The sequence below is a fragment of the Pleomorphomonas oryzae DSM 16300 genome (assembly GCF_000422965.1).
Lineage (GTDB): Bacteria > Pseudomonadota > Alphaproteobacteria > Rhizobiales > Pleomorphomonadaceae > Pleomorphomonas > Pleomorphomonas oryzae.
Window position 1 is genome coordinate 119,915 of the sequence record NZ_AUHB01000010.1, and the last position, 109,556, is coordinate 229,470.

114 protein-coding genes and 1 other RNA gene are annotated in these 109,556 nt (G+C 64.2%); 62 read left to right on the forward strand and 53 right to left on the reverse strand.

What is annotated here, in order from left to right; genetic code table 11:
* Positions 1 to 1,179, forward strand: a 1,179-nt coding sequence (locus tag G522_RS30525) for a sugar ABC transporter ATP-binding protein (protein WP_245586683.1), incomplete at its 5' end; no start/stop codon positions are given.
* Complete coding sequence (gene mmsB, locus G522_RS0116800) at positions 1,179 to 2,375, forward strand: multiple monosaccharide ABC transporter permease (protein WP_026792037.1); 1,197 nt, start codon at positions 1,179 to 1,181, stop codon at positions 2,373 to 2,375. The genes G522_RS30525 and mmsB, both read left to right, overlap by 1 nt.
* A gap of 124 nt (positions 2,376 to 2,499) precedes the next feature.
* Here mmsB and G522_RS0116805 read toward each other — a convergent pair whose 3' ends face one another.
* Positions 2,500 to 2,736 carry a hypothetical protein gene (locus tag G522_RS0116805; RefSeq protein WP_026792038.1) on the reverse strand — a complete coding sequence of 79 codons (237 nt, stop codon included), beginning with the start codon at positions 2,734 to 2,736 and terminating at the stop codon, positions 2,500 to 2,502.
* A gap of 340 nt (positions 2,737 to 3,076) precedes the next feature.
* Here G522_RS0116805 and G522_RS0116810 point away from each other — a divergent pair, with 340 nt between their 5' ends.
* The 3 genes from G522_RS0116810 to G522_RS27325 all read left to right on the forward strand — a co-directional run bounded on the left by G522_RS0116810 (position 3,077) and on the right by G522_RS27325 (position 8,822).
* Positions 3,077 to 3,976: a LysR substrate-binding domain-containing protein gene (locus G522_RS0116810; RefSeq protein WP_026792039.1), complete on the forward strand. Its 900-nt coding sequence runs from the start codon at positions 3,077 to 3,079 to the stop codon at positions 3,974 to 3,976.
* Between the two features lie 176 nt (positions 3,977 to 4,152).
* Positions 4,153 to 8,193: a Pls/PosA family non-ribosomal peptide synthetase gene (locus G522_RS27320; RefSeq protein ID WP_156886970.1), complete on the forward strand. Its 4,041-nt coding sequence runs from the start codon at positions 4,153 to 4,155 to the stop codon at positions 8,191 to 8,193.
* Entirely contained in the window at positions 8,190 to 8,822 is a 633-nt protein-coding gene (locus tag G522_RS27325) for a 4'-phosphopantetheinyl transferase family protein (RefSeq protein ID WP_026792040.1), read from the forward strand. The genes G522_RS27320 and G522_RS27325 overlap by 4 nt, the downstream gene beginning before the upstream one ends.
* An 81-nt stretch (positions 8,823 to 8,903) precedes the next feature.
* Here the strand turns inward: G522_RS27325 and G522_RS0116825 are convergent, their stop codons facing one another.
* Entirely contained in the window at positions 8,904 to 9,245 is a 342-nt protein-coding gene (locus tag G522_RS0116825; protein WP_026792041.1) for a tRNA-binding protein, read from the reverse strand.
* A gap of 3 nt (positions 9,246 to 9,248) precedes the next feature.
* Entirely contained in the window at positions 9,249 to 10,070 is an 822-nt protein-coding gene (gene proC / locus G522_RS0116830) for a pyrroline-5-carboxylate reductase (RefSeq protein WP_026792042.1), read from the reverse strand.
* Between the two features lie 470 nt (positions 10,071 to 10,540).
* Here proC and G522_RS0116835 point away from each other — a divergent pair, with 470 nt between their 5' ends.
* Positions 10,541 to 11,149 (forward strand): outer membrane protein, encoded by a 609-nt coding sequence (locus tag G522_RS0116835; RefSeq protein ID WP_026792043.1) that lies wholly within the window; start codon positions 10,541 to 10,543, stop codon positions 11,147 to 11,149.
* 68 nt (positions 11,150 to 11,217) lie between these two features.
* On the opposite strand, the gene G522_RS27330 is transcribed toward G522_RS0116835, so the two are convergent.
* The gene (locus G522_RS27330; RefSeq protein ID WP_245586684.1) at positions 11,218 to 11,826 is read right to left on the reverse strand and encodes a glutathione S-transferase family protein; all 609 of its coding nucleotides are present in this window, start codon (positions 11,824 to 11,826) and stop codon (positions 11,218 to 11,220) included.
* A gap of 275 nt (positions 11,827 to 12,101) precedes the next feature.
* Between G522_RS27330 and G522_RS0116845 the strand changes: the two genes are divergently transcribed.
* The gene (locus G522_RS0116845) at positions 12,102 to 13,013 is read left to right on the forward strand and encodes an NADP-dependent oxidoreductase (protein WP_026792044.1); all 912 of its coding nucleotides are present in this window, start codon (positions 12,102 to 12,104) and stop codon (positions 13,011 to 13,013) included.
* Here G522_RS0116845 and G522_RS0116850 read toward each other — a convergent pair.
* The gene (locus G522_RS0116850; protein WP_026792045.1) at positions 12,982 to 14,016 is read right to left on the reverse strand and encodes a DUF1176 domain-containing protein; all 1,035 of its coding nucleotides are present in this window, start codon (positions 14,014 to 14,016) and stop codon (positions 12,982 to 12,984) included. The two genes, G522_RS0116845 and G522_RS0116850, sit on opposite strands and share 32 nt — an antisense overlap.
* 137 nt (positions 14,017 to 14,153) lie before the next feature.
* The gene (locus tag G522_RS0116855; RefSeq protein WP_026792046.1) at positions 14,154 to 15,182 is read right to left on the reverse strand and encodes a LacI family DNA-binding transcriptional regulator; all 1,029 of its coding nucleotides are present in this window, start codon (positions 15,180 to 15,182) and stop codon (positions 14,154 to 14,156) included.
* A gap of 483 nt (positions 15,183 to 15,665) precedes the next feature.
* On the opposite strand from G522_RS0116855, the gene G522_RS0116860 reads away from it, so the two are divergent.
* The 5 genes from G522_RS0116860 (at position 15,666) to G522_RS0116880 (ending at position 22,016) form a co-directional block, all read left to right on the forward strand.
* Complete coding sequence (locus G522_RS0116860; RefSeq protein ID WP_026792047.1) at positions 15,666 to 16,874, forward strand: ABC transporter substrate-binding protein; 1,209 nt, start codon at positions 15,666 to 15,668, stop codon at positions 16,872 to 16,874.
* Between the two features lie 115 nt (positions 16,875 to 16,989).
* Positions 16,990 to 17,898 (forward strand): carbohydrate ABC transporter permease, encoded by a 909-nt coding sequence (locus G522_RS0116865; RefSeq protein ID WP_036839743.1) that lies wholly within the window; start codon positions 16,990 to 16,992, stop codon positions 17,896 to 17,898.
* A 13-nt stretch (positions 17,899 to 17,911) separates the two neighbouring features.
* A complete protein-coding gene (locus G522_RS0116870; protein WP_026792049.1) occupies positions 17,912 to 18,724 on the forward strand; it encodes a carbohydrate ABC transporter permease in 813 nt (270 codons plus the stop codon).
* 17 nt (positions 18,725 to 18,741) lie between these two features.
* Positions 18,742 to 19,800 (forward strand): ABC transporter ATP-binding protein, encoded by a 1,059-nt coding sequence (locus G522_RS0116875; protein ID WP_051228736.1) that lies wholly within the window; start codon positions 18,742 to 18,744, stop codon positions 19,798 to 19,800.
* Positions 19,801 to 19,970: 170 nt separating this feature from the next.
* Positions 19,971 to 22,016, forward strand: a complete 2,046-nt coding sequence (locus tag G522_RS0116880) for a glycoside hydrolase family 31 protein (protein WP_036839746.1) — start codon at positions 19,971 to 19,973, stop codon at positions 22,014 to 22,016.
* Between the two features lie 20 nt (positions 22,017 to 22,036).
* Here the strand turns inward: G522_RS0116880 and G522_RS0116885 are convergent, their stop codons facing one another.
* From G522_RS0116885 to G522_RS27335, 3 genes are all read right to left on the reverse strand, one after another.
* Complete coding sequence (locus G522_RS0116885; RefSeq protein WP_036839824.1) at positions 22,037 to 22,936, reverse strand: DMT family transporter; 900 nt, start codon at positions 22,934 to 22,936, stop codon at positions 22,037 to 22,039.
* 133 nt (positions 22,937 to 23,069) lie between these two features.
* Positions 23,070 to 23,711: a ribonuclease T2 family protein gene (locus tag G522_RS0116890; protein ID WP_026792053.1), complete on the reverse strand. Its 642-nt coding sequence runs from the start codon at positions 23,709 to 23,711 to the stop codon at positions 23,070 to 23,072.
* Entirely contained in the window at positions 23,708 to 24,094 is a 387-nt protein-coding gene (locus G522_RS27335; protein WP_051228720.1) for a hypothetical protein, read from the reverse strand. Before G522_RS27335 ends, G522_RS0116890 begins: the two co-directional genes overlap by 4 nt.
* A gap of 205 nt (positions 24,095 to 24,299) precedes the next feature.
* On the opposite strand from G522_RS27335, the gene G522_RS0116900 reads away from it, so the two are divergent.
* Positions 24,300 to 24,722 carry a VOC family protein gene (locus G522_RS0116900; RefSeq protein ID WP_026792054.1) on the forward strand — a complete coding sequence of 141 codons (423 nt, stop codon included), beginning with the start codon at positions 24,300 to 24,302 and terminating at the stop codon, positions 24,720 to 24,722.
* A gap of 22 nt (positions 24,723 to 24,744) precedes the next feature.
* On the opposite strand, the gene G522_RS0116905 is transcribed toward G522_RS0116900, so the two are convergent.
* The 6 genes from G522_RS0116905 to G522_RS0116930 all read right to left on the reverse strand — a co-directional run bounded on the left by G522_RS0116905 (position 24,745) and on the right by G522_RS0116930 (position 33,845).
* The gene (locus tag G522_RS0116905) at positions 24,745 to 26,751 is read right to left on the reverse strand and encodes a bifunctional DedA family/phosphatase PAP2 family protein (protein ID WP_026792055.1); all 2,007 of its coding nucleotides are present in this window, start codon (positions 26,749 to 26,751) and stop codon (positions 24,745 to 24,747) included.
* A gap of 103 nt (positions 26,752 to 26,854) precedes the next feature.
* The gene (locus tag G522_RS0116910; RefSeq protein WP_026792056.1) at positions 26,855 to 27,940 is read right to left on the reverse strand and encodes an Acg family FMN-binding oxidoreductase; all 1,086 of its coding nucleotides are present in this window, start codon (positions 27,938 to 27,940) and stop codon (positions 26,855 to 26,857) included.
* Positions 27,941 to 28,316: 376 nt separating this feature from the next.
* Positions 28,317 to 30,407 (reverse strand): methyl-accepting chemotaxis protein, encoded by a 2,091-nt coding sequence (locus tag G522_RS0116915; RefSeq protein WP_026792057.1) that lies wholly within the window; start codon positions 30,405 to 30,407, stop codon positions 28,317 to 28,319.
* A 161-nt stretch (positions 30,408 to 30,568) separates the two neighbouring features.
* A complete protein-coding gene (locus tag G522_RS0116920; protein ID WP_026792058.1) occupies positions 30,569 to 31,393 on the reverse strand; it encodes a response regulator in 825 nt (274 codons plus the stop codon).
* A 12-nt stretch (positions 31,394 to 31,405) separates the two neighbouring features.
* Positions 31,406 to 32,518: an HD-GYP domain-containing protein gene (locus G522_RS29095; RefSeq protein WP_051228721.1), complete on the reverse strand. Its 1,113-nt coding sequence runs from the start codon at positions 32,516 to 32,518 to the stop codon at positions 31,406 to 31,408.
* Positions 32,519 to 32,993: 475 nt separating this feature from the next.
* On the reverse strand, positions 32,994 to 33,845 hold the full coding sequence (locus G522_RS0116930) for a 23S rRNA (adenine(2030)-N(6))-methyltransferase RlmJ (protein WP_026792059.1): 852 nt from the start codon (positions 33,843 to 33,845) through the stop codon (positions 32,994 to 32,996).
* Positions 33,846 to 34,042: 197 nt separating this feature from the next.
* Between G522_RS0116930 and G522_RS29665 the strand changes: the two genes are divergently transcribed.
* The 6 genes from G522_RS29665 to G522_RS0116965 all read left to right on the forward strand — a co-directional run bounded on the left by G522_RS29665 (position 34,043) and on the right by G522_RS0116965 (position 40,669).
* Entirely contained in the window at positions 34,043 to 34,771 is a 729-nt protein-coding gene (locus G522_RS29665) for an SH3 domain-containing protein (protein ID WP_169453546.1), read from the forward strand.
* A gap of 16 nt (positions 34,772 to 34,787) precedes the next feature.
* A complete protein-coding gene (locus tag G522_RS0116945; RefSeq protein WP_026792062.1) occupies positions 34,788 to 35,687 on the forward strand; it encodes an SH3 domain-containing protein in 900 nt (299 codons plus the stop codon).
* Positions 35,688 to 35,793: 106 nt separating this feature from the next.
* A complete protein-coding gene (gene uvrB / locus G522_RS0116950; RefSeq protein ID WP_026792063.1) occupies positions 35,794 to 38,505 on the forward strand; it encodes an excinuclease ABC subunit UvrB in 2,712 nt (903 codons plus the stop codon).
* Between the two features lie 201 nt (positions 38,506 to 38,706).
* The gene (locus G522_RS0116955; RefSeq protein WP_026792064.1) at positions 38,707 to 39,129 is read left to right on the forward strand and encodes a hypothetical protein; all 423 of its coding nucleotides are present in this window, start codon (positions 38,707 to 38,709) and stop codon (positions 39,127 to 39,129) included.
* Positions 39,130 to 39,186: 57 nt separating this feature from the next.
* Entirely contained in the window at positions 39,187 to 39,576 is a 390-nt protein-coding gene (locus G522_RS0116960) for a nuclear transport factor 2 family protein (RefSeq protein WP_026792065.1), read from the forward strand.
* A 193-nt stretch (positions 39,577 to 39,769) separates the two neighbouring features.
* Entirely contained in the window at positions 39,770 to 40,669 is a 900-nt protein-coding gene (locus tag G522_RS0116965) for an alpha/beta fold hydrolase (RefSeq protein ID WP_026792066.1), read from the forward strand.
* Between the two features lie 12 nt (positions 40,670 to 40,681).
* Here G522_RS0116965 and G522_RS0116970 read toward each other — a convergent pair whose 3' ends face one another.
* Entirely contained in the window at positions 40,682 to 41,536 is an 855-nt protein-coding gene (locus tag G522_RS0116970) for a DMT family transporter (RefSeq protein ID WP_026792067.1), read from the reverse strand.
* A gap of 240 nt (positions 41,537 to 41,776) precedes the next feature.
* Between G522_RS0116970 and G522_RS0116975 the strand changes: the two genes are divergently transcribed.
* Complete coding sequence (locus tag G522_RS0116975) at positions 41,777 to 42,397, forward strand: NAD(P)H-dependent oxidoreductase (protein WP_026792068.1); 621 nt, start codon at positions 41,777 to 41,779, stop codon at positions 42,395 to 42,397.
* Here G522_RS0116975 and G522_RS0116980 read toward each other — a convergent pair.
* Complete coding sequence (locus G522_RS0116980) at positions 42,387 to 43,676, reverse strand: MFS transporter (protein WP_026792069.1); 1,290 nt, start codon at positions 43,674 to 43,676, stop codon at positions 42,387 to 42,389. The genes G522_RS0116975 and G522_RS0116980 overlap by 11 nt on opposite strands.
* 243 nt (positions 43,677 to 43,919) lie before the next feature.
* Here G522_RS0116980 and G522_RS0116985 point away from each other — a divergent pair, with 243 nt between their 5' ends.
* The 3 genes from G522_RS0116985 to G522_RS0116995 all read left to right on the forward strand — a co-directional run bounded on the left by G522_RS0116985 (position 43,920) and on the right by G522_RS0116995 (position 45,519).
* Positions 43,920 to 44,792: a pirin family protein gene (locus G522_RS0116985; protein WP_026792070.1), complete on the forward strand. Its 873-nt coding sequence runs from the start codon at positions 43,920 to 43,922 to the stop codon at positions 44,790 to 44,792.
* Positions 44,793 to 44,899: 107 nt separating this feature from the next.
* Positions 44,900 to 45,112, forward strand: a complete 213-nt coding sequence (locus G522_RS0116990) for an AbrB/MazE/SpoVT family DNA-binding domain-containing protein (RefSeq protein WP_026792071.1) — start codon at positions 44,900 to 44,902, stop codon at positions 45,110 to 45,112.
* On the forward strand, positions 45,112 to 45,519 hold the full coding sequence (locus G522_RS0116995) for a type II toxin-antitoxin system VapC family toxin (RefSeq protein ID WP_026792072.1): 408 nt from the start codon (positions 45,112 to 45,114) through the stop codon (positions 45,517 to 45,519). The genes G522_RS0116990 and G522_RS0116995 overlap by 1 nt, the downstream gene beginning before the upstream one ends.
* Here the strand turns inward: G522_RS0116995 and G522_RS0117000 are convergent.
* Genes G522_RS0117000 through pgsA form a run of 3 tightly spaced genes read right to left on the reverse strand, consistent with a single transcriptional unit; the run spans position 45,516 to position 46,835 of the window.
* Entirely contained in the window at positions 45,516 to 45,998 is a 483-nt protein-coding gene (locus tag G522_RS0117000) for a molybdenum cofactor biosynthesis protein MoaE (protein WP_036839751.1), read from the reverse strand. The two genes, G522_RS0116995 and G522_RS0117000, sit on opposite strands and share 4 nt — an antisense overlap.
* Before the next feature lie 2 nt (positions 45,999 to 46,000).
* The gene (moaD, locus tag G522_RS0117005; RefSeq protein ID WP_026792074.1) at positions 46,001 to 46,252 is read right to left on the reverse strand and encodes a molybdopterin converting factor subunit 1; all 252 of its coding nucleotides are present in this window, start codon (positions 46,250 to 46,252) and stop codon (positions 46,001 to 46,003) included.
* A gap of 4 nt (positions 46,253 to 46,256) precedes the next feature.
* Positions 46,257 to 46,835 (reverse strand): CDP-diacylglycerol--glycerol-3-phosphate 3-phosphatidyltransferase, encoded by a 579-nt coding sequence (gene pgsA, locus G522_RS0117010; protein ID WP_026792075.1) that lies wholly within the window; start codon positions 46,833 to 46,835, stop codon positions 46,257 to 46,259.
* A 213-nt stretch (positions 46,836 to 47,048) separates the two neighbouring features.
* Between pgsA and G522_RS0117015 the strand changes: the two genes are divergently transcribed.
* The 3 genes from G522_RS0117015 (at position 47,049) to G522_RS0117025 (ending at position 48,746) form a co-directional block, all read left to right on the forward strand.
* Positions 47,049 to 47,393 carry a DMT family transporter gene (locus tag G522_RS0117015; protein WP_026792076.1) on the forward strand — a complete coding sequence of 115 codons (345 nt, stop codon included), beginning with the start codon at positions 47,049 to 47,051 and terminating at the stop codon, positions 47,391 to 47,393.
* A gap of 1 nt (position 47,394) precedes the next feature.
* On the forward strand, positions 47,395 to 47,961 hold the full coding sequence (locus tag G522_RS27345; RefSeq protein ID WP_036839753.1) for a TetR/AcrR family transcriptional regulator: 567 nt from the start codon (positions 47,395 to 47,397) through the stop codon (positions 47,959 to 47,961).
* Positions 47,962 to 48,068: 107 nt separating this feature from the next.
* Positions 48,069 to 48,746, forward strand: coding sequence for a DUF1345 domain-containing protein (locus tag G522_RS0117025; RefSeq protein ID WP_051228722.1), 678 nt, complete (start codon positions 48,069 to 48,071; stop codon positions 48,744 to 48,746).
* Between the two features lie 63 nt (positions 48,747 to 48,809).
* Here the strand turns inward: G522_RS0117025 and G522_RS0117030 are convergent, their stop codons facing one another.
* From G522_RS0117030 to G522_RS0117045, 4 genes are all read right to left on the reverse strand, one after another.
* Positions 48,810 to 49,247 (reverse strand): VOC family protein, encoded by a 438-nt coding sequence (locus G522_RS0117030; protein ID WP_026792078.1) that lies wholly within the window; start codon positions 49,245 to 49,247, stop codon positions 48,810 to 48,812.
* Positions 49,248 to 49,325: 78 nt separating this feature from the next.
* Positions 49,326 to 51,311: an excinuclease ABC subunit UvrC gene (uvrC, locus tag G522_RS0117035; protein ID WP_084633245.1), complete on the reverse strand. Its 1,986-nt coding sequence runs from the start codon at positions 51,309 to 51,311 to the stop codon at positions 49,326 to 49,328.
* A gap of 233 nt (positions 51,312 to 51,544) precedes the next feature.
* Positions 51,545 to 52,045 carry a type III secretion system chaperone family protein gene (locus tag G522_RS0117040; RefSeq protein ID WP_026792080.1) on the reverse strand — a complete coding sequence of 167 codons (501 nt, stop codon included), beginning with the start codon at positions 52,043 to 52,045 and terminating at the stop codon, positions 51,545 to 51,547.
* 251 nt (positions 52,046 to 52,296) lie between these two features.
* Entirely contained in the window at positions 52,297 to 52,584 is a 288-nt protein-coding gene (locus G522_RS0117045; protein WP_026792081.1) for an accessory factor UbiK family protein, read from the reverse strand.
* A 272-nt stretch (positions 52,585 to 52,856) separates the two neighbouring features.
* Here G522_RS0117045 and lgt point away from each other — a divergent pair, with 272 nt between their 5' ends.
* The 5 genes from lgt to G522_RS0117070 all read left to right on the forward strand — a co-directional run bounded on the left by lgt (position 52,857) and on the right by G522_RS0117070 (position 57,511).
* The gene (gene lgt, locus G522_RS0117050; protein WP_026792082.1) at positions 52,857 to 53,693 is read left to right on the forward strand and encodes a prolipoprotein diacylglyceryl transferase; all 837 of its coding nucleotides are present in this window, start codon (positions 52,857 to 52,859) and stop codon (positions 53,691 to 53,693) included.
* Positions 53,690 to 54,763, forward strand: coding sequence for a class I SAM-dependent methyltransferase (locus tag G522_RS0117055; protein WP_026792083.1), 1,074 nt, complete (start codon positions 53,690 to 53,692; stop codon positions 54,761 to 54,763). The genes lgt and G522_RS0117055 overlap by 4 nt, the downstream gene beginning before the upstream one ends.
* Positions 54,764 to 54,896: 133 nt before the next feature.
* A complete protein-coding gene (pgeF, locus tag G522_RS0117060; protein WP_026792084.1) occupies positions 54,897 to 55,667 on the forward strand; it encodes a peptidoglycan editing factor PgeF in 771 nt (256 codons plus the stop codon).
* A 122-nt stretch (positions 55,668 to 55,789) separates the two neighbouring features.
* Positions 55,790 to 56,413 carry a hypothetical protein gene (locus G522_RS27350; protein ID WP_156886972.1) on the forward strand — a complete coding sequence of 208 codons (624 nt, stop codon included), beginning with the start codon at positions 55,790 to 55,792 and terminating at the stop codon, positions 56,411 to 56,413.
* A gap of 165 nt (positions 56,414 to 56,578) precedes the next feature.
* On the forward strand, positions 56,579 to 57,511 hold the full coding sequence (locus tag G522_RS0117070; RefSeq protein WP_026792085.1) for a ribose-phosphate pyrophosphokinase: 933 nt from the start codon (positions 56,579 to 56,581) through the stop codon (positions 57,509 to 57,511).
* A gap of 87 nt (positions 57,512 to 57,598) precedes the next feature.
* Here G522_RS0117070 and G522_RS0117075 read toward each other — a convergent pair whose 3' ends face one another.
* Entirely contained in the window at positions 57,599 to 58,807 is a 1,209-nt protein-coding gene (locus G522_RS0117075; protein ID WP_026792086.1) for an AGE family epimerase/isomerase, read from the reverse strand.
* A 103-nt stretch (positions 58,808 to 58,910) separates the two neighbouring features.
* Positions 58,911 to 59,495: a hypothetical protein gene (locus G522_RS0117080; protein ID WP_156886973.1), complete on the reverse strand. Its 585-nt coding sequence runs from the start codon at positions 59,493 to 59,495 to the stop codon at positions 58,911 to 58,913.
* A gap of 224 nt (positions 59,496 to 59,719) precedes the next feature.
* On the opposite strand from G522_RS0117080, the gene G522_RS0117085 reads away from it, so the two are divergent.
* The 4 genes from G522_RS0117085 to G522_RS30095 all read left to right on the forward strand — a co-directional run bounded on the left by G522_RS0117085 (position 59,720) and on the right by G522_RS30095 (position 62,730).
* Positions 59,720 to 60,352 carry a 50S ribosomal protein L25/general stress protein Ctc gene (locus G522_RS0117085; protein ID WP_026792088.1) on the forward strand — a complete coding sequence of 211 codons (633 nt, stop codon included), beginning with the start codon at positions 59,720 to 59,722 and terminating at the stop codon, positions 60,350 to 60,352.
* A 75-nt stretch (positions 60,353 to 60,427) separates the two neighbouring features.
* Positions 60,428 to 61,132: an aminoacyl-tRNA hydrolase gene (gene pth, locus G522_RS0117090; RefSeq protein ID WP_026792089.1), complete on the forward strand. Its 705-nt coding sequence runs from the start codon at positions 60,428 to 60,430 to the stop codon at positions 61,130 to 61,132.
* A gap of 102 nt (positions 61,133 to 61,234) precedes the next feature.
* Positions 61,235 to 62,329, forward strand: a complete 1,095-nt coding sequence (gene ychF, locus G522_RS0117095) for a redox-regulated ATPase YchF (RefSeq protein ID WP_026792090.1) — start codon at positions 61,235 to 61,237, stop codon at positions 62,327 to 62,329.
* 227 nt (positions 62,330 to 62,556) lie between these two features.
* Positions 62,557 to 62,730: a hypothetical protein gene (locus tag G522_RS30095; RefSeq protein ID WP_156886974.1), complete on the forward strand. Its 174-nt coding sequence runs from the start codon at positions 62,557 to 62,559 to the stop codon at positions 62,728 to 62,730.
* A gap of 80 nt (positions 62,731 to 62,810) precedes the next feature.
* On the opposite strand, the gene fliJ is transcribed toward G522_RS30095, so the two are convergent.
* Together fliJ and fliI are read right to left on the reverse strand one after the other, a co-directional pair.
* A complete protein-coding gene (gene fliJ / locus G522_RS0117105) occupies positions 62,811 to 63,224 on the reverse strand; it encodes a flagellar export protein FliJ (RefSeq protein ID WP_026792091.1) in 414 nt (137 codons plus the stop codon).
* Positions 63,225 to 63,230: 6 nt separating this feature from the next.
* Complete coding sequence (fliI, locus tag G522_RS0117110) at positions 63,231 to 64,583, reverse strand: flagellar protein export ATPase FliI (RefSeq protein ID WP_036839757.1); 1,353 nt, start codon at positions 64,581 to 64,583, stop codon at positions 63,231 to 63,233.
* Between the two features lie 396 nt (positions 64,584 to 64,979).
* On the opposite strand from fliI, the gene ctrA reads away from it, so the two are divergent.
* Positions 64,980 to 65,675 carry a response regulator transcription factor CtrA gene (gene ctrA / locus G522_RS0117115; RefSeq protein WP_026792093.1) on the forward strand — a complete coding sequence of 232 codons (696 nt, stop codon included), beginning with the start codon at positions 64,980 to 64,982 and terminating at the stop codon, positions 65,673 to 65,675.
* A gap of 100 nt (positions 65,676 to 65,775) precedes the next feature.
* On the opposite strand, the gene cutA is transcribed toward ctrA, so the two are convergent.
* A complete protein-coding gene (gene cutA, locus G522_RS27355) occupies positions 65,776 to 66,150 on the reverse strand; it encodes a divalent-cation tolerance protein CutA (RefSeq protein ID WP_051228724.1) in 375 nt (124 codons plus the stop codon).
* A 210-nt stretch (positions 66,151 to 66,360) separates the two neighbouring features.
* Between cutA and G522_RS0117125 the strand changes: the two genes are divergently transcribed.
* Both G522_RS0117125 and G522_RS27360 read left to right on the forward strand, forming a co-directional pair.
* A complete protein-coding gene (locus tag G522_RS0117125; RefSeq protein ID WP_026792094.1) occupies positions 66,361 to 67,146 on the forward strand; it encodes an NAD kinase in 786 nt (261 codons plus the stop codon).
* 176 nt (positions 67,147 to 67,322) lie between these two features.
* Positions 67,323 to 67,865 (forward strand): hypothetical protein, encoded by a 543-nt coding sequence (locus G522_RS27360; protein WP_036839760.1) that lies wholly within the window; start codon positions 67,323 to 67,325, stop codon positions 67,863 to 67,865.
* 87 nt (positions 67,866 to 67,952) lie between these two features.
* Here G522_RS27360 and G522_RS0117135 read toward each other — a convergent pair whose 3' ends face one another.
* Both G522_RS0117135 and G522_RS29100 read right to left on the reverse strand, forming a co-directional pair.
* The gene (locus G522_RS0117135; protein WP_026792095.1) at positions 67,953 to 69,107 is read right to left on the reverse strand and encodes a DUF2336 domain-containing protein; all 1,155 of its coding nucleotides are present in this window, start codon (positions 69,105 to 69,107) and stop codon (positions 67,953 to 67,955) included.
* 183 nt (positions 69,108 to 69,290) lie between these two features.
* Positions 69,291 to 70,454, reverse strand: a complete 1,164-nt coding sequence (locus G522_RS29100; RefSeq protein WP_051228725.1) for a hypothetical protein — start codon at positions 70,452 to 70,454, stop codon at positions 69,291 to 69,293.
* Positions 70,455 to 70,584: 130 nt separating this feature from the next.
* On the opposite strand from G522_RS29100, the gene G522_RS29105 reads away from it, so the two are divergent.
* Both G522_RS29105 and G522_RS0117150 read left to right on the forward strand, forming a co-directional pair.
* The gene (locus tag G522_RS29105) at positions 70,585 to 71,193 is read left to right on the forward strand and encodes a hypothetical protein (RefSeq protein ID WP_026792096.1); all 609 of its coding nucleotides are present in this window, start codon (positions 70,585 to 70,587) and stop codon (positions 71,191 to 71,193) included.
* Positions 71,194 to 71,487: 294 nt separating this feature from the next.
* Positions 71,488 to 72,792 carry a hemolysin family protein gene (locus tag G522_RS0117150; protein WP_026792097.1) on the forward strand — a complete coding sequence of 435 codons (1,305 nt, stop codon included), beginning with the start codon at positions 71,488 to 71,490 and terminating at the stop codon, positions 72,790 to 72,792.
* 140 nt (positions 72,793 to 72,932) lie between these two features.
* Here the strand turns inward: G522_RS0117150 and G522_RS27375 are convergent, their stop codons facing one another.
* Positions 72,933 to 73,370, reverse strand: a complete 438-nt coding sequence (locus G522_RS27375) for a MarR family transcriptional regulator (RefSeq protein ID WP_051228726.1) — start codon at positions 73,368 to 73,370, stop codon at positions 72,933 to 72,935.
* A 422-nt stretch (positions 73,371 to 73,792) separates the two neighbouring features.
* Here G522_RS27375 and G522_RS30100 point away from each other — a divergent pair, with 422 nt between their 5' ends.
* Genes G522_RS30100 through G522_RS0117170 form a run of 3 tightly spaced genes read left to right on the forward strand, consistent with a single transcriptional unit; the run spans position 73,793 to position 75,605 of the window.
* Positions 73,793 to 73,963: a hypothetical protein gene (locus G522_RS30100; protein WP_156886975.1), complete on the forward strand. Its 171-nt coding sequence runs from the start codon at positions 73,793 to 73,795 to the stop codon at positions 73,961 to 73,963.
* Positions 73,960 to 74,739 carry a metal ABC transporter ATP-binding protein gene (locus G522_RS0117165; RefSeq protein ID WP_026792098.1) on the forward strand — a complete coding sequence of 260 codons (780 nt, stop codon included), beginning with the start codon at positions 73,960 to 73,962 and terminating at the stop codon, positions 74,737 to 74,739. The genes G522_RS30100 and G522_RS0117165 overlap by 4 nt, the downstream gene beginning before the upstream one ends.
* Positions 74,736 to 75,605 carry a metal ABC transporter permease gene (locus G522_RS0117170; protein ID WP_026792099.1) on the forward strand — a complete coding sequence of 290 codons (870 nt, stop codon included), beginning with the start codon at positions 74,736 to 74,738 and terminating at the stop codon, positions 75,603 to 75,605. Before G522_RS0117165 ends, G522_RS0117170 begins: the two co-directional genes overlap by 4 nt.
* 120 nt (positions 75,606 to 75,725) lie before the next feature.
* On the opposite strand, the gene G522_RS29110 is transcribed toward G522_RS0117170, so the two are convergent.
* On the reverse strand, positions 75,726 to 76,553 hold the full coding sequence (locus tag G522_RS29110; RefSeq protein ID WP_051228727.1) for a hypothetical protein: 828 nt from the start codon (positions 76,551 to 76,553) through the stop codon (positions 75,726 to 75,728).
* Between the two features lie 142 nt (positions 76,554 to 76,695).
* On the reverse strand, positions 76,696 to 77,211 hold the full coding sequence (locus G522_RS0117180; protein ID WP_245586686.1) for a DUF1134 domain-containing protein: 516 nt from the start codon (positions 77,209 to 77,211) through the stop codon (positions 76,696 to 76,698).
* A gap of 313 nt (positions 77,212 to 77,524) precedes the next feature.
* Here G522_RS0117180 and G522_RS0117185 point away from each other — a divergent pair, with 313 nt between their 5' ends.
* A complete protein-coding gene (locus G522_RS0117185) occupies positions 77,525 to 77,905 on the forward strand; it encodes a YHS domain-containing (seleno)protein (protein ID WP_051228728.1) in 381 nt (126 codons plus the stop codon).
* Between the two features lie 23 nt (positions 77,906 to 77,928).
* Here the strand turns inward: G522_RS0117185 and G522_RS0117190 are convergent, their stop codons facing one another.
* Complete coding sequence (locus tag G522_RS0117190; protein WP_026792102.1) at positions 77,929 to 78,837, reverse strand: LysR family transcriptional regulator; 909 nt, start codon at positions 78,835 to 78,837, stop codon at positions 77,929 to 77,931.
* Between the two features lie 149 nt (positions 78,838 to 78,986).
* On the opposite strand from G522_RS0117190, the gene G522_RS0117195 reads away from it, so the two are divergent.
* Both G522_RS0117195 and G522_RS0117200 read left to right on the forward strand, forming a co-directional pair.
* Positions 78,987 to 79,889, forward strand: coding sequence for a polysaccharide deacetylase family protein (locus G522_RS0117195; RefSeq protein WP_026792103.1), 903 nt, complete (start codon positions 78,987 to 78,989; stop codon positions 79,887 to 79,889).
* A gap of 80 nt (positions 79,890 to 79,969) precedes the next feature.
* On the forward strand, positions 79,970 to 80,365 hold the full coding sequence (locus G522_RS0117200; RefSeq protein ID WP_026792104.1) for a nuclear transport factor 2 family protein: 396 nt from the start codon (positions 79,970 to 79,972) through the stop codon (positions 80,363 to 80,365).
* A gap of 20 nt (positions 80,366 to 80,385) precedes the next feature.
* Here the strand turns inward: G522_RS0117200 and G522_RS0117205 are convergent, their stop codons facing one another.
* Positions 80,386 to 80,829 (reverse strand): MarR family winged helix-turn-helix transcriptional regulator, encoded by a 444-nt coding sequence (locus tag G522_RS0117205; protein WP_026792105.1) that lies wholly within the window; start codon positions 80,827 to 80,829, stop codon positions 80,386 to 80,388.
* A gap of 113 nt (positions 80,830 to 80,942) precedes the next feature.
* Here G522_RS0117205 and G522_RS0117210 point away from each other — a divergent pair, with 113 nt between their 5' ends.
* From G522_RS0117210 to G522_RS0117240, 7 genes are all read left to right on the forward strand, one after another.
* Positions 80,943 to 81,812: a haloalkane dehalogenase gene (locus G522_RS0117210; protein WP_026792106.1), complete on the forward strand. Its 870-nt coding sequence runs from the start codon at positions 80,943 to 80,945 to the stop codon at positions 81,810 to 81,812.
* 147 nt (positions 81,813 to 81,959) lie between these two features.
* Positions 81,960 to 82,631 carry a histidine phosphotransferase ChpT gene (gene chpT, locus G522_RS0117215; RefSeq protein WP_026792107.1) on the forward strand — a complete coding sequence of 224 codons (672 nt, stop codon included), beginning with the start codon at positions 81,960 to 81,962 and terminating at the stop codon, positions 82,629 to 82,631.
* Between the two features lie 228 nt (positions 82,632 to 82,859).
* Positions 82,860 to 85,625 carry a hybrid sensor histidine kinase/response regulator gene (locus G522_RS0117220; RefSeq protein ID WP_026792108.1) on the forward strand — a complete coding sequence of 922 codons (2,766 nt, stop codon included), beginning with the start codon at positions 82,860 to 82,862 and terminating at the stop codon, positions 85,623 to 85,625.
* A complete protein-coding gene (locus G522_RS0117225; RefSeq protein WP_026792109.1) occupies positions 85,622 to 86,113 on the forward strand; it encodes a chemotaxis protein CheW in 492 nt (163 codons plus the stop codon). The genes G522_RS0117220 and G522_RS0117225 overlap by 4 nt, the downstream gene beginning before the upstream one ends.
* Positions 86,114 to 86,160: 47 nt before the next feature.
* On the forward strand, positions 86,161 to 86,526 hold the full coding sequence (locus tag G522_RS0117230; protein WP_026792110.1) for a response regulator: 366 nt from the start codon (positions 86,161 to 86,163) through the stop codon (positions 86,524 to 86,526).
* Between the two features lie 38 nt (positions 86,527 to 86,564).
* Positions 86,565 to 87,749 carry a protein-glutamate methylesterase/protein-glutamine glutaminase gene (locus G522_RS0117235; RefSeq protein ID WP_026792111.1) on the forward strand — a complete coding sequence of 395 codons (1,185 nt, stop codon included), beginning with the start codon at positions 86,565 to 86,567 and terminating at the stop codon, positions 87,747 to 87,749.
* Positions 87,746 to 88,612: a CheR family methyltransferase gene (locus G522_RS0117240; protein WP_026792112.1), complete on the forward strand. Its 867-nt coding sequence runs from the start codon at positions 87,746 to 87,748 to the stop codon at positions 88,610 to 88,612. The genes G522_RS0117235 and G522_RS0117240 overlap by 4 nt, the downstream gene beginning before the upstream one ends.
* A gap of 71 nt (positions 88,613 to 88,683) precedes the next feature.
* On the opposite strand, the gene G522_RS0117245 is transcribed toward G522_RS0117240, so the two are convergent.
* Positions 88,684 to 89,376 (reverse strand): DUF899 domain-containing protein, encoded by a 693-nt coding sequence (locus tag G522_RS0117245; protein WP_026792113.1) that lies wholly within the window; start codon positions 89,374 to 89,376, stop codon positions 88,684 to 88,686.
* A gap of 12 nt (positions 89,377 to 89,388) precedes the next feature.
* Positions 89,389 to 89,655 carry a hypothetical protein gene (locus G522_RS0117250; protein WP_026792114.1) on the reverse strand — a complete coding sequence of 89 codons (267 nt, stop codon included), beginning with the start codon at positions 89,653 to 89,655 and terminating at the stop codon, positions 89,389 to 89,391.
* Between the two features lie 101 nt (positions 89,656 to 89,756).
* Here G522_RS0117250 and G522_RS0117255 point away from each other — a divergent pair, with 101 nt between their 5' ends.
* Positions 89,757 to 90,977 (forward strand): hypothetical protein, encoded by a 1,221-nt coding sequence (locus G522_RS0117255; RefSeq protein ID WP_026792115.1) that lies wholly within the window; start codon positions 89,757 to 89,759, stop codon positions 90,975 to 90,977.
* 9 nt (positions 90,978 to 90,986) lie between these two features.
* Positions 90,987 to 91,631: an NHL repeat-containing protein gene (locus G522_RS0117260; RefSeq protein WP_026792116.1), complete on the forward strand. Its 645-nt coding sequence runs from the start codon at positions 90,987 to 90,989 to the stop codon at positions 91,629 to 91,631.
* Positions 91,632 to 91,647: 16 nt separating this feature from the next.
* On the opposite strand, the gene G522_RS0117265 is transcribed toward G522_RS0117260, so the two are convergent.
* A complete protein-coding gene (locus G522_RS0117265; protein WP_026792117.1) occupies positions 91,648 to 92,217 on the reverse strand; it encodes a nitroreductase family protein in 570 nt (189 codons plus the stop codon).
* Positions 92,218 to 92,503: 286 nt separating this feature from the next.
* Between G522_RS0117265 and G522_RS0117270 the strand changes: the two genes are divergently transcribed.
* Positions 92,504 to 93,568 (forward strand): hypothetical protein, encoded by a 1,065-nt coding sequence (locus G522_RS0117270; RefSeq protein ID WP_026792118.1) that lies wholly within the window; start codon positions 92,504 to 92,506, stop codon positions 93,566 to 93,568.
* Positions 93,569 to 93,731: 163 nt separating this feature from the next.
* On the opposite strand, the gene G522_RS0117275 is transcribed toward G522_RS0117270, so the two are convergent.
* The 5 genes from G522_RS0117275 to G522_RS0117295 form a co-directional block, all read right to left on the reverse strand.
* Positions 93,732 to 94,571 (reverse strand): SDR family NAD(P)-dependent oxidoreductase, encoded by an 840-nt coding sequence (locus tag G522_RS0117275; RefSeq protein ID WP_026792119.1) that lies wholly within the window; start codon positions 94,569 to 94,571, stop codon positions 93,732 to 93,734.
* A 47-nt stretch (positions 94,572 to 94,618) separates the two neighbouring features.
* A complete protein-coding gene (gene ruvA / locus G522_RS0117280; protein WP_026792120.1) occupies positions 94,619 to 95,236 on the reverse strand; it encodes a Holliday junction branch migration protein RuvA in 618 nt (205 codons plus the stop codon).
* A gap of 19 nt (positions 95,237 to 95,255) precedes the next feature.
* Positions 95,256 to 95,771: a crossover junction endodeoxyribonuclease RuvC gene (gene ruvC / locus G522_RS0117285; RefSeq protein WP_026792121.1), complete on the reverse strand. Its 516-nt coding sequence runs from the start codon at positions 95,769 to 95,771 to the stop codon at positions 95,256 to 95,258.
* A gap of 100 nt (positions 95,772 to 95,871) precedes the next feature.
* A complete protein-coding gene (locus G522_RS27385) occupies positions 95,872 to 97,248 on the reverse strand; it encodes a PAS-domain containing protein (protein ID WP_051228729.1) in 1,377 nt (458 codons plus the stop codon).
* Between the two features lie 182 nt (positions 97,249 to 97,430).
* The gene (locus G522_RS0117295) at positions 97,431 to 98,867 is read right to left on the reverse strand and encodes an aminotransferase-like domain-containing protein (protein WP_084633246.1); all 1,437 of its coding nucleotides are present in this window, start codon (positions 98,865 to 98,867) and stop codon (positions 97,431 to 97,433) included.
* 24 nt (positions 98,868 to 98,891) lie between these two features.
* Between G522_RS0117295 and G522_RS0117300 the strand changes: the two genes are divergently transcribed.
* Positions 98,892 to 99,836, forward strand: a complete 945-nt coding sequence (locus G522_RS0117300; protein WP_026792123.1) for a DMT family transporter — start codon at positions 98,892 to 98,894, stop codon at positions 99,834 to 99,836.
* Between the two features lie 142 nt (positions 99,837 to 99,978).
* Here G522_RS0117300 and G522_RS30105 read toward each other — a convergent pair whose 3' ends face one another.
* Positions 99,979 to 100,155 (reverse strand): hypothetical protein, encoded by a 177-nt coding sequence (locus G522_RS30105; RefSeq protein ID WP_156886976.1) that lies wholly within the window; start codon positions 100,153 to 100,155, stop codon positions 99,979 to 99,981.
* A 32-nt stretch (positions 100,156 to 100,187) separates the two neighbouring features.
* On the opposite strand from G522_RS30105, the gene G522_RS27390 reads away from it, so the two are divergent.
* From G522_RS27390 to G522_RS0117320, 3 genes are all read left to right on the forward strand, one after another.
* Positions 100,188 to 100,847 (forward strand): DUF1062 domain-containing protein, encoded by a 660-nt coding sequence (locus G522_RS27390; protein WP_051228730.1) that lies wholly within the window; start codon positions 100,188 to 100,190, stop codon positions 100,845 to 100,847.
* A 79-nt stretch (positions 100,848 to 100,926) separates the two neighbouring features.
* Positions 100,927 to 101,502, forward strand: coding sequence for a DUF2975 domain-containing protein (locus tag G522_RS0117315; protein WP_084633247.1), 576 nt, complete (start codon positions 100,927 to 100,929; stop codon positions 101,500 to 101,502).
* A gap of 3 nt (positions 101,503 to 101,505) precedes the next feature.
* A complete protein-coding gene (locus tag G522_RS0117320) occupies positions 101,506 to 101,721 on the forward strand; it encodes a helix-turn-helix domain-containing protein (protein WP_026792125.1) in 216 nt (71 codons plus the stop codon).
* Between the two features lie 76 nt (positions 101,722 to 101,797).
* Here the strand turns inward: G522_RS0117320 and G522_RS0117325 are convergent, their stop codons facing one another.
* From G522_RS0117325 to G522_RS0117355, 8 genes are all read right to left on the reverse strand, one after another.
* Positions 101,798 to 102,862 (reverse strand): alkene reductase, encoded by a 1,065-nt coding sequence (locus G522_RS0117325; protein WP_026792126.1) that lies wholly within the window; start codon positions 102,860 to 102,862, stop codon positions 101,798 to 101,800.
* Positions 102,863 to 103,098: 236 nt separating this feature from the next.
* Entirely contained in the window at positions 103,099 to 103,845 is a 747-nt protein-coding gene (locus tag G522_RS0117330; protein WP_026792127.1) for a YebC/PmpR family DNA-binding transcriptional regulator, read from the reverse strand.
* Between the two features lie 130 nt (positions 103,846 to 103,975).
* On the reverse strand, positions 103,976 to 104,794 hold the full coding sequence (locus G522_RS0117335; protein ID WP_026792128.1) for a TIGR00282 family metallophosphoesterase: 819 nt from the start codon (positions 104,792 to 104,794) through the stop codon (positions 103,976 to 103,978).
* 33 nt (positions 104,795 to 104,827) lie between these two features.
* Positions 104,828 to 105,439 (reverse strand): 5-formyltetrahydrofolate cyclo-ligase, encoded by a 612-nt coding sequence (locus tag G522_RS0117340; protein WP_156886977.1) that lies wholly within the window; start codon positions 105,437 to 105,439, stop codon positions 104,828 to 104,830.
* A 42-nt stretch (positions 105,440 to 105,481) separates the two neighbouring features.
* A non-coding RNA gene (gene ssrS / locus G522_RS29670) (6S RNA) lies at positions 105,482 to 105,638 on the reverse strand.
* Positions 105,639 to 105,805: 167 nt separating this feature from the next.
* Positions 105,806 to 105,997 carry a hypothetical protein gene (locus tag G522_RS0117345; RefSeq protein WP_026792130.1) on the reverse strand — a complete coding sequence of 64 codons (192 nt, stop codon included), beginning with the start codon at positions 105,995 to 105,997 and terminating at the stop codon, positions 105,806 to 105,808.
* Positions 105,998 to 106,221: 224 nt separating this feature from the next.
* Positions 106,222 to 106,575 (reverse strand): cell division protein ZapA, encoded by a 354-nt coding sequence (locus tag G522_RS0117350; protein WP_026792131.1) that lies wholly within the window; start codon positions 106,573 to 106,575, stop codon positions 106,222 to 106,224.
* A 4-nt stretch (positions 106,576 to 106,579) separates the two neighbouring features.
* Positions 106,580 to 106,861 (reverse strand): DUF4164 domain-containing protein, encoded by a 282-nt coding sequence (locus G522_RS0117355; protein ID WP_026792132.1) that lies wholly within the window; start codon positions 106,859 to 106,861, stop codon positions 106,580 to 106,582.
* Positions 106,862 to 107,329: 468 nt separating this feature from the next.
* Between G522_RS0117355 and tkt the strand changes: the two genes are divergently transcribed.
* Positions 107,330 to 109,315 carry a transketolase gene (gene tkt, locus G522_RS0117360; protein ID WP_026792133.1) on the forward strand — a complete coding sequence of 662 codons (1,986 nt, stop codon included), beginning with the start codon at positions 107,330 to 107,332 and terminating at the stop codon, positions 109,313 to 109,315.
* A 146-nt stretch (positions 109,316 to 109,461) separates the two neighbouring features.
* On the forward strand, positions 109,462 to 109,556 hold a 95-nt coding region (locus tag G522_RS30645; RefSeq protein ID WP_156886978.1), incomplete at its 3' end, for a glyceraldehyde 3-phosphate dehydrogenase NAD-binding domain-containing protein.

A 109,556-nucleotide genomic window follows, 5' to 3' on the forward strand; every position in this document is an offset into this window, starting at 1 on the left:
GCGACGCGTCGCACCACAGAGCTTCTGGCCAAGGTCGGCCTCAAGGAAAACCCCTCGACGCTGATCACCAACATCGGCGTCGGCAAGCAGCAGCTCGTCGAGATCGCCAAGGCGCTGTCCAAGAAGGTCAAGCTCCTGATCCTTGACGAGCCGACCGCCTCGCTCAACGAGAGCGACTCCAACGCCCTTCTCGATCTCCTCCTGGAGTTCAAGAAGCAGGGCCTCACCTCGATCATCATCTCGCACAAGCTCAACGAGATCTCGCGCGTCGCCGACAAGATCACCGTCTTGCGCGACGGCGCCACCGTCGAGACGCTCGACTGCCATGCCGAGACAATCTCCGAGGCGCGCATCATCCGCGGCATGGTGGGACGTGAACTCAGCGACCGCTTTCCCAAGCGCGTGCCGAAGATCGGCGAGACCATCTTCGAGGTGCGTAACTGGACGGCCTATCACCCGATCCATTCCGACCGGAAGATCTCCAACGGCATCAACCTCAACGTCAAGCGCGGTGAGGTGGTGGGCATCGCCGGCCTGATGGGCGCCGGCCGTACCGAGTTTGCCATGAGCGTGTTCGGCCACTCCTACGGCCAGAAGATCTCCGGCGAGGTGCTGATCAACGGCAAGCCGGCCGACGTCTCCAACGTCGAGCGGGCGATCAAGTCGGGCCTTGCCTACGTCACCGAGGACCGCAAGCAGCTCGGCCTCGTCCTGATCAACAACGTGATGCACAACACCACGCTGGCCAACCACAAGGGCATCTCGAAGAACTTCGTCATCGACGAGCACACCGAGCGCAAGGCGGCCAACGAATATCGCCAGAAGCTCCGCATCCGCACGCCCAGCATCTATCAGGATGTCGTCAACCTCTCCGGTGGCAACCAGCAGAAGGTCGTCCTGGCCAAGTGGCTGTTTGCCAACCCGGACGTCTTGATCCTCGACGAGCCGACGCGCGGCATCGACGTCGGCGCCAAATACGAGATCTACACCATCGTCAACGACCTCGTCGCCGCCGGCAAGGCGGTCATCTTCATCTCCTCGGAAATGCCGGAACTGCTCGGAACCTGCGACCGCATCTACGTCATGAACGAAGGTGCGATCGTCGCCGAAATGCCCGTCGCCGAGGCCAGCCAGGAAAACATCATGGGCGCCATCATGCGCTCGGGGGAGAAGGTTTGATGTCCAGCGTAAATCCGCCCGTGGCGGAAGGAACTGACGGGTCACTCATGTCCGTACTCCGGCGCAACGCCAAGGATTACGGCATGCTCATCGCGCTGATCGCGGTGATGGTGTTCTTCCAGGTCATCACCGGCGGCGTACTGTTCATGCCGGTCAACCTGACCAATCTGGTGCTGCAGAACTCCTTCGTCGTCATCATGGCGCTCGGCATGTTGCTGGTGATCATTGCCGGCCATATCGACCTCTCCGTCGGCTCGATCGTCGGCGTCATCGGCGCGCTGGCCGCCATCCTGATGATCCGCCTCCAGATCAATCCCTGGGTCGCCTGCCTCATCTGCCTGATCGCCGGCGGCGCCATTGGCGCGGCGCAGGGCTATTGGGTGGCCTACCACCACATTCCGGCCTTCATCGTCACCCTGGCCGGCATGCTGATGTTCCGCGGCGTCACATTCTGGATTCTCGGCGGCATCAACATCAGCCCCTTCCCGGCCGAATTCACCAAGCTCTCCACCGGCTTCCTGCCCAGTCTCGCCAACGTCGGCGGCTTCGACTCGACTGCAGTGATTCTCACCCTGTTGCTGGTGGCCGCCTTCGTTCGCGGATCGATCCTGGGCCGCAAGAACGACGAAGCGCATGGCGAGGACGTTCTGCCGATGCCGGTCTTCCTGGTGCAGACAACCGTCGTCGCGGCGATCATGCTGTTCTTCGGCTACCAGTTGGCGGTCTACAAAGGCATTCCCAACATCCTCATCATCATGGGCGCCATGGTCGGTGCCTATTATTTCCTGACGACACGCACCACCATCGGTCGTTCCATCTACGCGCTCGGCGGCAACGAGAAGGCGACGCGGCTCTCCGGTATCAACACCAACCGCTATTCCTTCTATACGTTCATCAACATGGGCGTCATGGCGGCCTTTGCCGGTCTGATCGTCGCCGCCCGACTCAATTCGTCGACGCCCAAGGCCGGCACCGGTTTCGAGATGGACTGCATCGCCGCCTGCTATATCGGCGGCGCCTCGACCACCGGCGGCGTCGGCCGGGTGACCGGCGCGGTGGTCGGCGCCTTCATCATGGGCGTGCTGAACAACGGCATGTCGATCATGGGCCTCGGCATCGACTTCCAGCAGATGGTCAAGGGTGCCGTCCTGCTCGCCGCTGTCGTCTTCGACCTCTACAATAAAAACAAGGGGTGATACCTCACGCCTCCAGCCCCGATCCTCCAGCAACCTCAGCGGGGCCGAAAGGCTCCGCTTTTTCATGCAAAAACGCCCCGGCACCGGGTGCCAGGGCGTTTCAATTCGCTTGCGTTTTAGTCCGTCAGGCGGCGCGCTGATGCGGCGGCATGCGCAGATTGGCCACCGGCTCCCAGACCGAACGGTCGAGTTCCCGCTCGGCGGTCTCGCGGCAGAAGCCGACATCATCGAGCAGATACGGGTCTTCGACCAGCCGCTGCAGGTCATGCCGAAGCAGGCTGCGCTTGCGCCACTGCCGATAGAGCTGACCGATATTGAAAGTGCTACCGGCCCACTGACGGAGGGACATCGAGTTGATCATGATTGAACTCCGTACTGTTCGCTTGAGCTCTATATGCCGATGCCGACCCGCCCCTTCAAACGCCTTTTTTGCCCACTTGACGTTCCAAAAACTCAACCGTAAACAAATGCTTACCAAGGACATCCGATCGACCGCGCCACGGCCGGCACACCCTAAGGGAAACTGCGTGGAAAGCCGTCATATTTCTGACAAAACTGACCTTTTCGCCTTTAAATCTACGGGATTTGCGGGATGGTAAAGCACCGCTGATACCTTGGTCGAAAGGTGCCTTCCACAAGACTCCGCGGCGCCATGCCGTGCATGAAAATCAACCGGACCTCATTTTGCGGGAGCGCCCAGCGTGGCCGTCCATCGCCTGCCCAGCCTCAACGCCCTCAAGGCTTTCGAAAGCGTCGCCCGCCTCGGCGCGCTCAACCGCGCCGCCGAGGAGCTCAACGTCACCGAGAGCGCCGTCAGCCGACAGATCAGGGCGCTGGAGGACGATCTGCGCGTCGAGCTGTTCCGCCGCGTCCATCGCGGCGTGCGCCTGTCGCCGGAGGGCGAACAGCTGGCGCTGTCGCTCGGCACCGCCTTCGAGGCGATCCGGCGCGGCGTCGAGCATATCCGCGCCCGCCCCGGCGTCGTCCGCGTCCGCACACCACCCACCTTCGGCGCCCGCTGGCTGCTGCCGCGCCTCAGAAGCTTCGAGACGGCCAACCCCGACCTGACGGTGCGCGTATCCGTCCTATGGGAGAACATGGACCCCAGCGACGTCGAGAACGACGTCGGCATTCTCTACGAGTCGCGCCAGTGGCAGCCGGAGGAACTGGTGCCTTTCCTGATGGAGCGGCTGACGCCCGTCTGCTCGCCCGCCTATTACCAGACGGTCGCCCACCTGGAACCGCTGGAGCAGTTGCGCCGCGGCCAGATCCTGCACTGCTCCGGTATGGCCGACTGGCAGCGCTGGGTGGCCCGCGCCTTCGGCGATGACGAAGTGGACGTCGAGCACGGCGAGACCTTCGACACCATGGACACCGCGCTGCGCGCCGCCGAGGCGGGGCGCGGCTTTGCCATGGCCGACCTCTCCATGATCAACGACGATCTCGGCCTCGGCCGCCTGGTGGCGCCCTTCCGCATCATCGCCCCCGGCGTCGACAACTTCTATCTCGTCCGCCGCGACCGCCTGCGGCCGAAGCCGGAAGTCACGCGCTTCGTCGAATGGCTCTACGCCCAGGTCGAGGAGATGAACGAGGGACGCTAGTACTTCTTGGCTCCCCCACCTAAAATGCACTTTCCTTTTCGCAGAACTACGCGTAGGGCGCCTGCACGACAGCACCGGCTGAAACGCCCGTCGAACGATTCGGATGCCCGGCGCCGACAAGATTGTGTCACTGTTGGACGTCGCTTTGCCGGCCACGGCACATGCAGGATTTGGGTATGAACGACGCAGAAGTTTATTTGCTCAGCCTCAATCAGCACATCGTGGAGGGGACGGAGAGCGGCGCGAAGCCGCAGATTCTTTGCGGCCCTGACTCGCCACGCGCCGGCCAGCCGGGAGAACGTCTATCCCGCGTCTTCGAGGGGCTCGCCGATACCTACGATGCCGCGACGGCCGTCATCGACAACGGCCGCGTCTGGACCTATCGCGAGATGGACGCCGCAGCGAACCGCTTCGCGCGTCTGCTCGCCGATCGCGGCGTCAAGCCCGGCGATCGCGTCGCTCTGTTGCTCGACCGCTCCGCCGAGACCTATATCGCCATCCTCGCCGTGATGAAGGCGGGGGCAGCCTACGTGCCGCTTGCCCTGGCCTTCCCCGAGGAGCGCATGTCGCTCATCATCGAGGACGCCGGCGTCAGCCTCGTCGTCACCATTGCCGACCATGCGGCACGCGCCGCCGGGCTTTCCGTTCCCCATCTGGTGATCGCGGCCGATAGTCCGGAAGCCGCCGGTTACCCCGATACCCCGCTCGAGGTCGCCGGGTCTGACGACGAGATCTGCTACATTCTCTACACGTCCGGCACGACGGGGCGGCCCAAGGGTGTAGCCGTAAGCCACCAGAGCATATGCAACTTCGTCCGCGTCGCCGCCGATGCCTACGGCTACCGGCCCGATGACCGCATCTATCAGGGCATGACCGTCGCCTTCGACTTCTCTACTGAGGAAATCTGGGTGCCGTTCGTCGCCGGTGCAACCGTCGTTCCCGCGCCGGGCCGCATGACGCTGATTGGCGAAGAGCTCGCAGACTTCCTTCGCGCCAACGCCATCACCTGCATGGCCTGCTCGCCGACGCTCCTCTCCTCGATCGAGAGCGACGTGCCAAGCCTTCGCGCCATCCTGGTTGGCGGCGAGGCCTGCCCGCACAACCTCGTGACGCGCTGGTCGCGACCCGGTCGCCAGATCCTCAATACCTACGGCCCGACCGAGGCAACTGTGACGGCCACCATGTGTTACCTGACGCCCGAGCGTCCGGTGACCATTGGCGCACCGCTTCCGACCTATTCCATCGTCATTCTCGATGCCGAGTCGCCGCAGCTCACGGCGCCGGGCGAGCTTGGCGAAATCGGCATCGCCGGCATCGGCGTTGCGATCGGCTATCTCAACCGTCCGGACCTGACGGCCCAGAAGTTCATTCAGGACTTCATCGGCCTGCCGAACAATCCCTCGCAGCGCATCTACCGCACGGGCGATCTTGGGCGCATCAATGCCGACGGCGAGATCGAGTACCACGGCCGCATCGACACGCAGGTCAAGATCCGCGGCTACCGCATTGAGCTGGGCGAAATCGAGGCTGCCTTGTTGGACCAGCCAAGCATAGCGCAGGCTGCAGTCACAACCTGGAAAATCGAGCCCGATCGCATCGAGCTGGTGGGCTATTATGCCGTGAAGTCCGGCATGGCTCCCATTGCCCGCGGCGACCTCGTCAACGAGTTGCGCCGCCGCCTGCCCGACTACATGGTGCCCTCCTTCCTGGAGGAGTTGGCGGCTCTGCCGATGACCGTATCGGACAAGGTGGATACCCGCCGGCTGCCGAAGCCCACCAGCCTGCGGCTAACCACCGAGCGCAAGGAAATCCTGCCTTCAACGGATGACGAACGCTTCCTGACGGAGGCGCTGCGCGACGTGCTGAAGATGGACGACATCTACGTCGAGGATCATTTCTTCAACGACCTCGGTGCCAATTCGCTGCTGATGGCCCGCTTCTGCGCCCGGCTGCGCGCACGCAAGGAGTGGGCGACCACCTCCATGCGCGACATCTATCTGCATCCGACGGTGGCCGACCTGGCCCGCCACCTTCGTGGACCGGAAGAAGTGTCTGCGGCAGCCGAGGAAGTCTGCCTCACGCACCGCGCATCGAACTTCGCCTACTGGGCCTGCGGAGCCGCGCAGCTCGCCTTCTTCGGCCTTTACAGCTACCTCGACCTCTGGCTGCTGAACTACGGTCTCGACTGGGTCTACGACATGCTCGACGACCCGTTTCAGCTCTACCTGCGCTGCGCACTCCTTTCCGCCGCCGTGTTCTTCGGTATGTCCGGCTTCGCCATCGCCGTGAAGTGGCTGTTGATCGGTCGCTGGAAGGCGGAAAGCTTTCCAATCTGGGGGCCACGCTACTACCGCTTCTGGCTGGTCAAGACACTGATCCGTACCGCCCCGGTCGTCCTCTTTCGTGGCAGCCCGCTCTACAGCCTTTACCTGCGCCTGCTCGGCGCGCGACTCGGTCGCAGCACGACCATCGAATGCCGGGCGATTCCGGTCTGTACCGATCTCATTTCCATTGGCGCGAACACGATCCTACGCAAGGAATCGACGATACTCGGCTATCGCGCCCAGGCCGGCTATATCCATACCGGCCCGATTTCCATCGGCCGCGGCGCCTTTGTCGGCATCGGCAGCATGGTCGACATCGATACCTCGATCGGCGACCGCGCCCAACTCGGCCATGCCTCCTCGCTGCAGCGTGGGCAGCATATTCCCAATGATGCGCACTGGCACGGTTCGCCGGCCAGCGAGACCACGGCCGACTACTGCAAGGTGCCAGTGGTCACGCTCCCCAAACTGCGACGCATCCTCTACGAGGCGGTGCAGCTCGTTACCCTTTTCGTTGTCGTGACGCCGCTTCCGCTGTGGTTCCACAGCTTCTGGACGAACGTCAGTGACGACTATCAGGAGACAATCGGTATCGTCGCCATCGGCACGACCGTCACGCTGCTCGGGATCATCCTCGGCCTGCTCTTTGCTGCCCTCGTGCTGCCGCGCCTGTTCAGTCTCGTGCTGAAACCCAACCGCACCTACCAGCTCTATGGCTTTCATTTCTGGCTGCAATCCATCATCGAGGTCTCGACCAACGCGCGCCTGCTCAACCTGATATTCGGCGACAGTTCCGCCATCGTCCGCTACATCCGGGCGCTTGGTTGGAAGCTGAACAAGGTGGTGCAGACCGGCTCGAACTTCGGCAGCAACCAGCAGCAGGACAACCCGCTGTTTTGCGAGATCGGTTCCGGCACCATGGTGTCGGACGGCCTTTACATGATCAACGCCCACAAGTCGGCTTCCGCCTTCAGGCTGGAGCACACCAAGGTCGGCGAGCGCAATTACTTCGGCAACAACATCTACTATCCGCCGGATGGCCGGACTGGAGACAACGTGCTTCTGGGCACCAAGACGATGGTGCCGATCGACGGACCTCTGCGCGCGAATACCGGTCTGCTCGGTTCCCCATCCTTCGAGATCCCACGCATGGTCAAGCGGGACAGGGAACTCATCCAGGGTGTCAGCGAAGACGACCGCCGCGCCCGCCTGCCGCACAAGAACCGGCACAACCTTGTCACCGCGCTGATGTTCGTTGCGGTGCAATGGATGATGCTGTTCGTCACGCTGGCGATCTGGGATCGGGCGCTGAACTACTACACGGAATGGGCGGAGGTGGCGCTGTTCGTTGCCTTCGTTCTGACGGCGGCCATCGTCATCCCCATCCACATTTTTGTCGAATGGGCGAGCATGGGCTTCCGCAGGCTGCAACCGCGCACGGACACCATCTACGACGTTGCCTTCTGGTGTCACGAGCGTCACTGGAAGCTGTCGGATTCATTCGTCCTGCAACTCTTTGCCGGCACCCCATTCCGCCCCATGCTCCTACGGGCGCTCGGAACGAAGGTCGGCAAGCGCGTCTACGACGGCGGAGCCAATCTCACGGAGCGGTCGCTGGTGGAGATCGGCGACGATGCGACGCTTAACGAGGGATGTGTCCTTCAGGCGCACTCGCTGGAGGAAGGCGTCTTCAAGTCGGATTATATCCGGATCGGTAATGGCTGCACGCTCAGCCCCACCGCCTTCGTTCACTACGGGGTCACCATGGGCGACGGTTCGATCGCCGATGTCGACTGCTTCGTGATGAAGGGCGAGAGCCTAGAGCCAAACTCAATCTGGCGCGGGAATCCCGCCAAACTTCACGGCTTCGTCAAGCCGATCGTGGACGAATGAACGACAAGGCGGATGAAACCGCGCTACGGGCAGAGATGGGACGGCTTGCCCTGCCGGGCATCCGGGTCGGCTGTCGTATAATCCGCGACGGCGACGAAGCCTTGCTCCTGCCCGAAGAGGCTGCCGCTATTCCCGCTCGCCACCCCGCAGCCCGACGCGCGAGCGGCACGGCCCGCGCGCTCGCGCGTCACTTGCTGGCGCTCGAAGGTATAGAGGCGGTTCCCATCGGGCGTTCCAGTGCGGGAGCGCCACTCTGGCCGTCGGGTTTCGTCGGCTCGATCGCCCATGATGAGGAGATGGCGGTCGCTGCCATTGCTAGGCGTGCCGATACTCTCTCGCTCGGCATCGACACCGAGCCCGCCGAACCGCTACCGGACGACGTTGCCAGCCTTGTCGCGATTCCTGGCGACGTTCTTGCGGGTATCGCCCCACGCCTCGCGACGCGCCTTCTCTTCAGCGCGAAGGAGGCGGTCTACAAGGCCACCTATCCACTCGACGGGGAAGTCCTTGGCTACGAACACATTACCGTCGATCTAGCGCGGTGCGAAGCTGTCACCGCGAACGGCCGCAGGATACGGCTATCCCACAGCCTCTTCCCCCGTATTGTCGTGCTGGCCGTGGCGACCTGAGCAATTTCAGCAAAAGTGGGAACCGGTTTTGCGTCCGAAATTGCGGTGAAACAAAAGAGCTAGAGCATTCCCGGCGACGGCCTAATAGAGCCGTCCGCCGACCACCGCGTCCTTGTCGGGCGCCACCAGCACCACCTGGTCGTTGGAATCCGGCACGCCCAGCGTCAACACTTCCGAGCGCATCGGCCCGATCTGCTTGGGCGGGAAGTTGACGACGGCGAGCACCAGCCGTCCGACGAGGTCTTCCACCTCGTAGTTTTCGGTGATCTGGGCCGAAGACCGACGTTCGCCGATCTCCGGTCCGAAATCGATGCGAAGCTTGTAGGCCGGCCGACGCGCCTCCTTGAACACCTCGGCCGCAATGATGCGGCCAACGCGGACGTCGACTTTCAGGAAGTCGTCGTAACCGATCGGCTCGCTCATGCCTCAGCCCGCCAGCTCGCGCGACCGATGGGCGGCGGCGGCAACCGCCGCGTCGATCAGCGGCTGCCAGCCCTGCTCGCCCATCAATACCGCCAGCGCCGCGGCGGTGGTGCCGCCCGGCGAGGTGACGTTCTTGCGCAGCGTTCCGGCATCGGTCGGCACGCCGGCCAGGAGCGCGCCGGCACCGACGATGGTCTGGCGGGCCAGCAGCATGGCAAGGTCGGGTGCAAGGCCCGCCTTCTCGCCGGCGGCGGCCATCGCCTCGACCAGCAGGAACACATAGGCCGGCCCGCTTCCCGACAGGCCGGTCACCGCGTCGATCAGCGCCTCGTCGCGGATCCAGGCCGACTTGCCGACGGCATTGAGCAGACCGGAGACGGCGCGCCGATGCGCCTCGGTGACGGCGGCATTGCCGACGGCTACCGACATGCCCTGCCCCACCTGCGCCGGCGTGTTCGGCATGACGCGGATGATCGGCCCGTCGCCGAGCGCCGCCGCGAGAGTGGCCAGCGTCGTGCCAGCGGCGATCGACACCACCAGTGTCGACGGCCCGACCACGCGCTTCAGCGCCGGCAGCGCCTCGCCCATCTGCTGCGGCTTGACGGCCAGCACCACCACGTCGGCGGGATCGGTAATGTCGGCGGCGTCCTTATAATGGGTGACCGAATATTCGATCAGCATCGAGAAAGCTTCCGAGCCGATGTGCGGATCGACGATGGACACCGCCTTGGGGTTCATTCCCTTCTTCAGCCAGCCATGCAGCATGGCTCCGCCCATCTTGCCGGCTCCAACGAGCACAAGCGATCCGATATCCGAAAACGGCATGGTGATCTCCCCGACCGGCCCGGCCTCACGCATACGCTGGCCATTGTTCCGGTTGCTTCCGGTCTGCCACAAAACGACCGGTCAGAAAAGCCGCGCATGCCTTCGGCAGCGATTCGTAGACGTGCCGATTCGGTCCATCCGCAAAATTCCTCATGCCTTGCGGCTCTCTGCGCCCCATTTATGGTTAATCAAATATGTTCCTTAATCGCGCAAATGTGATAATATTCATTTGTATTAAATTTTGATTGCTGCACCGTTTCAGATCAATAACCATACTGTTGCATCAATACATCAGCCAGAATGCGCCGTCATCTTGCCCAGATTTCGTCAAATTCTCGCATCGACACCGCCTCATTTGGCCATCATCTTCCACTCATCGAACAGCCGGGCAGTGATTGCTTACGGCCAGATGCAAGGTGTGCGGGGACAGCTCCCAATGTCACCGCACCAGATGTGTAAGGAGTGAATAAATGAGCAAGCTGCTTCTTGGCGCCGTCGCCGGTTCGGCCCTTCTCCTGTCGGCCCCCGTTTTCGCCGCCGACCTTAACGAGCCGGTCCCGGCTGCTCCCTATGTCGCGCCGGTTTCCACCGCCTTCGACTGGACTGGTGCCTATGTCGGTGCCGACGTCGGCTACGACTGGGCCAGCAAGGCCTCGTCGGTCGGCAAGAACCATGACGCGGTCGTCGGCGGTGTGTTCGCTGGCTACAACTACCAGATCCAGAACAACATCGTCGTCGGCGGTGAAGGCGAAGTCGCTTACGGCGGCGCCGACCCGCTCGCCACCTGGACGGGCGCCATCCGTGGCCGCGCCGGCTACGCCTTCGACAACATCCTGGTCTACGGCACGGCCGGTGGCCTGGTTGGCCAGGGCGAGATGAAGAACAACGGCTCCGACAACACCCGTACGCACTACGGCTATCAGGTCGGCGCCGGTGTCGAAGCCGCTCTGACCAGCAACATCACGGCTCGTGCCGAGTACCTCTACACCGGCACCAACAGCCGTAACTACGGTTCGGCCGGCGGCGACAGCGACCTCAACGGCAATGCCGTCAAGCTTGGCGTCGCTTACAAGTTCTGATCTCCCGTAGATCGATAAGACAAGGCCCCGGCAGCTTCGGCTTCCGGGGCCTTTTTCATGTCGGCATCTCAGTGCGGCACGGTCTCGGCAAAGCCGGGACAACGCTCGCCGAAGCGCGCGAACCAGCCGGCAAGGCGCGGCCGGCTGGCGCGCCAGTCATCGCCAAGGCGGAAATCGATGAAGCCGAGGCCGCAAGCGACGGCGATCTCGCCGACGAGAATGTCGACCTCCGAGGGCGGCTCCTCCTCCAGCACGTCGAGCGCTCGGTTCATCTTGCCACACTGATGGGCGAGCCAGCGGTCCGAGTAGAGCGGCTCGTCACGGAACATCGTCTCAAGCCGCCGGAGAACGCCGGCGTCGAGAATGCCGTCGCCGATCGCCTGCAGCTTGAGCGCGGCAAAGCGCGCCACCGGCTCGACCGGAATGATGCGGTTGCCGCCGGCGAGATAATCGAAATACTCGAGAATGACGCGGCTGTCGTAGAGCGTCGCGCCATCGGCCAGCACCAGCGTCGGGATCTTGCCCAGCGGATTCTCTGTCCTGAGGCTGTCGGTGTCGTCAAGAAAGTCGGCGGGCACCACCTCGATCCGGTCGGCAAGGCCGAGGACGGCGGCGGCGAGCCGTGGCTTACGGCCAAAGGGCGAGGTCAAAGATGTGCGCAGGATCATGTCGGCCATAGCGAGTCTCTTCTATTAAGGCGCACAAACTACGAGCTTTTTTCGCAAGAGCGGATAGGTGAAAAGCCGAGGCGGAGACTTTTTGCTTGGGTGGCCGGCGAAGCATCGCGCGCGCTCGATAGATTCAAAGACGGCCTTGTTTCTATACTGAGTACACATTTCCATTGACCGTACGAACGGAACGGACTAGGGAAATATGTACTGAGTATATATTCACGTCCGGATAGCGCAATCCGCGCCGACCGGAGGCGCCTTCAAGCCCGCCGGAGCAGCCCATGAAAGCCATTCGTTTCACTCGCTATGGCGGCCCTGAGGTCCTGACCGTGGCCGAGGTCGAGCCGCCGCGTGCCGGCCTCGGTCAGATCCGCATCGCCGTCCGTGCCTCGGGCGTCAACCCGTCCGACTGGAAGCGGCGCCAAGGCCTCTTCGAGGAAGTGACCTTTCCGGCCGGGGTCGGCGTCGAGGCATCAGGCGTGGTCGATGAGATCGGCCCCGGCGTGACCGGCGTTGCCCTCGGCGACGCCGTGTTCGGCTTTGGCACCGACACGGCGGCCGAGCAGGCGATTCTCTTTCATTGGGCGACCAAGCCGGACAACGTGCCATTCGAGGTCGCCGGCGGACTGCCGGTGATCTCCGACACGGCAACGCGAGCGCTCGATGAAGTGGGCATTGAGGCCGGCGAGACGCTGCTGGTGAGTGGGGCGGCCGGCGGTATCGGCTCGGCCGTCGTCCAGCTGGCGCGGTTGCGCGGCATCGCAGTGGTCGGCACCGCCAGCGCCGGCAAGCACGATTATCTCCGCGGCCTCGGCGCCATCCCCACCACCTACGGGCCGGGCCTCAAGGCGCGCGTCGCCGCTCTGGTGCCGAGGGGCATCGACGCGGCGCTCGACATCGCCGGTTCTGGGGTCATTCCCGAGCTAATCGATATCGTTGGCGCCCCTGCGCGCGTTCTCTCCGTCGCCGATGTCTCGGCCGAGTCCTACGGCGCCAAGTTCTCTCATGGCCCGCCGAAAAACCCCGAGCGGATCTTCACCAGCATGGCCCAGCTCTGTTCGGAAGGCCGCTTCCATCTGCACATCGACCGGACCTTTGCGCTGGAACAGACCGCCGAGGCGCACAGGATCAGCGCCGAGGGACGGGTGACCGGCAAGCTGGTCATTTGCCCGGATAGACGTCTTTCCAGCTAGCCGAAGTGCCGCCGCAACTGGTGGCGGCCGACAGATGGTCGAGCCTGAAGGCCGTGTCGGTGAAGGTCCAATCGGCCTTGAAGGCGCAGCCGTGATCGTCGGCGCCCTGGGCTTCCAGCCGGTGGCTTGCCGGATCATAGGCGACGCTCGAGAGTACATCGACGCCATACCAGCCGAGCCGGTCGGAGAAGCCGGCAAAGATCAGCGGCGCCATGCCGCCGATCTCGCCGCTTTCGATCATGTAAAGGCGCGAGACCAGACCCGAAGCGTTGCGGAAGCAGGGAATGGCATAGAGTGTCGCCGTTTGGCTGAGCGGTGCGATCAGCGGCTTGGCATCGACGATATCGGTGGCGTCGGGCGCCTCGCAGGCGGCCGAGGCGAGATGCAGTTCGAGAAGGCGCGGCGGCACGCCGGCCGCCGCCAGATGGGCGGCGACGTCGACGTCCGGCGCTTCCGGCAGGCCGATCGGCGGCCCGGCTCGGCGGTCGCCGGGAATGCCGCTCTGCTGCGCGTCGATCTCGTTGAGGGCCGATGCCAAGCCATCGAGCGGGAAGCGGTCGGAATGCGCCGCGCCAGCGATGTCGATGAAGGAGAAGCGCAGCATATGACCGCGCTGCACCTCCAGCATCAGCCGGTCGAGCGCCGTCTGCGACACCAGGTAATAGTCGGACGGATGGACGAAGGGCGCATAGTCCGACACTGGCCGAAGCGTGATGTCGACCCCGTTATCGACCGAGAGTGCCACCGGTCGGTCACGATCGGCTAGCACGCCCTGCGTCGAGATCAGCACCGTCCAGCGCGCCCGAGTCTCCGGCGCCCGCGACAGCACGAAGACGCTGGCCTTGTCCGGGTTCACCGCCTGCACGCTGGCCGCGCAATGCTTGCTCTCGTCGCAGACCACCGAGAAGGCGCCGAACCGCTTGGGTTCCGCGGCCGCGGCGCCAACTGCCGTGCTGAGGGCGATCGCCAGCAGCGTTATTCCGAAAACCAATCGCCGCGACATGTTTCCCCCGATCGCCTCACCTCGCATCGTCTCGCAAGCGGCAAGGCCGCTCGGGCGTGGAAGGCGCTCCTCCTCTTAGGTGGGGGACCATGACACAGTTGTCGAGCAACCGAAAGGCGACCCGATTTCCGGCTGGATCAGACCTGAAAGGCGTCGCTTTCCCGCGCAATGAGATGCAGCGGAAAGATCTCCTGGATCGGTTTGCCGCCGAATTCCGCGGCAAAGCGCGGCATGCCGGACAGGACCGCCTCGGCCAGACGCTCGCCAAGGCGTTTGAGGTCGACCCGGAAACAGGTGAGGCCGGGCGTGAGATAACCGGCCATCGGCGTATCCACCGAACAGCTGGCGATGGCGATGTCACGGCCGGGAATGACACTGGCCTCGCTGAAGGCAAGGCAAGCTCCCGCCGCCGGGCGGGAGTCGGAGAACACCACCGCCGTCGGGCGCTCGGGCGCGGCCAGCACCCGCTCCACCACCTTGTAGCCGCCCTTCTCGTCCGCATCGGTTTCAAGGACGAGACGGAAGGGCAATCCACGCGCATCGAGCTCGCGCTGGTAGGCTGCCTGAAGCAACTGATCGAACATCAGCTCGGGCGTTTTGGAGACCAGCGCGATACGCCGATGACCGAACCCCATCAGCCTGTCGATAATGGTGGTCATCGCCCCGTCGAAGTCGAGATCGAGCCAGGGATGCTGGCCGCCCGACCGGCTCTGCCCCCAGGTGGCGAACGGGATCTTGCGCTTGGTCAGATAGTCGAGGCGAGGATCGTTCTCGCGCGTTTCCACCAGCACGATGGCGTCCGCCTGCCGGCGCTCGACGACGCGACGGACGCGGTCGTTGAGCTCCTGGCCGGGCTCGTTCAGGTGGATCATCAGGTCGAGCTCGAACCGCCGGAAAACCGACTGCATGCTGCGGCTGATCTCCATGAAGATCATCGCTTCCTGGCTCGACGTCCGGTCGGTGGAAAGCACCAGTGCGATGGAATTGACGGTGCCCTTCCTGAGGCTGCGGCCCGATTGGTCGGGCGCGTATCCCAGCTCGTCGGCCGCCTCCAGCACCCGGCGGCGCGTCTCGGCATTGACCAGCGGATGGTTGTTGAGGGCCCGCGACACGGTGCCGATCGACACGTTGAGATAGTCAGCCAGTTCCTTGATGCCCACGATCATCCCGCCCTTTTGCCCAAAGACTACAAGTCCTAGTGGTTCGACTCCGACATTTGCATCCGCCTGATACCAGCCTCGGAGCAAATGTCGGAGTCACTAGAACCACTAGAAAGTCATTGGCTCTAGTGGAGCTTTTGAATTTGACATTTGATCTGGAGCTTGATGTCAGGCGGGACTCAAATGTCAAATTCGCTCCACTAGGCGTTCACCGGAAGCCCTCCGCCGGAACAAGCCCTCTCCGTTTCGCCCGCATTCCTGATACCAGCATCCGAACGTCTCGTCCAAAAACAATTTGACTCGACATTCGATGAATTGTAAATTCGCAATCGTTTACAGCAGCACTGAGCGGAGAGAGTAATCAGCGCTGCGACGCTTTACGCATGGCTATACATCCAAATCGCGTTACGATTCGCGATGACGCAGCATGTCGCGTTGTTTCAACGGCGCGGCAACGGGCTTTTGCATGCCAAGTGGAGGAAAACGACTATGATGAGGAAGCTATTGCTTGGGCTTGTCTTCTCGACAGCCGCCACAAGCGCCGTTATCGCCGCGCCGGTGACGCTGCAAGTGTGGGCGCTCGACGAGCCGGTTCATTTCACCGAAAACATGGCCAAGGAATTCGAGGCCAAGAACCCGGACATCAAGCTCGACATCAAGCTGGTCAATTTCGCCAATATTCTCAACGACACCATCCGTGCCGTGTCGACCAACACCGCCCCCGATCTCCTGATGCTCGACAATCCGGATATCGCCTCGGTCGCCTCGCACGACGTGTTGCTCGACCTCAGCGATCGCATCGCCGCCTCCAAGGTGGTCGACGCCAAGAATTTCTATCCCGGCCCGATCAATCAATCGACCTGGAAAGGCAAGATCTACGGCTTCCCGCGCGGCGGCAATACGCTCGGCCTCTACTATAACGCCGACCTGTTCAAGGCTGCCGGCCTCGACCCGACCAAGCCGCCCCAGACCTGGGACGAAATCTCCGCCGCCGCCGCCAAGCTCACCGACGCCAAGAAGCGCCAGTATGGCTTCGGCTTCTCGGCCGTCGCCACCGAGGAATCCACCTTCCAGTTCCTGCCCTGGGCGCAGTCGGCCGGTGGCGACTTCAACGCCATCAACACCGACGGTTCGGTGCGGGCGCTGCAATTCTGGCAGAAGCTCGTCGACGACAAGGTGGCAACGCCGGAAGTGCTGGTGCTCAACCAGCCCGACCTCGGCAGCCAGTTCGTTGCCGGCAACATCGGCATGATCGTCACCGGCTGCTGGGAGCTGCCGCGCTTTGCCAAGGAAGTGAAGTTCGACTGGCGCGTCGCCCTGATGCCGATCGAAAAGGCCGGCGCGCCGCGCGCTTCCGCCCTTGGCGAACTCGCCTATGCCGTTCCCAAGACCTCGGCTCATCCCGACGAGGCCTTCAAGTTCCTCGAATACATCTATTCGCAGAGCTCGCGTGACTGGAACGAGTACGGCTGGCTGCCGCTCGACCAGACCGCCACGCCGAAGGACCCCAAGTGGCCGGAAGCCTACTCCGTGTTCGCCGAGCAGATGAAATACGCCCGTGGCCGTGGTCCGTCGCCGGTGTGGCCGAAGGTCTCCAAGGCCATCCAGACGGCGATCCAGGACACCCTGACGCACAAGACCGACGCCAAGACTGCCCTCGACACCGCCCAGGCCACTATCGACGGCCTCATCAAGTGACCTGAAACCGGTCGGGTTGTCCTCTCCTGCAACCCGGCGCCTCCGTCCGGGGCGATCCCCCATCGTCCCGGACGCCACGACCAGACGGATATCTTCCGCATCGGACGACGGGATCATGCTTCAATCGGGTTTTGCCAAATACTTGCGGGACGGCAAGGGCTTCGAAGGCACGCTGATCGTCGCCGCCGTGCTCTACCTCCTGGTCTTCGCGGCCTTTCCCCTCATCTACACCGTGGTCATGTCCTTCCAGGAAGTCGACATGTTCACGCTCGGCACGCTCGTCCGTCCCTTCGCCGGCTTGCAGAACTACACCGACCTGTTCCATCGGCCCGAATTCGCGCCGATCGTCTGGAACACCGTGATCTTCGTGACGCTGTCCATTGCCTTCCAGCTGACCATCGGTTTCGCGCTGGCCTTGTTTTTCCTGCAGGATTTTCCGGGCTCCACCTATGTCCGCGGCCTGTTCCTGGCCGGTTGGATCCTGCCGGCCCTGGTGGTCGGCGCCGTCTGGCGCTGGATCTTCGCCGGCGACTTCGGAGTCCTCAACTACGCCCTCCAGAGCCTGGGGCTGATCGACGGGCAGATCTACTGGCTGTCGGACCCCGCCTATGCGCTCTACTCGGTGATCATCGCCAACATCTGGCTCGGCATTCCCTTCAACATGATCCTGCTGTCGGTCGGCCTCGCCGGCATCCCCGGCGACGTCTACGAGGCGGCCGAGATGGACGGCGCCAACGTATTCCAGCGTTTCCTGACCATCACCCTGCCGATGATGGGGCCGACGCTCGGCGCGGTGATCGCGCTCGGCGTCATCTTCACCTTGCAGCAGTTCGACCTCGTCGCCGCGCTCACCCAGGGCGGCCCGGCCAACGCCTCTAACGTCGCGCAATACTGGTCCTGGCAGATGTCGTTCCAGACCTATGAGATCTCCGGCGGCGCCACCGTCGCCACCATGATGATCGCATTGGTGATCGTCGTCGCCGTCATCTATGTGCGCTCGGTGCAGCGCGAACAGTCGTTCTGAGCGGGAGGCGACGATGAAAAGATACCTGCTCCTGGCGCTCGCCCTGCTGTTCGCCGCCATCTACCTGTTCCCGGTCTACTGGATGTATGCGACGGCGCTGAAGACCTCCGGCAGCATCTTCAAATATCCGCCGGAACTCTGGCCCTCCGAGCCGCTGGTCCAGGTGTCGCGGGTCTTCGCCGAGCACGACATCGGCCGCTATCTCTGGAACTCGCTGCTGGTGGCGAGCGGCATCACCGCCATCACTATGCTCTTGGGCACCGGCGCCGCCTATGCGCTGGCCAATGCCCGTGGCACCAAGGCCAACATCGCGCTGTTTCTGGTGATCGTGCTGCAGGTGCTGCCGCCGTCGCTGATGGTGACGCCGCTGTTCGTCGCCTTCAACCACGTCGGCTTGCTCGACTACCCCCGCACCGCCGTGGTGCTGGCCACCGCCGCCAAGACGCTGGCCTTCTACATCGTGCTCTGCCGCGCCACCTTCACCCAGGTGCCGCGCGAGCTGAAGGACGCGGCGCTGGTCGACGGCAACTCCCACCTCGGCGCCTTCTTCCTGATCATCCTGCCGCTCGCCCGCAACGGCATTCTGATCACCTCGGTGCTGGTGTTCCTGCAGTCCTTCGGCGAATACGTCTACTCGCGCTCATTCATCGCCACGCGCGAACTCCAGACCGCCACCGTCAATCTCGCCACCTATCTCAGCGCCAACTCGGCCGACTGGGTGGGCCTGATGAACTACGCCGGCATCTATGTCGCGCCCATCCTGATCGTCTTCATCCTGCTGCAGCGGCAGATCGTCACCGGCCTTACCTCCGGCGCGCTGAAATGAACGTGGATCACCCGTCGATGAACCAGATCGAAATCGAGCATCTCAACAAGAACTACGGATCGCTGCAGGTGCTGCACGACATCAGCCTCGACATTCCCATCGGCGCCTTCGTCGCCTTGGTCGGCCCGTCCGGCTGCGGCAAGTCGACGCTGCTCCGCACCATCGCCGGCCTGGAGACCATCACCTCCGGCACCATCAAGGTGGCCGGCGAAGTGGTCAACGACAAGGCGCCGCGCGAACGCGACCTCGCCATGGTCTTCCAGTCCTACGCGCTCTATCCGCACATGACGGTGGAGCAGAACATGTCCTACTCGCTGCGCCTGCGTCGCCGCCCCAAGGCGGAGATCGACCAGCGCGTCGGCGAAGCCGCGAAGATTCTCGGGCTGGAAAAGCTGCTGAAGCGGCGGCCGAAGCAGCTCTCCGGCGGCCAGCGCCAGCGCGTCGCCATGGGGCGGGCCATCGTCCGCAATCCCAAGGTGTTCCTGTTCGACGAGCCACTTTCCAACCTCGACGCCGCCCTGCGCGTGCAGATGCGCAGTGAGATCCGCAAGCTGCACAAGAACCTCGGCGCCACCTCGGTTTACGTCACCCACGACCAGATCGAGGCGATGACCATGGCCGACCTGATCGTCGTGCTGCACGACGGCCGCATCGAGCAGATCGGTAAGCCGCTCGACCTCTACCGCCGCCCGGCCAACCGCTTCGTCGCCGGATTCATCGGCTCGCCGGCCATGAACTTCGTGCCCGCTGAAATCACGGCCGACGGCCGGGCGATCGCCCTCGGCGCCGGTGCGCTGCTGAAAATCCCCCGAGCGCAGGAGCCGGGTCGCAAGGTGCTGGCCGGCCTCCGGCCCGAACACCTCCGCCTCGACGGCAGCGGCGAGCGGCTTGCCGCCACCGTGGATATCGTCGAAGGCACGGGATCCATGACCTTCATCGAGGCGAAGGTTGGCAGCGAACTCGTCAACATCGCCTATGCCGGCACCTATGAGACCGAGGCCGGCGCGCCGCTGACGCTCGGTATCGCCAGCGAGGACATCTACCTGTTCGATCCGGAAACCGGCCGCGCGCTTTAGGGCATCATCCGACCGGAGTGAAACGAGGATCGATAAGATGATGCTTACTAAACAAAGGCCTAGAGCGCCGATCTGATTCTTTCAGATCGAACAGCGCCCTAGCGCTGTGGGCCTCCCAGAACTGAATGACCGGGGCGGTCCGACCGCCTCGCGGGAAAAGGACTTTTGCCTTGGAAACTCTGTCGATTGAGCGCGATGCGCTGTGCTGGTCCTATAACGGCGCCTGGCTGAGGATCGAAGCCCACGGCAAGGATGGTCTCCGGCTGAGGTCGTCGATCTACCCAGCACGCGAGGAAAAGACGGAGGGCGCGCTGCTGCACTCGAAGGATCATACGTCGATCATTAGTCGGCTTAAGAGCGGTATGCGCATCGAAAATGGCGCCATCGCTGCCGAGGTCGACTTGCAGGGGCGCGTCAAGTTCTTCAACCGCCAGGGTAACCTGCTGCTCGAGGAGAAATGGCGGCAGCGCGACACGCTGACCAAATTCTGGACCATCGGCGACCACGCGGCGGAGACCATCAGCGCGCTTTGTCTGTCGGGTCGCGAGTTCAAGCCGCTGCACGGCGGCGCCTCCAGGATCACCGTCCGCTTCGAGCCCGTTCCCGGCGAACGGCTCTACGGCATGGGCCAGTACCAGCAGCCCAACCTCGACCTCGTCGGCTGCACGCTGGAGCTGGCCCAGCGCAACTCGCAGGCCAGCGTCCCCTTCGTCGTCTCTAGCCACGGCTATGGCTTTCTGTGGAACACGCCGGCCATCGGCGAAGCCTCGTTTGCCAGGAATGGCACGCGCTGGATCTCGGAAGCCGCGCAAGGCATCGACTACTGGATCACCGCCGGCGATACGCCCGCCGACATCCTGCGCAACTATGCCCAGGCGACCGGCACGGCGCCGATGATGCCGGACTTCGCGCTGGGTCTCTGGCAGAGCAAGCTGCGCTATCGCACGCAGGACGAACTCATGACGGTGGCGCGCGATTATGCGGCGCGCGGCATTCCCCTGTCGGTGATCGTCGCCGACTTCTTCCACTGGCCGGTACAGGGCGACTGGCGCTTCGACGAGCGCGAATGGCCGGACCCGGCCGCCATGGCCGCCGAGCTCAAGGCGATGGGCACCGAGCTGATGGTGTCCATCTGGCCGACCGTCGACGCACGATCGGAGAACTACGCCGAGATGGCCGAGAAGGGCTATCTGGTGAACACCAACCGCGGCATCCCCGTCCAGTTCGATTTCCTCGGCAACAGCCGCTTCATCGACCCGACCAATCCCGCCGCCCGCGACTTCCTGTGGGGCGTCGCCCGCAAGAACTATTACGACAAGGGCATCCGGGTGTTCTGGCTGGATGAGGCGGAGCCGGAATATGCCGCCTATGATTTCGAGAATTACCGCTATCACACCGGCAATCTGCTGGAAGTCGGCAACGCCTATCCGGCCCGCTATGCTCAGGCCTTCTATGACGGGCTGAAAGCGGCCGGCGAGACGGAGATCGTCAGTCTCGTCAGATGTGCCTGGGCCGGCAGTCAGCGCTACGGCACGCTGATCTGGTCGGGCGACATCCAGAGTTCCTTCGCCTCGATGCGCAACCAGCTGAGCGCCGGGCTCAACATGGGGATGGCCGGCATCCCCTGGTGGACCACCGACATTGGCGGCTTCCATGGCGGCCACGTCGACGACCCGGCCTTCCACGAGTTGCTGGTGCGCTGGTTCCAGTGGGCGGTGTTCTCGCCGGTGCTGCGCATGCACGGCTATCGCGAACCCACCGCGCCGCCGGCCGTGCCGTTCCGCGATGGCGTTGCCCAATGCGACAGCGGCGCCGGCAACGAACTCTGGAGCTTCGGCGACAATGTCTACACCATCCTCAGCCGCTATGCCGACCTGCGCGAGCGCCTGCGCCCCTATGTCCGTGAGCTGATGCGGGCAGCGCATGAGACTGGCGATCCGCTGATGCGCACCCTGTTCTACACCTTCCCCGGCGACGCCCGCTGCTGGGAGATCGACGACCAGTACATGTTCGGCGACGACCTTCTGGTTGCGCCGATCCTCAAGGCCGGAGAGACCGAACGCAGCGTCTACCTGCCGGTCGGCACCGACTGGGTCGACGCCTGGACGGGCCGCGTCTTCGCCGGCGGCGAGACCATCGTCTGCCCGGCACCGCTGACGGAGATACCGGTGTTCGTCAGGAAGGGCGCCGCCGTGCTCGGTCTATTCCCTGCCTGAGTGGCGGCCAATGGTACTGCTCAAAGCGGAAGGGTGCGGCGCACCGGCCACGTCATGGCGAGGACGCCGGCCAGGACACAGATCAGTCCGATCGACGCCGTCCAGGAAAGCTTTTCGCCCAGGAACAGTGTGCCGATCGCCACGCCGATCGGCACACGCAGATAGGCCTGTGCCGTGGTGCCGACCGAGCCGAGCGTTTGGATGAGCCGGAAATAGATCACGAAGGCCAGCGCGGTGGAAAAGACAGACAGGGCGGCGAGTGCGAACAGGGATGCGGCGCTCGGTGCCAATGTCCAGGGATGATCGACGACAAGGCTCGTCGGAACGAGGATCACGGCGCCCGAGATCAGCGATCCGGCCGCCGGCACCATGGGATCGAGCCCCCTAAAGGTCTTGCCGAAGATGGCGGCACCGGCATAGCAGATGGTGGCCGCGACGATGGCAAGTTGTGCCCAGACTTCGTCTCCGAGGCCGCCGAGCGCCTGGACGCCGACGATCAGACACGTCCCGACCAGCCCGGCAGCGACACCGAACAGCCGACGACCAGTCACCGTTTCATGGTGGGTAATCAGCGCGGTCAGCAGGAACACGAAAATCGGCGCCGTCGAATTCAGGATGGTGGCAAGGCCTGCCTCGGTGGTCTGTTCAGCCCAGGCAATCAGGGTGAAAGGCACGACGGAGTTGAGGCAGGCTTGAAACAGAAAGCGCCGCCAGGTGTTGAGGTCACCCGGCAACTTCAGCCCACGCAATCGGATGATGGCAACGAGGATGGAGCCGGCGATCAGCGTCCTCAAGGCGATCAGCGTGACCGGAGGAACAGTCTCGACGCCGATCTTGATGAGGGTGTAGGAGGCGCCCCAAAGCGTCGAGAGCACCAGCAGCAGCGCCAATTCCGTCGCCATGCCTGTCTTTTTGGTCATCCGATGCCTGCTTTTGTTCGGGCTCTCGCTCATTGCTAGCGCTTCCCGAGCACCGGATGCTTCGATGCGGGTCGAACCGTTGATAGCCGAGGCAACCTCCTCCGCAGCGGCCGTCAGGCCCGGCAACAGCCCCTCACCTCACCGGCGGCAGCACCACCTTGTCGGCGCGGCAGGCGTGCCGGTCGACCTCGTCGCAGGCCCGGAAGCCGAGGTCGCGCGTCAGGCAGATGCGCACCTCGCGCAGGCGCCGCCCATCGCAGGTGACGGCGACACCCTCCGGCTTCAGCCCCGGATTGGCAGCGACGAAGGCGGCCTCCACCTCGGCAGGCGACACCGTCTTGTAGCTGTCGATGTGCTGGAAGGCGGCGGGGATGCGCACCGTCTCGCGCGCCGCGCGGATCGTCTTGAGATAGTCGGCCGGCGCAAGGCCGGAACAGGCGCCGTGCTTGCGCCACTCGTGTCGAACGAGGCCATCGGCCGGCATCAGGTCGGAGAGGCCCTGGATATCAGCCTTGCTGGGGAAAAGACTCGTCGGGCAATCCTCGGGATAGCCGCGTTCATATTGCGGCCAGAGGCCATGCACCAGGAAGCCATAGCGGCGGCCGCCCTCGCATTGTGCATCTTCCCGCTTCCCGCCCTCCGCCGCGCAATAGCTCGGCGACCAGGTGAGCGACAGCAGATAGAAATCGAAACGCCCCGGTACGTCCTCGGCCAGCGCGGCGGCCGGCCAAAGCACCAACAGCGCCAGCAGCAGCCGAACGAAGCGGCTCGTCATTTCAGAACCTGACAGTCGGCGCCATAGACGTAATAGGGATCATGGCCGGATAGGCAGAACTCGACGTTCCAGCCATAGCCGGCGAAGCCTTCATCGGCCGAGACCACATAGTAAAGCGCCGTCGGCCGTGCCGAGGTCAGTTCGGCGCGGGCGGCGCAGTAGCGGCGATCGATGGAGCTGAAGCCTTCGGTCACCAGCCGACGCTCACCCACCCGATCGACAGCGGCGATGGTCACACCGTCTTTCCAGGTATGCGCCTCGGCCCAAGCCTGACGACCCGACAGGGTGGAAAGCACCGAGGCGTCATCGCAAGCGGGAAGCTCGCCGGCGGCGGCCATGACGGTCGAACAGCAAAGCGCAAACAAAGCGGCGGTAAGGCGCATGATCGTCCTCGAATGAGCGAGAAGAGAAGCGGCAAATCAGTTCAAAACAACAGGATCGCAGCATAATCCGGCGCCCCAGCTTGTCGACCTGATTTTTGGCTGGGTCGGGCGAACCGCCAAGAGCGGTGCCCCCTGCGGTTGAAGCGGGCCGGTCCGCACGCCACCTTGTCAGGGTCGACGGTAACCAACACAGGGAAGGACGACGATGAAACCACGCATTTCCATATTGACGCTGGGCGTCGAGAATCTGGAACGGGCCGTCGCCTTCTATCGCGACGGCCTGGGATTGCCCACCGAAGGCATCGTCGGCCGAGAGTTCGAGCATGGGGCCGTCGCCTTTTTCGATCTGCAATCGCAATTGAAGCTGGCCGTCTGGGCGCGCGACGATCTGGCCTTCGACACCGGCTTGTCAAAGACAGCTCCCTGCCCGACCGGCTTCACCATCGGCCATAACGTCGGCGACAAGGCCGAGGTGGATGAGGTGATGGACCGGGCGCGCGCGGCAGGCGCCACGATTCTCAAGCCGGCGCAGGATACCTTCTGGGGCGGCTATGCCGGCTATTTCCTCGATCCGGACGACCATGTCTGGGAGATCGTCTGGAACCCCGCCTTCATTCCCCTGGAGTGAGCTGGTTCCGGCTTTCCGCAGGCTATTGGGGACGGGCCAACAGAACTCGCCCGTCCCATTCGGCATCGATTGGCGCATCGGCCCGCAACGGCAGGCTGCCGCCGAGAGCCTGCACCAGCGCCTGCCTCGGCGCATTGAGATCCGGCTGGGTCGAAACGAACGTGCCGAGCGACAGAGGATGAAGGAGACGCTCTTCCACCACCGAACCCGTCCAGAGCGGCGTTGCGTCGGCCAGCTCCTTGTCGGTTGCCCAAAGTCGAAGGACGAGCCGCGATGTAACGGGCGCCTCCGAGAGGCGAACCAATGTGAGAGCCGGAAGCCGCCCGCTGTCAAAAAGAGGGATTACCGGGAGAGCGGCGGCGTCTGAAGAGGAGTTCAGCCAGATTGCAGCACTCGTCAGAGACCAATCGGCGGCAGACTTCCATCCCTGTTGCTGCAAGATAGCCTGCAAGGCGCCAAGGCTGCCCGCCCACTGGACCGTCAATGGTTCTTCCTCCTCGCCCGTGAGATCAACCCGCCAAATGGGAAGCGTCTGCCAACCCGTGGCCTCCCAATCGGCAACGATCTCAGGCTTCACCTCACGAACCGCATAACGCTGAACATCGACGGCATGGCTTTGAAAAATGTTGGCTCCTCCGGCAAGGATGAGCCCGGCACAAGCCGCGACCAGTAGGGACGGCGAGCCTATTCGTTCGGCCGGCCGGCGCAGATAGAAAAGTCCCAGCAGCATCAGCCAGGCCGACCCGAACGCGGCTCCACCGACCACATCGGAAAACCAGTGCGCGCCGAGATAGAGACGTGAAAAAGCGATGAGGACAATCAGCGTGGCGCCCCCGAGGGCAACCGGCACCTGCAGAGCCGGACGCAGCCCACGGGCAATCAGGAATGTCAGGAAGCCATAGAGCACCAGATTCGTCGTGCTGTGACCGCTTGGGAAGGAAAAGGCGCTCCAGCCCGAATAAAGCAGCTCGTCGGGTCTCGCCCTGTGCAGCGTGACTTTGATTACCGTGTTGAGCGCCGACGCCCCGGCGACGGCCACCAGCCAGAACGCCGCCGTGCGCCAGGCGCGCTCCCAGGCGAGCCACAGGAATACGATGGCCGTCATCGCCACCACGACCTTGGTGTCGCCGAGCTCGGTGATGCCGATCATCAGGGTGTCGGTGACCGGCGAGCGCAAGTCCTGCAGCGCGGTGTAGATGGCACGATCGGCAACGACCAGCGGCTCGCTATTGGCGACATCCTCGAGAATACCGAGGAACACCGTGGCGGCGCCCGCCAGAGCCGCCAGCATCAGGGCGACGATCCGCGCTTCCGAACGCTCCGGGTCGAGCAGGCTTGCGACGACGCGGCCGAACCGGCTGTCACGGCCCTCAGCCCAACTGCGGACATGGGCGATCGCGGCGCCTAGCAAAGGGACTGCCCGCCTCACCGCCCAGCCCACCAGACGCCAGACGACCCAGCCCGTCGCGATGACGATCACCAGCAGGATCGCCACCGGTTTTGCCGCTTTCCCCAGCGCGCGGAAGCTGGCACCAAACAGAACGGCCGGAAGAATATGCGCCGGTGCCCAGACCAGGGCCGAGGCAACGTTGACGGCATAGAAGCGCCACACCGGCAGTCCGAGCATGCCAGCGAGAAGCGGCACGAAAGCGCGGACCCCCGGGACGAACCGGGCGATGAACACGCTCTTATCGCCGTGCTTCTTGAAGAAGGCCTCGCTCCGCTCGATCAGCTCCGGGTATCGGTTGAGCGGCCAGCGCCCGAGGATCGCTCGGTGATACCTGTGGCCGAGCCAGAAGGAGAGGCCATCGCCGACGATCGCCCCTGCGGTCGCGGATATCAGCAGCGGCCACAGCTTCACGACGCCACTTGGGACGAGCGCGCCAAGGGCGAGGATCACCGCCGTACCCGGAACAACCACGCCGATCAATGGGATCGACTCGGAAAAGGCGAGCAGGAACACCGCGAGATAGGCGATGAGCGAATGGGCGCTGAGCCAGTCGGTTACCGATGAGATCAGAGATTCCAAGTCTACTGTCCTAGAGGATGCTGGTCATCAGACGGTCGGCTCTGGTGCCCTCACGTTACACCCAGCGAACGAAGAACGCGGCGACAATCCCTGCCGCCCCCCGTCACGTCATCACCGCCGGCACCGGGCGGCGCAGTGAATATGGCATCTGTGGACCATGACCAAATCGCATGACGATGTCGGGACGCAGACCCGGCTCGCCGACCAGAGATGCCAGTTCGGGGCGAAGGCGCGCCACCTCGACGGGTTGGTTGATGAACGCGTGCTTGAGCCCGAGCATTGTCGCGGTAAGGGCGAAGCGCTGGCAGGCCCGGCCCACCCTGATCCAACTCTGGATATCCGCGCGCTCGGCGAGAAAGATGGCGATTCCGGACGAGGAATCGATCTGCTTGGCATATTTGTCGTTTTCGCCGGAGGCCGTGAAAAACGCATCGAAGGCAAGTCGACCCGCGAAGTCCGGAAGGGTGGGGTTGCCACTTGCCGGCGCGTAGAGGCCGTCTCCTGTCGCCATCGCGCTACGTGGATTGAAGCGCAGCCACGTCTTGATCTCGGCCCGAAAGGCCGGATCTTGCATTTGCACTTCGTTGCCGGCGACCACCAGGTCGCGGATCTGATTGATGCGCGCTCGTTCCTCGATGATGATCAGCCGCACGCCATCGGTCTCGGCAGCCTGGCGCAGGGTGTCGAGATCGGACGCCGGGACGGGCTGCCCGTCGTAGAGCGCGCGGGTGGTCTGGCGCTGGGCAATCGCCTGCAGCAGCGGATCGGGCTGCGGCGTGCCGAGCCCATAACTGTAACGCAGGCTGCCGTCCGGATTGCTTTCCAGCACGCCATGCACGCCGATCGCGGCCCCTGCAATGACCAGATTCTCAGCCGCGCACCCCAGACTGAGGAACAGATGATGGTTGTCCGGATCGACCACCGGCGTGGCCCGAGACAGATCGGGCAGGATATTGATCGCTGTCTCGGCGACCTGAAACCGCCACGGCTGCGTGTTGTGGCTGTTGGCGGCGAGCGTCGCCAAGCGAATGAGTTCGGGGACAGCGAAATCGATGGGAATTGAGCGCAAAATAGTACTATAGCGCCCATAAGCTCCAGACGAACCGGTCGCCGCGTGCAGCCCCGCACCTCCGGCACCGACCAGCACGGCGAGTCCACCAAACCCCATGAGCAGGGACCGTCTGTGCATCTTCTGATCTCCGGATAGCTGAATCCGGCTGTTGGATGAGTTTTACTTGATCTGAAAGACCAAACAGCTCACCCCACACCGAACGGGCCAAGCTGTATCACCAGTTCATGGCGGAAGATCAGCACGCTCGGCGGAAATAGGAAAATCGGCCACTTTCCAGTCATCAATAGCAGGGCCGATCCGTTGTGTTGAAATGTCGGCGAGACCGGGACTAGTTTGCAGGAGACTTGTATGTCCAACGGGGAACCAAACGGAGCCGATAATAGACAGAGCTTTTCCAGTGAATCTGATTTCACCAAAAAAGCTCTGGATTAAACATTGCAATTCAGGCAGCCCTGCGCGCTGGACATCGCCAACGCGCAGGGCTTTCCCGATCTTACGCGGCGCGGATCGAGCCGAGGAAGTTGGTCAGTTCGTGCCGGAGGCGCTCGGCATTCTTGCTGAGCTCGGAGGCCGAGGCCAGCACCTGCGTCGCCGCGCTGCTCGATTCGCTGGCGGCCATGGTGACGGAGGTAATGCTTTCCGACACCGTTCCCGTGCCGATCGAGGCTTCCTGAACGTTGCGGGCGATCTCCTCGGTGGCAGCATTCTGCCCATCCACCGCGCCGGTGATCGACTTGGCGATGTCGTTCATCGTCTCGATGGTGGTGCCGATGCCATGGATGGCCTCGGCCGCCTCGGACGTGGCCGACTGGATGGCGCCGATCTGGGCGCCGATCTCGGCCGTCGCCTTGGCGGTCTGGTCGGCGAGCTGCTTCACTTCGGCGGCAACGACGGCGAAGCCCTTGCCGGCCTCGCCGGCGCGAGCCGCCTCGATGGTGGCATTGAGCGCCAGAAGGTTGGTCTGCCCGGCGATGTTGTTGATCAGCTCGACGACAGCGCCGATCTTCTCGGCGGCAGCGGCGAGCCCCTTGACCTTTTCATTGGTGCTCTCGGCCTCGACCACCGCCTTGGAGGCGATCTCGGACGACTTCTCCACCTGGCGGGCGATCTCCGCCACCGATGACGACAGTTCCTCGGTCGCCGACGCCACGGAGGCGACGTTGGCCGAGGCCTGCTCGGCAGCGGCGGCCACCGAGGCCGACTGGTTCTGCGTGGAGTCGGCGAGCGACGTCAGCGACTTGGCAGACAGCTGCAGCTCCGTGGACGCCGAGGCGACCATCGTCACGATGTCGCCGACCGCGTCGTCGAAGCGCTGGGCCAGATCGTTCATGTCGGCGGCCCGGCGTTCGCGGTCGACGCGCTCCTGGTCGGCCCGTTCGGCGCGCAGCCGCTCGGTCTCCAGCATGTTGTCGCGGAATACCGCCATGGTCTTGCCGAGGGCGCCGATCTCGTCGCCACGCTCCACATAGGGCGCTTCGATCGAGAACTGGCCGTGGGCCAGCGCCATCATACGCTCGCCGATGACGCTGAGCGGATGGATGATGCGCCGTTGCACCACCATGGCGATCAGGATGGCCAGCGCCAAGGCGCCGGCGAACAGGCCAAGCTGCGTCCACAGCGACCAGGTGGCCTGACTGTTTGCATCCACGGCCTTGGCTTGGGCGATGGCCAGCGCGGCATTGGCGACATTGAGCAGGGCCGTCAGTCGCGGTGCGTTGTAGGTGCTCCAGCCAAGGGTATCGGTGTCGGGTTTCTGTCCGCCGATCACCGTCTTGAGCAGCGCCGTCTGTTTCTCGATGGCGCCGGAGCTGAAGTAATCGCGGTCGGCGGCGGCCATCGCCTCGGCGAAAGCCGGCGGCAGATCGACGCCTGAGGACATGTCCTTGATGGTCTTCCAGGCGACCTGAGCGGAGGCCATGTTGTTGAGATAGGATTCCAGCCCGTTCTCCGGCACGCCGATCGGGCCGAGCGCATTGGCCGTCAGGCCGGACGCCTCGCCGGCCGTGTTGCGCATCACCCAGCCAAGCGCCTTGATGTCGAGCAGCCGGTCGATCAGGCCATCGGCCAGACGCACTTCTTCGGCGATCTTGGCGGACGCCGACGACAACTGGTCGATCATCGCCGTCGAAGCCTTGGTATAGTCGTCGGCCAGCGACGCCTGCCGGCTAGCCTTGTCCTGCTTGAAGGCTTCTTCGGTCTTGGCCTGCAGCGCCTTGAGGGTGTCGGCCTTCTCGCGCAGCGACTTGGCGAGCTGCGCACCATCGGGCAGATCGGCCGCCTCCAGCGTGGCGATCGCCGCCTCGATGGCCGGCATCTCGATACCGCGCGCATCGGAAACTTGCTTGACGTAGCCCTCAAGCCCCTGATCGGCCTTGATGGCTCGGCCCGTGCTGCTGCGGTCAATGCGCAGGTTCGGCAAGGCCTGGAACATCTGCAGCGAGGCCCGAGCAACCGTTTCGATACGGGCCGCCGTCCGGGCATTCTGCCAGGAGGTCCAGGCGCCGAACCCCAACTGGAATAAGATGCCGGCGACCAGCACGGCGATGGTTATTCTCAGGGTCAAGCTTACGGTCAGACGGTTCATGTGAGCCTCTCGATGAAGACGCTTAACGCTATCAACAATTTATAGAGGAATACTTAATTCGACCTCGATAAATATCGCCCTGTCATCTTTAACGAGCGTAGCTTGCGCGAGACTCTTGTTCTGCTGTGACCGGCAGCAAGATCTGGGCGTAGAAATACCGATTAAGGCACGTAAAAGACGTCGGTCTCGGGATCCTCGAATGCCTCTGTCTCCCGGCCAGAGACAAATTCCGTTTCTGCCACGCTGTAGAGACTATGCAGAACTTCATCGACGTCCTTGGCGTAGAACGGCTTCTTCAGGAAGAACTCTACGCCGATGTGCGCGGCCGCACGGCGAATCGCCTCGTCGTTCTTGCCGGACATCAGCACGACGTGGGCATCGCCCGAGGAGTAGAGAATCTCCCCCGCGGCTTCGAGCCCGTCGATGCCCGGCATTTCCACGTCAATAAAGGCGAGATCGAACCGGCCGTCGCGGAACAGGCGGATGGCGTCGGCGCCGTTGGCAGCTTCCTCGACGGCAAGCTTGAATCGGCTGTGCTCGATGATGCGTTTGACCACCGTGCGAACGGTGGCGCTGTCATCGACGATCAGCACGCGGCGCGACTGAACCATCTTGATGACGCGCAGCAGCATCATGGCCACTTTTTCCTTGTCGAACGGCTTGGCCAGCAGGGCATAGGCACCGCGCGCCTTCAGTGCCGCCAAGGTGGCCGGTCGCATGTCGGTGGAGATGGACACCACGATCGGCGGACGGCGACCGCCGAGCACGGCATCGAACCTGTTCAGCAATTCGATACCGTTGATGTTGGGCATGTTGAGGTCGAGGAACAGAACGTCGGGCACGCTGCGCAACAGAAACCGCCCGGCTTCCAACACGCTGGCGCATTCGAACACACGGCAGTCGGGCGCGATCTCCTGAATCTCCTTGCGCAGCTGCGTGCGGATGATCGCGGAATCATCGACAATGAGGGCTCTGAGGTTCAGCATCGTCTCTACCCGTCAGGCAGCGGTCGCAGCTCGCCCGAGGCGGCCGTCGCATTCGGCGGCCACCTTTTCGAATAACCGCACCAGGTCCGGATCGAGCTTCGTTCCGGCCATGGATTTGAGGATGGAATAGGCTTCGTCGAACGGCTTGGCCGGCTTGTAGGCCCGCTTTTCCGTCAAGGCGGCGAAGATGTCGCAGATGGTGATGATGCGGGTGATGTCGTCGATCTGTGGCGCCGTGATGCCGTTCGGATAGCCGCTGCCGTCGAGATACTCATGATGGTCGCGCGCCACCCGGGCGATTTCGCCGCAGGTGTGCTCGTCGCGGATGAGGATGTCGTGGCTGTGGAGGACATGCCGCTGCATGATCTCCCATTCGGCCGGGTCGAGGCGGCCGGGCTTGTCGAGGATTTCCAAGGGGATCATCGCCTTGCCCACGTCGTGGAAAAAAGCCGCGTCGAACAGCCGCCCGGTCTGCTGGTTGCCGGCGCCCAGCACCCGGGCGAAGGCCAGCGTATAGCCCGAAACGAGCGAACAATGCTGGGCGGTGCCGTCGTGGTAATTCTGGATCAGCTCGATCCACACCGACATCGGCGACTGACCGATCAGCGCGCTCATCGCCCGCCGCTGCTGATGGGACTCCGCGAGCTTGGGGGCCACCGGATCGGCCCGGAGCCGGCTGAACAGGTCGACCACCGTGTTGGCGATTTCAGTCGACATCGACGCCCGCATCGCCGCGGTCTTCGACGCCTGATAGACGGCGTTGGGATCGACCTGGGCAATCAGGCCGACCAGGCTTTTCACCGTCTGGTCGGTGGTGACGTTGATGAAGGAAAAGCCCGCCTGTTCGAACAGCGCGAAGCTCTCGGGGTCCATATGGCTGAGGAACAGGATCGTCCGGTCCCGTTGAGCGCCGACCAGCCTGGAAAGATGGGTCGGCGTGTGCAGCTCAGGGCGATAGCGCCCTGTGACGGCCAGAATATCCTGCTTTTCCGCCGTGGCGGCCTCCTCGGCCGGCAGCGCCGCCCTGTCGGCGGTAAAGCCCTGCGACAAAAGACCTTGCAGGCAGGTGTCCGCCTCACCACCAAGCTCGCCGAGGAGGTGAACGCCGATCCGAGGTAGGGCCATCTGACTTTTTGCCGTATCCGCCCCCATCGTTCTGTTGTGGCCTGGTCGAGCCGTGCCCTCACAGCCTTTTGAGACGCGACGAGCGTTTCTCCATGACCGAAACCGAGTGTTGCCAAGCCCTTGCCTGCCTCGACGATCCGCAGGGCGACTGCCAGGTCGGCAGCAACGGCCCCTGTCCTTCGCGGCACGGCGGACGGCCCAACTGTGCCCTTCAACCTGTGAAGCGGCCAGGGAGGTGATCACCGGAGATGATCGCCAAGCGAAAGCATTCCCGCCTTGATGGGAAAAGTCGCCTCCTCCATCAACGCGTTCTAATCTATGCACATTGAGAAATTATTACTCGGATCTCGTAGAACCCGTTAATTCAGTTGAGAGTTTTCCATTTGGCGACTTCGAAATGCCAACCCGTTGATCGGTCTACGGTTTGCAACGGTCACTCAACTGGACCGATAGCCCAACGGGACGGCCTGAATCGTCAACCGTCCTCGGCGAGCCGCAGAACCCGGCCGCCGGCGTCGCTATCTTCGGCGAGCAGGCGGGTCAGTTCCGGCAGAATGGCTTCGGTCTCGTCGGCCAGCGTATACGGCGGATTGGCGATCAGCACGCCGGCGCCGCTGAGCGGTCCGTCGCCCCCCGGTTCGCGGATCCACTGCTCGATGGCAATCAGGCGCGGATAACCCACCTTGGCCGCTTCTTGCAGGAAGGCGTCGACGGCGGCGACATCCTTGATCGGATACCAGATCATCAGGCAGCCGGTGGCAAAGCGCTTGTAGGCATCCTGCACGGCCCGCAGCAGGCGGTCGAACTCGCCGGCCTCCTCGAAGGGCGGATCGACGATGACGAGGCCGCGCCGTTCGTGCGGCGGCAACTGGGCGCGCACGGTGATGTAGCCGTCTTCCGAACTGAGGCGCACCCGCCGGTCGCCGGCATAGAGCGCGGCGAGCGTCGCCGCGTCCTGCGGATGCAGCTCATTGAAATGATAGCGATCCTGCAGGCGGCCAAGCGCCGTGGCGATGGCCGGCGAGCCAGGATAGAGGAGAAGATCGTCGCCGCCGTTGACGGCGCGCAGCGCCGTGAGCCAGGGCGCCAGCCAGTCGCTGAGCGCCGGCGACAACCGCGCCGCTCTGATACGACCGACACCGCCCTGCCATTCGCCTGTTTTCAGCGCCTCGTCAGCGGCAAGGTCGTAGAGCCCGATGCCGGCGTGGCTGTCGATGACGCGATAGCCGGAATCCTTGCGGGCGAGGTAGGCGAGGATGCGCGCGAGCACGGCGTGCTTCAGCACGTCGGCAAAGTTTCCGGCATGAAAGGCGTGACGATAGTTCATGGCGCGAGAGCTAGAACATCGGCCTATTCGACGGCAAGGAAATTCTCCATTGCCGCATGGATGCCGCATGGCTGCCCTAACTGCAACCCAAGTTCGCGGTCGAACGTTGAGTCTCAGATGAACAGCCTATGAACGGCAGGTTCAGACCCCGCTCAAGGGAACGATGCGATAAGCACGATCACAGGAAGCCCGTCGGCTTGGCCGACAAAGACAGGAAGCCCGTCGGCCTGGCCGACAAAGGAGTGAAGATCAAGATGTTAAAATCCCTGCTGTCGATTGCCGCGCTCACTGCCGCAGCGACCGTGGCTGCTCCAGCGGTGGCTTCCGCCTCGCCTGCCCAAGTCACGGCCAACGTCAACCTTCGGGCCGGTCCGGGCACCCAGTATTATCCGGTGGTGGTGCTGCCAGCCGGCGCGCCCGTCGAACTCTACGGCTGCCTGCAAAGCTACACCTGGTGTGATGTCGCCTATGGTCCAGACCGCGGCTGGGTGTCGTCGCGCTATCTCTCAACCTTCTACAGCGGCCCGGTTTACCGTCCCCGGCCCTACCGGTCGGTGCCCTTCCTGACCTTCAATTTCGGCTACTGGGACAACCACTATACGGACCGGCCGTGGTATAGACATCGTCCGCGCTCGGATTGGGACGGTGGCCCGGACTGGGGACGCGATCGTCCGGACTGGGATCGCCCGAGACCCGATTGGAATCGGCCGCGTTCAGAATGGGATCGGCCGCGTTCGGACTGGGATCGCCCTAGGTCGGATTGGAATCAGCCGCGTCCGGACTGGGATCGAGACCGCCCGAGGACAGATTGGAATAGGGACCGAGATGAGAATCGAAACCGTGATCCGCGTCGCGATGGCAGGCCGGTTCAGCCGGGCTGCCAGCCCGATCAACCTGATTGCGTATCCATCTCGGGCAGCCATTGACCGGAGATAAACCGCGATGAGGATGCGATATCTAGCCGCGCCGCTTTGTCTGGCGGGCCTGATTTCCTCCATGACCGGCGCGCTCGCCGCGCCGGCCGAAGTTCTGGCTGCGGTCAATCTGCGCACTGGCCCCGGCGCGCAGTACTATACGATCGTGACTCTGCCGCCCGGTACGCCGGTGGAGATCTACGGCTGTCTCAACGACGATGCCTGGTGCGATGTCGGCTACGGCAACACGCGTGGCTGGATATCCTCGCGCTATCTCGGCACCGTCCGCAACTGGGCGCCGGAAGACCAGATCATGCGGCCGCCGGTGTTCTCGCCGCCGCCGATCTACCGCGAACCTCCCGTCTACGCCAATCCGCCGCCGGTCTACCGCCAGCCGCCGCAGGACGCCTATCCCGGTGACATCTACATCGAGCCGCCGCCGGTCTACGTTTACCGGCCGCCGGCCGACATGGGACCGGCCATGCCGGATCTGCCCCAGCCGAATGTCGGCGTCTACAGAGTGAGGCCGGGAATGCCGCGCACCGCCGCACCGCCGCCGGTGGTAACGGGCCCACCGATGCCGGAGCTTCCCCAGCCGAACGGGACCTATCGGGCTGCACCGCAGACCGCGCCCCGGGTGGCCAGTACGCCACCGGCCACCGTACGCCCCGCGCCCACCGCGCCATCGACCACCGTGACACAGCCGACTGCACCTGTAACCCCACCCGTCGGGACGCAGCCGACAGTGCCCAGTGTGACGCAGCCGCCCCCCACCGTGACGCAGCCCGCCGCACCGTCGGTCGCCACCTCAGCCCCGCAGGCGACACCGACCGCGCCGGCCACCGAGGCCAAGCCCAAATATGGCAGCGCGCTCGGCAAGCCCGGCGCGCCCTGCAAGTGGGTGAACGGCGTCTGCCGCAACGACTGACGACCAGACACGGATGACAGGGGCAACCCTGTCGTCCTGCTGCCATGCTCTGACCGCAGTGAGTGTGATAAGTTGGTCGTTCGCTCCCGACACCGATGAGTCCGCCATGGCACCCCGCAAGCCCGCTTCAGTTCCCAACACAGATTCAGGGCCCGATAACGACCCGGCACTCGGATTTTCCGAGATGCCGCAGACGCCGTTTGAGCCGGTGCCGATCGAGACGTCCTTCTCGGACTGGCTGAAGGATGTGTCGGAAGAGGCTACCAAGCCCCTGCCGTCAGACTCGCGGATCGTCGAGGAAACCATCGCCAAGCCCGGCAAGCGCAAGCCGAAGGCCGAGCTGACCTCGCGCAAGTCGTCGCGCGGCGGCTCGCTGGGCGGGTCCACCGATCCGAAGACGCGCGCCGCCGGCGGCCTCAATCCCGTCGCCGGCATGTCGGTGTCGATGGAGGAGGCCGAGGCGCTGCCGCTCGGCGGCGTCACCGCCACGGTGAAGGCGCTGGAAGAGATGATCCAGAAGGGCCGCGACATCTTCCGCGATGGCCAGCCCTGGGTGCCGCACCGACCGGAGCGTCCGCCCAAGTCGGAAGGCGGCATCCCCTTTCGCCTGTCCTCGGCCTACGAGCCGAAGGGCGACCAGCCGACCGCCATCGCCGATCTGTTGTCCGGCATCCAGCAAGATGACAAGACGCAGGTGCTGCTGGGCGTCACCGGCTCCGGCAAGACCTTCACGGTGGCCAACATCATCGCCGCCACCAATCGCCCCGCCCTGGTTCTGGCGCCCAACAAGACGCTGGCCGCCCAGCTCTATTCCGAGTTCAAGAGCTTCTTCCCCGACAACGCCGTCGAGTATTTCGTTTCCTACTACGACTATTACCAACCGGAAGCCTACGTTCCCCGCACCGACACCTATATCGAGAAGGAATCGACCATCAACGAGCAGATCGACCGCATGCGCCATTCGGCGACGCGTGCCCTGCTCGAGCGCGACGACGTCATCATCGTCGCCTCGGTGTCCTGCATCTACGGTATCGGCTCGGTCGAGACCTATACCGCCATGACCTTCGGCCTGGAGGTCGGCAACCGCATCGACCAGCGGCAGCTGCTCGCCGACCTCGTCGCCTTGCAATACAAGCGCGCCGATGTCGGCTTTGCGCGCGGCACCTTCCGGGTGCGCGGCGACACCATCGAAGTCTTCCCGGCCCACTTGGAGGACCGCGCCTGGCGCATCTCGCTGTTCGGCGACGAGGTGGAGTCGATCACCGAATTCGACCCGCTGACCGGCCACAAGTCGGCCGACATGAAGTTCGTCAAGATCTACGCCAACTCGCACTATGTGACGCCCAAGCCGACGCTGGCCCAGGCCATCAAGTCGATCAAGACGGAGTTGCGCGACCGCCTCGTCGAACTCAACGCCCACGGCCGTCTCCTGGAAGCGCAACGTCTCGAGCAGCGCTGCACCTTCGACATGGAAATGATGGAGGCGACCGGCGCCTGCGCCGGCATCGAGAACTATTCCCGCTATCTGACGGGACGCGCGCCCGGCGAGCCGCCGCCGACGCTGTTCGAATACCTGCCGGACAATGCCTTGGTGTTCATCGACGAAAGCCACGTCACCGTGCCGCAGATCGGCGCCATGTATCGCGGCGACTTCCGCCGCAAGGCGACGCTGGCCGAATATGGCTTCCGCCTGCCCTCCTGCATGGACAACCGTCCGCTGCGCTTCGAGGAGTGGGACGCCATGCGGCCGCAGACGGTCTGCGTCTCGGCCACCCCCGGCGGCTGGGAGCTCGACCAGTCGGGCGGCGTGTTCGCCGAGCAGGTGATCCGCCCCACCGGCCTGATCGACCCGCCGGTGGAGATCCGTCCGGCCCGCACCCAGGTCGACGACCTCCTCGGCGAAGTGCGACAGGTGACCAACGCCGGCTACCGCACGCTGGTCACCGTGCTGACCAAGCGCATGGCCGAGGACCTCACCGAGTATCTGCATGAGCAGGGCATCAAGGTCCGCTACATGCACTCCGACATCGACACGCTGGAGCGCATCGAGATCCTGCGCGACCTGCGCCTCGGCGCCTTCGACGTGCTGGTCGGTATCAACCTGTTGCGCGAGGGCCTCGACATTCCCGAATGCGCGCTGGTCGCCATTCTCGACGCCGACAAGGAAGGCTTCCTGCGGTCGGAAACCTCGCTGGTCCAGACCATCGGCCGCGCCGCCCGTAACGTCGACGGCAAGGTCATTCTCTACGCCGACAGGATCACCGGCTCGATGGAACGGGCGATGGCCGAGACCAACCGCCGCCGCGAGAAGCAGGTGGCCTACAACGTCGCCAACGGCATCACGCCGGAGAGCGTCAAGCGGTCGATCGGCGACGTGCTGAACTCGGTCTACGAGCAGGACCACGTGCGCGTCGACACCGGCCTCGCCGAGGAAGGCGAGATGATCGGCCACAACCTCAAGGCCTATATGGCCGACCTCGAAGGGCGCATGCGCAAGGCTGCCGCCGACCTGGAATTCGAGGAGGCGGCCCGTTTGCGCGACGAGTTGAAGCGGCTGCAGGCAGCCGAGCTGACCATCGCCGACGACCCGATGGCCCGCCAGAGCGACGTCGACGCGGCCGGCGGTGGTTTTACAGGCGGCAAGAAATACGGCCGAGCCGGCAACACGCCACCCTCCCGCGTCCGCAAGAACAACCTCGACGAAATGACCGTCGGCCGCACCGAAGTGCCGCTCGGCAGCGAACCGCCCAAGCGCCCACCGCCCAGCACGGCGGCGGGAACCGTGGCCGGCAAGAAGCGCGGGCGGTGGGGGAAGTAGGCGAGAGCTTGCGATCCACTCGTACATATCAGGTGCAGTGCGAAGATTGCCGTTTCGCGCTGATTGCGAGCATCTGGCTGCTCGACTCCCGTTTATACTCGAATAGATCTGGCGATTTGTCCTGATGCGCTCGATTGCGGGAAACGCTACCCTCCTGGGTTGAGAAAGTTTCGCGTCAAGTAGCGGCGGAGGAGAATAGATATGCGGTTCCTAATATTGGCTGCGCTGTGCCTGGGGATGGTGGGAACAGCGCGGTGCGAAGAGACTGTCACATTCAAATGCGCCGTCAAAGATTATGAGTGGAACAGCCCCTATGATAAGAAGGACAAGGAGGTGGAGGAACTCAGCCGGAATAAAATATTCGAGATAACCGATGCGGGAGATCGGCTGAGGGTAAGATCAACCACAAAAAACGGCTACACTAGCGGAGTTGATTTTTTTATTATTGGGCGAAATAGTTCCTACATACTGGCGACAAGAAATGCCATGAATATTGGAGTCGGAACAATTGTTCTGGGATTGGGCGTGCAGCCAAATCCAGAAACGGGGAATATAGTCGCGACGCTGACGGACCAGACCTTCAAAGCCGTCTTTGTATTTCATCTCCTTTGTGATCAAAACTGAGCAGCAGAATAGAAGCGCCAACCAGCTTCTCTCGAAGGACTTGGCGAAGGGACAAGCATGCCGGCAGCCGATCCCGACCTGGAGTTCTTTCGCACCCTCGAACAGAAGCTGCACCGCCCCGAGGTGCGACGGTCGCCTGATGCCGTACGCGCGCTCCTCGCCGATGAGTTCATCGAGTTCGGCAGTTCCGGTACGGTCTACGACAAGGCTTCGATCGTGGCCGCCTTGGTCGAGGAATCCACTGCCGAAGCAGCTCTCGTTCCGGACGTGCATCACTTCGCCGTTCAATCCATCGCTCCGGACGCCGTGCTCGTAACCTACCGAAGCAGCCGTCGCTACCCCGACGGGACAGGTACAAGAACCACGCTGCGCAGTTCCATCTGGAAGCTGATCGATGGTCGCTGGCAGATGCTGTTTCACCAGGGAACGGTTGTTCCGTCTCCCTGAAGCTTGGCCTCCATCGCAGTTGGCTTCGTCAGCCTTTGGCGACTGACGCCCGCCGCCACAGAAACGCTGCCGACAGGGAACCATCCTTGCCCATCGCCGTTGCGAGTCTGCCGAAATCGCCACTGCCGCGATGTCGCCGGTACTGCTGTCATCCAGCGAAGTGTGCCTGTTGTCCGAGAACGGGGAGCCCAGCATGCGAACAGTCAAGACGGATACCCTCGAGATCGCCTATCTGGAGTCCGGACCGACCGAGGGTTGGCCGGTGGTACTCTCGCATGGCTTTCCCTATGACCCGCACGCCTATGACGAGGTCTCGCCTCGCCTGGCGGAAGCGGGTGCCAGGGTGATCGTTCCCTATCTGCGCGGCTTCGGGCCGACACGGTTCCTGTCGGACTCCACCATGCGCAGCGGCGAGCAGGCTGCCCTCGGCAAGGACCTCATCGATCTCCTCGACGCCCTCGGTATCGAACGGGCCGTTCTCGCCGGATATGACTGGGGTGGCCTCGCCTCCTGCGTGGCGACAGCCCTGTGGCCGGAGCGGGTGACGGCCCTGGTATCCTATGCCGGCTACGACGTCATCGACGTGGAGCGACTCGGCCATGCCTATGCGCCAGGTCTCGAACTGGCGGTCTGGTATCAGCATCTGTTCCAGCAGGAGCGCGGCCGGGAATGCCTGTCGCTGCACCGGCGCGAACTGTGCCGCATCCTGTGGCAGCAGTGGTCGCCGACCTGGGCCTTCGACGACGCGACCTTCGAGCGAACGGCCGTCTCCCTGGACAACCCGGATTTCGTCGACGTGGTGATCCACGCCTATCGCTTCAGCTTCGGTCTGGCGGCGGGTGACCCGGAGCTCGCTGCGCTGGAAACCCGGTTGGCGGGAAAACCGCCCATCACCGTTCCCGCCGTCACGCTCGATGGCACGCAGGATCCGCTGAAACCGGGCGGCACCGCCGACCATGCTTCGATGTTCAAAGGCCGGCACGAACATCGCGTCGTGCAATGCGGGCATAATCTGCCCTGGGAGGCGCCACGCGAGTTCGCCGATGCTGTTCTCACCGTGCAAGCGTGGACTGACGAGGCCGTCCGCGCCTGACGATGGAGAGCTCTACCTTCCCCGCCTCAGCCCTCGCTGCCCCAAGAGAATGCTGGCGAAGATCAGGGCGATACCCAGCCATTGCAGGAGCGACAGGGTCTCGTTCTTGAACAGCCAACCGAGCGCAACGGCCGTCACCGGGCTGAGGAAACCGAGCTGTGCCACGAGGTTGGGATTGAGCCGGGCGACGCCACGGAACCAGATGAGGTAGGTGAGGCCGGCGCCGATCAGGCCGAGGTATGCGATGCCGACCAGGTTATGAGCCGTGAAACCGGCGAGCGCCGGAAGGTTGCCGATGAGCGCCGGCAGCAGCAGGATGCCGCCCGCCGTCAGTTGCCAGGCGGTGAAGGTGAGCAGCGGTACCGGCGGCTGCCAGCGCCGCGTCAGTACGGTGCCCAGCGCCATCGACAAGGCGCCGGCCAGGCCCGCCACGATACCGGTGGCATCGAGCGCCGCGCTAGGCTTCAGGATCAACAGGCCAACACCCAGGGCACCGCCCACCGCGGCGGCGATCGACACGGTTCTGACCGGCGTCCCCACGAAAAACCGCGCCAGGAACACCACGACCAGCGGCTGGACCGCCCCCACCGTGGCGGCGACGCCGCCCGGCAGCCGATAGGCGGCGGTGAACAGCATCCACCAGAAGAAGGAGAAGTTGAGCGCGCCCAGCAGAAAGACGCGCGGCCACCAGATGCCGACAGGCAGTTGACGGGTGATCAAAAGCAGCAGCAGGCCAGCCGGCAAAGCCCTGAGGAGCGAGACCAGCAGTGGATCGAGCCCCGGCAGATAGGTCACCGTCACGATATAGGTGCTGCCCCAAATGAGCGGCGCCAGGGCGGTCAGCGCGATGTCGGAAAGCCGGTGCATGATCACTCCAATTATCTCGACATCAAGATAAATCGACAAATCTTGCCGTCAAGAGATCGTCCGATCACACCTCCGGCATGAACGGCTAAGCCGCCGTCCGCGTCGGCACGATCGCGCCTCAGCCTGCCGACCGTGGCGGGCCAGACGTTGGGTAAGATGCCGGCCGGTCACGGAAATCGGGTGGGCGCAACGCAGCGAACATGACAAGCTGCCACGTCTTTCCTCGCCCGAGTCCTTCCCATGAAATGCCTCGTCGTCGTCGCCCACCCGTTGCCGGACAGTCTCTGCCGGTCGCTGGCCCGCTTTGCCACGGAACGGCTGGAAGCGGCCGGCCATCAGGTGGTCGTCGAGGATCTCTATGGCGCCGGCTTCGATGCCGCGCTGACCGAGACCGAACGCCGCAGCTATTACGCCGCCGCCTTCGACGCCTCGGCTTTGGCAGGCGAAGCGGCCCGGCTCACCGAGGCCGAGGCGCTGGTGTTGGTGTTTCCCACCTGGTGGTATGGCTTTCCGGCCATCCTGAAGGGCTGGTTCGACCGCGTCTGGTCGCCGGGCATCGCCTTCGACCACGCGGCGAATTTCGGCCCGATCAAGCCGCGCCTCAAGCTTGCTCGCGTGCTGGCGATCACCACGCTCGGCTCGCCCTGGTGGATCGACACGCTGGTGCTGTGGCAGCCGGTGCGGCGCATCCTGCGCATTGCCATTCTCGGCGCCTGTGCCCGCGGCGTCCGCTTCGCCATGCTGTCGCTACACTCGGCCGAGAAGCCGACCCCGGAACGGGTGACGCGTTTCGAGCAGCGCATCGCCAACGTCCTCGACCGGTGGCGGCAGGCTGAGGAATCGCCTCCTCTCAGGCTATGACGGCAGTCTCGGCCGACTTATCGGACCGCACAAGGACCATGCACACCACGCCGAAGACGAGAACGAGCGCCAGAACGTCGAGGCCGATACGATAGTCGGCGGTCGCGCTCTTCAGCCACCCCATGATGTACGGCCCGAAAAAGCCGCCGGTGTTGCCGATCGAGTTGATCAACGCCACGCCGACGGCGGCGGCGAGGCCACCCATGCGCGCGGTGGTGAACGCCCAGAACGGCCCGATCACCGACCAGAGCCCGATCAGCGCCAGCGACAACGCGACGAGGCTGCCGATAAGGCCGGTGGCCGCACCGGCAAGAACGCAGCCGATCGACGCCAGGACGAGCGCGCCGATCACATGCAGCTTTCGCTCGCCAAGGCGGTCGGAATTCCAGCCGATCGCCAGCATGCCCAGAATGGCCGCGAGGAAGGGGATCGCGTTGTACCATCCGAGCAGCGACAGGTCGCTGCCGCCGAGGATCTCCTTCAGGATCTGCGGCATCCAGAAGGCCACGCCATACATGCAGAGCACCATGCAGAAATAGACGATGCCCAGAAGACCCACCTTCCAGAACAGGTCGCGCCCGATCAGGTTGAACTGGTGTAGTTCCAGGTATCCCGCTTCCCGGTCCAGGGCGGTCTGGAGCGCCGACTTCTCTCCGTCCGTCAGCCATTTCGCCGCCTTGGGCGTATTCGGCAGCGCAAAGAGAACCAGCACCCCCAGAACGATCGCCGGTATTCCTTCGAGGGCAAACAACCATTGCCAGCCGCGCAAGCCCCACAGGCTGTCCAGCCCGAGGAGTGACATCGACAGCGGGCTGCCCACCAGTCCAGCCACCGCCGTCGAGGACGCGAGGATCGACAGCGCCCGAGCGCGGTCTTTCGGAAGAAGCCACTGATTGAGATAGAGGATCGCGCCCGGCAGGAAGCCCGCCTCGGCGATGCCCAATAGAAAGCGGCAAAGATAAAACGTCGCCTCGTTATGGACGAAGGCCGTCAGCGCGGAAATGACGCCCCAGCTGATCATGATCCTGGAGATCCACAGCTTGGCGCCGACGCGCCGTAGGATGAGGTTGCTCGGTACTTCGAACAGCACGTAACCGGCAAAGAACAGCCCGGCACCGAGGCCATAGGCGGCCGGCGACAGGCCGAGATCCTGGTTGAGCTGAAGCGCGGCAAAGCTGACGTTGATGCGGTCGAGATAGGCCGCCACATAGCCAAGGCAAAGCAACGGCAGAATTCTCAGGGCAACTTTGCCGGAGCTGAACCGCAGGACGTCTTGCATATCGTTCTCACCTTCCGGCACGCGTCGATCAGACCGTCTTTGAGAAATGCCGGACCTTCTGCCTCATAGCGATCTTCAGGCCTCGTGCCGAGAGCTTTCTCTCCGACGATTCTCTCCGTCTGCCAGACGGCGTCGCATTCCCGCCTCGTTGCGTCCCGGTTGATGCCAACCTGCCACGAGTTGCCCCGTTCGGATTGTGGCCTATATTAGGCAAAATTTCGTAGCCGTCCGGAAGGGGACTTCATGCGTAGCGTCACTGCCGTCCATCCTGCCCATCGTGACGACATCGCCGATCTCGTCACCCGCCGGCCACTGCCGGGCCCCGATCTTGAGCAGGTGGACCCCTTCCTGTTCCTCAATCACCATGGCCCGCAGGTCTACCCACCGAACAACCAGGGCCTGCCCTTCGGCCCGCACCCGCACCGTGGCTTCGAGACGGTGACCTTCATCCTGCAGGGCAGCCTGTCGCATCTCGACAGCGGCGGCCACGAGAGCATCATCGAGGCAGGCGGCGTGCAGTGGATGACCGCCGGCTCCGGCCTCGTCCACGCCGAGCTGTCGCCGGATGAGTTCCGGCGCGACGGTGGACCGCTGGAAATCCTCCAGCTTTGGGTCAACCTGCCACCGGCCCTGAAGATGACCGAGCCGCGCTACACCGGCGTGCAGAAGGACGACATTCCCGCTCTATCGATCGCCGCCGGCAACGGCACGCTTCACCTTGTCGCCGGTGAATTTGCCGGAGCCACCGGCCCGATCGAGTCGCTCACCGACGTCTTCATGTCGACCATCGAGTTGAAGGGCGGCGCCAAGACGGCGCTGCAGGTGGAAAAGGGGCGACACGTTTTCCTCTACGTCGTCTCCGGCCGGGTCGATGTCATGGGAACCCAGGTCGACAAGTGGAACCTGGTGGAACTCTCCGACAACGAGGACAGCTTCATCGTCGGCGCCGCCGACGACAGCGTGCTGCTGTTCGGCCACGCCCTGCCGATCGGCGAGCCGGTGGTGGCGCACGGCCCCTTCGTCATGAACACCGAGGATGAGATCAGGCAGGCCTTTGCCGATTACCGCGACGGCAGGTTTGGCGATCCGGCCAAGCTCATCAAGGCGGGAGACTAGCGCTTCTCGTCTTTTCGTTCGGCTGTAATCTCCCCGGTGTCTTCTGGAACCAGCGCGTCGATGATACCATCTTACCAATTAAGCATCGATCGAAGGACGGTAGCACTATGTCTGCGACAGCTAAGCTTTCTTCCAAATTCCAGATCTCCATTCCCAAGGAAGTTCGCGCAGAGCAGAAATGGGAGGCGGGACAGGAATTCGCGTTCATTCCCAAGGGGACTGGCGTTCTGCTCATTCCGGTGCCGAAGCTCAAGGACCTCGTTGGCGTCGCAGCCGGGATAGATACAGATGGCTACCGCGACCGCGAGGATCGGTATTGATGCGTGTCGTGGATACCTCCGCATGGATTGAATACCTAAGCGATTCCCATGCAGGGCGGATTGTCGGGCAAGAACTCCCCTCGCCGGAGAACTGGATTGTTCCCACGATCGTCCAGCTCGAACTTGTGAAGTTCTTCACCCGCAAAGTCGGTGAACGCACGGCTGACGAAGTGTTCGCGATCAGCCAAGGATATGCGGTCATCCCGCTCGATGCCAAGATCGCATTTGCGGCCGCCGAGGTGTGCAGGCTGTACAGACTGGCTACCGCCGACGCCATTATTTACGCCACCGCACAGCGACTCGGCGCCGATCTTCTGACCTGCGACGCACATTTCAAAGAGTTGGATGGTGTCCGCTACGTGCCGAAATCGGCCGCTGCGGTAAAACCTGACGAGGCAGGCTCCTAGCCCTTCTCACCCTTCCACCGCTCGGCCCGCGCATCGTCGTGGGCCTTCGCTTCCACCCAGCCACCTTCGCTTCGGTCGGCCGGGTGCTCCTTCTTCCAGAAGGGGGCGCGGGTCTTGAGGAAGTCCATCACATAGTCGCAGGCGGCAAAGGCGGCGTCGCGGTGGCTCGACGATACCGCCACCAGCACGATGCGCTCGCCCGGCTTGATGCGGCCACCGCGATGGACGACGGTGATGGCGTAAAGCGGCCAGCGGGCGACGGCTTCGTTGACCACGCGGCCGATCTCTGCCTCGGCCATGCCGGGATAGTATTCCAGCTCCAGCGCAGCGAGCCGGCCGCCTTCGTCGCGGCAATAGCCGACAAAGCTGGTCACCGCGCCAACGGCAGGGTCGCCAGCCTGCAAGGCATCGATCTCGGCGCCGACGTCAAAATCGTCGGGCCCGACGCGGACGATGATGCGCGGCTCGGTCGCTGCCATGATCAGCCGCCGGTCATCGGTGGAAACAGGGCGATCTCGCGGGCGTCCCCGAGCGCTTCGTCCTGCTCGATATGCAGCTGGTCGACGGCGACGCGGATGGTGTCGGGCGTCTCGAAGGCAAAGGCGTAGGCATCGCCGCGACCCGACAGCCAGCGGACCAGATCGCCGGCCGTCACCACTGTCTCCGGTAGCGCCAGCCGTTCCTCGGACAGCCCGATGCGTTCACGCACCCAGGCGAAATAGCGGATCAGCACCGGCTCACGGCTCATGACCTGCCTCCATCAGATGGACGACGCCACTGCGGAAATAATCATAGCCGGTGTAGAGCGTGACGATGGCCGCCGTCCACAGCATGGCAATGCCGAGCTCAGTGATGCCGGTCACCAGCTTGTCGCCGGTGGGGCCGAGCAGCAGGATGCCGATGGCGATCAGCTGCAGCGTCGTCTTCCACTTGGCGAGGCGGCTGACCGGCACGCTGACCTTGAGATCGGCGAGGAATTCCCGAAGGCCGGACACGAAGATCTCGCGCATCAGGATGATCACCGCCGCCCACAGCGAGAAGCCGCCGATGGTGCCGTAATAGGTGAGCACCAAGAGGCAGACCGACACCAGGAGCTTGTCGGCGATCGGGTCAAGCATGCGACCAAGCGTCGATTGCTGCTTCCACAGGCGCGCCAGATAGCCGTCGAAATAGTCGGTGATCGACGCGGCCGCGAACAGGCCGAAGGCCAGCCAGCGCCCAGCGTCACCCTCGATGTAGAAGGCGGCGACCACCGCCGGCACGGCGACGATGCGGAGATAGGTGAGGATGTTGGGCAGGGACCAGACGAATTTCATAGCGCCGACATATGTTGATCCGCCAAAGACATTGCACGATGTCCCTGTCAGGGCAAGGGTCGGCAGCCGCCGAAAGTCAGCGCGGTAAATGTTCGACGTTCACCGTGGCGTGAAGCCATCACCAGGAGACACCGGTCACGAAGATGTGGCTCTCCCGCACTTGAAAAGAAACCGACCAATCGGTATCTTTCGCGCCGATTTCAGGAGCTCTCCATGAACCCCGCCCTCTCCGCCTACGGCTTTCTCGCGCTTGCCATCCTCTCCGAGGTGACGGGATCGTCGCTGCTGCAGAAGAGCGAGCAGTTCTCCAAGGCGCTGCCCACCCTGGGCATGGCCATCTGTTTCACCGCCGCCTTCTTCTTCCTGTCGCAGGCCCTCAAGGTGATCCCGCTCGCCATCGCCTATGCGATCTGGAGCGGCGTCGGCATCGTGCTGACCGCCACCATCGGTTTCTTCGTTTTCCGTCAGGCGCTCGACACCTGGGCGCTGTTCGGCATGAGCCTGATCGTGCTAGGCACCATCGTCCTCAACACGATGTCGCGCAGCACAGTTCACTGAGATGGAAACCGACGCTCCGGAAACCGGCTATCGGCGCAAGAAGCGGCCCGAGCTCGTCCACCGCGCCCTGCTGGATCACGCCGCCAGGCTGGCTGTCGAACACGGGCTCGCCGCTGTCACCGTTCAGGCCGTCGCCGAGGCGGCTGGGGTCACCAAGGGCGGTCTGCTGCATCATTTCCCCAGCAAGCAGGCGCTGATCAACGCCGTCTTCGCCGATCTCCTGGACGCGCTCGATCGCCAGCTCGATGCGCGGATCGCCGCCGATCCCGAGCCGCACGGCGCCTTCACGCGCGCCTATATCGACTCCGTCTTTGCCATCGAGCCGGAAGGAAACGCCGCCGTCTGGGCGGCGCTCGCCATCTCCATGCTGACCGACCCGCCCTTGCGGCAGCTCTGGGCGGACTGGGTTCAAGACCGCCAGGAACGCCACCGCGACACCGACGGCACGCTGGCGCTCGCCGCCATCCGCCTCGCGGCGGACGGCATATGGCTCGCCGATCTCACCGGCGTCACCGTCGAGAAACGGACAGAGATGCGCGACTTCCTCCTTCGGGGGACCACGGTCTAGAATAGCCACCCGAAGCGGTGGCTTGGGTGACCGCAGCCGAACAATGGCGATTGCAACTCCGACCGCGCAGGATAAAGCTGGCGAAGTTGCTCGTCATCCGAGGCGTCATGATCACAACATCTCCCCGCCGTTCCGTTCTGGTCCGCAGCTTTCATGCCCTGAGGATCAGGCCGCGCCTCATCACCGGCATGGTGATCGGCATCATCGCAGGCTTCATCTCGTCCATCGCCTTCAAGGGCCAAATCCATCTGCTGATCGGCTGGGATACCGGCATCGGCTTCTATCTCGTGACGACCTGGGCGATGATGATCAGGTCCAATGTCCATCAACTAAGGGTGCGCGCCGCCCGCCACGACGAAGGTGAGTGGACGATCATCCTGCTGTCGATTGCCGCCTCCCTGTCGAGCCTCATCGCCATCGTCGCCGAGCTGATGCGTGCCCATGCGGACGACCCGTTGAGGGCTTGGCGGGTGGCGGCGGCGGCCGTGACTATTCTGATCAGCTGGCTGTTCATCCACACCATCATGGCCCAGCATTACGCCCACGACTATTATCTGCGCGAGGGCACTGGGCCCCGCCTGATATTCCCCGATCATATCAAGGAACCGGACTACTGGGACTTCGCCTATTTCTCCTTCACCATCGGCGTTGCCGCCCAGACCGCCGATGTCGCCATCGCCACACCGCGCATCCGCCGCGTGGCGCTCGCCCATTCCGTTCTGGCCTTCTTCTTCAACACCGCCATCCTGGCCATGGCCATCAACGTCGGTGCGAGCCTGTTGTGAGGAGTTGAGACATCAGCACTGCGTCGGAGCGTACGGCTCCCGTCGCGAGCCTTTGCTTGGCGCTCAGCCTATTTCCTGGGCGAGCCCGATGAGGAGCCCTTCAGGCCCGCGGATGTAGCAGAGGCGATAGACGTCCTGGTACTGAACAATCTCGCCAACAAGCTGAGCACCGCGTGCGCGAAGCCGTTCGAGCGTCTGATCGAGGTCGTCCACGGCAAACATGACGCGGAGATAGCCGAGGGCGTTGACCGGAGCGTTCCGGTGATCCTCGACGACCGCAGGCTTTAGAAAGCGCGAAAGCTCGAGACGGCTGTGACCATCAGGCGTGCGCATCATGGCGATTTCCACATGCTGGTCGCCCAGCCCCGTGATGCGACCGGCCGATGCGCCTTCTATTGTGGCCCGCCCTTCCAGCTCGAGGCCGAGTTCGCGGAAAAACTCGATTGCCTCTCCGAGGTCCTCAACGACGATTCCCACGTTGTCCATCCGCTTGATCGCCATGTTTCCTCCCCCTGGTGTCACTTCGCCGCGAAGCAAGAGGGACAAGCCGGCGAGCCATTGCGGACTGGTCGCTGGCCGTCACCCTTTCCTGAAAAAGTCGTGGATGGCCTTGGCGGTGGCGGCGGAAATGCCGGGCACCTTTTCGAGGTCGGTCAGCGCCGCCCGCTCGATTTCCTTGAGCGTGCCGAAGTGGTTGAGCAGCGCCCGCTTGCGCGTCGGACCGACGCCGGGGATCTCCTGCAGGCCGCCTTCGGATATCTGCTTGGAGCGCCGTGTCGCATGGCTGCCGTTGGCGAAGCGGTGCGCCTCGTCGCGCAGCCTCTGAATGAAGTAAAGGATCGGGTCGCGGGTCGGCAGCATGAAATCCGGCCGACCCGGCACGAAGAAGCGCTCGCGGCCAGCGTCGCGGTCCGGTCCCTTGGCGACACCCACCAGCGGCACGTCGGTGATGCCCAGTTCGTCGATGATCGATTTCACCGCCGACAGCTGGCCGGCGCCGCCGTCGATCAGCACCAGGTCCGGCCACGGTCCGAAACCGTCCTCGTCGCGCGGCGCCTCGGCCCGGCTGCCGTGTTCCTTGACCAGCCGCGAGAACCGCCGCTCCATCACCTCGCGCATCATGCCGAAGTCGTCGCCCGGCGTGATGTCGGTCGAGCGGATGTTGAACTTGCGATACTGGTTCTTCACGAATCCGCCAGGACCGGCAACGATCATGCCGCCCACCGGATTGGAGCCCATGATGTGGGCATTGTCGTAGACCTCGACGCGCTTCGGCGTCTCGGCAAGTCCGAACACCCGCCCGACACCCTCCAGCAGCTTCAGCTGGCTCGAGGTATCGGCCATGCGGCGGGCCAGCGCCTCGCGGGCGTTCTGCACGGCCTGCTCGACCACGTCCTTCTTCTCGCCGCGCTGCGGCCGCAGCACCTCGACCCGGCGGCCAGCCTTTTCGGACAACGCCTCGGTCATCAGCGCCATGTCCTCGAAGGTGTGGCTGACCAGCACCAACGACGGGCATGGCTTGTCGTCATAGAACTGGGCGATGAACGAGGACAGCGCCTCGCCGGCCTCGGCACCACCCGCCTTGGGGAAGAAGGCGTGGTTGCCCCAGTTCTGGCCGGTGCGGAAGAAGAACACCTCGACGCAGGTCTGCCCGCCCTCCTGATGGACGGCGAACACGTCGGCTTCCTCGATGCCCTGCGGATTGATGCCCTGGCGGCTCTGCACATGGCTGAGCGCGGCGAGACGATCGCGGCAGACGGCGGCCCGCTCGAAATCCAGATTCTCGGCGGCGGTGTTCATCTCGATGGCGAGATGTTCCTTGATCTGGCGGCTCTTGCCGGACAGGAAATCCTTGGCCTCGCGGACCAGCTCGGCATAGCCCGCGGCGTCAATCTCGCCGGTGCAGGGCGCCGAGCAGCGCTTGATCTGGTAGAGCATGCAGGGCCGCGTCCGCGTCTCGAACTCGCCGTCCGAGCAGGTTCGGATCAGGAACGCCTTCTGCATGGCATTGATGGTCGCCGTCACCGCCGAGGCCGAGGCGAAGGGGCCGAAGAAGCTGCCCTTGCGCGAGCGGGCGCCGCGATGTTTGACGAGCTGCGGCGCCGCATGGTCGCCGGTGATCAGGATATAGGGAAAGCTCTTGTCGTCCCGCAGCAACACGTTGAAGCGCGGGCGAAGCTGCTTGATGAGGTTAGCCTCGAGCAGCAGCGCTTCCGTCTCGGTCTTGGTGACGACGAATTCCATCGCCGCCGTCGCCTGCACCATGCGGATGATGCGGGTCGGCAGCTGGCCGAGCCTTGTGTAGTTGGTCACCCGTTTCTTGAGGCTCTTCGCCTTGCCGACATAGAGCACGTCGCCCGACACCGACAGCATGCGATAGACGCCGGGGCTGTTGGGCAACAGGCGCACCATCGCCTGCACCACCTCGACGCCGCGTCGCGTCTCGGCCGTCGACAGGTCGATCTCGCCGCCCTCTTCCTCCACCGCGTCCTCGAGCTCGGGCAGCTCGGCAGTCGGGGCGTCGTCGGCGTCAATATCGGGAATGAGATCGGGATCGTCGGTCATGGGCTCTGGAGCGATGCGCGTTCAAGGGAACGCACACCGCTCTCTCTTTTTGGTGTCGCATCGTTTCTGCGGAAAACCGGTTCCCACTTTTCCGCACGATGCTCTGGGATTCGCGGGCGGCTCAACTAGCATATCAAGGATGGCTGCGTCAGCCGATGGCGGCAGCCCTCATCAAAAAGGAAGGTCCCGGCCGATGAAGCGACCGGGACCTCGTTGATCACCAGACAAAAGGCTCAGGCTTCGCCAACCGTCTCCAGCAGCGCATGGTCGAGCGCCTCCTTGGCGTTGCGGCCACCGCGCACCACGAAATCGAAGGCGAGGCGATGCCGCTCACAGGTGTCGACCGCCGTTTCGATCAGCGCCTCCATCTGTTCCGACGTCACCTCGGCCTGGCCGGTCAGCAGCAGCGTGTTGCGGTACATCACCACGCCCTCCGCCTGCCAGATGTCGAAATGGCCGATCCAGAGCTGCTCGTTGACCAGCGCCAACAGCTTGGTCACCTCGGCCTTGCGGACGGTAGGCACCTTGATATCAAAGGCACAGGCCACATGCAGCGCTTCGATCTCGGAGAGCCAGCTGACCGCGACGTTGTAATCCGCGCCGTCGCCAGCGATGGAGATGGCAATCTCGTCGTCGTCTGAGCGCTCGAACGTCCAATCGTTCTGCGCGGCGAGCAGTTCGATCTCGTCCACGGGATTGGCGGTTCGCTCGGGATGCACGTCGATGAGGGTCATTTTGACCTCCAGGGTTGCCGCTGCGAAACAGCGTGTGCCGATACCGATGTCGACCTTCATTGCTCCGCCAAGGCGAAACGCCGACGCCGACAGCTTTGAGCCAGGGACGGAGAACCGCCAACTGGCAACACCGAAGCGGCCGGAACCGCCCGGAATTCAGCAACCCAACATGCGCCAGTCCGCGATACAGGAGGCGCACGAATCTCACGTTGACTTCAGAATATGCCTGAAGACCGTTGAAACGGAAACCCTTATGGTCCCTCGGCGGTTTCCGCCTCGGCTTCGCTGTGGGAAAGCCGGGTCTCGAGCTCGGCAACACGGGCGGAAAGCCGCTCTACTTCGGCCAACGCACGGGTAGCGATCTCCTGCACCGTCTCGAGGTCCTCGCGGCGAACGAGGTCGAGTTCCGAGGCCAAGCGCTCGCCCTGAGCACGGAAAGCCGAAGACACTTCCCGCCCAGCCGACTGGGCGAACCCGGTGGCGTCGTTCATCAGCTTGGCGAATTCGTCGAAGATGCGTCCCTGGGGGCCGGTCGTCATGGCAGTCGTCTCCCGAGTGGCAGGTCAGACTCTCTATTTGGCCCCTCGCCCGTTTCGCTTCAAGCGGAAGATGATCGAGACGGGAGAAAGGTTCCCTTTCGCCGGAAATCAACGGCAAACGCGGCATGCCCTAGCGAACAATGCCAGATTAACAAGCATTTGCCTAAGTTAAGCCCTCATCAGACTTGACGAAGGACTGAACGCCCATCAATCCTCGCTCGCGGGAATTGCCACCCCGGGGGTTCGCGCCGCCATTCGCCAGAAGGACCACAATGCTTTTTGCCCTGCCCTTCCCGCCGATCAGCCCCGTCCTCGTCGAACTCGGCCCCGTCTCCATCCGCTGGTATGGGCTCGCCTATGTCACCGGTCTGATCTTCGGCTGGTGGTACATCATTCGTCTGGTGGAAACCGAGCGGCTGTGGAACGGCCTCAAGCGTCCGAAGGCCACCGACATCGACGACCTCCTGGTGTGGATGACGCTGGGCGTCGTGCTGGGCGGCCGCGTCGGCTACATCCTGTTCTACAATTTTGCTGCCTACAGCGAGAACCCCTGGGAGATCCTGCAGATCTGGCACGGCGGCATGTCGGTACACGGCGGCTTCATCGGCACGGCCATCGCCCAATACCTGTTCGCCCGCCGGCGCGGCCTCAACGTGCTCACCGTGTTCGACCTGTCGGCTGCCGCCGTGCCGGTCGGCCTGTTCCTTGGCCGCCTTGCCAACTTCGTCAACGGCGAGCTCTACGGCCGGGTCACCGACGTGCCCTGGGCCTTCGTCTTCCCCAATTCCGACGGCCTGCCCCGCCACCCGAGCCAGCTCTACGAGGCTGGCCTCGAGGGTCTGTTGATCTTCACCGTGCTGACGCCGCTGATCTGGAAATCCGGCATCCTCAAGAAGCCCGGCCTTGCCGTCGGCATTTTCGGGTTGATCTACGCCGCCGCCCGCATCCTGGTGGAAACGGTGCGCGAACCCGATCCGCAGGTCGGCTTCCTCGCCGGCGGCTTCCTGACCATGGGCATGCTGCTGTCGGCCATCACTGCCGTCGCCGCCCTGGCCCTGGTTGTCCTGGCACTGGGCGGCCGGACGCGGCGGCCGGAACCGTCGTCATGACCGGTCTTGAAGAGAAGATCCGCCGCCTGATCGCCGCCGTCGGCCCCATCTCGGTCGCCGACTACATGAGCCTCGTGCTGTCCGATCCCGAGCACGGCTATTACACCACCCGCACCGCCATCGGCCTCGAGGGCGATTTCATCACCGCGCCGGAAATCAGCCAGATGTTCGGCGAATTGATCGGCATCTGGTGCGTCGCCGCCCATGAGGCGCTCGGCCGGCCGCAACGCCTGTCGCTGGTCGAACTCGGTCCGGGGCGCGGCACGCTGATGGCCGACCTGCTCCGCGCCGGCCGCGTCGATCCCGGCTTCATCCGCGCCGCCGAGGTACACCTCGTCGAGATCAGCCCGGAGCTGCGCCGCCGGCAGGAGGCCCGCCTCTCCGGCCTGGCCAGCCCCGTCTGGCACGACCGCATCGACGACCTGCCGGACGGGCCGCTGATCGTCATCGCCAACGAGTTCTTCGATGCCCTGCCGATCCGCCAGTTCGTCCGCAGCGAACGCGGCTGGCGCGAGCGCGTCGTCGGCCTCGATGAACGGGACAATCTCGCGTTCGGCATCGGCGCCGCCGCCCCCGACCTCGCCTTGCTGCCAGCGGGTGCCAGCGAGGCATCCATCGGTGCTGTGGCCGAGATCAACCGCCCGGCCGAGGCGATCGTCGCCACCCTCGCCCATCGCCTCGTCCAGCATGGCGGCGCCGCGCTGATTTTCGACTACGGCCACCTGAAAAGCGGCTTTGGCGAGACGCTGCAGGCCGTGCGGTCCCACCACTATGCCGACCCGCTCAGTGAGCCCGGCGAGTGCGATCTCACCGCCCACGTCGATTTCGATCGCCTCGCCCAAGCAGCGGTCGCCGAGGGCGCCAGTGTGCTTGGACCAATCACCCAGGGCGATTTCCTCATCACCATGGGCCTCGTCGAAAGGGCCGGTGCCCTTGGCAGCGGTCGGAGCGAAGAGGAACAACAGAACATCGTCGCGGCCGTGGAGCGACTGGCCGGCCCGGAAGAAATGGGCACGCTGTTCAAGGCAATGGCCGTGACGCACCCGCCGATGGAACTGCCCGGTTTCTAAAGGGGACGCCAACGAAGCCGAGCCATCCGGACAATGTCATGCTCTTTCCCAAACCCCGCCCGAAAATGGTCGCGTTTGCATTGTCCCTAGAGGGACATAGACCGCGTCCAACGCCCTCTCCCGGAATACCCAGATGATCGTCCGTTCGCCCGTCCTCTCGGCCCTCCCCGGCATACGCCATGGCTGGTTCACCCGCGAGGGCGGCGTGTCGGGGGGGCTCTATGCCAGCCTCAACACCGGCTACGGTTCCAACGACGAGCGGGCCAACGTCACGGAAAACCGCGGCCGCATCGCCGATGCCGTCGGCGTCCCCCGCAACAAGCTGGTCACCCTCTATCAGGTGCACTCGCCCGACGTCGTGGTGGTCACCGAGCCCTGGGCCGTCGAAAACAATCCGGAAGCCGACTCCTTGGTAACCCGCGTTCCCGGCATTGCGCTCGGCACCAGCCACGCCGACTGCGGGCCGGTGCTGTTCGCCGACGCCGAGGCGCGGGTGATCGGCGCCGCTCATGCCGGCTGGAAAGGCGCCTTCACCGGCGTTTTGGAGGCGACCATCGACGCCATGGTCCAACTCGGCAGCCGGCGCGGCGACATCATGGCCAGCCTCGGTCCGACCATTTCCGCCGCCGCCTACGAGGTGGGGCCGGAATTCGTCGCCCGCTTCCGCGAGGCCGGCGAGGCGATCGATCGTTGGTTCGTACCGTCGAAGCGAGCGGGGCACGCCATGTTCGATCTGCCGGGCTACATCATCTTCCGGCTGGAGCGGGCTGGCATCCGCGCCACCAATTTGGGCCTGTGCACCTTCGGCGACGAGGCGCGCTTCTTCTCTTACCGCCGCATGACGCTGAACGGCGAGGCCGACTATGGCCGGCACCTGGCGGCCATCGCGCTCGAAGGGCCCTGATGCCGGTTGGGCCATTGCCCTCAACCAAGGGATAGGCAACGCAAAAACGGTTTTCAGACGGACCGAAAAATGCTCTAACGGCACACGGCTGTGATTTGCCGGGAGGCGGATGGATGGGTTTCATGAGCGGAACGAAGCGCACCGGATCAATCCGGATGTCGGGCGCCGTCCTGGCAATCGCCCTCGCCTCCGTGCTCACGGCCTGCCAGTCGACCGCGCCCGTTCGCCCGAAGCCGGCCGTCCTTGCCGGGCCGACGGTGCCGGCGCCGCCGGAGGCGACGCAGCCGTCCGTGCCGGCCGTGCCGGCCGCCATTGCCACGTTCTCCTTCGATCAGATCAAGGGCGTGCCGACCGACAAGCAGCAGGATTTGGCGAAAGCCATCGCTAAATACGCACAACAGCGCAACCTGCACCTCGTGCGCCGCATCGACACCACGGCCACCTACCACGTTTGGGGATATCTCTCGGCCGTCGGCGGCGATGTTGGCACCAACGTGACCTATGTCTGGGACATCATCGATCAGAGCGGCAACCGTGTGCTGCGCTTCTCCGGCGTCGAAATCGCCGGTGGCGTCAACGACGACCCATGGCAGGGCGTGTCCGGCGGTACCCTCGACACCGTCGCTGCTCGCACCGTCGAGGACGTTTACGCCTGGATCAATCGCCTGCCACAGCCGTCGATGGCCGGGGCGCCGGCCGCTCAAGCCGGTGTCGGCGCGACCAAGCCGCCTGCCGGTACGCTTTAACCTTATAAGCCAGCGCATAACGTCGACGACATGGCAGCATTCGCGAGATCGCGTGTTTACGCGCCCCTGTCGCGCTGCTAAAAGGCGCGCGAAACCAGCCAGCCAGCCGGTCGCTGCCCCCTCCCTCACCTGGGGCGGCATGGTCTTTTCGCGAGGTCGACGTTCATGAAACTTGTCGCTGGAAACTCCAACCCGAAGCTGGCCGAACAGGTCTCCGAATATCTCGAGCGACCGCTCACCAAGACCTCGGTCCGGCGCTTCGCCGACCAGGAAATTTTCGTCGAGATTCTCGAGAACGTCCGCGGCGAGGACGTGTTCGTTCTTCAGTCGACCAGCTACCCGGCCAACGACAATCTGATGGAGCTGTTGATCATCACCGACGCGCTCCGTCGCTCGTCGGCCAAGCGCATCACCGCCGTACTGCCCTATTTCGGCTACGCCCGGCAGGACCGCCGCTCGCAGGGCCGTACGCCAATCTCGGCCAAATTGGTCGCCAACCTGATCACCAATGCCGGCGTCGACCGCGTCCTTACTCTCGACCTGCACGCCGGCCAGATCCAGGGCTTCTTCGACATCCCCACCGACAACCTGTTTGCCGCGCCGGTCTTCGTGCGCGACATCAAGGAGCGCTACGCCACCGATAACGTGGTGATCGTGTCGCCGGACGTCGGCGGCGTGGTGCGTGCCCGCGCCCTCGCCAAGCGCATCGACGCGCCGCTGGCCATCGTCGACAAGCGCCGCGAACGCCCGGGCGAATCCGAGGTGATGAACATCATCGGCGCCGTCGATGGCCGCGACTGCATCCTGGTCGATGACATCGTCGATTCCGGCGGCACGCTGTGCAACGCCGCCGACGCGCTGCTGCTGAAGGGCGCCAAGTCGGTCACCGCCTACGCGACGCACGGCGTGCTGACGGGCGGCGCCATCGCCCGCATCGATGCTTCCAAGCTGAAGGAAATGGTGTTCACCAACTCCATCCAGCCGACCGAGGATTTCGTGGCCAGTCCGAAGCTGCGCTCGATCTCCATCGCCCCGCTGATCGGCGAAGCCATCTCGCGCACCGCCGCCGAGCAGTCGGTGTCGAGCCTGTTCATTTAAGGGATTGGGCGGCCAAAGGGCTGCCCGAGTTCGGTCAGATTTAACGCCATGGTTCGTTCTGCGGGCCATGGCGTTTCTGTTTCTGCATCACCCCTTGAGCCGTTCCAGCATCTCAAAGCAGGCGCGGCTGTTGTGATAGGGACATTTCCAGGGGCCGGCGAGACAGGCGTCGGCATCCTCGGCCGACGTATAGGGCCGGCCGTCCGGCGTCAGCTTGGCGTGCCATTCGCCATGCGCGCGGTCAGCCACATGATCGCGGATAAAGGCCCAGACATCGCGCACCGCATCGCCGAACGCCGGATTTCCCGTCATATCCCAGGCATTCTGAAAGCCGACCAGCGCCTCGGCCTGCGGCCACCAATGCTTGTCGGCATCGATCAGCCGGCCGTCGCCGTGCGCTTCGTAATGAAGGCTGCCGTCGGCATCGCGCCCCTCCGCCAGCGTTCGCTCGGCCATCAGGATGGCAGCCGCCCTCGCCCTGGCGATCAGCGCCTCGTTGCCGAGCACCTCGGCCGCCTCGACAAGCAGCCAGCTGCCTTCGATATCATGGCCGTAGGAGATGTGATCGTTCAGCGACCGCCAGTCCATGTCGAAGAACAGCTTGAAATGGCCGGTCTGGCCGTCGACGACGCGGTCGAGTGTGACGGCGATAAGCTCGGCCTGCCGCGCTACCAGCGCCGGGTCGCGCCATATGCGGAGCAGGTTGGTGTAGGCCTCCATGATATGGAGGTGGGTGTTCATCGACTTCGGGCTGTTGAGATCCTTGTCGGATAGCCGCATGTCGGAGAGCGGCCCCCAGGCACGGTCGAGCGCCTCGATATAGCCGCCGCGCTCGCGGTCGGCGGCGTGCTTCTCGATCAGCCGGAACAGATCGATCGCCAGCTTCAGGCTGTCGCGGTCGCCGGTGGCGCGGGCATATTCGGAAAAGGCGTAGATGGCAAAGGCCTGGGCGTAGATCTGCTTGCGGTCAGACACCGGATGCCCCTCGGCGTCGAGTAGCCAGTGGATTCCGCCATGCTCGCCGTCGAGGAAGCGTGTCCTGAGATAGTCGAAGGCCCAGTCGGCAGTGGCACGATAACTGGCGCCGAGCACCCGCGTTGCGGTGGCGAAGGTCCAGAGAATGCGGGCGTTGACGACCGAGGCGCGCGGCGCGCCTTTATCAACGATACCATTGCAGTCGGCAGCACCGAAAAACCCGCCCTGCGGATCGCGCATACGCCCGTGCCAGAACGGCAGGATATTGTCGGTCAGCTCGCGCAAAACCTCCGCCCGCCTGCCCTTGCCGTCCGTCGCCATGGCCTTCCGCTCCTGTCCGGCCGGACGCGAAGGCCCGGCCCGGTCTTCCTAAACGTTTTCATCAGGAATTCCAGACCGAAGAAATTCGAAGCGCCGGCGCGCATCAGAGCGTGGAGCGCCGCGCGAGGTCAGCCATCGAATGAGCGATCGTTCTGCCCAGGGAGGCCTGGAACATCGCATAGTTCTTCTTGGCCTGCTGATAGCTCGCCGCCGAACTGACGAGTGTTATCAGAAAATGGCTATTGGAGCCGGCCGGCATATGTGCGGATAGATGGCCGCTATGGAAAAAATCGGCGGTAAACCCTGGAGCGGGCAACGGTCGCCAATGGGTCGGTCGGCCCTTCTTGTCGATCGCATTCGGATATTCGCACGTTTCGTAACTGCCGGCATTTTTGCAGGTGATGGGCAGGCGAGGTTCTTTTTGCTTCGCGCGAATATCGGCTTTGGTCGGGGCCGGCAGATCATGAAAGTGGAAGCTAACGATCGAATCTTTGCCGCAGATCTTGGGTGAGACACAGTAATAAAAAACGGTTTCCGTTTCCGCCACCTTGGTTACCCAGCCTGGAAATATGGGCGATGGCACGGGCTGGTCCTCGGCGGCAGCGGGGAAGGCGGCGGCTGACAGACAGGCAAACGCGACGGCGGCGGCAAAGGATCTCATATCGGCACCATGCAGCAACACTTTCAACGAGATGTTTGTAACCGGAAGTAGTGGGAAGAATCCATCCTCGCCCTTCGACTGATCCCATCCTTCCTATGCGCTTCGCCCGGAAAATCCCGCATTCCCTTGCCTTCCCCGGCCGTTTCCGCTATAGCGCCCGCATCCGCGCCGACCCCCCTGGAGGGAGCGTCGGATCGGTGTCGGCCGCGTGGCCGCCGCCGCCAGTACTCCGAATTAGAAAGCACGAGAAAATGGCTCAGACCTACGAGCTCATCGCCTCGCCGCGCGACCGGGTGGGAAAGGGGTCCGCCCGTGCCCTGCGCCTCGAAGGCAAGACGCCCGCCGTCGTTTATGGCGACAAGCAGCCGCCGCTGGCGATCGCTGTCGATACCAAGGAAACCTTCCTCAAGCTGCACGCCGGCGGCTTCATGACCCACGTCGTCACCCTCAAGGTTGACGGCAAGGAGATCAAGGCTCTGCCGCGCGACTACCAGCTCGACCCGGTGACCGACACCCTCGTCCATGTCGACTTCATCCGCGTCTCCGACACCACCAAGGTGTCTGTCAACGTGCCGGTGCACTTCGTCGGCCAGGACAAGTCGGTCGGCATCAAGCGTGGTGGCGTTCTGAACATCACCGCCCACGAAGTGGCGCTGCTGGTTTCCGCCAACAACATTCCCGAGCACCTGACCGTCGATATCGGCGCGCTCAACATCGGCGATTCCGTGCACATCTCCGGCGTGACGCTGCCGGAAGGCGCGACGCTGATCGGTCATGACGACTTCTCCGTCGCCGCGATCGTCGGCTCGGCGGCCGGTACCTCGGAAGAGACCGCTGCTCCGGCCGAGGCCGAGGCTGCTGCTGCGCCGGCCCCCAAGGCCTGATTGCTTCGGTCTTAAGCCTGACATTCGGGGTTCCGGTCGCGAGGTCGGAACCCCTGATCTTTTCGGGAGAGGCGCGTGCTCATTCTAGTCGGTCTCGGCAATCCCGGCGCCAAATACGCGTCGAACCGCCACAACATCGGCTTCATGGCGGCCGACGTCATCCACACGCGCCACCGTTTTCCCGCCTGGCGGAAGAATTTCCAGGCCGAGGTGTCGGAAGGCACCATCGACGGCGAACGCGTTTTGCTGATGAAGCCGCAGACCTATATGAACGAGAGCGGCCGTTCAGTCGGCGAGGCCATGCGCTTCCTGAAGCTCGCGCCGTCCGACGTCGTGATCATCCATGACGAACTCGACCTGCCGCCCGGCAAGCTCCGGATGAAGGTGGGCGGCGGCCATGGCGGCCACAACGGCCTGCGCTCCATCACCGCGCAGATCACCGACGCCTACCGCCGCATGCGGCTCGGCATCGGCCACCCCGGTGATAAGGCGCTCGTCCACGCCCACGTGCTCTCCGACTTCGCCAAGGCCGATCGCGACTGGCTGGTGAAGCTGCTCGACGCCATCGCCGATAATGCCGGCGAGTTGGTGAAAGGCGCCGACGCCACCTTCGCCAACCGCGTCCACGCCATCACCGAGCCAAAGCCGGACCGCAAGCCGAAGCCTGAGGCAAAGACAGAGGCGGCCGCACCGGTTGCCACCGCCCCCGCCGAGCCGCCGCCGAAGAACGCCATGGCGGCGGTGCTCCGCAGCCTGCTGGCCCAGAAGGACAGACGCTAGGCCAGACGCTGGCCAGCCATCCGGACATTTTCCTTGACGGGCAGCGGCGCGCTTCCCTAACACCACGCCAGACTTCACGCCTTTTACGAAAGCCTGATCACCATGGGTTTCAAGTGCGGCATCGTCGGCCTGCCCAACGTCGGCAAGTCCACGCTCTTCAACGCGCTCACCAAGACCGCGGCCGCCCAGGCGGCAAACTATCCCTTCTGCACCATCGAGCCGAACACCGGCGAGGTGGCGGTTCCCGACCCGCGCCTCACGGTGCTGGCCGAGAAGGGCAAGTCGGCGCAGATCGTGCCGACCCGCATCACCTTCGTCGACATCGCCGGCCTGGTGCGCGGCGCCTCCAAGGGCGAAGGCCTCGGCAACCAGTTCCTCGGCAACATCCGCGAGGTGGACGCCATCGTCCACGTGCTGCGTTGCTTCGAGGACAATGACATCACCCACGTCGAGGGCCGCATCGATCCGGTCAGCGACGCCGAGACGGTGGAAACCGAGCTGATGCTCTCCGACCTCGACAGCCTTGAGCGTCGCGTGGTGCCGCTGAGGAAGCGCGCCCAGGGCGGCGACAAGGACATCAAGGAGCAGGTCGAGCTGATGGACCTCGCCCTCGAGGTACTGCGCGACGGCCGCCCGGCCCGCACCGCATCCATCCCCAAGGGCTCGGAAGCCGCCTTCAACGCACTCAACCTCCTGACCTCCAAGCCCGTGCTCTACGTCTGCAACGTCGAGGAAGCGGCGGCCGCCAGCGGCAACAGCCAGTCGGCGCGCGTCTTCGAGATGGCCGAGAAGCTGGGTGCCAGGGCCGTGGTCATTTCGGCGGCCATCGAGGCCGAGGTCGCCCAGCTCGACGATGCCGAGCAGAAGGAATTCCTGGAGACGCTCGGTCTCGAGGAGCCGGGCCTCGACCGGCTGATCCGCGCCGGCTACGACCTGCTCGGCCTGATCACCTATTTCACAGTCGGCCCGAAGGAGACGCGGGCCTGGACCATCGTCAAGGGCACCAAGGCCCCCCAGGCCGCCGGCGTCATCCACACCGATTTCGAGCGTGGCTTCATCCGCGCCCAGACCATCGCCTATGAGGATTACATCGCCTATGGCGAGGTGAAGGCGAAGGAACTGGGCAAGGCCCGCGACGAAGGCAAGGAGTATGTCGTCGCCGACGGTGACGTCATGCTGTTCAAGTTCAATACCTGATACGATTTTCGCCACATTTTCGACGCCGCCGCGGAACTTTCGTGGCGGCGTCGGCGTTTCTATTGATGGTTCCCTTTGTGCATTTCCGATTGGAACAGTCCGTTTACCAATTGTTTACCGCGATGAACGCGAGATGAACGATGGGTTCGGCACCTGTTCAAGCCGGCGGTAATACGGTGACATCATGGCGCGGAAGGGATCGCGCCACACGAGAACGGCAGCATGCCATGGCCCGCAAGACCAAACTTCTGAGCTGGATCGCCGCCGCACTGGTGGCGCTGACCACCGTGGTCGCCGCCCGCACCCTGCCCGATCGCATCTGGCCGGGCAATTTCTCCGTCACGGTCGAGATTTCCGGAACGGCGGGCGCCGGTGTCGCCACCAGCTGGCAGGCACCATAAGAAAACGGCGGGCACGCTTGGCATGCCCGCCCGAAATCGATCCGGAGCGATGAAAGACAAAAGGACGCCGGCTGGGAAGATCAACTGGCGTGATAGGAGCGGCGGCCCGCCACTTCGTCGAGCGCGTCCTGCTCGGCCATGTCCTGAGCGGTCTTCTCGCGCATCTGATCGCGCTCTTCCAGAAGCTCGATCTTCTTCATCTCCTCCACCGCCTCGCTGAGCGCTGCCTGCGCCGCGTCGAGCTGTCCCCTGAGATCGTTGGCCGATCCCATGAGATTGTCGCGACGGGTCATCGCCGCCTTGGCGAAGGTCGGATAGGCGAAGTGCGTGATGTCGGTAATGCCGCTGCGCTTCTGCTCAGCCAGAATCTGCTCGTCGAGCTCGGAAGCCATGCGCTCGAACTCGGCAATCATCATTTCGATCTGCATCACCTGCCGACGCTTCTCGTCGACCTGAAACCGCTTGAGTCGGATGAGACTGTTGCGAGATTTCATTTCAAATTACTCCCCGGAATGCGTGTATCGTAAACCGACAGTGCTTTCCAAAAGGTGAGCAAGATCGCGGTAACCGTCATGACGACGGGTGCATTCGTCTTTTCCCTGGGTCAAAAAGGCTTCGAGCGGGCCGGAAACGTCGATCGACTGGTCGACTTCCGGGTTGCTGCCGCGCCGGTAGGCGCCGAGGCGGATCAGTTCCTCCATATCGGCAAAGGTGGCCATCAGTCGCTTGGCATCGCGAATCATCGGCCGGATCTCCTCCTCGACGCAGCCCGGCATGGTGCGCGACACTGTTTTCAATACGTTGACCGCTGGATAGCGCCCACGCTCGGCGATGGCGCGCTCCATGACGATATGGCCGTCGAGGATGCCACGCACCGCGTCGGCCACTGGTTCGTTGTGGTTGTCGCCGTCGACCAGCACGGTGAACAGGCCGGTAATGGTGCCGCCGCCCACCGGTCCTGGGCCGGCACGTTCCAACAAACGCGGCAGCTCGGCGAACACCGTCGGCGTATATCCTTTAGACGTAGGTGGTTCTCCGGCCGACAGACCGATCTCACGCTGGGCCATGGCAAAACGCGTCACCGAGTCCATCAGGCAGAGCACGTCCTGCCCCTCGTCGCGAAAATGCTCGGCGATGGTCAGCGTCATATAGGCGGCCTGCCGCCGCATCAGCGCCGTCTCGTCGGAAGTTGCCACAACCACCACCGAACGAGCGAGGCCCTCCTCGCCGAGGTCGTCCTCGATGAACTCCTGCACCTCGCGGCCGCGCTCGCCGACAAGGCCGATCACCGACACGTCGCAGGCTGTGTAGCGGGCCAGCATTGACAGCAGCACCGACTTGCCGACGCCCGAGCCGGCGAAGATGCCCATGCGCTGGCCGCGGCAGCAGGTGGCGAAGGTATTGAGAACACGGACGCCGAGGTCGATCGGATCCCCCACCCGCGCCCGCTCGGCCGCCTGTGGCGGTGAAGCGCGCAGCGGCATTTCCCGTGAGCCCAGGGGGAGCGGCCCCTTGCCGTCGATCGGCTCGCCGAAAGCATTGACCACCCGGCCGAGCCAGCCGTCCGACGGCCGCACCGACGCCGAGGAGGTGGCGATCGTCGCCTTGGCGCCGAGGCGCACGCCCTCCATCGAGGCGAACGGCAGGCAGAGCGCCTTGCCGTTGTTGAAGCCGACCACCTCCACCGGCACCTGGGCGCCACCGAAGCCACTGACCATCAGGCGGGCGCCGACGCTCATTTCCTGCACCGGACCGGCCACCTCCACCAGCATGCCCTGCACGCTGGAGACGCGTCCGTAAATCTCAAGCGGACGGAGGGCGGCGATTTCGGCGGCGAGCCGATCGAGGGGCATGGCGGCGTTTCCGGCAAAAGGTTGCCAAATTGATTCGGATTTGCTGGTCAGTGTAACGCTTCGTTAAGGTCGGGCGTTAATACTTTGCTTAAGAGTACGGCGGCGACCGACCGGGTCATCCGGGGTGTGGACAAGGAATCTTCGTAGAGTCGGCAGAATCGCTTAGGCAAAAATGTTAATTTGCTAGGTGAGGATAACCAAGGCCGATTTATCGTTGAATCCTAAGGACCTGCCCGACCTTTCGTAGGATTTTCGTCAAAGTGCTTGCGGCCGAGAATCATTGTTTGTTAACCATTCGGGACTAGCCTTGGATCCGATAAGCCATGTCCGGCGGAAGACCGGACGAGCTACCGACAGGATGTCGGGCCCGAGGCCCTAGAAAAAGGGGATAACGGAATGCGAGTTTTGCTGATCGAGGACGACAGCGCGACCGCACAGAGCATCGAGCTGATGCTGAAGTCCGAGAGCTTTAACGTCTATACGACGGATCTTGGCGAGGAAGGTATCGACCTCGGCAAGCTATATGACTACGACATCATTCTGCTGGATCTCAATCTGCCGGATATGTCTGGTTATGAAGTGCTCCGGACGCTGCGCGTGTCCAAGGTCAAGACGCCGATCCTGATCCTGTCCGGCCTCGGCAATATCGAGGACAAGGTGCGCGGTCTCGGCTTCGGTGCCGACGACTACATGACCAAGCCGTTCCACAAGGACGAGCTGATCGCCCGCATCCATGCCATCGTCCGCCGGTCCAAGGGCCATGCCCAGTCGGTCATCGTGACAGGTGATCTGGTGGTCAATCTCGACACCAAGACCGTCGAGGTCAATGGCAACCGCGTGCATCTGACCGGCAAGGAATATCAGATGCTGGAGCTGCTTTCCCTGCGCAAGGGAACGACGCTTACCAAGGAGATGTTCCTCAACCATCTCTATGGCGGCATGGACGAACCGGAACTGAAGATCATCGACGTGTTCATCTGCAAGCTTCGCAAGAAGCTCGCCAATGCCACCGATGGCCGCAACTATATCGAGACCGTCTGGGGCCGCGGCTACGTGCTGCGCGAGCCCGACGAGATCCAGGAAGCGGTCTGACACGACCCAACCCAACGAGCCGCGGCGCGTTTTCCCCTTTCGCGCCGCGCTCGATTTTGCGCCCCGGCTTTGCCGGGGTTTTTTATTGCCTGAACGGATCCTACTCGACGGACTTGAAGCTCATGGGCAGCGCCGTGCTGCCCTCGCCGCCGGTTTCCGCCCGGATCCAGGCGGCAACGCCGCGTCCGGCACCGGCCAGCGCCACCACTTCGATGGCTGGCTGCTGATAGGGATGATTGGCGACGATCGCTGTAAACAGCGATTCCACGAAGTCCTCGCGCGTCTTCATGGTGACGAGCACCTCGTTGTCCTCGTTGACCTCGCCCATCCAGCGATAGACGCTGCGAACGCCCGGTACGATGTTGGCGCAGGCGGCAAGGCGCCGCTCCACGACGAGGCGAGCGATGGCGAGCGCCGTCGCCTCGTCCGGACAGGTGACGCTGACGATGCGCAGGTCGTCGACAGGTTTCGACATGAATTCTCCCGCAGCTTCAGGAAATTACCGGGCCGGAGAGAATCGCGGCCGGCACGGCACGTTTCCTTTTCCACGAGCCCATGCTAGACCATATCCCACGAAAGTGGACCCCCATTTGCGGCGGGCGTATCGTCCGGATGCCGGCTGGCAGGGGGCGGCGACGGCCGATCGGAGTAAGCGGCCCACTGGACGACTGACGCGACGGATCTGATGCCGCAAAACGGACGCCCTTCTTTCGAACACCTCTCCTTCGTTTCCAGCGATACGTCCGAGGCCCAGGACGCCAAGGCGCGGCTGATTGCCGAATATGGCATGGTTGCCCCTGAGGATGCCGATGCCATCGTGGCGCTGGGCGGCGACGGGCTGATGCTGCAGACGCTGCACCGCTTCATCAACACCGACAAGCCGATCTACGGCCTCAACTGCGGCTCGGTCGGCTTCCTGATGAACGAGTTCCATGTCGAAGGCCTGCGCGAGCGGCTGACCGATTCGGTGGTCACCGCCCTGCATCCCCTGGCCATGGAGGCGACGACGGTGCTCGGCGACACCCACCTCGCCCACGCCTTCAACGAAGTGTCGATGATGCGGCAGACCTATCAGGCCGCCAAGCTCAGGATCTCCATCGACGACAAGGTGCGCCTCGACGAGATGAGCTGCGACGGCGTGCTGGTGGCGACGCCGGCCGGCTCCACCGCCTACAACCTTTCCGCCCACGGTCCCATCCTGCCGATCCACGTGCCGCTTCTCGCGGTGACGCCGATCAGCGCCTTCCGGCCGCGCGGCTGGCGCGGCGCCGTCATCCCCGACCGCTGCTCCATCGTCATCGACGTGCTCGAACACCAGAAGCGGCCGGTTTCCGTTGCTGCCGACCACCAGGAAGTGCGCGACGTGCTGCGCGTCGCCATCAAGGCCGACGTGCGCCAGCGCAGCCTGATCCTGTTCGATCGGAACCATGGCTGGGAGGAGCGCGTTCTCACCGAACAATTCCGGACCTAGCATCATCCGACCGGAGTGAAACGAGGATCGAAAAGATGATGCGTTCTAAACAAGACCACAGAGCGGCGTCTGATTCACTCAGATCGCCCGCCCTAAGGCCGCAACGTTTCCTTAAGCCGCAGCGGCGACAATCACCCCTTGCGGCCCACCCCGTGTAGTCGACGGAACCAACGCCGATGTCCAAGCCTTCTGACGCCCCCGAATACATCGAGGCCAAGAACGACCTTCGCAAGAAGGTGCGGGAGATCCGCCGTCGCTCGCCAGCCGACGATCCGGTGAAGCGTGCCGAGGCGGCGCTGCAGATTCTCTCGACCCATTTCGACGACTGGATGCTCGACGAGGTCAAGACGATGTTCGCGACCCGTGATGCCTGGGTCGCCGTGGATTATCGCGAGGGCGAGGAGAAGCGCGCCTTCCATCGTGCCGTCCACGACATCAAGGGCCAGTCGACGACGCTCGGCTTCCCGCTGGCCACCCGTGTGGCCGGCAGCCTCTGCGCCCTGCTCGAACGCATCACCGATCGCGCGCTCACGCCGATCGACCTGATCAACCAGCATGTCGACGCCATCCGCGCCATCGTCCGCGAACGGGCCAAGGACGAACAGAACCGCGTCGGTTCGGCACTGACGCACACGCTGCTTGAGGTGACGGAAGCCTATATCGCCAAGCACGGCCACGCCGACGAAGAAGACGACGGCGTCATCATCCGCGATCTCTAGCCGCAGCGGATCAGATCGCAGTGCACCAGTGCGCCCTCCGCCAATGCGGAGGGTTTTTCATGTGCGAAACGAAACTCGCGATGGCATTCAGGCGGCGGCTCGCCGACGCTCGCGCCGTGCCGCCATCATCTCGCGCGCTGCCAAGCGGGCGCTTTCGGCGGCGAGGCGCCGGAGCATGGCGAGGAGATCGTCCACCTCACCCGGCGCAAATTCCTGATAACGGGTGAGGATGCGCTCGACCATCCGACGGCCGAAGCGGGGCTCGTCGCCTTCGCGACCGTCATAATCGAGCTCACGCCAGACATCGAGCGCGGCGAGGAAGGCCGCATGGCTGCGCTCCGGCAAACCGGCACGCGAGAACAGCGCCCGAAGTGCGGCCGGCCGCCCATCCATCAGCAGCGCGTAGACGCGGGTGGCCGGCAGGCCGGACAGGCGGGCGAGCGCCGCTTCCAGGAAGCGGATGTTTCCCTCGCACATCGAGCGGATGAGCAGCGCCGTGGTCAGCTGCCCGGAGGCCCGGAGATGCTCGACCAGCGCGGCGAGTTCCGCTTCGGCGGCCGAGCCGGCCAGGAATACCGTTGCCTTGTCGCAGGCCTCGCGCAGCACCACGCCGGCCCGCTTGGGCGCGATCCACGCCCGGTCCACCAAGAAGCGACCGAGCTTTTCGCCCAGCGCCGAGATCAGCGATTGCCGCACGGCAAGCGGGAGGTCGCGGCGGGCGAACAGAGCCTCGCGGATATCGCCGTCGGCACCCAGGCGGCCGGCGATGGCCGCGAAGGCCTCGCCATCGAGATCAGCGCCGGGGTTGCCGAGCATGGCGAGCACGGCGTCGCGATCGCCTTCGGCGGCGATGGCGTCGGCGACATCAAAGGAAATCCAGGGACGGCCGGCGATCGCCTTGACGATCGACGGCGTGCCCAGCGACACGGCAGCCACCAGCTCGCTATCGATTAGGCAGGGCGAGCGGCGAAAGATCGGCTCGGCGATGACCGGCAGATCCTGCGACAGCGCCACGATGAGATGGCGCGGCGCCGTTTCGTGGATCGACAGCGCCTCGGAGAGCGCGCGGCGGACGTCGGGCGATGGATCGTCGGCGATCAGCGTCAGCGCGGCTTCCATCATCTCGCGCGCTTCCGGCGTCATGTCACCGTGGACATAGCTCCTGACCAGAGCCGGCACCGCCGAGGCGCGCGCCGGCGCCGGAGCATTGTCCATCCAATCGATGAGCCGAAAACGCCCCATATCCCACGTCCCGTCACGCTCTCCACCGGCATTACGCGCCGGAGGTCACGAGCGGGATGTTCCCACGCCGACCCTTAAGGATTGGTTCACCATGATCTTGATCGATCAGGAGTATTCATCAAAGCCCGATCGCAGAAGCCATCATGCCGAAGACCACCCCTGACAGGCAAGCCCAGCCATACGTCAGTCTTTGAGGAAAGCGGCGAGATCGAGCGGGCCGCTGACCTTGAAACCGCGATCGAGGATCTGGCCCGGCTGGCTGGCGCGCAGCGCCGCGCTGGTGTCGGCCGCGGCGGCGGCGGTCTTGGCGAGCTGCGAGCTATCGTCGGCCACCGCTGCGTGGAACAGCGTGGGCGACAGGCTGAATCCCTGCCAGAAGGAGCTGGCTGCATTGGCCGCCGCCGGAGCGTCGGTGCGGTAGATCGACGAGAAGGCGGTGGTCGGCGCCGCTGCCGTCCAGCCGGAATTGGTCGGCGTGCCTTCGGTAGACGTCAGCGCCGACAGGGCCGATTCCGCCTCGGCGATGCGCCGCGATGCGCCGCCGCCCGACTCGGTATCGGTATAGCCGAGCGCCGGGTCCCAACGGGTGGTGACCGGCTCTTCCGTCCGGTCGAGGCGGGCCACGATGTGGCCGGCATCGATGGCGACAGGCGCCGTCTCGCCGTGCTTGCCCGTCAGGTTGGCATAGACTTCGGCAACCGTACGCTCGCGCCTACCCTCGTAGAAAATGGTGGGATTGGCCCGCGCCGCCTGCGGGAACAGATCGGCGGCGCTCGACGTCGGGTCGCTGCCGGCGGCGCTGATCAAGGACGACGCCCCCTTGGCGCCGAGGAAATGGGCGATGTAAAGCTCACCGGCCGTGGCGTCACGGCCGATATCGTCGCGGAGCGAGGCGGCGTTGCGGCGCGTCAGCGCGCCGGCCACCAGCGAGGACACGTTGGGATCTTCCCGCAGCGCCAGGATCTTCTGCCGCTCGGCGGGGTCTGCCACCTGATAACGACCGTTGGCCGTCTTGGTGATCTCGGCGCTATACTGCCCGAGACCCAGCGACGGGCCTTCTTCCTTCAGCGTCTTGAGCCAGGTGCCTTCGACGAACTGGAACAGGCCGGTCGCCGAGGAGGTCGACGCCTTGGCGTCGGGCCGCAGCGACGACTCCCGTTGTGCGGTGTCGAGCAAATATTGAAAGGACGTGCCGGTGGTGTCGCTCGCCGCGTCAAAGGCCTGCTCGATGCGGCCGGAAATCCCCGTTCCGGAGAGGCCCGTTTCCGAAATGCCTGTTGACGGGATCGGCGGCGCCGTCGTCTTCTGCGCCGGCGTCCCGTAGACCCATTGGAAAACTGGATTCATGGGTGTTCCACCAGCAAGGACCCTCCCGAGAACCCTCCAGGTCTCCCCGGCGGATCAGAAGGGCAAGGCTTGGCAGCCTTGGTTAGTTCTTTGTTAATCATTCTGGAGTGGAATGGTTAAGGATTAGTAAATGTCATTCATCTTCCAGTTACTCGGCAGAAACATCAGAAAAGACTTGGTCAATCGGCCGGCGTTGCTCTGGCCGCTTGTCGCAGCTGGTGACCCGTCGCCGGGGGTCACTTTTTCCGTGGCAACCAGCGAGCCCGATGCCGCGAGCATTGCCATCGCCACCGGCGCCCGCGCCGTGCTGGTCGCCGTCCGGGATGACCTGGCACCGGCCGATCGCATGGCCATCGCGCTGTCGGTCAAGGAAGCGGAACTCGGCCTTGCCGATGGTGCCCTGGCACTGATCCTTGAAATCGCCGGCCCCGGTGCTGCCCTTCAGCTCGCGCATAACCTGCCGGCATCGCGGCGGCTTGCCGCCATCGGCATCGATCTCGACGGTTTCAGTTTGGGAGCGACGGGAACCGTTGACGCCCCGCGCTCGGTCGCCGCCGGTTTTGTGGCGCTTGCCGGCGCGGCGCTTGGCCTGCCCACCTACCTCACCGGGGCGGGCAGCCTGTCGCCGTCCGGCACGCCGGCCGTCGCCGGTTTCACCCATATTCTCGTCAACCTCGATGGTAATGCTCGCTCCCCAGCGGCGAGCGGTTCCCGACGGACAACGGGTCTTTTGCGGTGATGCTTCACCGCCGGTATCCAGCGGGTGGCGCTCCACGCGTCAGGAATCCTTCGTCCATACCGATCCCCTGCAGAGCAAATTCGAGGTTCAACTAGGCGCCGGATCAAGCGCAAGGCGAAATCCACCAACGCCATGGATAGCTTAACGGGTACTTGTCCTTTTCGACTCATGCATCGAGGCGCGGCGCGCCGACGCAAATGCCTGGGGCGGAACCACTAGCGAGAAAACCGAACAGCCTGTATTTTTCCTAAACGAGCAACTTGCGACGGAGCAGCCGGGCACCCCCCGCACCCCATGGGCTACCTCTTTGAAATCGGCGTTATCTTCATTCTCCTGATCCTGAACGGCCTCTTCGCCATGTCCGAGCTGGCGGTCGTATCTTCGCGCCGTCCACGCCTGGAAGCCATGGTCGCCAAAGGTTCGAAGGGCGCAGCAACCGTCCTGAAACTTGCCGCCAATCCCGGGCGCTTCCTGTCCTCGGCGCAGATTGGCATCACCTTGGTCGGCATCCTGGCCGGCGCCTATTCCGGCGCCACGCTATCGGAACCCTTCGCCGAATTCCTGCTGGCTGAAGGCGTTCCCGCCTCTTTCGCCTCGGCGTTGTCCATCGCGGTGGTGGTCGGCTTCATCACCTATTTCTCGCTGGTGATCGGCGAGCTGGTGCCCAAGCAGATCGCGCTCGGCAACCCGGAGGCGGTCGCCTCGGTCATGGCCCGGCCGATGGCCTTCATCGCCTTCATCGCAACGCCAGTGGCTTTCGTCCTCGAACGCTCGAGCCGCCTGATCATCAGCACGCTCGGCCTGAAATCCACCGGACAGAGCGCCGTCACCGAGGAAGAAATCAAGGCGGTGATCGCCGAAGGCACCAACTCCGGCATTCTCGAACCCGAGGAAAAGGAGCTGATGGCCGGCGTCATGCGCTTCGGCGACCGGTCGATCCGTGCCGTAATGATCCCGCGCCCCGACATCACCGGCATCGACCTCGACTGGGACGATCAGCGCATCATCGAGGCGATCGCCAACTCCTCCCACTCGCGCTATCCGGTGTTCACCGGCTCGATCGACATGGTGCAGGGCGTCATCCAGGCCAAAGATTTGCTCGACCAGCAGCTCAAGGGCCAACCGCTCGACATCAGAGGCCGCATCCGCCAGGTTGACATGGTGCCGGACACCGCCTCGGCCCTCGACGTGCTCGACACCCTGCGCCGCTCGCCGCTGCAGATGGTGATGGTGATCGATGAATACGGCTCGGTCGAAGGCATGGTGACCGCCGCCGACATCCTGACCGCCATCGTCGGCAACCTCGGCGGCGAAGCCAGCGAAGAGCTGAGCGAGATCGTCACCCGCGCCGACGGCAGCTGGCTGATCGATGCCGATCTCGGCGTCGATCTGGTGGCCGAGAAGATCCACTGTCAGGGCCTCGATGACCCCGACCGCGACTACGAGACGCTGGCCGGCTTCGTGCTGTCGGTAACCAAGGCCATTCCGTCGACCGGCGATATCGTCGACTGGCGCGGCTGGACGTTCGAAATCGTCGACATGGATGGGCGGCGCATCGACAAGGTGCTGGTCACCGCGCCACCGGGGTCAGAGGCCTGACGTCTGAGGCCCGACGTCTGAGACTGGACCGACAGCCCGCAAACAAAAACCCGGGATGGTCCGTGCAGGAACCACCCCGGGTGAAATCCACCCATGATGCGAGATCGTCTCGTCATCAATTGCCGGCAGTGAAATTGCTTTCAATCGTCGCCAGGTTGTGCGCCGATCTGCCGGACAATTCCGGAACAGGCCGCGGCGCAGGCATTCACCGCCTCGCGGCCGATCGACTCGGCGATGCGCTGGCTGAGCTCGGCATAGGCCGCTTCGATCGGCGCGATCGTCTTGCGGCCATAATCGGTCAGCGACACCAGCGTCTTGCGGAGATCTTCGAACTGCTGGGCCCGGTTGATCAGGTCACGCGCTTCGAGATCACGCAGAATGCGCGACAGGCTCGACGCCCGAACGAACGTATTGGCCGCCAGCTCCGAGGCGATCATCGGCGACCGCGCTCTGAGCTCGTGCAGCACCCGCCATTGCGGTTCGGTAAGGCCGGCGACCTTCATGCTCGGCCGTAACGTTTCGATGACCGATTCATAGGCGAGCAGGAAGGTTTTCATGAGGTCGGGTTCGACCGCCATGGCTGCCTCCCCTGCATTTTGTCGAACGGAGGAAAGGAGGGTGCTGGTGACCACTTGCTTCGACCTTGGGAGAATCGCGTTGAGTTTTTACCTAGTAAACAACAACATCAGAGATTTCAAGCATGCGCTTCGCATATGACGGAAATAGCGACCCTGTCCTGCAAGACTTTAGGAAAGTTTCCGTAAACCGTACCAGCAATGAAAATTGTTTCCTAATCATTGACATAATTACATTTACATACCGGAATGTATCTCCATGATCCTGCCGGGTAAATAAGATTTGATCGCCCCTAGTTTCGAAAATTTTCAAAGAGTGCGCTGCGCGTTACAAACCGGCAATTGACCTAGCCGGCAGTTGACCCGGGAAATGTTATGTTATAACGCTTCGTTCCCCCGAACCGCGCACCCAGCAAGGGGCCGCCATGCCGCACGATCCGCCTCGCCCCCTGCCGTCCCCCATGGCTGATGCCGGTCGATCTGTCATCGTTGTCATCAGGCCATCGGTTCTCCGTCTCGGTCTCGGCGCTCGTCTTGTCGGCGCGGCCTGCCTTGTTCTCGGCATCTGGATCGTCATCGGCTGGGGGCTCAGGTGAGAAACAGGGACGAGGCTGTCCAGTCGACCGGCGGTGCGACGCTCGCCTTTGTGAACGCTACCATCGGCTACGATCGCCACCCGGCACTGCATCATGTCACCGCCAGCTTTCCGGCCGGCAGCATGACCGCCGTCGTCGGCCCCAACGGCGCCGGCAAATCCACCCTGCTCAAGGCAGCCATTGGCCATATCCGGCCGATCGAAGGCAGCATCGGCGTCGAAGGCTGTCGACGGAGCGATATCGCCTACCTGCCGCAGCTCGCCGAAATCGACCGCAACTTTCCGCTGCCGGTGTTCGATTTCGTGGCCATGGGGCTCTGGCAGCGGCGTGGCGCTTTCGGCGGCTTCCGGCGCGCCGACGATGAAGACGTGGCGCGGGCCTTGGCCGGCGTCGGCCTGATCGGCTTCGAACAGCGTTTGCTCGATACCTTGTCCGGCGGCCAGTTGCAGCGGGTTCTGTTCGCCCGTCTCACGCTGCAAGACGCGCCGCTGATCCTGCTCGACGAACCGTTCACCGCCGTCGACGACCGCACCACCGACGAACTGGTGAACGTGGTGGCCAACTGGAATGCCGAGGGTCGCACGGTGATCGCCGTCTTGCACGACCTCGACCTGGTGCGGCGCCGCTTCCCACGCACCCTGTTGATCGCCCGCCAGCTGATCGCCGAGGGCGACACCGAGACCGTGCTGACGAGCGACAACCTCGCCGCCGCCCGCCACTACATCGAAGCCTGGGATGAAGCCGCTCCCTATTGCGAGGTCGAGCCCACCCCATGACCGCCGCCGATCTGCTGTCCGTCTTTTCCGATTTTGCCTTCATGCGCCGGGCGCTCGCCGGTTGCCTGGTGCTGTCGGTGGCCGCCGCGCCCGTCGGCGTGTTCCTGATGCTCCGCCGCCTGTCGCTGACCGGCGACGCCATGGCCCATGCCATTCTGCCGGGAGTCGCCGCCGGCTATCTTCTCGCCGGCCTCAACCTGTGGGCCATGACGGCGGGCGGCCTGGCCGCGGGCCTTGCCATCGCGCTGTTGGCAAGCACCGTCACCCGACTGACGCCGCTCAGGGAAGACGCTTCGCTCGCCACCCTCTACCTCGTATCGCTGGCGCTCGGCGTCATCCTGATTTCGGCGCGCGGGTCGGCGGTGGACGTCATGCACCTGCTATTCGGCTCGGTGCTGGCCATCGACGACACGGCCCTCACCTTCATCGGCATCGTCGCCTCGATCACCGTCGTCGCCTTCACCATCCTGTGGCGTCCCCTGGTGCTGGAGTGTGTCGATCCCGGCTTTCTCAAGGCGGTCGGCGGGCGCGGCGCCATCATCCACGTCGCCTTCATGCTGGTGATGGTGTTGAATCTCATCGCCGGCTTCCAGGCACTCGGCACGTTGCTGTCGGTCGGCCTGATGATGCTGCCCGCCGCCAGCGCCCGTTTCTGGACGCGCTCGCTCGGCGCCATGACGGCGGTGGCCATGGCCCTTGCCGCCCTATCGTCGGTGATCGGCCTCATCGCCTCCTTCGTCGCCAACCTGCCGTCGGGCCCGGCGATCATCGTCACCGCCGGCATGCTCTACGCCTGCTCCATCGTCTTCGGCCCGACCGGCGGCCTGATCGCCCGGTTCAGGCCGGCCCGCCACCGCACCGGCTGAATGGGCGCCTGTAAGTGAGCAAGCGCGCGGTCTCGGAAACCCGTTCGAACTTGAAGGTCCGCGCGCACCGGAAGCGCTGAAGACGATCAATTGCCGCCGAACGACAATTCGAGCGCTCAGTCAGGATGGAGAGCCTGATTGCGGCGCGTCATCCGACGGCTCATTGCCCTTGGCCAGGGCGGATTCGATGCGCTGGCGGGCGACCGCGTTACGGGCGCGCAGCATCTTCAGCCGGTTGGCGAGATCATCGATCCGCGCATCCTCATCGGCATCGACGATCTTCGGCTTATCGGCTTGCCGCTCGGCCTTCGCCCCGAAATCGACGTGAATGACCGGCGCCGGCGGCGTGGTAGGCATCGACGGGGTCATCGGCGCATGCACGATCGGCGGCGTGTGGGTGAGATCGGCAATGGTCTCGGACAACACGGCAATGCGGGCCTCGGCCTCGACCAATGCCATCTTCATGTCGGCCGCCAGCGATTCCGCCTCGTCGCGGCTTTCCTCGGCTTCCATCGACCGGATGGCGACCTGACGCTGCAGGTCGCGCCGCTCGGCATCGACGCGCGCCACCGCCTCATGGGCGTAGCGGGCGATCGAATGGGCCTCGTTGAGACGCTTTTCATAGTCGGCGATCGTCGCCTCGAAGCCGACCTTTTCCGCTTCGAGCGCGCGCGCCAGCTGGCGATCCTCAGAACTACGAAGTTCGGCGGCGGCCACCGCCTGCCGGGCGACGTCGAGTTCGACCTCGATGCGCGCCATGCGGGCCGCCATTTCTGCCCGGATCGCATCCTTGGCAGCCGCCATCTCGGCAACCGAACGCGGCAGTTGCTGATCCAGCCGTCGCCTGTAAAGGCGCACGGCACGCGAGTTGATCGCCGGCATCAGCAGCAGCGCGAAGAGCCCCGCCGTCAGCACACCCGCCAGAAAGATCAGCACCGTCTCGATCACGTCATGCCATCCTGCGGCAGATCTATCTACCGGATACTATTTGTCGCGCATCGAGAAGGAAACGGTCAAGGGCGGACCGGGGTTCCGATCCACCCGATGACGAAAAAAGGTGCGAAAGCTGGCTCGCCAGCCGCCGGAACCATCAGAATGGGTTCCAAGTTGCCTGCGGCGTGAACTTGAGATAGCCGACATTGACGCCGAGACGGGCACCGACGCCGGTGCGCACCGGCACCAAAGTGATGTTGCCCTGGCGCAGCGCGGTGATGCCGAAGCCGCCGACCAGATAGGCCGAACCGTTGACGCCGCCGTAGCGCTGGTAGATCGCCTGCATCGAGGGCAGATTGTAGACGAGGATCATGGTGCGGGCGCCGTCGCCGCCGACATCGAGACCGAAGGTCGGTCCCTGCCAATAGACGCGCGCCGAGCCAGCGTTGCGCGTATAGAGCGTTCCCTCGCCGTAGCGCAGGCCGCCGACAAACGCACCCGAGCCCTCCTGGCCCAGGATGTAGCCGTTGGGCTCGCCATAGCTCGACGCCGCCCGTTCGATGGCCGAGGCGAGGCCGCCCGACATTTCACCGAAGAACTTGTGGCCGGTATCCACCAGCTCGGATGACGAATAGGTCTGCTGCTGCCTCTGCTGGGCGGCGGCGGCGGGCATCACCGCGGCGGCCACGAAGGCCAGCAGAAGGAAGGGCAGCGCTTTCAGCACCGACAGACGCGACATCGGCAATCCCTCCATATCCCGGCACCATCCGCCGATGCGGCAGGTGGCGAGACCATCCAAACATTAACCTCACCGACACTCCATCCAGGCAAGATGAACGGCAGGGTCGGCCGGTGACATCATGATCATACAGACGAATCAGACATCACGACGGCAAGATTGGGTGAGTTTTATCGCCCGCGCCATTGTCTTGTCGCTGTTTTTCCTCATCCCTTGCCAGCCGGTAAACGCGCTAGACGAAAGGATAGTGTTCGATCCCTATACCGGACTGTCGATCGGCGGCTACGACCCGGTGGCCTATTTCGTCAGCGGCGCCGCCATTCCCGGCCTCGCCGACTATGAAGAAGTCTATGGCGACACCTACTGGCACTTCGCCACCGAAGCCAATGCCGCCGCCTTTCGCGCCGCACCGGCCGTCTACATCCCCGGCTTCGGCGGCTACTCGATGGCCGCCGCGGCCCGTGGCGTCGCCCAGCCTGGCAACCCGACCCTGTTCGCCATCCATCGCAACCGCCTCTATCTGTTCGCCACCGAAGACGAACGGCAGGCCTTCCTCGCCGATCCCGACGCCATGATCGCCGCCGCCGCCGCCCACTGGCCCGAGGTGCTGAAGCTCCTGGCCTACTGACGCCGCCGCCGAAGAACGCGCGGTCAGATGGGTAGCGATCCTTTCCCGCTGGCAAACAGCTGCTTCGACACGAAATCGATAAAGACCCGCAGTCTTGGAGACAGATAGCGGCTCGCCGGCCAAAGCAGGCGCATGATGCCGACGTGCGCGAGGTGGTCATCGAGCACCTTCCTGAGGCGGCCGCTCGCCAGTTGCTCCTCCAGCAGCACGTCCGGCAGGCAGGCGATCCCGAGCCCCTGCTCGGCCATCAGCAGCAACGGCTCGATGGTGTTGGCCACCGCGGCCGGACGAAGCGCGACATCGAGATCGTCACCGTTTCGCGTCAGCGGCCAACGCTCGAACTTACGGCTGGTCGCGAACCGGTGCAGCAAACAAGCGTGGTGCGCAAGGTCCTCGGGCAGTCGGGGCGTGCCGGCGCGTGCCAGATAGTCCGGTGAAGCCACCAGTTTGAGGCGGAACTCGCCGAGAACGCGGCTCATCAGCCGCGAGTCGGAGACGTTGCCGGCGCGGATCACCGCGTCGAAGCCCTCCTCGATGATGTCGACGAGATCGTCGCGAAAATCGAGGTCGAGCTGGACATCGGGATAGGCCTGCATGAAGCCGTTCAGCATCGGCACCATGAAGGCGTTGATGATCGGCAGGCTGACGCGAAGTGTACCATTGGGGGAGCCACGCGTCTCAGCCAGCTCCAGCTCGGCCGCCTCGATCTCGGCCTGAATGCGGCGGCACCGCTCGAGGAACATGGCTCCCTCCTCGGTCAGGGTGACCGTGCGCGTCGAGCGGTGGAACAGACTGACGCCGAGCCGCTCTTCCAGGCGACCGATCGCCTTACCCACCGCCGACGACGACAGGCCGATTTGACGCCCAGCCGCCGTGAAACTTCTGGCATCGGCAGCCAGAACGAAAGCCGTCATCGCCCCGATCTTGTCCATGCCGCTCCCCTATTTCGGAATAATTATCCGAAGTGATGAGAACTCTAGCTCAATTGTCTGAAATGTCGCAACCCGCCATCTTCGGCTCATCGGAGGCAGGACCGACGCGCAACAATGCCCCGGTCGCTCCGCCAGATAGGGAGTTCAAGATGGAAAACGCGCTCTACGCTTACTCGCCCATCATTTCCCGGCCCAGAATCAATTGGCCGAATGGCGCACGGGTGGCTTTCTACGTCGGCCTCAACATCGAGTATTTCGAACTCGGCAAGCCTTCCACCAGCATCTGGGAAGGCACGGCCGGCCTCATGCCGGATCCGCTGAACCACGGCTGGCGCGACTATGGCCCACGCGTCGGCATCTGGCGCATGATCGAAACCTTCGACCGGTACGGCATCAGGCCATCCGCCCTTCTCAACTCCGACGCAGCGACGCATTATCCCGAGATCGTCGCCGCCGGTCGGGCGCGTCGCTGGGCTTGGCTCGCCCATGGCAAGACGAATTCCATGCTGCAGACCGGCATGGCGCCCGACGACGAGCGGCGCTTCTTGGAGGAGATGACCGAAACGATCGCCACCGCCACCGGTCAGCGCCCGACGGGTTGGATGGGGCCCGGGCTTTCCGAAACCTTCGAAACGCCGAATATCCTGAAAGACCTCGGCTATTCCTACATTCTCGACTGGACGGCCGACGATCAGCCATTCCCTCTCAATATGCCGGGGCTGATCTCCGTGCCCTATTCGGTCGAGCTCAACGACCTTAGCCTGTTCGGCACCAAGGGAATGACCGGCGAGGCGTTCTATCGCACCGTCGTCGATCAGTTCGACCAGCTCTACGCCGATAGCGCCGGCTCCGGGCGCGTGATGGCGCTGGCGCTCCATCCCTTCGTCACCGGTCAGGCTTTCCGCGCGAGCTATCTCGACAAGGCGCTCGACTACATCGCCTCCCACGGCGGGGTGTGGCTGGCCACCAGCGACGAGATTGCCGAACATTACCGCGCCGCGACGTTGCAACCGGGCGAGATCAACGACAAGCCGGCGAGCAACGCGGCCTAACCTGTCCCGACACCCCGGCGGACGCCGAAGACATTGATAGATTTGTTTCTCCGACGTCCTCATCCCAAGGAGAGGTCAACATGACGACCGCAGAGGAAAACAAGGCCTTCATCAAGGACATGCTGGGCAGCAAGAAGCAGCTCGAAGACTATCCGGATCGCTTTGACCGGAACCTGGTGATGCACGAACCCGCGTGCCTTCCATTCGGCGGCACCTATATGGGCCTCGAGCAGTTCCAGAAATTCTACCCTGAGGTCCGGGATTTTTACGATTTCAGTCGCTTCGAGTTGCTCGGCGTCTACGGCGATGGCGACATGGTCTTCGCGACGGTCCGCGCCGGGCTGGCCCACTCGGACGGCACCATTTTCATTGCCGAGCAGTTTCGCTTCGAAGGCACCAAGCTCGTCGAAGTCCGCCTGCACATCTGCGACGACCAGAAAGCTGCCCGGACAACCGGCATGCGCATCGGCGGGTAAATCGTCGCGACGGAGCGCCGTCACGCCCGTTGGTCACCCTCCTGCAAGGCGCCGAGCAGCTTCTGAAGCGCTGCGCGCAAGGCTTCGAGATCGCCGTCGCCCAAGAGACGCCCCCACTCATCCTCCACCTGCTGACCGGCAGCCATGGCAAGTGGGCGGATCTTCCTGCCACGAGTCGTGAGAAAGATGAGACGCGCCCGCCTGTCGCTCGGGTGCGGCTTCCGTTCGATGTAGCCGAGCTTTTCCAGCTCCTCCAACGCCTGGGCCATCGACTGCTTGCGGACACCGGCTTTCAGCGTCAGCTCCGACATCTGAATGCCTTCGGGCGGCACGAACGTGAAGACGTTGGCGTGATGCGGACGGATATCGCCAAAGCCGGCCTCACCGAGCGCCTCGTCGACCGCACTGGAGAAATGCTGGTGAGCAAGCCGCAACAGAACACCCAGCGACTGGGAAGAGGACATGAAACCTCCGGGTATTGACAGGCACCTGACTATCGATCATAAATAGTCAGGTAACTGACTATATCACCGAGCTAGACAGGTAACTTACTAGTTCGCACCCGAGGACAAAAGCCATGCCTTCACTGCCCATTCTCGACTCCACCCTGTTCTATCGCGACAGCGGCGCCGGAGCGCCATTCATCTTCCTTCATGGCAACCCCACCTCATCTCACCTCTGGCGAAATGTCATTGCCGACGTGGGGTTGCCCATCCGCAGCCTCGCGCCCGATCTCATCGGCATGGGGGAATCCGGCAAGCCCGACATCGCCTACCGGTTCACCGACCATGCCCGCTATCTCGATGCCTGGTTCGACGCGCTGGCCCTCGATGGCGTCGTGCTGATCGGCCACGATTGGGGCGGTGCGCTGGCCATGGACTGGGCGGCGCGCCATCCCGAGCGCGTTCGCGGCCTGGTGCTGATGGAGACCATCCTGAGACCGATGACCTGGGGCGATTTTCCTGGCCCGCACCGGACGCGATACGAAACCTTGCGCGCGCCGGGTAGCGGCGAGGTCAAGGTGCTCGACGAGAATTTCTTCATCGAGCAGGCGCTGAAGCTGACCGTTCGATCCGGCCTGGCGCCCGAAGATCACGATGTCTATCGTCGCCCTTATCCGACACGCGAAAGCCGGCGGCCTTTGCTGGCCTGGCCGAGGGAAATGCCCATTGAAGGCGAGCCGGCCGACACGGTTGCACGGATCGAAAGCTACGACGCTTGGCTGGCGTCATCCCCGTTGATTCCCAAGCTGCTGCTGACCTTCGACGGCCCTGAGGGAAGCCTCATGATCGGCCCGAAGATGATCGATTGGGCGCGGACCAACATCGCCGCTGTCGACATCGAAGCCTGCGGCCCGGCCGCTCACATCTGCCCCGAGGATCAGCCACAGGCGATCGCCATGACCATCGCCGCCTGGGCGACTCGTCACATGCTAGTCCGCAGATGAGGGCAAAGCGGCTAAGATCGAGGTAGAAACAATTCAGAACGATGTCCCGTGCTTGTGAGGCGCGGCAACGGGCGTTATCCATTGGCCGAGACATCTGCCCGATTCGTCGAGGGGCCTTGCCCGTCGTCAAACCCAATGGAACCGTCCATGTCCGACCTGGCCAAGCTGGAAGCCCTGGATTTTGCCGCCCTGCTCTGCTCGCGCGTCTGCCATGACATCATCTCGCCGGTCGGCGCCATTACCAACGGTCTCGAGGTGCTCGACGAGGAAAACAATGAGGAGATGAAGGCCTTTGCCTTCGACCTCATTCGCAAGAGCGCCCGCACCGCCTCCTCCAAGCTGCAGTTTGCCCGCCTTGCCTTTGGCGCCGCCGGCTCGGTGGGCGCGGAGGTCGATCTCGGCGACGCCGAGACGGTGGCCAAGCGCTACATGGAAAGCGAAAAGGCCGACATCGACTGGCAGGCCACCCGCCGTCTTCTGCCGAAGAACCAGGTGAAGCTGCTTCTCAACGTGCTGCTCATCTCGCTGCAGGCCATCCCGCGTGGCGGCAAGGTGGTGGTGCGCGTCGAGGGCGACCTGCCCTTCCCCACCCAGCGCATCGAAGCCACGGGCGCCGCTTCGCGCATTCCGCCGCGCATCGTCGAGCTTTTGGCTGGCGACCTCGGCGACCACGTCGACGCCCACGCCATCCAGCCCTACTATGCCGGCGCACTCGCCCGCGCGGCTGGCCTCGCCATCGAAATCTCCAAGGATGGCGACACGGTGATCTTTGAAGCGAAAGCAGCCGACACCGCCATTCCGGTTGATTCAACTGAATAAAGCGTTAATCACCTGTGGCAAATACTTACGTCCGTAACGATCCGTGAGGGTCGTTCCGTTGGCAACTTGCGTCAAGCTGGGTCGTATGCGTCTTGCGCGCAGGTTTGAGACCGCGACTTCAATCAATATTAACAGTTTGACGGGACACTTCACCCCAAAGCGGCTGGTAGAGCGAGCGCCCCAGAAGGAATGCGGCGCTTCCGGTTCGGCCTTCCCTGGGGGTGAAGTATGGACGACCTTTTGCGTGAATTCCTCACCGAGACAAACGAGTCGCTCGATACGGTAGACGTGGAATTGGTGAAGTTCGAGCAGGAGCCGAACAACGCCCGCATACTCGATAACATTTTCCGCCTGGTCCATACGATCAAGGGCACCTGCGGGTTCCTCGGCCTGCCGCGCCTCGAAGCGCTGGCGCACGCCGCCGAAACGCTGATGGGCAAGTTCCGCGAAGGCACCGCCGTCACGGAAGAAGCGGTCAGCCTGGTCCTTCAGACCATCGACCGCATCAAGGGCATTCTGGCCGAGCTCGAAGCCAACGAGGGCGAAGAGCCCAAGGGCGAGGACCGCGACCTGATCTCGGTGCTCGAAGCCATGGCAATGGCCGAGGCGCCCAAGAAGGAACCGCCCAAGAAGGACAAGAAGGAAACCGCCGGCACGCTGGTCGCCCAGGTTCTGGAGCGTGAGCTGCGGCCCGGCGAAGTGTCGCTCGACGAACTGGAGCGCGCCTTCCGCGAAACCGCCGTCGAGGTGGAGATTCCCGCCGACGGACCAGCCGCTGAGGAAGCGGCCGCGCCTGCCCCGGTCGGCATCGACTTCGCCCGTGTCGCCGCCGAGATCGAGGCGCGCATGAAGCAGGCGAGCCCGGACGACAAGCTCGGCAAGGCCAAGGCGTCCGCCGAGGATGGCGAAGCTGAAGCCGAGGCCAAGAGCGAAAAGGGCTCGGTGTCCAGCCAGTCGATCCGCGTCAACGTCGAGACGCTCGAACACCTGATGACCATGGTCTCCGAGCTGGTGCTGACCCGCAATCAGCTGCTGGAGATCGTCCGCCGTCACGAAGACAGCGAATTCAAGGTGCCGCTGCAGCGCCTTTCCAACGTCACCGCCGAGCTGCAGGAAGGCGTCATGAAGACGCGCATGCAGCCGATCGGCAACGCCTGGCAGAAGCTGCCGCGCATCGTTCGCGATCTTGCGCAGGAACTGAACAAGCAGATCGAACTGGAGATGATCGGCGCCGACACCGAGCTTGACCGCCAGGTGTTGGAACTGATCAAGGATCCGCTCACCCACATGGTCCGCAACTCGGCCGACCATGGCCTCGAGCGCCCCGACGATCGCCGCAAGGCCGGCAAGACCGAGAAGGGCACCATCCGCCTCGCCGCCTATCACGAGGGTGGCCACATCATCATCGAGATCGCCGACGACGGTCGCGGCCTCAACCTCGACCGCATCAAGCAGAAGATCGTCGAGAACGGGCTCGCCAGCGAGGCCGAGCTCGAGAAGATGACCGAAGGCCAGATCTACAAGTATATCTTCGCCCCCGGCTTCTCGACCGCCGCCAAGGTGACCTCGGTGTCCGGCCGCGGCGTTGGCATGGATGTCGTCCGCACCAACATCGAAACCATCGGCGGCACCGTCGATCTGAAGTCGGTGCAGGGCAAGGGCACGACCTTCACCATCAAGATCCCGCTGACGCTGGCCATCGTTTCGACGCTGATCGTCGAGAGCTGTGGCGACCGCTTCGCCATCCCGCAGTTGTCGGTGGTGGAACTGGTGCGCGTTCAGAACAACTCCGAGCATCGCATCGAGCGCATCAAGGACACTCCCGTCCTTCGCCTGCGCAACAAGCTGCTGCCGCTGGTGCCGCTCGCCGGCCTCCTCAAGGTCGAAGTTTCGGCCGAGAAGAGCGAGGATGAAGGCTTCATCGTCGTCATGCAGGTTGGCAACGTCACCTTCGGCCTGGTGGTCGACGGCGTCTTCCACACGGAAGAAATCGTCGTCAAGCCAATGTCGAAGATGCTGCGCCACATCACCATGTTCTCGGGCAACACCATCCTCGGTGACGGCTCGGTGATCATGATCGTCGACCCGAACGGCGTTGCCAGCGCCATCGGGACCGCCGTCGCCACCGACGCGCTCGACGCCCACGCCGACGCCGATGCCGCCCGCGGTGTCGATAACGACGCCAAGATCTCCATGCTGCTGTTCCGCGCCGGCTCGCCCGAGCCGAAGGCGGTGCCGCTGTCACTGGTCACCCGCCTCGAGGAATTCGAGATCGAAAAGATCGAGCATTCCAACGGCCGCGACCTCGTGCAGTATCGTGGCTCGCTGATGCCGCTGGTCTACCCGAACTACGACGTCCGCCGCCGCGAGGAAGGCACCCAGCCGATGCTGGTGTTCTCCGACTCCGGCCGTTCGATGGGCCTCGTCGTCGACGAGATCGTCGACATCGTCGAGGAGTCGCTCAACATTCAGGTCGGCTCCGACGTGCCAGGCGTGCTCGGTTCGGCGGTGATCAAGGGCAAGGCCACCGAAATCCTCGACATCGGCCACTACCTGCCGCTCGCCTTCGAGGACTGGTTCAAGCGCAAGGAAATCTCGTCGGCCGCGTTGACCCGCAAGCTGCTGTTCATCGACGACAGCGCCTTCTTCCGCAACATGCTGGGCCCGGTGATGAAGGCTGCCGGCTTCGACGTGACGGTCTGCGCGTCGGCCACCGAGGCCATGCGCCTCCTGGGCGAAGGCGCCGCCTTCGACGTCATCGTCTCCGACATCGAGATGCCGGTGGTCAATGGCTTCGAGTTTGCCGAGATGCTGCGCCGAGACGCCCGCTTCCGCACCACGCCGATCATTGCGCTGTCGGCACTCTGCACGCCGGCTTCGATCGAGCGCGGCCGCCAGTCCGGCTTCGACGAATATGTCGCCAAGTTCGACCGTCCGGGCCTGATCGCCGCCCTGAAGGAAATCACCAGCGCTGATTTTGGGATTGCAGCATGACCGCCACCAGCCACACCCCCGGCGCCGCCGCCAACGACAGCCACTCCGGCCAGATTCAGTATGTGACCGTGATCATCGGCGGTCAGCTGTTCGGCCTGCCGATCCACAAGGTGCATGACGTCTTCGTGCCGGAGAGCATGACGCGCGTGCCGCTGTCGGCGCCGGAAGTGGCCGGCGTGCTCAACCTGCGCGGACGCATCGTGACGGCGATCAACATGCGCCGCCGTCTCGGGCTGCCCCAGCGCGAGGGCAACCACGGCATCATGGCCGTCGGCATCGAGTATCGTGGGGAATCCTACGGCCTCATCATCGACGAGGTCGGCGAAGTCCTCAACCTCGACGCCGCCGGCCGCGAAGCCAACCCGGCCAACCTCGACCCGCGCTGGGCCGAAATTTCCGGCGGCGTCCATCGCCTGTCCGGACAGCTCATGGTCATCCTGGATGTCGAACGTGTGCTCGGTCGCATGCACGGTGACCTCGCCGCCTGATGTGACTGCTCAAGCAAGCCGGCGTCACCCGCCGCAGGAGTAAAACAATGAAGACCTGTCTCGTGGTCGACGACTCGAGCGTCATCCGCAAGGTGGCCCGGCGCATTCTTGAGGATCTGTCCTTCACCATCCTCGAGGCCGAGGATGGCCAGCAGGCCCTCGAGAAGTGCCAGGAGACCATGCCGGATGCCATTCTGCTCGACTGGAACATGCCAGTGATGGATGGCCTGGAATTCCTCGCCCAGCTCAGGAAGCTGGAAGGTGGCGATACGCCGAAGGTGGTGTTCTGCACCACCGAGAATGACGTCGGCCATATCGCCCGCGCCATCCGCGCCGGCGCCAACGAATACATCATGAAGCCCTTTGATCGGGAAATTGTCGAAGCCAAGTTCCAGGAAGTCGGGCTGCTCTGACGGTTTTATAGATCGATGCGAAACTGGAGACCGATTCAATGTCGGCCATCGCGCGCGCGCCTTCTTCTTCCGGAGCCGTCACTGACCCTATCCGTGTGATGGTCGTCGATGATTCCGTGGTTATTCGCGGCCTGGTCGGCCGCTGGCTCGACGAGGAGCCCAACCTCGCTGTGGTGGCCAGTCACCGCAACGGCCGCCTCGCCGTCGACGATGTTCTGAGGTCCAATCCCGACGTGGTCATCCTCGACATCGAAATGCCCGATATGGATGGCCTCACAGCCCTGCCGCTGTTGATTGAAAAAAAGAGAAACCTCGTCGTCGTCGTCGCCTCGACGCTGACCCGCCGCAACGCCGAAATCTCGCTGAAAGCGCTGTCGCTCGGCGCCGCCGATTATGTGCCCAAGCCCGAATCCAATTCTGGCGTCACCACATCGGCTGAGTTCCGCCGCGAACTGATCGAAAAGGTCACCAACCTCGGCATGCGCGCCAAGAAGCGCGGCCTGCCGGGCCAGGCCCTTGGCACCCGGCCAATGGCTCGGTCGCTGACGAGTGCACTGCAGGCCAATGCGCCCGCCGCCTCAAGCGCGCTGCGCGCCACCCGGCCAGCCTCGTTCACCATCCGCCCCTATTCCTCGGTGCGTCCGCGCATCCTGACCATCGGCTCGTCGACCGGCGGCCCGCAGGCCCTCAATACGCTGTTCGGCGAGATCGGCTCGTCCATCGGCATGGTACCGGTGGTGCTGACCCAGCATATGCCGCCGACCTTCACCGCCATCCTGGCCGAACACATCACCAAGGCAGCCGGGCGTCCGGCCGCTGAAGGTCGCGACGGTGAGGTGATCCAGCCCGGTCACATCTACGTGGCGCCCGGTGGCAAGCATATGCTGCTGGTCAAGCATGGCAACGATGTCACCATCAAGCTGAGCGACGCGCCGCCCGTCAACTTCTGCAAGCCCGCCGTCGACCCGCTGTTCAAGTCGGTGGCGGAAATCTACGGCACGGCGACACTCGCCGTCGTGCTGACCGGCATGGGTTCCGACGGCGCCGAAGGCGTGCGCAAGATCGGCGAGATCGGCGGCAGCGCCATCGCGCAGGATGAGGAAACATCGGTGGTCTGGGGCATGCCCGGCGCCGCCGCCCATACCGGAATGTGTTCGGACGTTCTCCCGCTCAACGAAATCGGCCGGAAGGTGTCCAAGATCCTGCTCGGAGGCCGTCCATGAATCCGGCGGAATACGACTACCTGCGTCAGTTCCTGAAGAGCCGTTCCGGTCTCGTCCTGTCGAACGAAAAGCAATATCTCATCGAAAGCCGTCTGCTGCCGGTGGCCCGCAAGGCCGGCCTGCAGTCGATCGCCGCCCTGGTCGCCAAGCTGAAGGAACCGCGTGAAACGGTGCTGGCCGAGGCGGTCGTCGAAGCGATGACCACCAACGAGAGCTTCTTCTACCGCGACAAGACGCCGTTTGAGCATTTCACGCAGATGATGATGCCGGAAATGCTGAAGGCACGCGCTGCCCAGAAGAAGATCCGCATCTGGTGCGCCGCCGCCTCCACCGGCCAGGAACCCTACACGCTCGCCATGTGCCTCAAGGAGATGGAGAGCAAGCTCGCCGGCTGGCGGATCGAGATCCTCGGCACCGACATCTCCAACGAGGTGCTCGACCGGGCCAAGGCCGGCACCTACACCCAGTTCGAAGTGCAGCGCGGCCTGCCGATCCAGTTGCTGCTCAAGTATTTTACCCAGCAGGGTGAGAGCTGGACTATTTCGCCGCAGCTCCGCTCCATGGTGCAGTGGCGGAAGTTCAACCTGCTCGACAGCTTTGCATCCTTCGGCCAGTTCGACATCGTCTTCTGTCGCAACGTGCTGATCTACTTCGACCAGCCCACCAAGGTCGACATCCTCGGACGCATCTCGAAGGTCCTGGCGCCCGACGGCTATCTGGTGCTCGGCGCCGCCGAGACGGTGGTCGGCCTTACCGACGCCTTCAAGCCGGCACCTGATCGACGCGGTCTCTACGTTCCGGCCGCCGCCATTCCGCAGGCAGCGCCGCGTTTCTCGGCTTTCGCCGGGGCCGCTCGCGTCTGACAACCCAGCCCATTGAAACAGCGCCGCGGAGAAATCCGCGGCGCTGTTTTTTATGCTCCGGTTTGCCGCCCCTATGCGTATCGATCGTGGTGGCGCACCCAGTCCATTCCCTCGGCCTCGTTGCGACCTTTGGGTAGGAGGTCGAGCATGGCGTAGGTTCCCATCATCGCTTCCACGCCGCGTCCGAACGTGGAGTAGGTGTGGAAGACGGTGCCGGACTCGTCCTTGAAAAAGGCACTGATCCCCGGCCATTCCTCGCCGACGGCCTGCCATTCCCCGAAATTGTAGTCGACGTGTCCGCTTTCGATGTCCTCCGGCGTGAAGCTGACGCGGAAGTCGTAGTTGAACGAGGTGCCGTTTGAGGACACCCAGGGGAATTGCCAGCCCATGCGGCGCCGGAAGCGCTCGATTTCGGCAAGCGGCGCTCGCGAGACGGCGATCATGGTGACGTCGTGATGGCTGAGGTGCTTGGTCATGCCGTCGGTATGATCGGCCATGAAGGAGCAGCTCCGGCAACCCTGGCTCCATCCCGGCGCCAGCATGAAATGCTGGATGAGAAGCTGCGAGCGGCCATCGAACAGATCGGCCAGCGCGCGCCGACCGTCCACCGTATCGAACGTATAGTCCTTGTCGATCCGCACCCATGGCAGGGCAAGCCGCCGCTCGGTGAGCTGGTCGCGCAGATGAGTGAGCTCCTTCTCCGCTTTCAGTAGTTCCCGCCGAGCGGACAGCCAGTCATGGCGTGAAATAACAGCATGTTGCATTGTCAGTCTCCTTCAGTTTGGCCGATGCGGCGCTGCGAGGCGGTGGGAAAGAACCCTCAGCCACGGCGAAAGGTGGAAAAGGCTCATCAAGAGGTACATCAACGCCATGTCGTTGACGGGCATCCAGGGCGGCGCGGCCGTGCACATGCCAGGCGGGCCGAGAGCAGTGACCCAGGCCATGACGGCAAACGTCGGGGTGGCTGCCAGCCCCAACCAGCCGGCTCCCTCAGCCATCGGCTTGCCGGTCGGAGCGTCGCTTCTTGTTGCAGCAAGTCTCATCACGTCCCATCCTCCGTCGACTGCGCTGTCCAGCGCTGTGATGGGAAGAGGCTAAGCCGAATGGCCGGCCGGCTGGGAGTTACAAGTGTGACGGGATTTCCATGGACCTGCTGATCGCTGAAGCGGCACGCGCCCTTGCCACCGGCGATCCCTTGGCCGCGCTGAAGGGGATCGCCCTGCGTCAGGATGCCCCCGCGCTGGCGCTGCGCGGCATCGCGATGGCCCAGCTTGGCGATCTTCCCCGTGCCCGCGAGCTTCTGCGCGGTGCGGCACGCAGCTTCGGCCCGACAAATCCACTGGCCAGCGCGCGCTGCATCGTCGCCGACGCCGAAATAGCGCTCGTTTCGCGCGATCTGGGGCGATCCTTGCAAGCGCTCCCGGCGGCGCAGGCAACGCTCGCCGCCGCCGGCGATCGTACCAATGCCGCCCATGCCGGCTACCTCGAAGCCCGCCGCCTGCTGCTGATCGGCCGCCTCGACGAAGCCGAAGCCGTGCTCGACAGCATCGAGGTCGGCGCTTTGCCGCGCCCATCGGCGGTCGGGCGCCTGCTGGTGGTGGCGGGCCTCTCGATCCGGCGCATCAGGACGGAGCCGGCAAAAACCGCCCTGGAGCAAGCCGGACAGATCGCCGAGAGGACGGGCATTCCCTCCCTCTCGGCCGAGGTGGACCAGGCCGTGCGAGCCTTCGAGGCGCCGGCCGCACGCCTCCTCGCTCAAGGCGGAGAGCGCTGGCTCCGGCTCGATGAGGTTGAAGCCCTATTGGCCTCGGATATCCTGGTCGTAGACGCCTGCCGCAACGTCGTGCGCGCCGGAGCGATCGTCGTTTCCCTCGGCACGCGCCCCATATTGCTCGCGCTTCTCCGCGCTCTCGCAGAGGCCTGGCCGGCAGACGTTTCTCGCGAAACCCTTCTCAAGCGGGCCTTCCGCGCCCAACATGCCGACGACTCGCACCGTGCGAGGCTGCGTGTGGAAATCGGCCGGCTGCGTGAAGCGCTCGAACCGCTGGCAGCGCTCAATGCAACCCGGCGAGGCTTTGCTCTGCAGCCTCATGCCGAGAGGAATGTTGCCGTTTTGGCGCCACCGACCGAAGACGACCATGCCCGAGTGTTCGCCCTGCTCGCCGATGGCCAGGCGTGGTCGAGTTCAGCATTGGCACTGGCATTGGACGTGAGCACACGCACAATACAGCGCGCGCTCGAAGAGCTCGCCCTGGACGGCAAGGTGGAATCGTTCGGGCGGGGGCGCGCCTGCCGCTGGATCGCAACGAACGTGCCTGGATTCCCGACAAGTTTGTTACTCCCGGTCGTGGGAGCCTCTGTTTAGGATCAGCCCATGAAGCACTCCGCCGCCGAAATCCTCCGTGAATACGGGCCCTTTCCTGAAGTCACCGACGTGGCCGGCGTCACATTCGACGGCAATCACGTCTGGTTCGCCACCGGCGAGCGGCTGAATGCCCTCGACCCGGAAAGCGGCGACATCTTGCGCTCGCTCGACATCGCGGCCCAGGCAGGAACCGCCTTTGACGGCAAGCACCTGTTCCAGATCGGCGACGCCCTGATCCGCAAGCTCGACCCCAGGACCGGCGAGGTGATCGCCACGATCCCCGCGCCGGGCGATGGCGACGACTCGGGGCTGGCCTGGGCGGAGGGCTCGCTGTGGGTCGGTCAGCATCGCGGCCGCAGGATCCATCAGGTGGACCCCGAAACGGGAAACGTGCTGCGCACCATCGAGTCCGACCGATTCGTCACTGGCGTCACCTGGGTCGACGGAGAGCTCTGGCACGGCACATGGGACGATGACGGAAGTGATCTCCGCCACATCGACGCCCAGACGGGCGAAGTTCTGGAGCGATTGGACATGCCAGAGGGGACCGGCATTTCCGGGCTCGAGTCCGACGGCGGTGATCGCTTTTTCTGCGGCGGCGGCCACAGCGGAAAGCTGCGAGCCGTCCGCCGCCCGAAAAAGGATCTCAAGTAGGCCCGGAAGGATAGCTTCAATCGCCGAAATGGCTGACGATATCCTCGAGCGCCGGCCGGGGCCGATCGGTCGGCTTGATGGTTGGCGTGCCGATGTGGATGAAGCCGACGATGGTCTCGGCGTCGGTGAGCCCCAGCGCGGCGCGCGCCTCGGCGTCATAGGCCGGCCAGTCGGTCAGCCAGCAGGCGGCATAGCCCATGGCATGGGCGGCGATCTCCAGGCTCATGCAGACGGCACCGGCCGAGTAGATCTGTTCGGCCACCGGAATCTTGATATGCTCGGCCGCCCGCCCGACCACGGCGACCACCAGCGGCGCCATGGCAAAGCGACGACGTTCATCCTCCAGCCGGGCTTCGGAAATCTCCGGCTGGCGCGCCGCCACGATCTCGGCCATCCGCCGCCCCGCTTCGACCCGCCCCTCGCCTTCCAGGACAAGGAACCGCCAGGGCGCCAGCTTGCCATGATCGGGAACCCGCGAGGCGATGGTCAGCAGCGTCTGCAACTCGTCGGCGCTGGGGCCGGGCGCGGCGAGCATCTGGGCCGGCACGGAACGGCGGGTGAGCAGCAGATCGAGTGTAGCGTTCATGACGGACAGGCTCCGGGTGAAATAACTGAGCGGAAACCGGCATATCGCCATTCGGGCTCCATGGAAATACCTAGATCGCCGTGCGTCCTGACGGACGCAAGGTGACGATCTAGGTCTTTGTTAGCGCATCGGATTATCCGAAAACCGGATTCCACTTTTCGGTCCGATGCTCTAGACGGCCTCCCGGTGGCAATGCTGTCCGTATCCCGCCCGCCGGACTTGAAATCAACACGATGATCGGCGAAGACTGAACACGAATGGCACGCCTGATGGGAGAGCGCAGGGCATGACGCGGTGGAGCGCCACCCGCATCACTTGGATTTCTGTGGCCCTCGCATTGATGGCCGCAACGCCCTCGCTCGCGCAGAACCCGCCGCCCGGGGGCCCCGGTGGCGATCCCGGCGGTCCGATGCCGGGCTTCATGCAGCCGGGATCGGGACCGCTTCAGCTCATGCCGCCCGGCGCTGGCCCGGCCGCGCCCCTACCCGAGGCCGCCACACCCTACGCGCCGAGCACCGCCCCGGCCGTGGGAACCAAGCCGCCGCTCTCCACCGTCTCCCCGCGCGAGACGGCGACCCTATCGCTGACGGCCCGGCTGACGCCGGACGGCCCTCCGATCGCCGCCGGCGTTGTCTGGCGCGTTTTCAACGAGACGCAGGGACCGGACGGCAGCCGTGAATTGGTGGCTGAACGGCATGGCGGCTCCGCCGACTTCGTTCTGAAGCCGGGAGGCTATTTCGTCTATTGCGGCTTCGGCTATGCCGGCACCACCGAGCATGTCGTGGTGGGCACCAGTTTGAAGGCCGATTCCGTCATCCTCAACGCCGGCGGCGTCCGCCTGTCCGCCGTGACCGGCAAGGACAAGCCGCGGCTCGGCAAGGACGATCTCAGCTTCGACATCTTCTCCCAGGAGCTGGATTCGCACGGCGAACCCAAGGCCGTCGCCCTCAACATCGCTCCCGGCACCATCGTCCGTCTGCCGGCCAAGACCTACAACGTCACCGCCAACTATGGCGATGCCAACGCCCGCACCACCGCCGACATCGACGTCAAGGCCGGCAAGCTCTCGGATATCACCCTGACGGAGAAGGCCGCCAAGATCACCCTGAAGCTGGTGAGCGCCGAGGGCGGCGAGGCCATCGCCGATACCCGCTGGTCGATCCTGACCCAGGCTGGCGACCTCGTGACTTCGGGCGTCGGCGCCTTCCCGTCGTTCATCCTGGCCGAGGGCGACTATACCATCATCGCCAACCATGAGGACGGCCAGTTCCAGCGTATCGTCAGCGTCGTCTCCGGCGAGGACGCCGACGTGGAAGTGCTGGCAACGCCGGATCACAAAGCCACTAACTAGCCGATCGCAAGCAGCTGTTTCCCCTGCCTGCGAAAGACTCACCCGAGTCCATACGGGGCCATCAGAGTCTCTATGATTCATTGGGACTCACGGGAGTCCATAGTCTGCCATGGGCTCCGGCAGCCGGCCAAATCCCAACGGCGATTCCGCCGGGGGAACCACCTCATTCCTCGATGTAGCGAGCGAAAGCGTCCTTGTAGTCGGCATGCCAGCGAGACAGCGCCGGGCGATTGTGGATGACGTCGCCGATCGCCCAGGCCATGCGCTTTTCGTCGAGGCGGCGCGGCGTCTCGTTGTCCGGACAGAGAATGTAGAAGTCGCCCTTTTCCAACGCCGTCAGCATGAAATCCACCACTTCCACGGCGTGCCAGGCGCCTGCCGGCTTCTCGGCTGTGGGATCGGCGGCGGTCAAGCCGGTAAACGTCCAGCCGGGGATCAGGAGATGGGCGGAAAGCTTGCTGTTCCGGCCGCGCAGTTCATGGGCGAGCTGCTCGGTCACCACCTTCACCGCCGCCTTGGCGGTATTGTAGGCGGCGTTGCCGGGCGGCGTGGTAATGCCCTGCTTGGAGCCGGTGTTGATCACATAGCCGGGGTTGCCGGCCTCGATCATGCGCGGCACGAAGGCCTGGACGCCGTTGACGACGCCCCAGAAATTGACGTCGATCAGCCGGCGCCAGTTGTCGGGATTCTCCAGGACACCACCGCCCTCGCCGATCGCCGCGTTGTTCATCAGCACGTTGACGCCGCCGAAGCGTTCGAAGGCCGCCGCAGCCAGCGCCTCGACCGCCGCGCGATCGCCGACATCGGTGGGCACGGCAATGGTGTCTGGGCTGCCGGCCGCCTTGGCCGCCGATGCGACGGTCGCCAGTTCGCCGCCGACCACGTCGGCCAGCACCAGTTTCATGCCCCGCTGAGCCAAGCGCAACGCCGCCGCCCGGCCGATGCCGCGCGCCGCGCCGGTGATCACCGCGACCTTGCCTGCTGTGATGATGTCATTGGCCATGGCATCCTCCCGATGTTGGCTGTTCAAAGGATGGTCGTCGACCCGCGTCAGCGTGCCAGTTCCTTGAGGCCCTGGCGGATCAGTTGGGTGGTGGTGGCCTCGCTGCCGGCTGCCTTCGCCGCGGCTTGTACCGCTGCGGCGGCCTGCAACTGGGCATAGCCGAGATTGACCAGCGCGGACACGGCTTCGGCCACCGGGCCGGAAACGCGCGCCTCGGCCACATCGACGGCGATGCGGATCACCGATGGGTCGGCATCGGCGAAGGCCGGCGCCTTGTCCTTGAGTTCGGTGGCGATACGTTCGGCGACGCGCTTGCCGACGCCCGGCGCCCGAGCGATGGCGGTGAGATCGCGCATGGCAATGGCGGTGGCAAGCTGGCCCGGATCGAGCACCGACAGCACCCCCAGCGCCACCTTGGCGCCGACGCCCTGCACCGTCAGCAACAGACGAAACCACTCGCGCTCGATGTCGTTGGAAAAGCCATAGAGACGGATCATGTCCTCGCGGACCATGGTCTCGATGGCAAGCGTCGCCGCCTCGCCGGCCTTCGGCAGCCGCTGCAAGGTGCGCGACGAGCAATAGACCTGATAGCCGACGCCATGCACGTCGAGGATCATCCAATCGTCGCCGAAGCTGTCAACTACGCCCTTGAGCTTGCCGATCATGCTGCCCCTCCCCCGCCGGTCAGCCGGCTGCCAATTTCGCCAGTCGGCCGACCACCGAGCCGCGATGATGGGCATGCGTCAGCGCAATGGCCAGCGCATCGGCCGCGTCATCGCTCTCGAAAGTCGCCTTCGGCATCAAGACCTTGACCATGACGCGGATCTGCCCCTTCTCGGCATGTCCGGCGCCGACGATCGCTTTCTTCACCGCGTTGGGCGCATATTCGGCCACCGGCAGGCCGCGCTTGGCCGGCACCAGCAGCGCCACGCCGCGCGCCTGGCCGAGCTTCAGCGTCGCCCCGGCGTCCTTGTTGACGAAGGTGATCTCGACCGCCGCCTCGTCCGGCTGATACTGATGCAGCACAGCATCGAGCCCGTCATGGATCTGCACGAGGCGCGAGGCGAGATCCAGGGCGCCATCGGAATTGACCGACCCCGAAGCGACGAAGCGCACCGAGTTGCCGAGGCTGTCGACGACCCCCCAGCCGGTGTGCCTGAGGCCCGGGTCGATACCGATGATTCGCGTCACAGTGGTCATGACGGCACGCTATCGGGCTGTTCCCGGTTTGTACAGATGGGACGCCAGGAACCGTCCACCGATCGCGGACAGTGATGGATCGTGCGCGTTTCGAATGTCGTCAGGCAGCGGTTGTCCGGGCTCTCTCGATCGCGATCTCTGCAAGACGCGCGGCAAGCTCGATCACCTGGTATTCGACTTTGACCGGCTCCCGCACAGATCTCGAATACATGTCGAACGTGCCGAGGACGTGGCCTTTCCGCGAGATGATCGGTTTGGACCAGCAGGATCGGAAGCCATGTGCGCTGGCGACCTGCCGATATTCGTCCCATAGGGGATCGCTCAGGATATCGGACACGATGACCGTCTCGCGTCGATGAACGGCTGCGCCGCAAGATGCGTTGCCGGGACCAACGCGTATTCCCTGTGCGTCGCCCAGGAATGGCTCGGAAACACTGGGGGCCGCCCCACGCCGCAAAGTGACGCCATCGGCGTCGAGCAAAAGTACGGAGCAGAACAATCCAACGCTCTGGGATTCCGCCAGGAGAACCACCTGATCGAGCACGTCCTCCAACGGAGCATCCGCAACGATCTCTTCAAGGATCTTGATCTGCTCTGCCTGCAAAACCGAGGCAAGTTTCCGGGCGGTGATATCGCGGGCGATACCGACCAAGCCGATCACCTCGTTCCGGTCATTGCGAAGCGGAACCTTCGTTGAGGATATCCATTTCCTGGCGCCAGCCGCATCGGTCACAAGCTCTTCCCGATCAACCATCGGAATGCCGCTCCGCATGATCTCGACCTCGATGGCTCGAAACTCTTGGGCAATCTCGGGGGCGTGAAGCTGCGCGTCGCTCGTGCCGATCATGTCACTCGTGCGCGCATAGCGCGTATCGGTTGCGAGAGCCCGGTTCACGACGACGAAACGGCCTTCGACGTCTTTGACCCACAAGTAGTCGGGAACCAGATCGATCAGGACCTGCAATGAGATACGCTCGGACGCCAAGGCGCGCGCCGTCGTGATCTCAGTCACATCCTCATGAGTCGAGACCCAACCGCCACCTGGCATGCTTTGGTTCGAAATATGAATGAGGCGACCATCCGGAAGCTCGGTGAGCCTGGATACTGGGATCCCCGAGGCAGTGACTTCCGCCGCCAAGCGCAGATACTCGTCCGGCGACACCGGCGAGGTTCCAACGGCGTACCGTGCCTCAATGATGTCTCGAAGGGACATGCCCGGGCGCATTTGATCGGGTGTCAGGCGGTAGAGTTCGGCGTAGCGATCGTTGCAAAGGACCAGTTTGCTGGAACCGTCAAACAGGCAAACGCCCTGCGAGATGTTGTCGAACGCTGCCCGATAGCGTGAAATTTGCGCTCTGAGCGCAACGACTTCCGCCTCGTCATCGCGCGCCTCTGCCTTCGTCCCGGTTTGCACAGGCGTGACCTGGGCAAGAGCGTCGGACTGCGCTTCCGCATGTGGCCTATGATCGGATCCCATGATGCGCCCCCAAGTCGAGCTGTTTTCCAGAGCAACACTGGCTCTGATGTGCGGCAAAGCAGGTTGCAGTTACGTTGGAACAGATCGCAAACTTTGTATACTGCGCTAAGAAATATTCTCAATATCAACCTTTGAGCGCGATACCACCTCGTCCGGTTGATACGGCCGCAGCTTTTCATCCATCACGTGACGATGCGGCCGCCGCCGGCCAGGAGGCCGGCGATGATGGCAAGGCCGCCCTCGACGCGGCGATCCTCCACCTCATAGCTGAGGCAGAGCCGGACGGCCTGGGGCTTGTCGGTGCCGACTGCGAAGAGATCACCGGCATTGATCCGCACCCCGGCCTCGTTTGCCGCCGCCACGAAGGAACTGACCTGCCATTCCCTCGGCAGTGGCAGCCACAGATGCAGTCCGTGGGGATCGGCCGAATAGGGACGGTTGCCGAGAAGCCGGCGGGCCATGAGCTGCCGCCGGTTGGCATGCGTCTGCTGCGCCGTGTTGAGCCGGGCGCCGGTGCCGCTGACGATCCAGCGGCGGGCGATGTCGGCCATCAGCGGCGGCGGCATCCAGGATGAGATGGCAACGGCCGCCTCGATGGCGGAGAGGAGAGAGCCGGGCGCCGCGACATAGCCGACCCGAAGACCGGGCGCCATCGACTTCGAGACCGACGTCACGAAGACCGTGCGAGAGGGGGCCAGCGCGGCGATCGGCACGGGCCGCTCCCTTGGCAGAAAGCCGAAGACGTCGTCCTCGATGATCGTCACCTCCCGCCGCTCGGCAATGGCGGCGATCTCCCGCCGGCGGTCCAGTCCGAGCGTGGCGGTGGTCGGCGTGTGCAGCGTCGGCATGAGGTAGGCGAGATGGGCGCCGCTGCGCCGAACGGCGGCCTCGAAAGCGTCCGGAAGCACGCCCTCGCCGTCCATGGCGGCCGGCACGAGACGAAGCCCGAGATGGAGCGCCATGGCCATCACCGGCTGGTAGGTGAGCGCTTCCACCACCAGCGCGTCGCCGGGGCGCGAAAGCGCCATCAGCGCCGCAAAGACACCCTGCTGGCCACCGTTGGCGAGGGTGATGTTCGATGGCGGAACATCGAGACCGATGCGTCCCAGAAAGGCGGCCGCAGCAGCGAGCTGCGGCGCCCTGATACGCTCTTCGCCACGATCCAGAAAATCGGCCAGACCCGGCTCCCTGCCGAGCTCCGTCAGCGTCGCGGCAAGCTCCTCAGCCGCTGTGCCGGTGAAGGGCAGATTGCGCGAGAAGTCCACCGGACCGCCCTCGGATCGGCTGAGGGGCGTCAGGCCGCCGCGCGGCAGGGCGGGTGCCGGCGCCCGGACATAGGTGCCGCGCCCGACCTCGCCGGCCACCAGTCCCCGGCGACGCGCCTCGTCATAGGCTCGCATCACCGTGTTGGGCGATAGCCCGAGCGCCCAGGCGAGAATGCGCTGCGGCGGCAGCCGGTCGCCGACCGCCAGTCGCCCCGAGGCAATATCGGCGGCGATGGCGTCGGCAATCGCTGCTGCACGGTTGGAACTGTCGGGATCGAGTGTGGGGCGCCAGATTGCCATGGCGGCAATATAGAAATTGCATCGACGCCAAGGCAATCCTACCAATGCATTCATAGCAATTCTTTCTCGGATGCCGTCATGACGACTTTCACCGGCACGCCGCGCGTCGGCGTGGCGCTCGCCCTTTGCTGCCTCATGCTGCTCGGCGCCATGCCGGTGATCGTCGGCGGACGGCCGGCCGGAGCGAGCGCGCTCACCTTCGCCCTGCTCTATTCGGTCTGGCAGTTGGTCTTCTCGTTACCGCTCACCCTCGCCGAGGCGCGGGCCGGCAAGGGTGGCGTCTTCCGGTCGGGCCTGCCGCAAGGCGAACGACGCAAGATTCTGGGCACCGCCTTGTTCACCGGTGCGTTGTTCGCGCTCGCCGCGTGGGCCTATGTGCTGGGCTTCGAGAAGGTCGGCGCCGTCAATGCCGCCATCGCCTTGCAAATCTATCCGCTCCTAGCGGCCAGCCTCGAAGCGGCGCTGTTCGGCCGCCGCAAGAGCCGGACGGAACTCCTGTTCACGCTGCTGATCGTCGGCGCCCTGTTCCACCTTGCGACGGGCGGACGCTGGCAGATGACCGGCCTGTCGCCCTGGTTCGCCGTGGCGCTCGCCGTCCCCCTTCTCTGGGCCGTGGCGCACGTGATCCTGCGGGAAACCCTGCTCAGGACGGCGGCGACGCCCAATGAGGTGACGACGTCGCGCCTCGTCATCGTCGTGGTGCTGCTGACGCCGCTGGCCCTCGTCGTTGATGGCCCGGCAGCGGTGGTGGCCGCCGCGACTGATACGATGACCGAGGCCTTCACGGTCGCCATGGGGCTTGCCTATTATGTCGAGCTGATCCTCTGGTTCCACGCCGTGCGCCACATCGATGTGTCCGTCGCAAGCTCGGTGACCGTCCCCGCACCGGCCGTCACGCTGCTCTTGTCCATGGCCTTTCTCGGAGCGACGGCCGAAGCCTATCAGCTCGCGGCCCTCACCGGCGTCGTCGCCGGCCTCCTGGGCCTGATGTGGGCGTCCACCCGGCGGGTCAGGCCGGCGTGATCGTCATGGCAGCGCCGCAACAGACGACAACCGAAGGTAACGACGCCCGCTTTTCCTGGTTGCATCGGCTGCCGGCCATGCTATTCAGCCGCTCCGTTTGAAGGAACAAAAGAGGCGTCGCCTTGCCGTTGTAATGCCGGTCTCATCCTGCAGCACCCGCATTATCGGAAACCCAGGTTTCCGAATGGCTTTTGATGTCCATCGGGTGGCGGATCGAGACCGGCCTGGCTTTGCCGCCGTCGGCGTTCCGCCGCACACCATTCTGGACAACTCGCGCATCCGCCAAGCCGTGCCCGCCCCGTCGGGCCTCGTCCGCCATGCCGCTGGACTTCCTTTCAGGAAGACCTTGGCATGTCCGACCGCCTGTCCGTCCGCTGGACCATCGTGCCGCGCGACTGTCCCCGTCCCGTCTTCGCCTGCCCGACCTGCGGCGGCGACCGGCCCTTCCACCAAAGCGGCAAGCTCCGCCTCAACGCCAATGGCAAACGCCTCGACGCCTGGCTGATCTACAAATGCGACGACTGCGATCGCACCTGGAACCGGCCGATCTACGAGCGCCGCCTGGCGGCCGAGCTGCCGCCCGATGATCTCGCCGCGCTGAGATCGGGCGATCCGGCTTTTATCCGCCGCCTCGCCTTCGACCTCGCCGCCCTGCGCCGCAAGACGCCGGTGATCGCCCAGTCCGAGGAGGTGGGTGTCGAGAAGGTGGTGACCGGCGGCTCAGCTCACGCAACGGACATCGAGATCACCCTCGCCGTCCCCTATCCGGTCGGCCTGCGCCTCGACCGCCTGCTGGCCGCTGAACTCGGTCTCGCGCGCAGCCGGATTGTTGCCCTGGCGGGTGAAGGCCAACTGGTTGTTGGGGGCGGCGGCAATGCCTTGAAGCGCCCGCCGCGCGACGGCCAGTCGGTCCATCTCGACCTCGCGGATGCCAGCGACGGACGCGGCATTATCGACGCCGCCGGCGGAACGGCGAACTGCGCGGCGCATATGAACGGACAGACCACGTAGGGCGATGATTAATTTCTGTTTGACGGCGTAAAATTATTGAATTACGATAATTTTGTCAGCACAGAAAGGTGTGGACACTATGAACTCGCTTTCACTCTCAGACATGGCGCAGGCTCCAGTCGACACGTCGCGCCACCATCGATTGATCCGGCTTTCCGGCTTCGCCTCATGGGCCAGCTTTGCCTCGGCGATGCTCATCGTCGTTGCCACGGCCTGCCTCTGGCTGTTCGACGGCGCGCTGTCCGACTGGCTCGCCAAATCGGTCGACGGCATCCTGGTGACGCCCTCCTCGATGGTGTTGGCAGCCGCCGGCGGCGTCGCCATGGTGCCGATCGCTCTGCTGGTTGCCATGCTCGTTGAACTGGGGCGGCTCTTCCGGCTGTTCGCCGCCAACAAGGTGTTCGATCCGGCGGTGCCGCGTCGGCTCGGTCGCGTCGGCTGGTTGGCGTTCTCCAGTTGCGCCGCCACCGTCGTCTGCAAGACACTGGTGATACTGCTGATGACCTCTGCCAACCCGCCCGGCCACCACATCCTGTCCATCGGCGTCGACTCGCAGGCGCTGGCCGGTCTGATGTTCGGCTTCCTGTTCCTCGTCTTCTCGCTGGTGATGCAGGAAGCCCTCGGCCTTGCCGAGGAAAATCGGAGTTTCGTCTAGGCTATGCCGATCATCGTCAACCTCGACGTCATTCTGGCGCGGCGCAAGATGCGCTCCAAGGAGCTCGCAGCCGCCATCGGCATCACCGAGGCCAACCTGTCGCTCCTGAAGTCGGGCAAGGTGCGCGGCGTCCGCTTCGAGACCCTGGCCAAGATCTGCGAAGTGCTCGCCTGCCAACCCGGCGACATCCTGGAATACCGCCAGGAAGGGGAAAGCTGAGCGGCGCCATCGGAAATAACAAAGCGCCCCGCGACGGTCTCGCCGCGGGGCGTTTCATTGTGGCCAAGTCAGGCGATTATGCGGTGACGGTTTCCAGCGCCGGGTAATCGCTATAGCCGAGGGCGCCTTCGGCGTAGATCGTCTCGGGCACCAGCGGGTTGCGCGCCGCGCCGGTACGGAAGCGCTCGACGAGGTCCGGGTTGGCAATGAACTCCTTGCCCCAGGCAACGGCGTCGGCCCGGCCGGCGGCGACTTCCGCCGCGGCCAGATCGAGGGTGAAGCCCTCGTTGGCGATGAAGGCGCCGCCGAACTGTTCCTTGAGGTAAGGCGTCAGGCGGTCGTCGCCCAAATGCTCGCGGGTGAAGATGAAGGCGAGGCCGCGCTTGCCCGCCTCGCGGGCGACGTAGCCGAAGGTGGCCTTCGGATCGCTGTCGCCCATGTCATGGCTGTCGCCGCGCGGGGCGAGATGCAGGCCGACGCGGCTGGCACCCCAGACGCTGATCGCCGCATCCACCGCTTCCAGCATCAGCCGAGCGCGATTCTCGACCGGGCCGCCATAGGCGTCGGTGCGCTGGTTGGTCTTGTCCTGCAGGAACTGGTCGAGCAGATAGCCGTTGGCGCCGTGCAGTTCCACGCCGTCGAATCCCGCCTTCTGCGCATTCTCGGCGCCCTTGCGGAAAGCCTCGACGATACCGGGGATTTCTTCGATGTCGAGGGCGCGCGGCGTCGGATAGGGACGCATCGGCCGGAGCAGGCTGACGTGGCCGGCCGGCTGCAGGGCGCTCGGCGCCACCGGCAGATCGCCGTCGAGCAGCGACGGATCGGAGATGCGGCCGACATGCCAGAGCTGCATGACGATCTTGCCGCCCTTGCGATGCACGGCCTCGGTAATCGGCTTCCAGGCTTCGACCTGGGCGTCGGAATAAATGCCCGGCGTGCTGGCATAGCCGGCGCCCTTCGGCGTGACGATGGTCGCCTCGGTGAGGATGAGGCCGGCGGTGGCGCGCTGCTCGTAATACTCGCGCATCACCTCGGTAGGAACGCGGTCGGGCGTAGCACGCGCCCGCGTCAGCGGCGCCATGATGACGCGATTGCTGAGCTCGAGGGCGCCGAGGCGGACGGGATCGAAAAGGGTGGGCATCAAGAAGTTCCTTACGGGATGCTGGATAACGGCAGTGTCCAGAAAGTAGGGGTATATGCACGCATTTCTAGTAGCCGCCGCGTCGCCTGCCTAGAGCCCGCCGATGAACATTTCCGTGAAGAGGTAGAAATAACAATACATCAAATGGTTATGGGCGCCCTGCGTCCCATTCCAAATGAAACGCCCGCCGTCTCCCGAGAGCGACGGCGGGCGCGAATGACGAAACGAGGTCAGCCTCAGCCGGCGAGCTTGGCCGCCACTTCGTCGGAGACTTCCATGTTAGTGTAGACGTTCTGCACGTCGTCGTCGTCTTCGAGAAGATCGACCATCTTCATCAGGCTCATCGCCTTTTCTTCGTCGAGCGGCGACGTGGTCTTCGGCTTCCAGACCGACTTGATCGACGCGGCGGCGCCCAGCGAGGCTTCGAGAGCCTTGGTCACTTCGCCCATCGATTCGAAGGCGCAGTAGATGAAGTGGCCTTCTTCATCGGACTCGACGTCGTCGGCGCCGGCCTCGATGGCGGCTTCCAGCACAGCGTCATTGGAACCGGCCGTCAGCGGATAGCTGATCTCGCCGAGGCGATCGAACATGAAGCCGACCGAACCGGTTTCGCCGAGCGCGCCACCGGCCTTGGTGAACACCGAACGAACCACCGAGGCGGTGCGGTTGCGGTTGTCGGTCAAGGCCTCGACGATGACGGCGGTGCCACCGGGGCCATACCCCTCGTAGCGCACCTCGTCGAAGTTCTCCGTATCGGCGCCGGCCGCCTTCTTGATCGCCCGGTCGATATTGTCCTTGGGCATGTTCTCGGCGCGGGCGTTGAGGATGGCGAGACGCAGACGGGCGTTCATCGCCGGATCCATGCCGCCGATCTTGGCCGCCACCGTGACTTCGCGGGCGAGCTTGGCGAAGATCTTCGACCGCTTGGCGTCCTGCGCGCCCTTGCGGTGCATGATGTTCTTGAACTGTGAATGACCGGCCATAGTGCCTCCTGAGGGAACCGCGAAAGGGTGCGGGGCGCATGCACACGCCTCCGCAACCATCGATCACGGCACAAATCCACGAATGGGGCGCCTTATAGGCGTTTGTTGGCCTTAAATCCAGCCGGGGTAGTTACCAAAAAGTCGGCAATGCCTCGGCAAGGCGGCCGCCGATCCTGACCGGCCCGATCGCCTCGGCAAGCCCGCTGGAATCGCTGATGTCGACGGCAACGCCGCACAGGGTCGGCTCGCCCAGCGCCGGCTGGAAACGCGCCGTCGGGATCTTGCGCAGGAAGCGATTGACCGGCTCGTCCTTTTCCATGCCGAGCACGCTATCGTAGTCGCCGGTCATGCCGGCGTCCGACAGATAGGCGGTGCCGCCGTCGAGGATCTGGTAGTCGGCAGTCGGCACGTGCGTGTGGGTGCCGACGACCAGCGACGCCCGGCCGTCGAGATAATGGCCCATGGCCTGCTTCTCGCTCGTCGCCTCGGCATGCATATCCACCACCACGGCGTCGACCATGCTGCCGAGCGGGCAGGCATTGAGCTCGCGATCGGCAGCGGCGAAGGGATCGTCGAGGGCGTCCATGTAGACGCGGCCCATGACGTTGACCACCAGCACGCGGGCGCCGTTCCGGGCGATGGCGACGGTGCCGCCCCGTCCCGGTGTTCCGGCCGGGTAGTTGGCCGGCCTCAGGAGCTGCGGCTGCCGCTCGATGAACACCAGCGCCTCGCGCTGGTCCCAGGCGTGATTGCCAGTGGTCACCACGTCGGCACCGGCGTCGAGAAAGTCCTGGCAGATCTCCTCGGTGATGCCGAAGCCGCCGGCAGCGTTCTCGCCATTCACGACCACCAGGTCGAGGGCATAGTCGGCGATGAGGCCCGGCAGAATGTCGGAAATGGCATTGCGACCCGAGCGGCCGACCACGTCTCCCACGAACAGCAATCGCATTATCCGGCGATCTCCCCCCACGTCCTGTCGAAGTCAGCGAACGAAGCGGAAGACGTCCCGCTCGGTGACGATCATGTCGAGTGGCGCGTCATGGGGTTCCATGGGCACCGTTGCCACTTCCTGCACCGAGAAGGCGATGCCGATCAAGCGGGGAAAACGGCCAGCCGCGCGTAAACCGGCAACGGTGCGGTCATAATAGCCGCGGCCATAGCCGACGCGGCCGCCAAGCCGATCGAAGGCGCTGAGCGGCATCAGCAGCACATCCGGCACCACCTCGGCGGCCTCCGGCCCGGGGCCGCGCGTGCCGAAGCCGAGCGGCACCAGCGCATCGCCCGGTCGAAAGCGGCGGAATATGAGGCCGCGCTCCACCATGATCGGCAGACCGATCGGATGACCGCGTGCGTCGAGTCCGGCGATCGCCTCGCCGAGATCGACCTCGCTCTGGATCGGCAGGAAAGCCGAGACCGCGCAGGAGGGCTGGAGATCGAGCGCCAGCACCGTCGCCGAGATGGCCGCCGATCCCTCGGCGCGCGCCGCTTCGTCGACCGCATCGCGACGGGTCAGCGCCAGTTTGCGCACGCGCGCCTTCTCGGCGGCGATGAGAGCACGGGGCGGATCGGGGAGAATGTCGACGGGAATGACCAACCTCCGGGAATCGCGGAAACGTATGGCCGGCGGAAAGAGGGTGTGGCGCCCGCGAACGACCGTCGGAAGTGTGATCCCGGGAAACCTACAGTGTAGGTGGGCGCCGTGTGCCCGAACCCACGGGTCCGGACGGGGACAGCTCCCTTGGGATCAGTAAGGCCCCGGGGATATTGATTCCTAACGAGAAGCGCAGCTACGCCACGTCTCCTATATAGGCGAGACCGGCGATCCGGCAAAGGGCCTCAATTCGACAAAAAATCTCCAGATAAATCCTGGGCAAAAAAAGCCCAGTCGAAAGCCCTGGTAAAAAGAAGGGGCGGCAGGAAGAACCCACCGCCCCAGTCGCTGCGCGGATCGCAGTATCCGTTACCGACCAGCCGTCATGACGACCAGCGTGCAAAGCATCGCCGCCGTCCCGGCCAGGGCAAGCACGATAAGCGCGGGGTAGCCGAACAGCGCCACCGCACCAATGCCGACCAGAAGGATTACCACCATCACCGCCAACACCTTCAAGGCGCCACCGCCCTGACCTTCGGCTGTCGACTCGTGGCTGGCCATGTAATCCTCCGAAAAATCCTGTCGCGCCCCATATATGGAATTATCCTTAGCGAGGCAACGGTGCTTTCGCCGCATCAGCCTTGCGCGGCCTGCATGGACCCTCCGGAACGATCGAGCGGTAAACTCAGGGTCAGCGTGCCCTGTTTTCACCCCTGCTGCCAGTAGACGAAAGCTCATGTGCGCCGGGCAGTTGGCCGAATAAGCCTCAAAGGAGGATGGCCGGATCAGACCATCTTCTCGGCGGCGGCCTCGATGCGGGCGGCCACGTCCACCACCTTCTCGGCAAGGCGCCGCTCCACCTCGCCCTGACGCTCCAGAAGCGCGTCGCGGCTCTCGCGCAGCGAGCGCACCTCCGCTTCGAGGCCCTTCAGCCGCCGCTCGGTTTCCGACAGCTGGTCGAGCACGGTGATGGCGCTCATCACGGTCAGTCGCTGGTCGCCGATCTCGCCGAACACGCCGCGGATCTCGTTGAGAATGGCGTCGAGACGGCTGGCAAGGCCGTAGAGATGCTCTTCCTGGCCATCGTCGCAGGCCATGCGGTAGGTCTTGCCGGCAATCGTCACCGTCACCTGGCTCAAGGGGTCAGCCTCCATGAGTATCGAGAACGGAGCGGATTGACTCCATGGCGGCGACGAGGCGGCGCGACACTTCGCGATTGGCATCCTCAAGACGGCCGGCCTTGGCGAGGGCATCGTCGAGGTCGCCGGCCAGACGCGACCGATCCTCCCCGAGGCGGAACAACTCGTCCTCGAGGCCGGAAATGGTGCGTTCGCCGGCTAGCCGCCGCTCCACCGCAAGTTCCAGACGCCCCAGCGCCTGGTCGAGCCTTTCAAAGGCCGCGTCCAAAGACGCCACTCCGGCCATGACCGCCTCCGGATGCTCACCCGGTTCGACAGAAAATCGTCCGGAGAATTCATCGCTTGTCAGAGATCGTTTTGATTTCGCTCCGGGGAATCGGCTGGCACGGCTTTCGAGAACCGAAGCGGAGCGGACATTGAGGTCCGTGAGCACCGGAAGCGGAAGAAAGCCTTGTCAGACGGCCGCTGGAGTCAAATTTCAAGACGGTCTCTCTGGTCTGGTTGCCATAAACCATGAGACCTGACAACGGTCCGTTAGGGGTGCGATCTGGGAAAATACCAGCTTTCCCCTTTTTTGGCCTGCGAGCGCTTTGGCAGGGGCCTGTTGTCATTGACAGATGATACCGCCCTGCTATTGATCGGCCGCTTTAGCCGAAAGACGTAATGGCGTGGCGTATCTGCCGGAAGATACGTATTTGTCCGTCGTTTGGCTCGCCCAAGGAGTTTTCCGGCCACATCCTGTCAGGATATAACAATGACTGACTCTGCCCGGTACAAGAATATGGCCAACGCCATCCGCGCTCTTGCGATGGATGCTGTCGAAAAAGCCAAGTCCGGCCATCCCGGCATGCCCATGGGCACGGCTGATATCGCCACAGTTCTTTTCGGTGACGTCATCAAGTTCGACGCCGCCAACCCCACTTGGCCCGACCGCGACCGCTTCATCCTGTCGGCCGGCCATGGTTCCATGCTGCTCTACTCGGTCCTCCACCTGATCGGCGTCGAAGACATCAGCATGGACGACATTAAATCGTTCCGTCAGTGGGGCTCCAAGTGCGCCGGCCACCCGGAATACGGCTTTGCTCAGGGCATCGAGACGACCACCGGTCCGCTCGGCCAGGGCCTTGCCATGTCGGTTGGTTTCGCGCTTGCCGAGCGCATGCTGAATGCCGAATTCGGCGACGACATCGTCGACCACTACACCTATGTGCTGGCCGGCGACGGCTGCCTGATGGAAGGCATCAGCCACGAGGCGATCTCGCTGGCCGGCCACCTCAAGCTCAACAAGCTCGTGCTGTTCTGGGACAACAACGGCATCTCCATCGACGGGCCCGTCTCGATCTCCGAGACCGGCGACATTCCGGCCCGCTTCCGCGCCGCCGGCTGGAACACCGACGCCATCGACGGTCATGACCCCGTGGCCATCCTTGCCGCCCTCGAGCGCGCCAAGAAGTCCGACAAGCCGGTGCTGATCGCCGCCAAGACGACCATCGGCTTCGGCGCCCCCACCAAGGCCGGCACCCACGCTGCCCACGGCGCCCCGCTCGGCGCCGCGGAAATCGCCGCTGCCCGCGAGAAGCTCGGCTGGCCCTATGCGCCCTTCGAGATCCCGGCCGACATCCTCGCCAACTGGCGCGCTGCCGGCAAGCGCTCCGCCAAGGACCGTGAGGCCTGGCTCGCCCGCTACAACGCCATGGACGCCAAGAAGCGCGCCGAGTTCGACCGCCGCCTCAAGGGCGATCTGCCGGCCGCCTTCACTGAGGCCCTGGCCGCCTACAAGCAGAAGCTCGTCACCGAGCTGCCGAAGGTCGCCTCGCGCAAGGCCTCCGAGATGGCCCTCGAAGTCGTCAACGGCACCATCCCCGAGATGGCCGGCGGTTCGGCCGACCTTACCGGTTCCAACCTGACCAAGACCAAGGGCCAGGTTGCGGTACAGGCGCCCGACTATAAGGGCACCTACATCCACTACGGCATCCGTGAGTTCGGCATGGGCGCCGCCATGAACGGCATCGCGCTGCATGGCGGTTTCATTCCCTACGGCGGCACCTTCCTGGTGTTCTCCGACTACGCTCGCCCGGCTATGCGCCTGTCGGCCCTGATGCATCAGCGCGTCACCTACGTCATGACCCATGACTCCATCGGTCTTGGCGAAGACGGCCCGACGCATCAGCCGATCGAGCACCTGGCCTCGCTGCGCGCCATCCCCAACATGACGGTGATCCGCCCGGCCGATGCCTATGAAACGGCCGAGGCCTGGGAGTTCGCGCTCAACCATAAGAAGGGCCCGACGACCCTGGCGCTGTCGCGCCAGAACCTGCCGGCGGTCCGCTTCGAGGTCAGCGCCGACAACAAGGTCGCCAAGGGCGCCTATGAAGTCGCCGCCGCCGAGGGCCGCGCCGAAGTGTCGATCTTCGCCACCGGTTCCGAGGTCGCCATCGCCATTGAGGCCAAGAAGCTGCTCGACGCAGCCGGCCACCCGACGCGCGTCGTCTCGGTACCGAGCTTCGAGAACTTCCGCGCCCAGTCCGACGCCTACCGCGCCGAAGTGATCGGTGGCGCCAAGGTGAAGGTCGGCGTCGAAGCCGCCCTGCGCATGGGCTGGGACGAGATCATCGGTTCGGACGGCATCTTCGTCGGCATGACCGGCTTCGGCGCCTCGGCGCCGATCGAGCTGCTCTACGAGAAGTTCGGCATTTCCGCGAGCCACATCGTCGAGCTCGTCTCGGTCAAGCTGGCCTAACCACATTGCGCGGCGGGATCGGCGGCCTCCGCCTTTCCCGTCGAGCGAGGAAAGTTGGGGGAGCGATCCGGAACTCGCCGGACCGTCCCCAGACCAAACGAGGATCGGGCCGGAAGAGGCTCGCCTCTGCATCAGGAGAGAGAACAATGGCAGTCAAGGTCGCCATCAACGGCTTTGGTCGTATCGGTCGTAACGTTCTGCGCGCGATCGTCGAGTCCGGTCGCAAGGACATCGAGGTTGT

Coding starts and splice junctions, on each gene's coding strand:
- mmsB (WP_026792037.1), top strand. CDS start 1,179: ATGTCCAGCGTAAATCCGCCCGTGGCGGAAGGAACTGACGGGTCACTC.
- G522_RS0116805 (WP_026792038.1), bottom strand. CDS start 2,736: ATGATCAACTCGATGTCCCTCCGTCAGTGGGCCGGTAGCACTTTCAAT.
- G522_RS27320 (WP_156886970.1), top strand. CDS start 4,153: ATGAACGACGCAGAAGTTTATTTGCTCAGCCTCAATCAGCACATCGTG.
- G522_RS27325 (WP_026792040.1), top strand. CDS start 8,190: ATGAACGACAAGGCGGATGAAACCGCGCTACGGGCAGAGATGGGACGG.
- G522_RS0116825 (WP_026792041.1), bottom strand. CDS start 9,245: ATGAGCGAGCCGATCGGTTACGACGACTTCCTGAAAGTCGACGTCCGC.
- proC (WP_026792042.1), bottom strand. CDS start 10,070: ATGCCGTTTTCGGATATCGGATCGCTTGTGCTCGTTGGAGCCGGCAAG.
- G522_RS0116835 (WP_026792043.1), top strand. CDS start 10,541: ATGAGCAAGCTGCTTCTTGGCGCCGTCGCCGGTTCGGCCCTTCTCCTG.
- G522_RS27330 (WP_245586684.1), bottom strand. CDS start 11,826: ATGGCCGACATGATCCTGCGCACATCTTTGACCTCGCCCTTTGGCCGT.
- G522_RS0116845 (WP_026792044.1), top strand. CDS start 12,102: ATGAAAGCCATTCGTTTCACTCGCTATGGCGGCCCTGAGGTCCTGACC.
- G522_RS0116850 (WP_026792045.1), bottom strand. CDS start 14,016: ATGTCGCGGCGATTGGTTTTCGGAATAACGCTGCTGGCGATCGCCCTC.
- G522_RS0116855 (WP_026792046.1), bottom strand. CDS start 15,182: ATGATCGTGGGCATCAAGGAACTGGCTGACTATCTCAACGTGTCGATC.
- G522_RS0116860 (WP_026792047.1), top strand. CDS start 15,666: ATGATGAGGAAGCTATTGCTTGGGCTTGTCTTCTCGACAGCCGCCACA.
- G522_RS0116865 (WP_036839743.1), top strand. CDS start 16,990: ATGCTTCAATCGGGTTTTGCCAAATACTTGCGGGACGGCAAGGGCTTC.
- G522_RS0116870 (WP_026792049.1), top strand. CDS start 17,912: ATGAAAAGATACCTGCTCCTGGCGCTCGCCCTGCTGTTCGCCGCCATC.
- G522_RS0116875 (WP_051228736.1), top strand. CDS start 18,742: ATGAACCAGATCGAAATCGAGCATCTCAACAAGAACTACGGATCGCTG.
- G522_RS0116885 (WP_036839824.1), bottom strand. CDS start 22,936: ATGACCAAAAAGACAGGCATGGCGACGGAATTGGCGCTGCTGCTGGTG.
- G522_RS0116890 (WP_026792053.1), bottom strand. CDS start 23,711: ATGACGAGCCGCTTCGTTCGGCTGCTGCTGGCGCTGTTGGTGCTTTGG.
- G522_RS27335 (WP_051228720.1), bottom strand. CDS start 24,094: ATGCGCCTTACCGCCGCTTTGTTTGCGCTTTGCTGTTCGACCGTCATG.
- G522_RS0116900 (WP_026792054.1), top strand. CDS start 24,300: ATGAAACCACGCATTTCCATATTGACGCTGGGCGTCGAGAATCTGGAA.
- G522_RS0116910 (WP_026792056.1), bottom strand. CDS start 27,940: ATGCACAGACGGTCCCTGCTCATGGGGTTTGGTGGACTCGCCGTGCTG.
- G522_RS0116915 (WP_026792057.1), bottom strand. CDS start 30,407: ATGAACCGTCTGACCGTAAGCTTGACCCTGAGAATAACCATCGCCGTG.
- G522_RS0116920 (WP_026792058.1), bottom strand. CDS start 31,393: ATGCTGAACCTCAGAGCCCTCATTGTCGATGATTCCGCGATCATCCGC.
- G522_RS29095 (WP_051228721.1), bottom strand. CDS start 32,518: ATGGCCCTACCTCGGATCGGCGTTCACCTCCTCGGCGAGCTTGGTGGT.
- G522_RS0116930 (WP_026792059.1), bottom strand. CDS start 33,845: ATGAACTATCGTCACGCCTTTCATGCCGGAAACTTTGCCGACGTGCTG.
- G522_RS0116945 (WP_026792062.1), top strand. CDS start 34,788: ATGAGGATGCGATATCTAGCCGCGCCGCTTTGTCTGGCGGGCCTGATT.
- uvrB (WP_026792063.1), top strand. CDS start 35,794: ATGGCACCCCGCAAGCCCGCTTCAGTTCCCAACACAGATTCAGGGCCC.
- G522_RS0116955 (WP_026792064.1), top strand. CDS start 38,707: ATGCGGTTCCTAATATTGGCTGCGCTGTGCCTGGGGATGGTGGGAACA.
- G522_RS0116960 (WP_026792065.1), top strand. CDS start 39,187: ATGCCGGCAGCCGATCCCGACCTGGAGTTCTTTCGCACCCTCGAACAG.
- G522_RS0116965 (WP_026792066.1), top strand. CDS start 39,770: ATGCGAACAGTCAAGACGGATACCCTCGAGATCGCCTATCTGGAGTCC.
- G522_RS0116970 (WP_026792067.1), bottom strand. CDS start 41,536: ATGCACCGGCTTTCCGACATCGCGCTGACCGCCCTGGCGCCGCTCATT.
- G522_RS0116975 (WP_026792068.1), top strand. CDS start 41,777: ATGAAATGCCTCGTCGTCGTCGCCCACCCGTTGCCGGACAGTCTCTGC.
- G522_RS0116980 (WP_026792069.1), bottom strand. CDS start 43,676: ATGCAAGACGTCCTGCGGTTCAGCTCCGGCAAAGTTGCCCTGAGAATT.
- G522_RS0116985 (WP_026792070.1), top strand. CDS start 43,920: ATGCGTAGCGTCACTGCCGTCCATCCTGCCCATCGTGACGACATCGCC.
- G522_RS0116990 (WP_026792071.1), top strand. CDS start 44,900: ATGTCTGCGACAGCTAAGCTTTCTTCCAAATTCCAGATCTCCATTCCC.
- G522_RS0116995 (WP_026792072.1), top strand. CDS start 45,112: ATGCGTGTCGTGGATACCTCCGCATGGATTGAATACCTAAGCGATTCC.
- G522_RS0117000 (WP_036839751.1), bottom strand. CDS start 45,998: ATGGCAGCGACCGAGCCGCGCATCATCGTCCGCGTCGGGCCCGACGAT.
- pgsA (WP_026792075.1), bottom strand. CDS start 46,835: ATGAAATTCGTCTGGTCCCTGCCCAACATCCTCACCTATCTCCGCATC.
- G522_RS0117015 (WP_026792076.1), top strand. CDS start 47,049: ATGAACCCCGCCCTCTCCGCCTACGGCTTTCTCGCGCTTGCCATCCTC.
- G522_RS27345 (WP_036839753.1), top strand. CDS start 47,395: ATGGAAACCGACGCTCCGGAAACCGGCTATCGGCGCAAGAAGCGGCCC.
- G522_RS0117025 (WP_051228722.1), top strand. CDS start 48,069: ATGATCACAACATCTCCCCGCCGTTCCGTTCTGGTCCGCAGCTTTCAT.
- G522_RS0117030 (WP_026792078.1), bottom strand. CDS start 49,247: ATGGCGATCAAGCGGATGGACAACGTGGGAATCGTCGTTGAGGACCTC.
- uvrC (WP_084633245.1), bottom strand. CDS start 51,311: ATGACCGACGATCCCGATCTCATTCCCGATATTGACGCCGACGACGCC.
- G522_RS0117040 (WP_026792080.1), bottom strand. CDS start 52,045: ATGACCCTCATCGACGTGCATCCCGAGCGAACCGCCAATCCCGTGGAC.
- G522_RS0117045 (WP_026792081.1), bottom strand. CDS start 52,584: ATGACGACCGGCCCCCAGGGACGCATCTTCGACGAATTCGCCAAGCTG.
- lgt (WP_026792082.1), top strand. CDS start 52,857: ATGCTTTTTGCCCTGCCCTTCCCGCCGATCAGCCCCGTCCTCGTCGAA.
- G522_RS0117055 (WP_026792083.1), top strand. CDS start 53,690: ATGACCGGTCTTGAAGAGAAGATCCGCCGCCTGATCGCCGCCGTCGGC.
- pgeF (WP_026792084.1), top strand. CDS start 54,897: ATGATCGTCCGTTCGCCCGTCCTCTCGGCCCTCCCCGGCATACGCCAT.
- G522_RS27350 (WP_156886972.1), top strand. CDS start 55,790: ATGAGCGGAACGAAGCGCACCGGATCAATCCGGATGTCGGGCGCCGTC.
- G522_RS0117070 (WP_026792085.1), top strand. CDS start 56,579: ATGAAACTTGTCGCTGGAAACTCCAACCCGAAGCTGGCCGAACAGGTC.
- G522_RS0117075 (WP_026792086.1), bottom strand. CDS start 58,807: ATGGCGACGGACGGCAAGGGCAGGCGGGCGGAGGTTTTGCGCGAGCTG.
- G522_RS0117085 (WP_026792088.1), top strand. CDS start 59,720: ATGGCTCAGACCTACGAGCTCATCGCCTCGCCGCGCGACCGGGTGGGA.
- ychF (WP_026792090.1), top strand. CDS start 61,235: ATGGGTTTCAAGTGCGGCATCGTCGGCCTGCCCAACGTCGGCAAGTCC.
- G522_RS30095 (WP_156886974.1), top strand. CDS start 62,557: ATGGCCCGCAAGACCAAACTTCTGAGCTGGATCGCCGCCGCACTGGTG.
- fliJ (WP_026792091.1), bottom strand. CDS start 63,224: ATGAAATCTCGCAACAGTCTCATCCGACTCAAGCGGTTTCAGGTCGAC.
- fliI (WP_036839757.1), bottom strand. CDS start 64,583: ATGCCCCTCGATCGGCTCGCCGCCGAAATCGCCGCCCTCCGTCCGCTT.
- ctrA (WP_026792093.1), top strand. CDS start 64,980: ATGCGAGTTTTGCTGATCGAGGACGACAGCGCGACCGCACAGAGCATC.
- cutA (WP_051228724.1), bottom strand. CDS start 66,150: ATGTCGAAACCTGTCGACGACCTGCGCATCGTCAGCGTCACCTGTCCG.
- G522_RS0117125 (WP_026792094.1), top strand. CDS start 66,361: ATGCCGCAAAACGGACGCCCTTCTTTCGAACACCTCTCCTTCGTTTCC.
- G522_RS27360 (WP_036839760.1), top strand. CDS start 67,323: ATGTCCAAGCCTTCTGACGCCCCCGAATACATCGAGGCCAAGAACGAC.
- G522_RS0117135 (WP_026792095.1), bottom strand. CDS start 69,107: ATGGGGCGTTTTCGGCTCATCGATTGGATGGACAATGCTCCGGCGCCG.
- G522_RS29100 (WP_051228725.1), bottom strand. CDS start 70,454: ATGAATCCAGTTTTCCAATGGGTCTACGGGACGCCGGCGCAGAAGACG.
- G522_RS29105 (WP_026792096.1), top strand. CDS start 70,585: ATGTCATTCATCTTCCAGTTACTCGGCAGAAACATCAGAAAAGACTTG.
- G522_RS0117150 (WP_026792097.1), top strand. CDS start 71,488: ATGGGCTACCTCTTTGAAATCGGCGTTATCTTCATTCTCCTGATCCTG.
- G522_RS27375 (WP_051228726.1), bottom strand. CDS start 73,370: ATGGCGGTCGAACCCGACCTCATGAAAACCTTCCTGCTCGCCTATGAA.
- G522_RS30100 (WP_156886975.1), top strand. CDS start 73,793: ATGCCGCACGATCCGCCTCGCCCCCTGCCGTCCCCCATGGCTGATGCC.
- G522_RS0117170 (WP_026792099.1), top strand. CDS start 74,736: ATGACCGCCGCCGATCTGCTGTCCGTCTTTTCCGATTTTGCCTTCATG.
- G522_RS0117180 (WP_245586686.1), bottom strand. CDS start 77,211: ATGCCCGCCGCCGCCGCCCAGCAGAGGCAGCAGCAGACCTATTCGTCA.
- G522_RS0117190 (WP_026792102.1), bottom strand. CDS start 78,837: ATGGACAAGATCGGGGCGATGACGGCTTTCGTTCTGGCTGCCGATGCC.
- G522_RS0117195 (WP_026792103.1), top strand. CDS start 78,987: ATGGAAAACGCGCTCTACGCTTACTCGCCCATCATTTCCCGGCCCAGA.
- G522_RS0117200 (WP_026792104.1), top strand. CDS start 79,970: ATGACGACCGCAGAGGAAAACAAGGCCTTCATCAAGGACATGCTGGGC.
- G522_RS0117205 (WP_026792105.1), bottom strand. CDS start 80,829: ATGTCCTCTTCCCAGTCGCTGGGTGTTCTGTTGCGGCTTGCTCACCAG.
- G522_RS0117210 (WP_026792106.1), top strand. CDS start 80,943: ATGCCTTCACTGCCCATTCTCGACTCCACCCTGTTCTATCGCGACAGC.
- chpT (WP_026792107.1), top strand. CDS start 81,960: ATGTCCGACCTGGCCAAGCTGGAAGCCCTGGATTTTGCCGCCCTGCTC.
- G522_RS0117220 (WP_026792108.1), top strand. CDS start 82,860: ATGGACGACCTTTTGCGTGAATTCCTCACCGAGACAAACGAGTCGCTC.
- G522_RS0117225 (WP_026792109.1), top strand. CDS start 85,622: ATGACCGCCACCAGCCACACCCCCGGCGCCGCCGCCAACGACAGCCAC.
- G522_RS0117230 (WP_026792110.1), top strand. CDS start 86,161: ATGAAGACCTGTCTCGTGGTCGACGACTCGAGCGTCATCCGCAAGGTG.
- G522_RS0117235 (WP_026792111.1), top strand. CDS start 86,565: ATGTCGGCCATCGCGCGCGCGCCTTCTTCTTCCGGAGCCGTCACTGAC.
- G522_RS0117240 (WP_026792112.1), top strand. CDS start 87,746: ATGAATCCGGCGGAATACGACTACCTGCGTCAGTTCCTGAAGAGCCGT.
- G522_RS0117245 (WP_026792113.1), bottom strand. CDS start 89,376: ATGCAACATGCTGTTATTTCACGCCATGACTGGCTGTCCGCTCGGCGG.
- G522_RS0117250 (WP_026792114.1), bottom strand. CDS start 89,655: ATGAGACTTGCTGCAACAAGAAGCGACGCTCCGACCGGCAAGCCGATG.
- G522_RS0117255 (WP_026792115.1), top strand. CDS start 89,757: ATGGACCTGCTGATCGCTGAAGCGGCACGCGCCCTTGCCACCGGCGAT.
- G522_RS0117260 (WP_026792116.1), top strand. CDS start 90,987: ATGAAGCACTCCGCCGCCGAAATCCTCCGTGAATACGGGCCCTTTCCT.
- G522_RS0117265 (WP_026792117.1), bottom strand. CDS start 92,217: ATGAACGCTACACTCGATCTGCTGCTCACCCGCCGTTCCGTGCCGGCC.
- G522_RS0117270 (WP_026792118.1), top strand. CDS start 92,504: ATGACGCGGTGGAGCGCCACCCGCATCACTTGGATTTCTGTGGCCCTC.
- G522_RS0117275 (WP_026792119.1), bottom strand. CDS start 94,571: ATGGCCAATGACATCATCACAGCAGGCAAGGTCGCGGTGATCACCGGC.
- ruvA (WP_026792120.1), bottom strand. CDS start 95,236: ATGATCGGCAAGCTCAAGGGCGTAGTTGACAGCTTCGGCGACGATTGG.
- ruvC (WP_026792121.1), bottom strand. CDS start 95,771: ATGACCACTGTGACGCGAATCATCGGTATCGACCCGGGCCTCAGGCAC.
- G522_RS27385 (WP_051228729.1), bottom strand. CDS start 97,248: ATGGGATCCGATCATAGGCCACATGCGGAAGCGCAGTCCGACGCTCTT.
- G522_RS0117295 (WP_084633246.1), bottom strand. CDS start 98,867: ATGAATGCATTGGTAGGATTGCCTTGGCGTCGATGCAATTTCTATATT.
- G522_RS0117300 (WP_026792123.1), top strand. CDS start 98,892: ATGACGACTTTCACCGGCACGCCGCGCGTCGGCGTGGCGCTCGCCCTT.
- G522_RS30105 (WP_156886976.1), bottom strand. CDS start 100,155: ATGGCGGACGAGGCCCGACGGGGCGGGCACGGCTTGGCGGATGCGCGA.
- G522_RS27390 (WP_051228730.1), top strand. CDS start 100,188: ATGTCCGACCGCCTGTCCGTCCGCTGGACCATCGTGCCGCGCGACTGT.
- G522_RS0117315 (WP_084633247.1), top strand. CDS start 100,927: ATGAACTCGCTTTCACTCTCAGACATGGCGCAGGCTCCAGTCGACACG.
- G522_RS0117320 (WP_026792125.1), top strand. CDS start 101,506: ATGCCGATCATCGTCAACCTCGACGTCATTCTGGCGCGGCGCAAGATG.
- G522_RS0117325 (WP_026792126.1), bottom strand. CDS start 102,862: ATGCCCACCCTTTTCGATCCCGTCCGCCTCGGCGCCCTCGAGCTCAGC.
- G522_RS0117330 (WP_026792127.1), bottom strand. CDS start 103,845: ATGGCCGGTCATTCACAGTTCAAGAACATCATGCACCGCAAGGGCGCG.
- G522_RS0117335 (WP_026792128.1), bottom strand. CDS start 104,794: ATGCGATTGCTGTTCGTGGGAGACGTGGTCGGCCGCTCGGGTCGCAAT.
- G522_RS0117345 (WP_026792130.1), bottom strand. CDS start 105,997: ATGGCCAGCCACGAGTCGACAGCCGAAGGTCAGGGCGGTGGCGCCTTG.
- G522_RS0117355 (WP_026792132.1), bottom strand. CDS start 106,861: ATGGCCGGAGTGGCGTCTTTGGACGCGGCCTTTGAAAGGCTCGACCAG.
- tkt (WP_026792133.1), top strand. CDS start 107,330: ATGACTGACTCTGCCCGGTACAAGAATATGGCCAACGCCATCCGCGCT.